At 52.5% G+C, this 115,343-nt stretch carries 102 protein-coding genes and 2 pseudogenes (2 of these 104 only partly in view); 53 read left to right on the top strand and 51 right to left on the bottom strand.

All coding sequences use genetic code 11. The features are described from left to right. Positions 1–694 carry the 3' portion of a GNAT family N-acetyltransferase gene (locus NMD08_RS20470; RefSeq protein ID WP_151224203.1) on the top strand. 20 nt of this gene lie to the left of the window's left edge, so 694 of the gene's 714 nt are visible here — the last part of the coding sequence; the start codon falls outside the window, past its left edge; the stop codon is at positions 692–694. Positions 695–711: 17 nt separating this feature from the next. Here NMD08_RS20470 and NMD08_RS20465 read toward each other — a convergent pair whose 3' ends face one another. From NMD08_RS20465 to puuD, 15 genes are all read right to left on the bottom strand, one after another. Beyond that, a complete protein-coding gene (locus tag NMD08_RS20465) occupies positions 712–3,135 on the bottom strand; it encodes an autotransporter domain-containing protein (RefSeq protein WP_370618914.1) in 2,424 nt (807 codons plus the stop codon). Between the two features lie 216 nt (positions 3,136–3,351). Further along, on the bottom strand, positions 3,352–3,852 hold the full coding sequence (locus NMD08_RS20460; protein WP_151218530.1) for a hypothetical protein: 501 nt from the start codon (positions 3,850–3,852) through the stop codon (positions 3,352–3,354). A gap of 221 nt (positions 3,853–4,073) precedes the next feature. Beyond that, positions 4,074–4,163 carry a cytochrome bd-II oxidase subunit CbdX gene (gene cbdX, locus NMD08_RS20455; RefSeq protein ID WP_151218531.1) on the bottom strand — a complete coding sequence of 30 codons (90 nt, stop codon included), beginning with the start codon at positions 4,161–4,163 and terminating at the stop codon, positions 4,074–4,076. Positions 4,164–4,176: 13 nt separating this feature from the next. Further along, positions 4,177–5,313, bottom strand: a complete 1,137-nt coding sequence (gene appB, locus NMD08_RS20450; protein ID WP_370618912.1) for a cytochrome d ubiquinol oxidase subunit II — start codon at positions 5,311–5,313, stop codon at positions 4,177–4,179. 11 nt (positions 5,314–5,324) lie between these two features. Further along, the gene (gene appC, locus NMD08_RS20445; protein WP_370618910.1) at positions 5,325–6,869 is read right to left on the bottom strand and encodes a cytochrome bd-II oxidase subunit 1; all 1,545 of its coding nucleotides are present in this window, start codon (positions 6,867–6,869) and stop codon (positions 5,325–5,327) included. Between the two features lie 88 nt (positions 6,870–6,957). Beyond that, complete coding sequence (locus NMD08_RS20440) at positions 6,958–7,815, bottom strand: hydrogenase expression/formation protein (protein ID WP_187252970.1); 858 nt, start codon at positions 7,813–7,815, stop codon at positions 6,958–6,960. After that, complete coding sequence (gene hyaE / locus NMD08_RS20435) at positions 7,812–8,216, bottom strand: hydrogenase-1 operon protein HyaE (RefSeq protein ID WP_370618908.1); 405 nt, start codon at positions 8,214–8,216, stop codon at positions 7,812–7,814. Before hyaE ends, NMD08_RS20440 begins: the two co-directional genes overlap by 4 nt. A gap of 5 nt (positions 8,217–8,221) precedes the next feature. Then, on the bottom strand, positions 8,222–8,803 hold the full coding sequence (gene hyaD, locus NMD08_RS20430; protein ID WP_151218535.1) for a hydrogenase 1 maturation protease: 582 nt from the start codon (positions 8,801–8,803) through the stop codon (positions 8,222–8,224). Next, positions 8,800–9,534 carry a Ni/Fe-hydrogenase b-type cytochrome subunit gene (gene hyaC / locus NMD08_RS20425; protein ID WP_286540320.1) on the bottom strand — a complete coding sequence of 245 codons (735 nt, stop codon included), beginning with the start codon at positions 9,532–9,534 and terminating at the stop codon, positions 8,800–8,802. Before hyaC ends, hyaD begins: the two co-directional genes overlap by 4 nt. Positions 9,535–9,552: 18 nt before the next feature. Then, entirely contained in the window at positions 9,553–11,346 is a 1,794-nt protein-coding gene (gene hyaB / locus NMD08_RS20420; protein WP_286540318.1) for a Ni/Fe-hydrogenase large subunit, read from the bottom strand. Continuing rightward, on the bottom strand, positions 11,343–12,470 hold the full coding sequence (gene hyaA / locus NMD08_RS20415) for a hydrogenase 1 small subunit (protein ID WP_370618906.1): 1,128 nt from the start codon (positions 12,468–12,470) through the stop codon (positions 11,343–11,345). Before hyaA ends, hyaB begins: the two co-directional genes overlap by 4 nt. Before the next feature lie 209 nt (positions 12,471–12,679). Further along, a complete protein-coding gene (locus NMD08_RS20410; RefSeq protein WP_151224813.1) occupies positions 12,680–13,960 on the bottom strand; it encodes an FAD-binding oxidoreductase in 1,281 nt (426 codons plus the stop codon). Between the two features lie 2 nt (positions 13,961–13,962). Further along, positions 13,963–15,450, bottom strand: coding sequence for an aldehyde dehydrogenase PuuC (gene puuC / locus NMD08_RS20405; protein WP_151218539.1), 1,488 nt, complete (start codon positions 15,448–15,450; stop codon positions 13,963–13,965). A gap of 137 nt (positions 15,451–15,587) precedes the next feature. Further along, positions 15,588–16,145, bottom strand: coding sequence for an HTH-type transcriptional regulator PuuR (gene puuR, locus NMD08_RS20400; protein WP_006685847.1), 558 nt, complete (start codon positions 16,143–16,145; stop codon positions 15,588–15,590). Positions 16,146–16,170: 25 nt separating this feature from the next. Continuing rightward, positions 16,171–16,935, bottom strand: coding sequence for a gamma-glutamyl-gamma-aminobutyrate hydrolase (gene puuD / locus NMD08_RS20395; RefSeq protein WP_151218540.1), 765 nt, complete (start codon positions 16,933–16,935; stop codon positions 16,171–16,173). A gap of 211 nt (positions 16,936–17,146) precedes the next feature. Between puuD and NMD08_RS20390 the strand changes: the two genes are divergently transcribed. The 4 genes from NMD08_RS20390 (at position 17,147) to NMD08_RS20375 (ending at position 21,861) form a co-directional block, all read left to right on the top strand. Beyond that, on the top strand, positions 17,147–18,565 hold the full coding sequence (locus NMD08_RS20390; protein ID WP_151218541.1) for a glutamine synthetase family protein: 1,419 nt from the start codon (positions 17,147–17,149) through the stop codon (positions 18,563–18,565). A 343-nt stretch (positions 18,566–18,908) separates the two neighbouring features. Beyond that, positions 18,909–20,297: an APC family permease gene (locus NMD08_RS20385; RefSeq protein ID WP_151224814.1), complete on the top strand. Its 1,389-nt coding sequence runs from the start codon at positions 18,909–18,911 to the stop codon at positions 20,295–20,297. Between the two features lie 168 nt (positions 20,298–20,465). Next, the gene (locus NMD08_RS20380; RefSeq protein ID WP_370618904.1) at positions 20,466–21,056 is read left to right on the top strand and encodes a YiiX/YebB-like N1pC/P60 family cysteine hydrolase; all 591 of its coding nucleotides are present in this window, start codon (positions 20,466–20,468) and stop codon (positions 21,054–21,056) included. A gap of 241 nt (positions 21,057–21,297) precedes the next feature. Then, on the top strand, positions 21,298–21,861 hold the full coding sequence (locus tag NMD08_RS20375) for a DJ-1/PfpI family protein (protein WP_370618902.1): 564 nt from the start codon (positions 21,298–21,300) through the stop codon (positions 21,859–21,861). Positions 21,862–21,909: 48 nt separating this feature from the next. Here the strand turns inward: NMD08_RS20375 and NMD08_RS20370 are convergent, their stop codons facing one another. The 3 genes from NMD08_RS20370 to NMD08_RS20360 form a co-directional block, all read right to left on the bottom strand. Further along, positions 21,910–22,656 carry a cyclopropane-fatty-acyl-phospholipid synthase family protein gene (locus NMD08_RS20370; protein WP_187259331.1) on the bottom strand — a complete coding sequence of 249 codons (747 nt, stop codon included), beginning with the start codon at positions 22,654–22,656 and terminating at the stop codon, positions 21,910–21,912. A gap of 10 nt (positions 22,657–22,666) precedes the next feature. After that, on the bottom strand, positions 22,667–22,924 hold the full coding sequence (locus tag NMD08_RS20365) for a YjhX family toxin (protein ID WP_003021255.1): 258 nt from the start codon (positions 22,922–22,924) through the stop codon (positions 22,667–22,669). Positions 22,925–23,039: 115 nt separating this feature from the next. Further along, complete coding sequence (locus tag NMD08_RS20360; protein ID WP_151218546.1) at positions 23,040–23,276, bottom strand: hypothetical protein; 237 nt, start codon at positions 23,274–23,276, stop codon at positions 23,040–23,042. Positions 23,277–24,251: 975 nt separating this feature from the next. Here NMD08_RS20360 and pepT point away from each other — a divergent pair. The 7 genes from pepT (at position 24,252) to foxA (ending at position 33,535) form a co-directional block, all read left to right on the top strand. Then, on the top strand, positions 24,252–25,508 hold the full coding sequence (pepT, locus tag NMD08_RS20355; protein WP_370607721.1) for a peptidase T: 1,257 nt from the start codon (positions 24,252–24,254) through the stop codon (positions 25,506–25,508). Next, on the top strand, positions 25,505–26,866 hold the full coding sequence (gene dcuC / locus NMD08_RS20350) for a C4-dicarboxylate transporter DcuC (protein WP_370618900.1): 1,362 nt from the start codon (positions 25,505–25,507) through the stop codon (positions 26,864–26,866). The genes pepT and dcuC overlap by 4 nt, the downstream gene beginning before the upstream one ends. A gap of 524 nt (positions 26,867–27,390) precedes the next feature. Beyond that, positions 27,391–28,026 carry a DUF2913 family protein gene (locus NMD08_RS20345; RefSeq protein ID WP_187252964.1) on the top strand — a complete coding sequence of 212 codons (636 nt, stop codon included), beginning with the start codon at positions 27,391–27,393 and terminating at the stop codon, positions 28,024–28,026. A gap of 91 nt (positions 28,027–28,117) precedes the next feature. Further along, on the top strand, positions 28,118–28,357 hold the full coding sequence (locus NMD08_RS20340; RefSeq protein ID WP_151218548.1) for a hypothetical protein: 240 nt from the start codon (positions 28,118–28,120) through the stop codon (positions 28,355–28,357). Between the two features lie 207 nt (positions 28,358–28,564). Continuing rightward, entirely contained in the window at positions 28,565–30,124 is a 1,560-nt protein-coding gene (locus NMD08_RS20335; protein WP_151218549.1) for a methyl-accepting chemotaxis protein, read from the top strand. Between the two features lie 197 nt (positions 30,125–30,321). Then, positions 30,322–31,305, top strand: coding sequence for a helix-turn-helix transcriptional regulator (locus tag NMD08_RS20330; RefSeq protein ID WP_151224818.1), 984 nt, complete (start codon positions 30,322–30,324; stop codon positions 31,303–31,305). Positions 31,306–31,426: 121 nt separating this feature from the next. Continuing rightward, positions 31,427–33,535, top strand: coding sequence for a ferrioxamine B receptor FoxA (gene foxA, locus NMD08_RS20325; protein ID WP_370618898.1), 2,109 nt, complete (start codon positions 31,427–31,429; stop codon positions 33,533–33,535). Between the two features lie 99 nt (positions 33,536–33,634). Here the strand turns inward: foxA and NMD08_RS20320 are convergent, their stop codons facing one another. The 4 genes from NMD08_RS20320 to NMD08_RS20305 all read right to left on the bottom strand — a co-directional run bounded on the left by NMD08_RS20320 (position 33,635) and on the right by NMD08_RS20305 (position 37,644). Further along, on the bottom strand, positions 33,635–34,183 hold the full coding sequence (locus tag NMD08_RS20320; RefSeq protein WP_187259336.1) for a hypothetical protein: 549 nt from the start codon (positions 34,181–34,183) through the stop codon (positions 33,635–33,637). 133 nt (positions 34,184–34,316) lie between these two features. Next, the gene (locus NMD08_RS20315; protein WP_151218552.1) at positions 34,317–35,423 is read right to left on the bottom strand and encodes a 4Fe-4S binding protein; all 1,107 of its coding nucleotides are present in this window, start codon (positions 35,421–35,423) and stop codon (positions 34,317–34,319) included. 119 nt (positions 35,424–35,542) lie between these two features. Next, positions 35,543–36,931: a diguanylate cyclase gene (locus NMD08_RS20310; protein ID WP_187252958.1), complete on the bottom strand. Its 1,389-nt coding sequence runs from the start codon at positions 36,929–36,931 to the stop codon at positions 35,543–35,545. A gap of 80 nt (positions 36,932–37,011) precedes the next feature. Further along, positions 37,012–37,644 (bottom strand): LysE family transporter, encoded by a 633-nt coding sequence (locus NMD08_RS20305; RefSeq protein WP_151218554.1) that lies wholly within the window; start codon positions 37,642–37,644, stop codon positions 37,012–37,014. 274 nt (positions 37,645–37,918) lie between these two features. Here NMD08_RS20305 and yahO point away from each other — a divergent pair, with 274 nt between their 5' ends. Then, positions 37,919–38,194, top strand: coding sequence for a DUF1471 family periplasmic protein YahO (gene yahO / locus NMD08_RS20300; RefSeq protein ID WP_151218555.1), 276 nt, complete (start codon positions 37,919–37,921; stop codon positions 38,192–38,194). A gap of 32 nt (positions 38,195–38,226) precedes the next feature. Here yahO and prpR read toward each other — a convergent pair whose 3' ends face one another. Beyond that, positions 38,227–39,837 carry a propionate catabolism operon regulatory protein PrpR gene (gene prpR, locus NMD08_RS20295; protein ID WP_151224820.1) on the bottom strand — a complete coding sequence of 537 codons (1,611 nt, stop codon included), beginning with the start codon at positions 39,835–39,837 and terminating at the stop codon, positions 38,227–38,229. 252 nt (positions 39,838–40,089) lie between these two features. Between prpR and prpB the strand changes: the two genes are divergently transcribed. From prpB to prpE, 4 genes and pseudogenes are all read left to right on the top strand, one after another. Beyond that, on the top strand, positions 40,090–40,971 hold the full coding sequence (prpB, locus tag NMD08_RS20290; protein WP_151218557.1) for a methylisocitrate lyase: 882 nt from the start codon (positions 40,090–40,092) through the stop codon (positions 40,969–40,971). 80 nt (positions 40,972–41,051) lie between these two features. Further along, positions 41,052–42,221, top strand: coding sequence for a 2-methylcitrate synthase (gene prpC / locus NMD08_RS20285; RefSeq protein ID WP_003838667.1), 1,170 nt, complete (start codon positions 41,052–41,054; stop codon positions 42,219–42,221). A gap of 39 nt (positions 42,222–42,260) precedes the next feature. Then, a pseudogene (locus NMD08_RS20280) lies at positions 42,261–43,712 on the top strand (bifunctional 2-methylcitrate dehydratase/aconitate hydratase). A 40-nt stretch (positions 43,713–43,752) separates the two neighbouring features. Beyond that, the gene (gene prpE / locus NMD08_RS20275) at positions 43,753–45,639 is read left to right on the top strand and encodes a propionate--CoA ligase (RefSeq protein WP_151224821.1); all 1,887 of its coding nucleotides are present in this window, start codon (positions 43,753–43,755) and stop codon (positions 45,637–45,639) included. 106 nt (positions 45,640–45,745) lie between these two features. On the opposite strand, the gene lacA is transcribed toward prpE, so the two are convergent. The 4 genes from lacA to NMD08_RS20255 form a co-directional block, all read right to left on the bottom strand. Next, positions 45,746–46,357: a galactoside O-acetyltransferase gene (lacA, locus tag NMD08_RS20270; protein WP_151224822.1), complete on the bottom strand. Its 612-nt coding sequence runs from the start codon at positions 46,355–46,357 to the stop codon at positions 45,746–45,748. 29 nt (positions 46,358–46,386) lie between these two features. Further along, a complete protein-coding gene (locus NMD08_RS20265; protein ID WP_187252955.1) occupies positions 46,387–47,640 on the bottom strand; it encodes an MFS transporter in 1,254 nt (417 codons plus the stop codon). Between the two features lie 54 nt (positions 47,641–47,694). Next, entirely contained in the window at positions 47,695–50,772 is a 3,078-nt protein-coding gene (locus NMD08_RS20260; RefSeq protein WP_370618896.1) for a beta-galactosidase, read from the bottom strand. 121 nt (positions 50,773–50,893) lie between these two features. Beyond that, on the bottom strand, positions 50,894–51,976 hold the full coding sequence (locus tag NMD08_RS20255; RefSeq protein WP_370620220.1) for a LacI family DNA-binding transcriptional regulator: 1,083 nt from the start codon (positions 51,974–51,976) through the stop codon (positions 50,894–50,896). A 163-nt stretch (positions 51,977–52,139) separates the two neighbouring features. Between NMD08_RS20255 and NMD08_RS20250 the strand changes: the two genes are divergently transcribed. Next, positions 52,140–52,748 (top strand): class I SAM-dependent methyltransferase, encoded by a 609-nt coding sequence (locus NMD08_RS20250; protein WP_370620219.1) that lies wholly within the window; start codon positions 52,140–52,142, stop codon positions 52,746–52,748. On the opposite strand, the gene NMD08_RS20245 is transcribed toward NMD08_RS20250, so the two are convergent. After that, a complete protein-coding gene (locus tag NMD08_RS20245) occupies positions 52,745–53,695 on the bottom strand; it encodes a GlxA family transcriptional regulator (protein ID WP_151218772.1) in 951 nt (316 codons plus the stop codon). The two genes, NMD08_RS20250 and NMD08_RS20245, sit on opposite strands and share 4 nt — an antisense overlap. Positions 53,696–53,713: 18 nt before the next feature. Continuing rightward, the gene (locus tag NMD08_RS20240; protein ID WP_252837916.1) at positions 53,714–54,490 is read right to left on the bottom strand and encodes an MBL fold metallo-hydrolase; all 777 of its coding nucleotides are present in this window, start codon (positions 54,488–54,490) and stop codon (positions 53,714–53,716) included. Between the two features lie 407 nt (positions 54,491–54,897). On the opposite strand from NMD08_RS20240, the gene NMD08_RS20235 reads away from it, so the two are divergent. Together NMD08_RS20235 and NMD08_RS20230 are read left to right on the top strand one after the other, a co-directional pair. Beyond that, entirely contained in the window at positions 54,898–55,143 is a 246-nt protein-coding gene (locus NMD08_RS20235; RefSeq protein WP_151218563.1) for a DUF2543 family protein, read from the top strand. Positions 55,144–55,229: 86 nt separating this feature from the next. Further along, positions 55,230–55,706, top strand: coding sequence for a cold-shock protein (locus NMD08_RS20230; RefSeq protein WP_187252951.1), 477 nt, complete (start codon positions 55,230–55,232; stop codon positions 55,704–55,706). Positions 55,707–55,814: 108 nt separating this feature from the next. On the opposite strand, the pseudogene NMD08_RS20225 reads toward NMD08_RS20230, so the two are convergent. Both NMD08_RS20225 and NMD08_RS20220 read right to left on the bottom strand, forming a co-directional pair. Next, positions 55,815–56,004, bottom strand: a pseudogene (locus NMD08_RS20225) (putative quinol monooxygenase); the annotation flags it as partial. 135 nt (positions 56,005–56,139) lie between these two features. Beyond that, the gene (locus NMD08_RS20220; RefSeq protein ID WP_219608506.1) at positions 56,140–56,952 is read right to left on the bottom strand and encodes a DNA-binding transcriptional regulator; all 813 of its coding nucleotides are present in this window, start codon (positions 56,950–56,952) and stop codon (positions 56,140–56,142) included. 192 nt (positions 56,953–57,144) lie between these two features. Here NMD08_RS20220 and NMD08_RS20215 point away from each other — a divergent pair, with 192 nt between their 5' ends. The 9 genes from NMD08_RS20215 (at position 57,145) to mmuM (ending at position 67,306) form a co-directional block, all read left to right on the top strand. Beyond that, on the top strand, positions 57,145–58,809 hold the full coding sequence (locus NMD08_RS20215; RefSeq protein WP_210904698.1) for a bifunctional 3-(3-hydroxy-phenyl)propionate/3-hydroxycinnamic acid hydroxylase: 1,665 nt from the start codon (positions 57,145–57,147) through the stop codon (positions 58,807–58,809). Between the two features lies 1 nt (position 58,810). After that, entirely contained in the window at positions 58,811–59,755 is a 945-nt protein-coding gene (gene mhpB, locus NMD08_RS20210; protein WP_151218566.1) for a 2,3-dihydroxyphenylpropionate/2,3-dihydroxicinnamic acid 1,2-dioxygenase, read from the top strand. Between the two features lie 28 nt (positions 59,756–59,783). Then, positions 59,784–60,650: a 2-hydroxy-6-oxonona-2,4-dienedioate hydrolase gene (mhpC, locus tag NMD08_RS20205; RefSeq protein ID WP_151224829.1), complete on the top strand. Its 867-nt coding sequence runs from the start codon at positions 59,784–59,786 to the stop codon at positions 60,648–60,650. A 9-nt stretch (positions 60,651–60,659) separates the two neighbouring features. Next, the gene (gene mhpD / locus NMD08_RS20200; RefSeq protein WP_370618893.1) at positions 60,660–61,469 is read left to right on the top strand and encodes a 2-keto-4-pentenoate hydratase; all 810 of its coding nucleotides are present in this window, start codon (positions 60,660–60,662) and stop codon (positions 61,467–61,469) included. Then, positions 61,466–62,416 carry an acetaldehyde dehydrogenase gene (mhpF, locus tag NMD08_RS20195; RefSeq protein ID WP_151218569.1) on the top strand — a complete coding sequence of 317 codons (951 nt, stop codon included), beginning with the start codon at positions 61,466–61,468 and terminating at the stop codon, positions 62,414–62,416. The genes mhpD and mhpF overlap by 4 nt, the downstream gene beginning before the upstream one ends. Next, positions 62,413–63,426: a 4-hydroxy-2-oxovalerate aldolase gene (mhpE, locus tag NMD08_RS20190; RefSeq protein ID WP_286543168.1), complete on the top strand. Its 1,014-nt coding sequence runs from the start codon at positions 62,413–62,415 to the stop codon at positions 63,424–63,426. Before mhpF ends, mhpE begins: the two co-directional genes overlap by 4 nt. Before the next feature lie 68 nt (positions 63,427–63,494). Next, positions 63,495–64,709, top strand: coding sequence for a 3-(3-hydroxy-phenyl)propionate transporter MhpT (mhpT, locus tag NMD08_RS20185; protein ID WP_370618891.1), 1,215 nt, complete (start codon positions 63,495–63,497; stop codon positions 64,707–64,709). Positions 64,710–64,983: 274 nt separating this feature from the next. Next, complete coding sequence (mmuP, locus tag NMD08_RS20180; protein WP_370618889.1) at positions 64,984–66,387, top strand: S-methylmethionine permease; 1,404 nt, start codon at positions 64,984–64,986, stop codon at positions 66,385–66,387. Further along, a complete protein-coding gene (gene mmuM, locus NMD08_RS20175; RefSeq protein WP_286543166.1) occupies positions 66,374–67,306 on the top strand; it encodes a homocysteine S-methyltransferase in 933 nt (310 codons plus the stop codon). Before mmuP ends, mmuM begins: the two co-directional genes overlap by 14 nt. 38 nt (positions 67,307–67,344) lie before the next feature. Here mmuM and fbpC read toward each other — a convergent pair whose 3' ends face one another. The 6 genes from fbpC to NMD08_RS20145 all read right to left on the bottom strand — a co-directional run bounded on the left by fbpC (position 67,345) and on the right by NMD08_RS20145 (position 75,139). Next, positions 67,345–68,391, bottom strand: coding sequence for a ferric ABC transporter ATP-binding protein (fbpC, locus tag NMD08_RS20170; protein WP_151224831.1), 1,047 nt, complete (start codon positions 68,389–68,391; stop codon positions 67,345–67,347). Positions 68,392–68,402: 11 nt separating this feature from the next. Continuing rightward, entirely contained in the window at positions 68,403–70,481 is a 2,079-nt protein-coding gene (locus NMD08_RS20165; RefSeq protein ID WP_151218575.1) for an iron ABC transporter permease, read from the bottom strand. 69 nt (positions 70,482–70,550) lie between these two features. Beyond that, positions 70,551–71,582, bottom strand: coding sequence for an ABC transporter substrate-binding protein (locus tag NMD08_RS20160; RefSeq protein WP_003021397.1), 1,032 nt, complete (start codon positions 71,580–71,582; stop codon positions 70,551–70,553). Next, positions 71,579–72,883: an MFS transporter family glucose-6-phosphate receptor UhpC gene (gene uhpC, locus NMD08_RS20155; protein ID WP_151224833.1), complete on the bottom strand. Its 1,305-nt coding sequence runs from the start codon at positions 72,881–72,883 to the stop codon at positions 71,579–71,581. The genes NMD08_RS20160 and uhpC overlap by 4 nt, the downstream gene beginning before the upstream one ends. 85 nt (positions 72,884–72,968) lie before the next feature. Continuing rightward, positions 72,969–74,510, bottom strand: a complete 1,542-nt coding sequence (locus tag NMD08_RS20150) for an MASE1 domain-containing protein (RefSeq protein ID WP_151224834.1) — start codon at positions 74,508–74,510, stop codon at positions 72,969–72,971. Further along, entirely contained in the window at positions 74,510–75,139 is a 630-nt protein-coding gene (locus tag NMD08_RS20145; protein ID WP_151218773.1) for a response regulator transcription factor, read from the bottom strand. Before NMD08_RS20145 ends, NMD08_RS20150 begins: the two co-directional genes overlap by 1 nt. A 418-nt stretch (positions 75,140–75,557) precedes the next feature. Between NMD08_RS20145 and tauA the strand changes: the two genes are divergently transcribed. The 4 genes from tauA to tauD are packed head-to-tail and all read left to right on the top strand — an operon-like array spanning position 75,558 to position 78,977. Then, positions 75,558–76,520 (top strand): taurine ABC transporter substrate-binding protein, encoded by a 963-nt coding sequence (gene tauA / locus NMD08_RS20140; RefSeq protein WP_210904701.1) that lies wholly within the window; start codon positions 75,558–75,560, stop codon positions 76,518–76,520. 14 nt (positions 76,521–76,534) lie between these two features. Next, positions 76,535–77,302, top strand: coding sequence for a taurine ABC transporter ATP-binding subunit (tauB, locus tag NMD08_RS20135; protein ID WP_370618886.1), 768 nt, complete (start codon positions 76,535–76,537; stop codon positions 77,300–77,302). Further along, positions 77,299–78,111: a taurine ABC transporter permease TauC gene (gene tauC / locus NMD08_RS20130; RefSeq protein WP_370618884.1), complete on the top strand. Its 813-nt coding sequence runs from the start codon at positions 77,299–77,301 to the stop codon at positions 78,109–78,111. Before tauB ends, tauC begins: the two co-directional genes overlap by 4 nt. A gap of 14 nt (positions 78,112–78,125) precedes the next feature. Further along, the gene (gene tauD / locus NMD08_RS20125; protein ID WP_187259349.1) at positions 78,126–78,977 is read left to right on the top strand and encodes a taurine dioxygenase; all 852 of its coding nucleotides are present in this window, start codon (positions 78,126–78,128) and stop codon (positions 78,975–78,977) included. 58 nt (positions 78,978–79,035) lie between these two features. Here the strand turns inward: tauD and hemB are convergent, their stop codons facing one another. Continuing rightward, positions 79,036–80,010 (bottom strand): porphobilinogen synthase, encoded by a 975-nt coding sequence (hemB, locus tag NMD08_RS20120; RefSeq protein WP_042310217.1) that lies wholly within the window; start codon positions 80,008–80,010, stop codon positions 79,036–79,038. A gap of 477 nt (positions 80,011–80,487) precedes the next feature. Here hemB and ehaB point away from each other — a divergent pair, with 477 nt between their 5' ends. Both ehaB and iprA read left to right on the top strand, forming a co-directional pair. Next, positions 80,488–83,409, top strand: coding sequence for an autotransporter adhesin EhaB (gene ehaB, locus NMD08_RS20115; RefSeq protein ID WP_151218581.1), 2,922 nt, complete (start codon positions 80,488–80,490; stop codon positions 83,407–83,409). A gap of 89 nt (positions 83,410–83,498) precedes the next feature. Then, the gene (gene iprA / locus NMD08_RS20110; RefSeq protein ID WP_151218582.1) at positions 83,499–84,122 is read left to right on the top strand and encodes a hydrogen peroxide resistance inhibitor IprA; all 624 of its coding nucleotides are present in this window, start codon (positions 83,499–83,501) and stop codon (positions 84,120–84,122) included. 1 nt (position 84,123) lies between these two features. Here iprA and ampH read toward each other — a convergent pair whose 3' ends face one another. Continuing rightward, on the bottom strand, positions 84,124–85,281 hold the full coding sequence (ampH, locus tag NMD08_RS20105; RefSeq protein ID WP_370618882.1) for a D-alanyl-D-alanine-carboxypeptidase/endopeptidase AmpH: 1,158 nt from the start codon (positions 85,279–85,281) through the stop codon (positions 84,124–84,126). Between the two features lie 383 nt (positions 85,282–85,664). Between ampH and sbmA the strand changes: the two genes are divergently transcribed. Continuing rightward, entirely contained in the window at positions 85,665–86,885 is a 1,221-nt protein-coding gene (gene sbmA / locus NMD08_RS20100; protein WP_187252938.1) for a peptide antibiotic transporter SbmA, read from the top strand. Between the two features lie 15 nt (positions 86,886–86,900). Next, positions 86,901–88,004 carry a DUF1615 domain-containing protein gene (locus NMD08_RS20095; RefSeq protein ID WP_151218584.1) on the top strand — a complete coding sequence of 368 codons (1,104 nt, stop codon included), beginning with the start codon at positions 86,901–86,903 and terminating at the stop codon, positions 88,002–88,004. On the opposite strand, the gene NMD08_RS20090 is transcribed toward NMD08_RS20095, so the two are convergent. After that, positions 87,989–88,312: a DUF2755 family protein gene (locus tag NMD08_RS20090; RefSeq protein ID WP_151218585.1), complete on the bottom strand. Its 324-nt coding sequence runs from the start codon at positions 88,310–88,312 to the stop codon at positions 87,989–87,991. The two genes, NMD08_RS20095 and NMD08_RS20090, sit on opposite strands and share 16 nt — an antisense overlap. A gap of 263 nt (positions 88,313–88,575) precedes the next feature. On the opposite strand from NMD08_RS20090, the gene NMD08_RS20085 reads away from it, so the two are divergent. Beyond that, the gene (locus NMD08_RS20085) at positions 88,576–88,797 is read left to right on the top strand and encodes a DUF2754 domain-containing protein (RefSeq protein ID WP_151218586.1); all 222 of its coding nucleotides are present in this window, start codon (positions 88,576–88,578) and stop codon (positions 88,795–88,797) included. Between the two features lie 21 nt (positions 88,798–88,818). Here the strand turns inward: NMD08_RS20085 and ddlA are convergent, their stop codons facing one another. After that, positions 88,819–89,913 carry a D-alanine--D-alanine ligase gene (gene ddlA, locus NMD08_RS20080; RefSeq protein WP_151224842.1) on the bottom strand — a complete coding sequence of 365 codons (1,095 nt, stop codon included), beginning with the start codon at positions 89,911–89,913 and terminating at the stop codon, positions 88,819–88,821. A 301-nt stretch (positions 89,914–90,214) separates the two neighbouring features. On the opposite strand from ddlA, the gene NMD08_RS20075 reads away from it, so the two are divergent. The 5 genes from NMD08_RS20075 (at position 90,215) to adrA (ending at position 95,045) form a co-directional block, all read left to right on the top strand. Further along, positions 90,215–91,411, top strand: a complete 1,197-nt coding sequence (locus tag NMD08_RS20075) for a multidrug efflux MFS transporter (protein ID WP_370618880.1) — start codon at positions 90,215–90,217, stop codon at positions 91,409–91,411. A gap of 246 nt (positions 91,412–91,657) precedes the next feature. Further along, positions 91,658–91,900 carry a sigma-S stabilization anti-adapter protein IraP gene (locus NMD08_RS20070; RefSeq protein WP_151218589.1) on the top strand — a complete coding sequence of 81 codons (243 nt, stop codon included), beginning with the start codon at positions 91,658–91,660 and terminating at the stop codon, positions 91,898–91,900. 104 nt (positions 91,901–92,004) lie between these two features. Next, entirely contained in the window at positions 92,005–93,420 is a 1,416-nt protein-coding gene (phoA, locus tag NMD08_RS20065) for an alkaline phosphatase (protein ID WP_187259354.1), read from the top strand. Between the two features lie 97 nt (positions 93,421–93,517). Then, entirely contained in the window at positions 93,518–93,838 is a 321-nt protein-coding gene (psiF, locus tag NMD08_RS20060; RefSeq protein WP_003830956.1) for a phosphate starvation-inducible protein PsiF, read from the top strand. Between the two features lie 91 nt (positions 93,839–93,929). After that, positions 93,930–95,045: a diguanylate cyclase AdrA gene (gene adrA, locus NMD08_RS20055; protein WP_187259458.1), complete on the top strand. Its 1,116-nt coding sequence runs from the start codon at positions 93,930–93,932 to the stop codon at positions 95,043–95,045. Between the two features lie 17 nt (positions 95,046–95,062). Here the strand turns inward: adrA and proC are convergent, their stop codons facing one another. Then, a complete protein-coding gene (gene proC / locus NMD08_RS20050) occupies positions 95,063–95,872 on the bottom strand; it encodes a pyrroline-5-carboxylate reductase (RefSeq protein ID WP_151218591.1) in 810 nt (269 codons plus the stop codon). Between the two features lie 187 nt (positions 95,873–96,059). On the opposite strand from proC, the gene NMD08_RS20045 reads away from it, so the two are divergent. From NMD08_RS20045 to ppnP, 5 genes are all read left to right on the top strand, one after another. Further along, on the top strand, positions 96,060–96,515 hold the full coding sequence (locus tag NMD08_RS20045) for a YaiI/YqxD family protein (RefSeq protein WP_151218592.1): 456 nt from the start codon (positions 96,060–96,062) through the stop codon (positions 96,513–96,515). Positions 96,516–96,700: 185 nt separating this feature from the next. Beyond that, complete coding sequence (gene aroL, locus NMD08_RS20040) at positions 96,701–97,246, top strand: shikimate kinase AroL (protein WP_151218593.1); 546 nt, start codon at positions 96,701–96,703, stop codon at positions 97,244–97,246. Between the two features lie 26 nt (positions 97,247–97,272). Next, positions 97,273–97,464, top strand: coding sequence for a protein YaiA (gene yaiA / locus NMD08_RS20035; RefSeq protein WP_151218594.1), 192 nt, complete (start codon positions 97,273–97,275; stop codon positions 97,462–97,464). Between the two features lie 246 nt (positions 97,465–97,710). After that, positions 97,711–98,388, top strand: a complete 678-nt coding sequence (locus NMD08_RS20030) for an AroM family protein (RefSeq protein WP_151218595.1) — start codon at positions 97,711–97,713, stop codon at positions 98,386–98,388. Between the two features lie 71 nt (positions 98,389–98,459). Then, positions 98,460–98,744: a pyrimidine/purine nucleoside phosphorylase gene (ppnP, locus tag NMD08_RS20025; RefSeq protein WP_151218596.1), complete on the top strand. Its 285-nt coding sequence runs from the start codon at positions 98,460–98,462 to the stop codon at positions 98,742–98,744. A 50-nt stretch (positions 98,745–98,794) separates the two neighbouring features. Here the strand turns inward: ppnP and rdgC are convergent, their stop codons facing one another. Next, positions 98,795–99,706 carry a recombination-associated protein RdgC gene (rdgC, locus tag NMD08_RS20020; RefSeq protein WP_003021479.1) on the bottom strand — a complete coding sequence of 304 codons (912 nt, stop codon included), beginning with the start codon at positions 99,704–99,706 and terminating at the stop codon, positions 98,795–98,797. A gap of 91 nt (positions 99,707–99,797) precedes the next feature. On the opposite strand from rdgC, the gene mak reads away from it, so the two are divergent. Beyond that, entirely contained in the window at positions 99,798–100,706 is a 909-nt protein-coding gene (gene mak, locus NMD08_RS20015) for a fructokinase (RefSeq protein ID WP_370618878.1), read from the top strand. A gap of 7 nt (positions 100,707–100,713) precedes the next feature. Here mak and araJ read toward each other — a convergent pair whose 3' ends face one another. The 3 genes from araJ to sbcD all read right to left on the bottom strand — a co-directional run bounded on the left by araJ (position 100,714) and on the right by sbcD (position 106,421). Next, the gene (araJ, locus tag NMD08_RS20010) at positions 100,714–101,886 is read right to left on the bottom strand and encodes an MFS transporter AraJ (RefSeq protein WP_187253030.1); all 1,173 of its coding nucleotides are present in this window, start codon (positions 101,884–101,886) and stop codon (positions 100,714–100,716) included. 192 nt (positions 101,887–102,078) lie between these two features. Then, positions 102,079–105,222: an exonuclease subunit SbcC gene (sbcC, locus tag NMD08_RS20005; RefSeq protein ID WP_370618876.1), complete on the bottom strand. Its 3,144-nt coding sequence runs from the start codon at positions 105,220–105,222 to the stop codon at positions 102,079–102,081. Beyond that, positions 105,219–106,421 (bottom strand): exonuclease subunit SbcD, encoded by a 1,203-nt coding sequence (sbcD, locus tag NMD08_RS20000; protein ID WP_151218599.1) that lies wholly within the window; start codon positions 106,419–106,421, stop codon positions 105,219–105,221. The genes sbcC and sbcD overlap by 4 nt, the downstream gene beginning before the upstream one ends. 194 nt (positions 106,422–106,615) lie before the next feature. Here sbcD and phoB point away from each other — a divergent pair, with 194 nt between their 5' ends. The 4 genes from phoB to proY all read left to right on the top strand — a co-directional run bounded on the left by phoB (position 106,616) and on the right by proY (position 111,831). Continuing rightward, positions 106,616–107,305, top strand: a complete 690-nt coding sequence (gene phoB / locus NMD08_RS19995) for a phosphate response regulator transcription factor PhoB (protein ID WP_151218600.1) — start codon at positions 106,616–106,618, stop codon at positions 107,303–107,305. Positions 107,306–107,355: 50 nt separating this feature from the next. Continuing rightward, complete coding sequence (phoR, locus tag NMD08_RS19990; RefSeq protein ID WP_187252930.1) at positions 107,356–108,651, top strand: phosphate regulon sensor histidine kinase PhoR; 1,296 nt, start codon at positions 107,356–107,358, stop codon at positions 108,649–108,651. Positions 108,652–109,056: 405 nt separating this feature from the next. Next, positions 109,057–110,376: a branched-chain amino acid transporter carrier protein BrnQ gene (gene brnQ, locus NMD08_RS19985; RefSeq protein ID WP_016152017.1), complete on the top strand. Its 1,320-nt coding sequence runs from the start codon at positions 109,057–109,059 to the stop codon at positions 110,374–110,376. An 81-nt stretch (positions 110,377–110,457) separates the two neighbouring features. Continuing rightward, positions 110,458–111,831 (top strand): proline-specific permease ProY, encoded by a 1,374-nt coding sequence (gene proY / locus NMD08_RS19980; RefSeq protein ID WP_151218601.1) that lies wholly within the window; start codon positions 110,458–110,460, stop codon positions 111,829–111,831. A gap of 151 nt (positions 111,832–111,982) precedes the next feature. Here proY and NMD08_RS19975 read toward each other — a convergent pair whose 3' ends face one another. From NMD08_RS19975 to NMD08_RS19955, 5 genes are all read right to left on the bottom strand, one after another. Beyond that, positions 111,983–112,330, bottom strand: a complete 348-nt coding sequence (locus NMD08_RS19975) for a hypothetical protein (RefSeq protein WP_370618874.1) — start codon at positions 112,328–112,330, stop codon at positions 111,983–111,985. 977 nt (positions 112,331–113,307) lie between these two features. Beyond that, positions 113,308–113,523 (bottom strand): hypothetical protein, encoded by a 216-nt coding sequence (locus tag NMD08_RS19970; protein WP_370618872.1) that lies wholly within the window; start codon positions 113,521–113,523, stop codon positions 113,308–113,310. A gap of 38 nt (positions 113,524–113,561) precedes the next feature. Continuing rightward, positions 113,562–113,717 carry a hypothetical protein gene (locus NMD08_RS19965; RefSeq protein WP_370618870.1) on the bottom strand — a complete coding sequence of 52 codons (156 nt, stop codon included), beginning with the start codon at positions 113,715–113,717 and terminating at the stop codon, positions 113,562–113,564. Between the two features lie 10 nt (positions 113,718–113,727). Then, complete coding sequence (locus NMD08_RS19960; protein WP_370618868.1) at positions 113,728–114,789, bottom strand: type II secretion system protein GspD; 1,062 nt, start codon at positions 114,787–114,789, stop codon at positions 113,728–113,730. A gap of 121 nt (positions 114,790–114,910) precedes the next feature. Then, on the bottom strand, positions 114,911–115,343 hold the 3' end of the coding sequence (locus tag NMD08_RS19955) for a zonular occludens toxin domain-containing protein (protein WP_370618866.1). 839 nt of this gene lie beyond the right edge of the window; 433 of the gene's 1,272 nt are visible here — the last part of the coding sequence; the start codon falls outside the window, past its right edge; it ends in the stop codon at positions 114,911–114,913.

Below are 115,343 nucleotides of genomic sequence, written 5' to 3'. Positions count from 1 at the left end.
ATTCCATCAACCCATTGGTATGTCTTTGTCTGACTGGCGTGGAGCCCCTTTTCCCGAGGCTCAACAAATTACAGGTCGCTATTGCCAGCTTGAACGTATTAACGCCGCTCGCCATGCAAAGGGTCTTTACGAAGCGTACTGCGAAGCGAGTGATTTTCGCGACTGGACTTACTTGCCGGTAGGGCCCTTTGAGACCTTTGATGCCTTCTTCGTTTATTTAAAAAAGATTGAAGAACAAACAGATCCCATGCATTTTGCCGTGATCGATTTAGCCAGTATGAAACCTGTGGGTACGTTTGCGCTTATGCGTATTGATCCCTCCAATGGTGTGATTGAGGTTGGGCACATTTCTTACTCCCCTCTGATGAAACGCACGCGAGCGTCAACGGAAGTCATGTCATTGGTTTTAAAGTACGTTTTTGAGGACCTGGGCTATCGTCGTTTTGAATGGAAATGTGATGCTTTAAATGCGCCTTCCCGTGAAGCGGCAGAGCGCTTTGGCTTCAGTTTTGAAGGCATATTTCGTCAGGCTATCGTTACCCGTGGACGTAATCGTGATACTGCATGGTACTCAATCATTGACGGGGAGTACCCGACGCTCAGACCCGCCTACGATATGTGGCTCGATGAGGGTAATTTCGATAACCAGGGACGGCAGATTAAGCGTCTTGCAGAGCTGATGAAAAGGGCATAATTAAATTACATTTCCAGCTACCATCCTAGTGAGAAATTAAAACCGACCTGCGTGCTGCCTTTATTGCTGCTATTTTTCTGATACCCCGCCTGTAACGTGTAGGCGGCATTCGCGGTCACGTTACCCGTCAGGCCTATCGCCATGAATGGTCTTAATCTATGATTTTCATGAGGTTTGTTGCTGAATCCCCCGGCATATTCAATATCCCCTTGAAAGCCATTAGAACGGCTGGAGAGATTGGTGCTGACGCCGAATTGCGAATTGAGCCTGAGCGTTTTGGCGAGCTGATACTGAGTTTTGAGCCCGGTCTGTAATTCTGTTGTGGCTATTTCAAGTCGCTCAAAATGTGCAGGGAAGGCTATATCTCTGTTCTCCTGATAGCCATCGCGGGTTAAGGATGAATACCGAAGCCCGGTAAATGGGCTGAAAAAAAACGGTTCCGAGACGACAAAGGTATAACTTGCCTCGGCCGATGCAGTATAACCCTTAATGGTCGAGTGACCTTTTCCTGCCTCGGTGTTAGCTCGTGTATTACGTTGGATAGTAACGTTATCCCGGATCCCTGCCATTGAGAGAGCGACAGTCAATCCTGCGGGTTGTGTTCCCCGGTGGTATTGCAGATATCCGGCGATACCAGGGTGTAGGTTGTTACGAAAACGATAATTATCGTTGATCCTGCCTCCGAGCGGAAAACTCAATGCGATCCCCGATACCAGTGAACCATCCGCGAGAAGTGACATACTGGCATTGAAGCCCGCACTGTCCCGGCGATTGCCTTGCATCGCGTCGGCCTGGAAAAAAGACTTCAGGCAGTAACGGTTGCCAGGGGTACTATAGCAACGTTGGTCCGACAGTGATGTTAATGCTTGCTGGTATAAATCCAATACCTGGTAGCTTCTCTTTGCTGTGTCGGCCATTGCCTGGCGGCTATTGATAACATCAATGATAGTGATCTCCGGTTTTTCCTGAGGGATGTCCTGTGGCGGCGTCACGGGCGGATTAACCGCTGGCGGTGTCACGGGCGGATTAACCGCTGGCGGTGTCACGGGCGGATTAACCGCTGGCGGTGTCACGGGCGGATTAACCGCTGGCGGTGTCACGGGCGGATTAACCGCTGGCGGCGTCACGGGCGGATTAACCGGCGGTGGTGTCACGGGCGGATTAACCGGCGGTGGTGTCACGGGCGGATTAACCGGCGGTGGTGTCACGGGCGGATTAACCGGCGGTGGTGTCACGGGCGGATTTACCGGAGGAACAGGCGCGGGGTATTTTATTCTCCAGAGAGTGGCGTGAGTTTCTCCTGCATCAGTGTCAGCACTGCCTGCAATAAGGGTTCCATCGTGATTAACAACCCGCGCCACAGAACTGCCGCTGTTGTCCCGGCGTAAAGTCCCGAGTCCCGTCATCTTCGCGTTTCCCTGACGGTACAGGTATGCCTGGGAATCGCCTGAATCGGTATGCGCGCTACCGACAACAACCTGACCATCAGCAGAAATGGCATAAGCGTAGGAAGGACCGTTATTATCTGTTTGCAGCGATCCAAGATTGGTCATGCGCCGATCGCCTGCATTATACAAAAATGCTTGTATCCCGCCACTGTCGCTGGCGGCGTTCCCGACAATAACGTTACCATCGGCCGAAGTGGCCAGGGCCAGCGAAGAACCGCTATTATCAGCGCGCAGCGACCCTAATCCTGTCATCTGTAATTCATCGATAGAATAGCGGAATGCCTGGCTGACACCTCTGTCGGTTTGTGCGGAGCCGACGATGATTTTTCCATCGGCAGAAATGGCTGTCGCCTGTGAACTGCCCTTATTGTCACTGCGTAGCGTCCCTATCCCTGTCAGGTGAGTACTTCCATCACGATAGAAAAAGGCCTGACTGCTACCGTAGTCGGTATCTGAATTTCCAGTAAGAATGCTGCCATCATCTGAAATCGCGGTGGCCGAAGAATAACCCTGATTTTTAGCGCGAAGTGTGCCCAGATCGCTCAGGCTGCCACTGCTCACCAGATAACGAAAAGCGTGAGAATAACGAGCGTCGACATCAGCCTCTCCAACAACCACCTGACCGTCACCCGATAAGGCATGAGCGCTGGAATAACCGATATTATTCGCCCTGAAAGTACCGATTGGCGTCAGATGCGTATCGCCAATGCGGAAAACAAAGGCCTGGCTTCTGCTGGTATTGGTATCCGCCCAACCTGCAATAACGCTCCCGTCATTGGAAATGGAGGTTGCTTCTGAATACCCCTGGTTATCACTTTGCAACGTACCTAAATCATGCGCAATAATATTATCCAGATTGATAATAAACGCCTGGCTGTTTTGCTTGATGGTGACCGTTCCCACCGCATGAGAACCATTTTCGGCAATGGCGGTAATTTTGGAGGTGGCGTTATCGGGAAAATTGCCAGCAATATCTTGGGGATCAATAGTCAAAGGCTGCGCTGACGCGCCTGAGTTGATTAACAGCCAGGAATATAACAATGTTTTTACTTTCATAACTAACTATATACCGTGAAAATTTTTGTCTGTGTTATATGAATTCGGAGGGGAGTTGATGAGATTTATCAACTAAATAATGATTGTGGTATTAATGGCTAAATAAAATTATCTTATTTTGTGATAATTGAGATAACAATTGGATATCCATTACTAAAAGTGCAGTTGTACGCTGAAAATAACAATCCCAGGTAATATCACCCCACCTTCAACACTGGCAGATTTATTAATGTTATATTGCAAAGCATGATAGATGTAAGGCGCAAATCCTATGCCGGTAACATCCTTAATGTTTTTATAGACTCCTTCATCGCCACAATGGCTAAAGGTGTTGAGGAAAAACTCCCCGGCATAGGCATATCCACCTTTAAAGATCCAGCGTCCCTCGGTAATCCAGTCTTTGCGTACGCCTAGCAGTAAACATCTGTCAGCAAAACTATTTTTCAGTGAACCGATGGCCAAACTATAGTCAGAATCCGGGCTAAGCCTTCTCTCAAAAGCAACATACTGATTCTGAAAGTATTGGGTATAGCTTTTGGCTGGATTATAGGCATGATAAACGAATGCGGTCGGATTGATCGCATACAACGTTTTCTCGCTACACATCGCAAATGTTGAATAAGAAAGGATTAACACTGCTACTAAATACTTCATGGACAACCTTGTTCATTAGCTGGAAATTATACTGGATGGTGAGTCACCAGATTAGCGATCCTGATTTATAAATCAGGTTGTGTAAACTGGCAGGAGTATAATTAAATCTTAGGTGTAGCATAAACCTGCATGGTTTTAGGAAAATAATATTTAAATACGGTATGGCTTGCAGCAATCAAAAATAAACCGGAGACAGTCCATCGCTCCCTCCGGTTTCAGGATTATTTCAGCCGGGGCTCAAGCCAGACCAGCGCCAGTGTGGAGAGCGCGCACATCAGCAGAATGCCGACAAACCAAAATAGATACCACATCGTACACTCCTCCCTAATAAAGTTCGTGGTTGTCGCGGCGGATCGTTTCTACATTTATGCGCCCCAGCATCTTGTAATAACTCCACACGGTATAAAGCAGAACGATCGGTAAAAAAATCAGCACAATAATCAGCATGATGCTGAGCGTCATCTGGCTGGAGGTACTGTCCCACACCGTCAGGCTGGAGAGCGGATACGCGCTTGAAGGCATCACAAATGGAAACAGGGTAATGCCGGCGGTGAAGATCACGCAGGCCTGAGTCAACGAAGCAAACAAAAATCCCCACACGGCCCGATGCTGGTCGCAGGTATAAAGTGTCAGCATCGGGAAAATCATGCCCAATAGCGGGATCAACAGCAGTGAAGGTGAGTTTTCAAAGTGCCCCATCCACGCGCCCGGTGCGATCGTTACGACTTTTAATAGCGGGTTGGAAGGACCATTAGGATCCTGGTTAAGCAGCACAAAGCCGTCAATCCCCGTCCACAGCCAGTATCCGGCTAGCAGGAAACAGAGAACTACCAGCATCGCGCTGCGGCGGGTGGCAGATAACGCACGCTGGCGAAGTATGCCGTCGGTTTTCAACTGTAACCACACGCCTCCCTGCAGAATAACCAGCATCAGGCTTAATGCGCCGCACAGCAGGGCAAAAGGAGAAAGTAGCTGCCAGAAGGTACCCAGATAGTGCACATGAAGCTGTGGCGTGAAGAGAAAAGGTACCCCTAAAAACAGATTACCGAACGCCACGCCGAAGATAACCGGCGGCACCAGACTGCCGATCACCAACCCTGTGTCCCACATGGCGCGCCAGCGTGCATTGGCTATTTTTCCACGGTAATCAAAGGCCAGCGGGCGAAAAAAGAGCGCGCACAACACCAGAATCATCGCCACATAAAACCCCGAAAATGCGGCGGCATAGACCCGCGGCCAGGCTGCGAATAATGCGCCGCCCGCCAGAATGAGCCACACCTGATTACCTTCCCAGTGCGCCCCGACACTATTGATTATTACCCGACGTTCCTCGTCGTTGCGCGCGATCAGCGGCAACAGGCAACCAACCCCCATATCAAACCCGTCGGTGACCATAAATGCCACCAGGATGATGCCAATCAGCAGCCACCAGATGAGCCGCAACGTTTCATAATCCAACATGATTATCTCCTTTATCCCTGTTGTTGCGCCGGTTGCTGACGTTGCATCGTATCCGGGCCCAGACGCGCGTATTTCTGCATCAGGTAGACCTCTGCAATTAAGAACAAAGTGTAAAGCGTCAGGATTAGCCCCATGGAGAAGGACAACTGGCCTGCGGTCAGCGCGGAGTGGGCGTACCAGGTTGGCAAAATATCCTGAATCGCCCACGGCTGACGGCCAAACTCCGTCATAAACCAGCCAGCTTCAATGGCAATCCACGGTAGCGGCAAGCTCCACAGCGTCATGCGCAGCACCCAGCGATGCTGGTCGATGCGCCTGCGTAAGGTTTGTATTAGCGCAATCGCCATTACCAGCAACAGCAGCGAACCGCATGCAATCATGATGCGAAAGCTCCAGAATACCGGCGCAACTTGCGGGATTGCGCTGCGTTGCGCGGCCTGATATTGCTCAGGAGTGACATGGTTCATATCAGGCGCGTAGTTTGCCAGCAGAATGCCGTAACCCAGATCTTTTTCCACGTCGTAAAACGCCTTGAGCACCTGTGGCGTACGGTTACCTTTGGCGATTTCCTGCATCAGCAGCCACGCTTCCCGACCTCGTTGCAGGCGGGGGAGAGCATCCGCCATCAGGTTTTTCAGCCCGGGAACAGGCGTGTCTAAAGAGTGCGTCGCCAGGATGCCCAGCAGAGCCGGTATCTTCACGGCAAAGGCGTTGCGTTCTTGTTCTTGCTGCGGCCAGGCGATCAGATGAAAGGGGGCTGGTGCTGGCTCGGTCTGCCATTCACCTTCCATTGCTGCCAGTTTTACCGGCTGGCGTTGTGCCACCTCATAGGCTGAGCTGTCACCCAGTTGCAGGGTGCCGAGAATCGCCAACGTGCCAAAGACGGAGCCCACTGCGAAGGAGCGTTGGGCGAACTCGCGATTGCGACCCCGCAATAGATACCAGGCGCTGATGGACATCACAAACATAGCGCCTGTGACATAACCGGACATCACGGTATGTACAAATTTCACCTGGCTGATGGGGTTAAAGACCAGCTCGCTAAAGCTGCTCATCTCCATACGCAAGGTATCAATATTAAAGTGAGCGCCGGTGGGATATTGCATCCAGCCGTTGGCGTTGAGGATCCACAGGGCCGAGATATTAGAACCAAACGCGACCAGCCAGGTGACCATCAGGTGTTGGTATTTGGTTAAGCGTTGCCAGCCGAAGAAGAACAGACCAACGAACGTCGATTCGAGGAAGAAGGCCAGCAGGGCTTCCATTGCCAGAGGCGCGCCGAAAATATCACCCACGTAGTTGGAATACAGCGACCAGTTAGTACCGAACTGAAACTCCATGGTCAGGCCGGTCGCCACGCCGAGCGCAAAGTTAATCCCAAATAACTTACCCCAGAAACGTGTCATGTCTCGGTAGACTGTTTTGCCGGTCACCACATAAATGGTTTCCATGATGGCCAGCATAAAAATCAGCCCCAACGTCAGGGGAACAAACAGAAAATGGTATAGCGCGGTCAGCGCAAACTGCCAACGCGATAAGTCAATGACGTCCCACATGCGAACTCCATCAGGCATTAGAGAGAGAATAGGTAAGGAAGAAAACGTCAGACCCGCTGCAAAAAATACGCGGGTCCGAAGAGAATGTTCAGGCCGGTGGGCCGGATGCCAGCCAGCCGCAGACTTCATCCAGGCGCTGGAGCGAGTCGCGAAGATCTTCCGGCGCAGCCTGCACCAGCTCTGGTAATGGGCAGATCTCATAACTTTCGAGCAGAAGCCCTTTCAGGGTATCCAGACAGCGCACATGCCAGACATGGCGCAGCGCCGTGGCATCGATTTGGCTCTCGCCGTAACCGATAGTGCGGATCTGGATGCGTCCTTCGCCACATAATCGAGCAAGAAACAGGCGATCCGCATCGCTAATCGGCAGTTGGGTGAGGTTAATGCTATGGGGTTGCAAGGCCGGATCGCGCACGTGCGCCAGCAGTTCCTGTGCCAGCGTCAGGCCATTCATTAGCCCGTCCACCGGCGGGGGCAACAAGCTGTCGTCCGGCAGTGTATTGAATGTTGCCGCCAGCCACAGCGCCCGCGGCGCGCTACCTGCTTCCAGATGCTCCTCCCACTGTCCCTTGTCATTCTGACTACGTACCCGCCAGATACCGCAGAAAATCGACTCCTGAATTTCGCTCGTTCTGCCGTCAGCATGCTGGATGCGCACTGAAACTTCGCCTTCGCCGAGTAGCGTATTTAAAAACGTGAGATCGTCTGCGTTGAGCGCGGATAATTCCCACCCCAGCACGTCCTGTTTGGCCGGAATACACCTCCTGAGCTGGTGGCGCACATCGGCTAACAATCCCATTACCGCCGGACTGTGCGGGCAGTTTTCCAGGGACGCCATGCTGGGGTCGCTGTTAACCTGGCAGGTAAGGGGCAAAGGATTCATGCTGAAGCTGTCATCATTTGGCTGCGTCCCCGGCCCCAGAAGATGAAAAAAAGTGTCGCTCATCGTACGGACTCCGGCGGCATGTGTGGTTCAACTAACGGGCGCATCAGGTTAAGCAGATCGGCCCACGGGTGGATACCGCTGAGAATGCCGCGCAGTTCGCCGTGGATAAACACCAGTGTGGCTGGAAAGCGGAATACGCCAAAACGATCGCCAATCGCCTCACTGTGCTCAAGATCCGTCATGGCGATATGCCAGTCAAACTGGGGAAACTCGCGGAGCAACTCAGCCATCATCACCGGGTTATCGCTGACTTCGGGAGTCCGGCGGGGATCGCTACTGAGCAGCACCACACCGTCGCGAACGTGGGTTACCCAGTCATCCAGTTCGGAGGCGTTTAGCGGCTGCCAGCCTCGCGCTATCATACGTTGCCATAGAGTAGAAAACGGGTTGTCATTCAACATCTTGCTTATCTCTCCAGCGTTACGCGATACTGGCGAATACGCACGCCTTCATAGTTTTCCATCGACAGACATTCATAGTTCAGGCAACGCGTGTCATCGTTGGTTTGTGGCACAATCCCCCACGCAGCCAGTTGCGTAAGTGCGGCCTGCTCCGCCGCCGGAAGCTGAGCGCGGGCGATGTCGGTCAGGCTGCCGCCATAGTCGTCCAGCTGTACCGGTTGAAGTCCTACAAGGGCGATGTGCGGGGGCAAATGACCGCGAATGTCCGCCAGCGCCAGCACTTCGGAGAAACTGTTCTGGTGCAGACTCATTTTTTTGGCGCTGAGGTAACTGGGGACTTTTTCACCGGCGTAGGTTTGCAGGGTACCCGGCATGAGTCCGTAGTCGATGGCGTCCAACAGTAGCAAATGACTGGCCTGCTCAACGTAGCCCAGCAGATTCAGTCCCTGCGTGCCGCCGTCGACGATTTCAACGTATTCCGGCCAGTGATAATGGGCGTACAGGCGCTCGGCGACGCGAATGCCAAATCCTTCGTCTGCCCACAGCAGGTTGCCTAGGCCCATCACGATGACGTGTGGTTCACTCATAACGCCTCCTTGTCGTGCTGACGACGGTTAAATTTGTGGCTACGGTAGCCGTTGACCATGGTGGAGATGACGGTATCGTCAGACATGATGTCCTCGCGAATCGCCATGTAGACATGACCAACAATGAAGGCCGCAATGAACCACATCCCCAGCCGATGCCAGCTGTGGATGTCGAGAGAGTTGCCGCCGGTCCAGTAGAAAAACTCCGTCACATAGCGAAAAGGGGTAAAAATGGCGTACTGGCTGTGCTCGCTGTATAAGGCGAAGCCGGTGAGGATCATAAAAACGGAGAGCAGGAAATAGCCGAACATTGCCGCCTGTGCGACGGGGTTATGGCCGATATCATTTCCCGGTTTTTTCTCCAGAAACAGATACCAGCGCACCACCGAATACGCGCCATGCCACCAGCTACGACGCCAGACCGGCACGATAAACAGCTCGCGCGAATAGCGGTTCCCGACGAAGGCCCAGTAAATGCGACCCAGCAGGATCACCGTGAACACCATGGCGGCGGCGAAATGCACCAACCGGATGTCGCCCATATAGAACAGATATGTGGCCTCGCCGCTGACCGACGGCAGTGGTCGGCCAATGAAGTAGCCGGTCACCATCAACACCAACATGCAGCCGACCGTCAGCCAATGCCACAGGCGCACAGGTGCTTCAAACACATAGTGGCTGATAGCGGTATCACGCGCCTCCCCGGCGCGGGGGGATGTCTTTCCAGTCATCGTTCCTTTCCTCAGCGATTAGCGAACCTGGACGGCGATGAGTTCGCTGCCGTCGTCGCCGAGCACGTGTGTTGAACATGCCAGGCAGGGGTCGAAGCTGTGCAAAGTGCGCAGGATCTCTAATGGCTGATCGGGAATCGCCATTTGAGTACCCATCAATGCCGCCTCGTAAGCGCCAATTTGTCCTTTTGGATCGCGTGGGCTGGCATTCCAGGTGGTCGGCACCACGCACTGATAGAGATCGATTTTCCCGTCGCGAATCGATGCCCAGTGACCTAACGCGCCGCGCGGTGCTTCGGTAAAACCGATCCCGCGGCACTGCTGCGGCCAGCTCTCTGGCTCCCATTTTTCGGTGTTTGCGGTTGCCAGATTTCCGTTTTTCAGGTTAGTCATCAGCTTGTCGAAGAAATATTGCAGTTTGCTCACGGCCCACTGGGCTTCGTGTGCGCGACACAGAATACGCCCCAGCGTTGACTGCATACCTGACAGCGGCAGCTTGAGGGCAGACATCATGCGATCGACGGATTCAATCGTGGCGGCATCCCCTTTGTGATAGGCAATCAGCGTGCGCGCCAGTGGGCCAACTTCCATGGCATGTCCGCGCCAGCGCGGAGCTTTAATCCACGAATAGCGTTCCTGTTCGTTGAGCTGCTGAATATCAATATCGCTGCCTTTGACATCACCCGGGTTATACCAGGGTTCAGTGATCCCTTCGAACGGGTGACGGCCTAATTGATCGTCCGGATAACGGTACCAGGCATGATCGACAAACTCCTGAATTTGCTGTTGATCGGCCAGATCCACTGGCAGCACGTTTTTAAAATCACCGTTAATCACCGCACCGCCCGGCATTAGCAGACTCTTTTGGCTGAAGTCGTTAGCGATATCCGGGAACGCGCCATAGCTCAAAACGCACTTATCAGAAAGCCCGGTGCCAATCTGGCTCCAGGACTTATTGAACTGGCCAATAGCCAGCGCGTCCGGAACCATGACGTTGTTGATGAAGTCGGCGGTGCGGGTGATTATCGACTGCACCAGGTTCAGGCGTTCCATATCAACCGCACCTACCGCGCCGCGCTGATCGATATTAATCGCGCACGGCATACCGCCGACAATCCAGTTAGGATGCGGGTTCTTACCGCCGAACACCGTATGGATTTTTATGATCTCGCGCTGAAAATCGAGTGCCTCCAGATAATGGGCAAAACCCATCAGGTTAGCCTCAGGCGACAGTTTGTACTGCGGGTGACCCCAATAACCGTTGCGGAAAATCCCCAACTGACCGCCGTCGACAAATTTCTTCAGGCGATTTTGGACGTCAAAGAAGTAGCCTGGGGAGGACTTTGGCCAGGCGGAAAGGCTTTGGGCAAGTTGTGATGTGGCGCGCGGGTCTGCTTTCAGGGCATTCAGAACGTCAATCCAGTCCATTCCGGCTAACTGGTAAAAGTGTACCAGGTGATCGTGGCACCAGAGTGTGGCCAGCATAATATTGCGAATGATGTTGGCGTTGTCGGGTACCTTGATGCCAATAGCATCTTCAATGGCATACACCGATGCCAGGGCATGTACGCCGGTGCATACTCCGCAAATACGTTCGACAAACGCCCAGGCGTCACGTGGGTCGCGCCCCTGCAGAATGATTTCCAGTCCGCGGAACATGGTGCCGCAGGAAACCGCGTTGGTGATGATGTTCTGCTCATCAATGTTCACTTCACAACGCATGTGTCCTTCAATGCGGGTTATTGGGTCCACAACCAGACGGCGACCCGCATTGTTTAACGTGTATCCCTGGGTTTGATACGAATTGCTCATGCCTGGTTATCCTCTTTGTCCGGCTGCGGTTGTTCGGCTTCAGTTAATTGCTGTTTGTGGCGGTTATGTTGATTGACGGCGCTGGCAACCGCATGGACGCCGACGCTGGCCGCCACCACGCCGAGCGCGGTGAGGCCCACTGTGTCGGCGGTTGAATGGGTGCCCATCTGTGGAATATCGACCACGCGGCTGTAGAACGAACCGCGATCCCAGAAGCCGTTCTCCGAACACCCCAGACAACCGTGACCGGACTGGATGGGGAAAGAAACACCGCCATTCCAGCGGGTAGTGGAGCAGGCGTTATAGGTGGTTGGCCCTTTGCAGCCCATTTTGTACAGGCAATAGCCTTTGCGGGCAGCGTCATCGTCCCAACTTTCAACGAACTCTCCAGCGTCAAAGTGGGCGCGGCGATAACATTTGTCGTGAATACGCTGACCGTAGAACATCAGCGGACGCCCCAGACGGTCGAGTTCAGGCAGTCTGTCAAACGTCACCATGTAGGTGATTATGGCGCTCATGACGTCCGGAATCGGCGGGCAGCCGGGCACTTTCACGATCGGCTTATCGGTAATCACTTTATCGATCGGAGTGGCCTGGGTTGGGTTAGGCCTCGCAGCCTGCACGCAGCCCCAGGAGGCGCAGGTGCCCCAGGCGATGATCGCGCTGGCTCCGGCGGCGGCTCTTTTCAGTTTTTCAATAAACGGTCGCCCGCCGCTAATGCAGAACATCCCTTGTTCTCCCAGAGGAGGATTACCTTCGACTGCCAGAATGTATCGGCCGTGGTAGCGGCTTAGAATGTCTTCAAAAACCTCTTCGGCCTGTGTTCCGGCGGCTGCCATCAGGGTGTCGTCGTAATCAAGGGAAATCAGAGAGAGGATGACGTCTTTGGCGAGTGGGTGAGAGGAGCGGATAAATGATTCGGTACAGCAGGTGCATTCCAGACCGTGGATCCAGACGACCGGGATCCGGGGTTTGTTTTCCAGCGCCCAGGCGATTCTGGGCGTCATTCCGGCTCCCAACCCTAGCGATGTTGCCGCGAGACTACAATATTTAAGAAAACTGCGTCTGCTCACGCCCTTGCGGCGCATCGTCTGATAAAAGGTCTCCTCGTTATTCGTATTCATAACACGCGTTTCTTCCCCCGTTGAGTTCTGGCGTACGCCGCCAGCGATAATCTAAAAAAGCCTATCCGATTAGCGGGGAGAAACAATGCAAAGAATGTGGTTATGTCCTATTGCGATATTTTCGTGCCTGTTATCTGTTTTTCGCTTTTTGGCAATAAAAAAACGCACAGGGGGGACCACCCTGTGCGTCGGGTTTATCGCGGAAGAACTTAAACCCCAAGGCGATCGCGTAAGCTGTAATATGCCGCTCCCATGGCGGTAAACGGAATGCGCAGGCTGCGGCCTCCCGGGAACGGGTAGTGCGGCAGTTTGGCGAACGCGTCAAAACGCTCGGCATCCCCGCGCAGTAGTTCGGAAATCAGGCGTCCGGCCAGGTGAGTACAGGTCACGCCGTGGCCGCTGTAGCCCTGCATATAGTAAATGTTGCTATCAAGACGACCGAACTGCGGCATGCGCGACAGGGTTAACAGAAAATTACCGGTCCAGCGGTAATCAATCTTTACCCCCTGCAATTGCGGGAAGGTCTTCAGCAGTTTCGGCATCACCAGACGCTCAATATCGTCCGGATCGCGGGCGCCGTAGACTACGCCACCGCCGTACAGCAGGCGGTTATCGCCGGTCAGACGGTAGTAATCCAGCAGGTAGTTACAATCTTCCACACAGTAGTTTTTCGGGATCAGCGAGCGCGCCATCTCCGCCGACAGCGGTTCGGTGGTTAACACCTGCGTGCCGCATGGCATGCTGCTTTTTGCCAGCGCAGGTTCCAGTTTGTCGCCGAGGTAGGCGTTGCCCGCGACAATCACAAAACGTGCCGTAACCTGACCTTTTTCGGTGCTAACTACCGCCGGGGTGGTGTGCTGAATACGCGTCACAGGCGATTGTTCGAAGACGCGCCCACCGTTCAGACGAATGGCGTTAGCCTCGCCAATCGCCAGGTTGAGCGGATGAATATGACCACCGCTGTGGTCGAGCAGTGCCCCGACATAACGATCGCTGCTGACTTCGCGGCGAATTTCGCTGCTGTCTAACAGTTCAAGCTGCGTATTGCCGTAGCGTTCCCAGTTCGATTTCTGCTCCTCCAGCGTTTCCATCTGCTTGTGGTTCAGAGCCACAAACAGCCCGCCAGGACGATAGTCGCAGTCGATCTGATAACGTTTGATACGTTCGCGAATGATATTGCCGCCTTCAAACATCATACTGCCAAGCATTTTAGCGGCGTCCGGGCCGTAGGTGCGTTCAATGACGTCGATATCGCGACTGTAGGAGTTTACCAACTGGCCGCCGTTGCGCCCGCTGGCCCCGAAGCCAATTCGTGCGGATTCCAGTAGCACTACGTCGTAACCCATCTCTGATAAATGTAGGGCAGAGGAGAGTCCGGTATAACCGCCGCCGACGACGCAAACATCACAGCTCACCGATTCGCTAAGGGTAGGAAACGGTTCGTACTGATTGGCGCTTGCGGCGTAATAACTGCTGGTATGTTCAGTCATGATTAAGACTCCAGGGAGATCCAGATGGTTTTTAATTCGCTAAATTTTTCCAGCGCATGCAGGGATTTATCGCGTCCGTTACCGCTTTGTTTATAGCCGCCGAATGGCACGGTCATATCACCGTCGTTATAGTTGTTCACGAAAACGGAACCGGCCTTCAGGCGGCGACTCATGCGGTGCGCGCGCGACAAATCACGGGTCCAGACTGCGGCGCCCAGACCGTAGTCACTGTCGTTGGCCAGCGCCAGAGCTTCGGCTTCACTGCTAAAACGGGTGATGACCAGTACCGGCCCGAAGATCTCATCGCGACTGACGTGGGCTTGCGGCGCGGTGTCGACAAAAATAGTCGGGCCGATGGCCGCCGGGTGTACGTGGCTGCGGCCATCCAGCGCCAGCGTGCCTTGCGCTTCACCGTCGCGAATAAAACTGTGTACGGTGTCGGCATGCGTGTTGTCGATAAGCGTGCCCATCGTGGTTTCCGGATCCAGCGGGTTGCCCGGCTGCCAGTTTTTCGCCTGTTCTTTTAAAAGCGCGATGAACTCGTCGGCAATACTCTCTTCCAGCAGCAGACGCGTACCGGCAATACAAACCTGGCCCTGGTTATAGAAAATACCTGCCGCGGCATTGGCGGCGGCTTTCGGCAGATCCGGGCAGTCAGCGAACACGATGTTGGCGCTTTTACCGCCGGCTTCCAGCCAGACGCGTTTCATATTGCTGTCGCCAGCGTCCTTGAGTAGTTGTTTGCCGGTGCGAGTCGATCCGGTAAAAGTGATCACATCGACATCCGGGTGCTGAGACAGCGCCTGGCCTGCTTCATGACCGTATCCGCTCACAACGCTGAGCACGCCATCGGGCAAACCTGCTTTTTTAGCCAGTGCGGCCAGGCGAATCGCGGTCAGCGGTGATTTCTCCGAAGGCTTGAGGATCACGCTGTTGCCCGCAGCCAATGCCGGACCTAGCTTCCAGCAGGCCAGCAGCAGGGGAAAATTCCACGGCACGATAGCCGCAATTACACCCACCGGCTCGCGCACAATCAGCGCCAGATCGTTTACCGAGGTGGTGGCTACTTCGCCATAGACTTTATCTATCGCTTCGGCGTACCAACGGATGGCGCGCGCTGCGCCTGGAATATCATCACGCAGGCTATGGCGGATAGGTTTACCGGTGTCGAGTGTTTCCAGTAGCGCCAGCTCCTCGTGATGCTGCTCCATTAAATCCGCGAGCGTGTGCAGTACTGCTTTGCGCTCTGCGGGTGATGCTTGCGACCAGTCCCCACGTTCAAAGACGCTGCGGGCTGCGGTGACCGCGCGGTCTACATCCGCTTTTTTGCCGCGGGCGACTTTCGCCAGTGGGCGCTGTCCTGCTGGATCCAGCGTAATAAAGGTTTCGTTATCGGCGGCCGCGCAATATTCGCCGTTAATAAATAAACGGGTTTCTGGCGAATAATGGCTGGCTTTCTCACGCCAATATTTAAGATTCTGAAAGTTCATAGCTACTCCTTTTATATCAATAAGATAAAGTTCGTTGCTGATCTATTCAGGCAAAATCAGGCTGCACGATGCCCCAGGGATGTACCCTGTTAATGCGCGTTATTTAAGAAGGCCTGAGAAACTCAGGCCGGTACTAATTAGAATGTGGTGGGAGTGTGGGCACTGATGATGCGGCAGATCCCTGCCGAGGTGTTGCTGAAGCTATGGGGTATGCCGGTGTTAATGGCATAACTTTGTCCTGCAACAAGATGATACGTTTGACCGTTGATGGTCAGTATCACTTCACCTTCCAGTATTGTGCCAATCTCTTCACCCTGATGTTTAATTCTCTCCCCGGTTGTCGTGCCTGGCTGATAGGTCTCAAACATCATTGCCAGCGTACGATTCGGATTGCCGTTGTGTACCAGCTTCATGGATACTCCCTGACTTCCGATCTCAATCAAATCCTCCTGATTGATAACCACCTGCGGTTCGTCAGGCTTTTCCGGTTCCGCGAAGAACTCGGAGAGCGACAGCCCATAGACTTTCAATAGCTTTTGCAGCGTACTGATGGCAGGACTAACTTTATCCTGCTCTATGGTGCTGATGGCGCTATGCGTTAACCCAGACAGTTCGGCGGCACGACGCTGCGAAAGACCCAATTGCTGGCGGATCTCTGACAAACGTTTACCCGGCGCCAGGCCGTCATCGCTCATAATTGCATTTCCTTAACTGTAGTAGTCAGAGTCGCTGTTTTTCAGCGAGGTGGTTCTGACAAGCGGTGATAAAACCTTCAAGTAACATACGCGACAGGGCGTATTCGCTACTGTTCCATTCCGGGTGCCACTGCACGCCGAGCGCGAAAGGATGGTCTTGAACGCTGGCTGCTTCCACTAATCCGTCCTGCGAGCGTGCTTCCACGCGCAACTGCGGGCCAAGGGTTTTTGCACCCTGACCATGCAAGGAGTTAACCCAAAACGTGCTGCAACCTGGTATTAGCTGAGATAGCAATCCTCCCTGTTGAACCTGAACTTCATGAGATGGCGCATATTGCTGCTCCACCGGGAGTTCCGCATCTTCACGATGTTCCAGAAACTGTGAGTGATCGCACAGGCGACGATACAGAGTCCCGCCAGTGGCGACAACTAATTCCTGTAAGCCCCGGCAGATGGCGAAAATGGGAATGCGCCTTTCGAGCCCGGCGGTAATTAGCGCCATGCTCAGAAGATCACGCCCGGGATCGGCGTCAGACTCATCGCCATTTTCACCATAGAGGTGCGGCTGCACGTTGCTTGGGCTTCCAGGCAGGAAGATACCATCCAGTTTTGGTAACAGTGCGTTCAGTAATTCGGGTTCCGCGAGTGCATGAGGCAGCGCTATCGGTAATCCACCGGCATGTAATACCGCATTCAGGTACTTTTCTTGCAGAGTCTGGGTCTCATGACCCTTAAGCCTGTTTCTACACATCACTACACCAATAACTGGCTTGTCAAATATATTGCCCATGATCGACCTCACGTTTTGGAATAAATTATTGCCAAACGGTTCCATGTTGTGCCATTCCGTTCATTATTTTCTCAATCTAGCAGTGGAATAACCTTCTAGCAAACTTAATTTAACATTTGACAAACAATTTATTTGCATCCAGAGTCGAAGGGTGGACATTATATTTAACAGTCAAATCACAGAACAGCTTACAGGCCAACGGCGGTGAATCATGGAAACCAATATCGTAGAAGTTGAGAATTTTGTGCAGCATTCTGAAGAGAGACGAAGTAGCGCGTTTGCGCGTGAGGTTAAGCAGTATCTGGAACGCTATCCCAATACGCAGTATGTGGATGTGCTGTTAACCGATCTTAATGGGTGTTTTCGCGGTAAGCGCCTTCCGGTTGCGGGATTACATAAGTTAGAGAAAGGCTGCTATTTTCCGGCATCCGTTTTCGCGATGGATATTCTCGGCAATGTGGTCGAAGAGGCGGGATTAGGTCAGGAGCTTGGCGAGCCGGATCGGACCTGTGTACCGGTACCAGGCACATTAACCCCTTCGGCTGCCGATCCGGAATTTATTGCGCAGATGATGCTGACGATGCTGGATGAAGATGGCGCTCCCTTTGACGTTGAGCCGCGGAACGTTCTGAACCGACTCTGGCAGAAACTTCGCCAGCGCGGTCTGTTCCCCGTCGTAGCGGTAGAGCTGGAGTTCTATTTACTCGATCGTAAGCGCGATCCTGAAGGTTATCTGCAGCCGCCGTGCGCGCCGGGTACGGACGATCGTAATACTCAAAGCCAGGTTTACTCCGTTGATAACCTGAACCACTTTGCAGATGTCCTGAACGATATTGATGAACTGGCCCGTTTACAATTGATCCCGGCTGACGGTGCAGTGGCTGAAGCCTCTCCCGGGCAGTTTGAAATCAACCTCTACCATACCGATAACGTGCTCGACGCCTGCGACGATGCGCTGGCACTGAAACGCCTGGTACGGCTGGTGGCGGAGAAACACAAGATGCATGCCACGTTTATGGCAAAACCTTATGAGGAGCATGCAGGGAGCGGGATGCATATCCACATCAGCATTATGAATAATAAAGGCGAGAACGTACTGGCCGATGCGAATGGCGATGATTCTGCGTTACTTAAGCGTGCGCTTGCCGGGATGATTGATCTGATGCCCGCGTCAATGGCGCTGTTGGCGCCGAATGTGAACTCTTATCGCCGCTTCCAGCCGGGGATGTATGTTCCAACCCAGGCTTCCTGGGGGCATAACAATCGTACGGTGGCGCTGCGCATTCCTTGCGGCGATCGTGATAACCATCGGGTTGAATATCGCGTGGCGGGGGCGGATGCCAATCCGTATCTGGTAATGTCGACCATTCTGGCCGGGATCCTTCACGGTCTGGATAACGATCTGCCGTTGCAGGAAGAGGTGGAAGGTAACGGCCTGGAACAGGAAGGGTTACCGTTTCCTATCCGTCAGAGCGATGCGCTGTGGGAGTTTATGCAAAACGATCGTTTGCGCGAATTACTTGGTGAACGTTTTAGCCACGTATACCACGCCTGTAAAAACGATGAGCTGATCCAGTTTGAACGCCTGATTACCGACACGGAAATTGAGTGGATGTTGAAAAACGCCTGACTACCCTGCAGGCCATTTAAAAAGAAGTCGCATCATGCGGGCTGAGCGGAGCCAGCCCGTCAAAATTGCAGGACTACCTGCCATTTCCCGGATGTCGCGTAATGGAGCGCGGGCGACAACGGGTCTTCAGATAACCGACAGAGTTTGTGACGAGGAAATGTGATGATGCCAATGTTTAAAAACCCGCCCCGCGTGAGCATCCATGGCTCCCGCAGTAATTACGGACCACTTTTGTACCGTATGACATTAACATCTTATTTTTGGCGGTTCGCCCCGACACGACCCCGATCTGCTGTACCCACGTTTCGAACGCAGATCTGGGCGCGTAGCGGGGAGGAAAGCTATGTCGACTAATTCTTCTGCCGATCTCGCAGCCCAGCCAGGCAAAGCACAGCTGCGCAAATCTCTCAAGCTGTGGCAGGTGGTGGTGATGGGGCTGGCTTACCTCACGCCGATGACGGTGTTTGATACCTTTGGCATTGTTTCAGGTATCAGTAATGGTCATGTTCCGGCGTCCTACCTGCTGGCTCTGGCGGGTGTACTGTTTACCGCCATCAGTTACGGCAAGCTGGTACGCCAGTTTCCACAAGCCGGTTCGGCTTACACCTATGCGCAAAAAGCGATCAACCCGCATGTGGGGTTTATGGTTGGCTGGTCGTCACTGCTTGATTATCTTTTCCTGCCGATGATTAACGTTCTGCTGGCGAAAATTTACCTTTCCGCGCTGTTCCCGGGGGTTGCTCCATGGATTTGGGTGGTGGTGTTCGTGGCGATCCTCACCGCGGCAAATTTGAAAAGCGTTAATTTGGTGGCGAACTTTAATGCACTGTTTGTACTGGTGCAGGTCGCGATAATAGTGGTATTCATTTTCCTTGTGGTGCAGGGGCTGCATAAAGGCGAAGGGGTCGGCACCGTCTGGTCGCTGCAACCGTTTGTCAGTCAGAATGCGCATCTGATCCCGATTATTACCGGGGCGACCATCGTCTGCTTTTCGTTTCTCGGTTTTGATGCGGTGACGACGCTTTCAGAAGAGACGCCAGATGCCGCACGTACTATCCCGAAAGCCATTTTTCTCACCGCGCTGTACGGCGGACTGATCTTCATTGCCGCCTCGTTCTTTATGCAGTTGTTCTTCCCGGACATTAGTCGATTTAAAGATCCGGATGCAGCGCTGCCGGAGATTGCCTTGTACGTCGGCGGCAAACTGTTCCAGTCTATTTTTCTGTGTACCACCTTTGTGAATACGCTGGCATCCGGTCTGGCGTCGCATGCCAGCGTTTCGCGTCTACTGTACGTGATGGGCCGCGATAATGTCTTTCCGGAGAAGTACTTCGGTTATGTCCATCCGAAATGGCGCACGCCTGCGCTGAACGTCATTATGGTCGGGATTGTGGCACTCTCGGCGCTGTTTTTTGACCTGGTGACCGCCACGGCATTGATTAACTTTGGCGCGCTGGTGGCCTTTACGTTCGTTAATCTTTCCGTGTTTAACCACTTCTGGCGTCGTGAAGGACGTAAGCATACCTGGCAGGAAAAGTTGCACTATCTGGTACTGCCGATGGTCGGCGCTGCTACCGTTGCCGTACTGTGGGTGAACCTGGAGGTGACATCGCTGACGCTTGGGCTGGTGTGGGCCGGGCTAGGGCTGATTTATCTCGCGTACCTGACCGGACGCTTTCGCAAACCGCCGCCGCAGTTTGACGCTGCGAAATCTGAGCGCGCCTGGGAGTGATAGAAATAACATTCAGCTAAATGTCCCTTCGGGCGTAAACCACAGGGCGTGCCGTCAGGGACGCCCTCAGCTGTAAAAAGAGTTCGGGCCTCGTAAATTCTTCGTAGAGAGATATGGCACCAGGTTGGATAAGCTTTTAATGCCACCCTTTTTCTCTTCGAGGTTCATATGCCAAAGCATATTGATTTAGCACAAGTCAAAGCGATGAAAGTGGTTAATTATGCCACGTTGCGTGAAACGCTAAAATCAGGTGACCTTTTTTTCGCCTCCGGAGACTACCTGGTATCAAAAGCAATTGAAAAGGTGACGGATTCGCCATGGAGCCATGTGGGGATTGTTTTTGTTTTACCGCAAATTGATCGCGTGTTGCTCCTGGAAAGCGTGGAAGATATGGGGGTACGACTCGCTCCATTATCAAAATATCTATCTGATTATGATGATATTGGAAAACCTTATAAAGGCCGGGTTGTTCTTGCTCGATATGATACGTTGGCTAAATCTGCCGTTGAGCAAATAGCCGCTTTTGGTCTTAATGAGCTAACCCGCCCATATGATAAAGAAGAAATAGCACGCATCCTTGCGAGGATCGCACTTGGGAAAGGAAAAGCGAAAAAGGACAGGGAGTACATTTGCTCTGAACTCGTCTACGCTTGCTTCAACAATGCCGGAGTTAACATTGCATATAATCCGAAAGGATTTATTAGCCCTGAGGATGTATGGCAGGATACTCATATTTCTTTGATAAATAGAATATTGTAAAGGCCGCCATTATTCAGAATAGTATCTAATAGTGGTGCAATCACGGCATCATTACAGAGATTAAAATGGGTTCAGCCGGCGGTGAATCATCACATGCCTATATCGGAGGGACAAGGATAACTACTTTCAGACGTCGGGTGACGGTGTTTTCTGCTGTATTTATTAATGCCGTGAGACGTGTGGGCTATAGTAAAGGAGGCCGTTATTTCTCATCATTAATAACCGGGAGTAGGGGATACGAATGAAGAAGATACTGATGCTGGTCGGGGATTATGTCGAAGATTATGAAACGATGGTGCCTTTTCAGGCGTTGCAAATGCTGGGCCATCGTGTTGATGCCGTCTGTCCGGATAAAAGTCAGGGTGATTACGTTCAAACTGCTATTCATGATTTTGATGGGGCGCAGACCTACAGTGAAAAGCCCGGGCATCGTTTCACGTTGAACGCGAATTTCTCTGACGCGCGGGCGGTAGATTACGACGCGCTGCTAATCCCCGGTGGGCGAGCACCAGAATATCTCCGACTCAATCCGGATGTCATTAAACTGGTGCAAGATTTCAATGCTGCTGATAAACCCATCGCTGCGGTTTGTCATGGACCTCAGCTGTTAGTTGCTGCGGGGGTGTTAGAAAATCGGACCTGTAGCGCCTATCCGGCTTGTGCGCCAGAAGTTCGTTTGAGCGGCGGACATTACGCAGATATTGGCATTGATCAGGCCCACGTTGATGGCAATCTGATTACCGCGCCTGCATGGCCAGCGCATCCGCAATGGCTGGCTAAATTTGTGGAAGTATTAATGAAGTAAGCGATGAGAAAGTCGGTATAACCCGTCCGGCTATACCGACTGCGCATATTACCTCTGCATGAGGGCGAACACGCCCCAACCAATGTATTCCCGGGTGAAGGCAACGTGGCGTTCTGGTGAACTTCTCAGTTGCTCTGTAACTTCTGGGGCAAATTCATCGTCCGGGTTTGCCTCCAGCCACCGGCGCATTGTCAGCCACTTTGCCGCCTCGTATCTGTCCCAACCTTCCTGGTCAGCCAGTACCATTTCAACCATGTCGTAACCGAGCAGGCCGAAAGACGAAACGAGTTCAGGCAGAGAAAGAAAATCAGTCATCGCAGTAGCGCCGCAGGCCTGGGCAATCTTCTCCGTTGCGGGGATCTGACGCCAGTACGGTTCGCCGATGAGCATGATCCCGCCTGGTTTGAGGCTCTGCTTCAATTGTTGGACCGTTCCGGCGACGCCACCGCCAATCCAGGTCGCGCCAATGCAGGCGGCGATATCAAATTTTTCTTCGGCAATATACCCCGTTGCATCGGCATGAATAAAACGCACGTGCTCAGTGACGCCCAACTCCCTGGAGCGCAGGGTAGCTTGCTCACTGAACAGCAGACTCATGTCGATACCCAAGCCGGAAATACCGTGATCGCGTGCCCAGGTGCACAACATCTCACCCGAACCGCTACCGAGATCCAGAATGCGGGTGCCCGGGGGCATCCGTAAAACCCGACCTAACGTAGCGTATTTCTGCGCGGTGAACGGGTTATGGATGCGATGTGCGCTTTCGCTGATAGTAAAAATCTTCGGGATATCCATTTCTCTCTCCTTAGCGATTATCCAGTTGGGCGCGAACGTTGTTCAGCCCGGTAGTATTGATACGGTAGGGCTGACCATTGACGGATTTGATCAGTTTTTTGGTTCTGAGCTTTTTGAATACGTCAAGGGTACAGTCGCAGAGCAGCAGCCCTTCGCGGCTATAGCATTCGACAGAAGTTACGCGGCCTGAGGCATCACGGACGTGAGCAATACGGCCCCCTTTGGCGAGAACGTGTAAAGTACGTTGTTCCTGACGGGATAAATTCATACTGGAAAACCTGTTTAATCATCATGTGCAAAACGTGCAAACACACAACGGTGTCCGCATTCGAATTCGGCGCATTGATAACCAGTCCGGCCTGAAAAGGTCGGGAAGCTGATTATCAGATGATTACATTCTCCAGCATCAAAGCCTCGGGTTGAGTTGAAAGGTATTTACCTGCTGAATCATACCAGCAAGGAACTTCAGGGGAAAACCCCTTTTGGAGTAAGTGTGATCTGTAACGAAAAATTGTATTTCTTTTATTTACTAACTTTTTAATTCTCGTTAAGTGAAAACGCATTGATTCATTAAAGTAATTTAATGTTCCATTATCACCAGTAACGTTATCGGTAGCCATGCAGCATTGTTGCTTTTATCCGTATTACATCATTGATTAGTTTGATTTAATCTTCTTGTTGGTTGTTTAAACACTTTGATAAATACTCCTGTATTATAATTGTAGCTTTAAATCAAATTTTCAATTTGATGGTTTTGGGAATTTTCTTAACGTGGCTAAGTGTGTATACTCGATCCTGCAAGAAGCTCTTCTGTTATCATTAAAACTATAAGTATGTCCTTGACACCCGTATTGCCTCTGCCCTGAATCTCTTCTCGGGGGAGAGGTTTTTTTTGCCTGGGTGTTATTTGGTTAATTACCATAAATAGAAACCTAAATATTAATGTTATTAATATTTAAGTTTTGTTTTCTTAATTATGACGATGCTGTTTTGTCGAAGTCTACGGCTGTATTGTAATCGTATTACTCTGAAGCTATTTCGTACTGAAATAGTATAAATGTAACTATGTTTGTATGGGTATTATATAGTTTTTCTTATAACTGCCTTTTTTTCAGTGCGATAGAAGTTTTTTGCTTTTGAGGTAATTGTGATTTTGTTCACGGATTTTAGTGTGCTAAGTGGCTATTTGTAGAGAGGTGCAAACGGTTGCATGTAGCTGATACAGTATTTGTTCATTAAAAAAATATAGCGATAGTATGTCTTGTGCCAATACAGAACACAGGAATCTAAATGATTTCTATTATCTCTTAGGCTAGGCATACTGTTTATGACTTCTGTTAGCTTAACGCCATGGGAAATAGCAGTAAAAACAGACAGGGAATATGATTTTATCAATCAGAAAGGAGTTTTATAATCACAGGTATAATTACTGGCCTTTTTTATCTTCCTTTACATAAATCGTTGTCGTAATGCCCATAAAATCAGCGTTCCAGGATGAACGCTGATTTTATTTGGTTTCAGATAATTCAACCCGCGCTGCATGCCGAACACCTCTCGCAGTACCTCGTAAATGACAAATTAAAGGATCTCCAGGAATGGATATTGTTGAACGTTTTATTAACTACACGAAAATCAATACCACGACGTCACGGGAAAACGGCGCTAATGGGATAATGCCTTCTTCTCCCGGTCAAATGGAACTGGCAAAACTGCTTGCAGCAGAACTTGAAGCATTAGGAATGGAAAACATTAAGGTCAGGGATACCGCTATTGTGACGGCAACCCTACCAGCAAATACCGACGACACAATTCCGGTCGTCTCCTTTTTTGGTCATCTGGATACCAGTGCGGAACAAACCGCAGACACCAAAGCACAGCGCCTGCATTATCTCGGTGGGGATTTATGCCTGAACAAAGCGCTGAATATTTACCTGCGCGAAAGTGAATTCCCGGAACTGAAAAATTATATCGGTGATGACCTGCTGGTGACCGACGGGACCAGTCTGTTAGGTGCTGATGATAAAGCCGCCATCGCTGCGATCATGAATGCTCTTGCGTATCTGGTCGCTCACCCGGAGATTAAACATGGGCCGGTAAAAGTGGGGTTTGTCCCGGATGAGGAGCAGGGCTTGCGTGGCGCAAAAGCGTTTGATGTTGCTGCGTTTGGCGCTGATTTTGGCTATACCCTGGACTGCTGCGGTATCGGTGAGTTTGTTTACGAGAACTGGAATGCGGGTGATGCGGAAATCATCTTTACCGGCCAGTCCGCACACCCAATGTCGGCCAAAGGTAAGCTGAAGAACTCGCTGCTGATGGCGCATAAGTTTATTTCCATGCTACCCGGGGGAGAAGCGCCTGAGTATACGGAAGGGCGCGAAGGTTATTACTGGGTAAAACAGCTGCAGGGGAACAGTGCCCGCACGGTACTTAAGCTGGATATCCGCGATTTCAGTGAAGAAGGTTATAAGGCACGGATGGCGTTTATCCGCCAGCTTGCCGTCAGCACCTGTGCGCTGTGGGGAGAAAACAGCGTGGTCTGTCATTTAGCCGATCGTTATCAGAATGTGTTTAATAGCCTACAAGGTGATGCGCGTTATCCGATTGATATTGCATTACGCGCTTATCAGAAATGCGGCATAACGCCAGCCCCTGTCGCCATGCGTGGCGGATATGATGGTGCCGTGTTGTCGCAGAAAGGGTTGCCATGCCCAAATATTTTCACCGGTGCTCATAACTTCCATTCAATTTATGAGTATTTGCCGGTGCGTTCCCTTCGGGCTGCCAGTGATGTTGTGGTGGCTGTCATTGAGGAAACTTATGCTGAGTTCGCGCAGCGGGGAACCCAGCCATGATTCAGGTGTTAATAGCGCTACTGGTTATCGTGGTGGTCGCGCGTCTGATTCTGAAAGGTTATCGCGCTGAGCCCGTACTATTCATTGCAGGCTTAGTCCTGATGATTTGCACCGCGTTAACCGGATGGGGTTCCGTATTACCGAAGGGCGTTGCCAGTACGGGAATTTCATTTCTCGATCCTTTTGAGGTGATGCGCGATCTCTTCAGCACGCGCGCCGCCGATCTCGGTCTGATGATCATGGCGTTAATGGGATTTGCGCATTACATGGATCATATCGGCGCAAATGAAGCGGTCGTGCGTGTCGTCACGAAACCCTTACGGGCGCTGCGTTCACCCTATGTGCTGCTCTTTTTCTCCTACCTGCTCGCCAGCCTTCTGCAACTGGCCATTCCTTCAGCAACCGGGCTTGCCGTATTGCTGATGGGGACGATGTTCCCCATTATGCTGGGATTAGGCCTCTCAGCAGCCTCAGCTGCCGGGGTCATTGCGACTTCGCTTGGCGTGGCATACACCCCGACGGCAATCGATGCTATCAGGGGGTCTAAAGCGGTGAACATGGATGTGGTGGAATATGTTGTCTACCACCAGGGACCCGCCGCGCTGGTTACGGTTCTGGTCGTCGGGGTATGTCATTTTTTCTGGCAGCGGCATTGCGACCGTAAAGCAGGGACGTTACCGCGGGAAATAGGGAGCGCTGAGGTGACTGACTCAGGAAAAGCCCCTGCTTTTTACGCACTGCTCCCCATGCTTCCGATACTGATGGCTGTGGGATCATCCGAAATGTTCGTCAGGGGGATTAACCTGAATATCATCACTATTGTCCTTATTTCAATGACCATTTGTATGCTGATTGAATGGATTCGAGTGCGTGATTTAAAGTCGGTATGCGAAGGGTTCAGCCATTTCCTCAAAGGAATGGGGACCGCGTTTACCGGTGTGGTTGGACTGCTAGTTGCTGCAGGGGTTTTTGCTCACGGCATCAAAGTAATCGGTGCGATCGATCAACTCATTCTGATGGCAGAACACGTGGGATTACCGCCGTTTGCTATGGCGGTGGTGTTTGCGCTGGTGACGCTGGCCGCGGCTATCATTATGGGCTCGGGGAATGCACCATTCCTCGCCTTTGTTGAGCTCATTCCGCAAATCGCCGCCAGCATGGGCGCTAACGCCGTTGCTATGATCCTGCCGATGCAGCAGGCGTCGCATATGGGCCGGGCAATTTCGCCGGTTTCCGGCGTGGTGATTGCCGTTTCCAGTGGGGCGAAAATAACCCCATTCGATGTGGTGAAGCGTACTGCCGTACCGTTGATTGTGGGGTTTGTGACTCACACCCTGATCATCGGTATTTTCTATTAACGGTATCTGAGACAAGCCAACCTCCTGTGCATCGACTCGGGGGGGCTTTTTTGTATTGGACGAAATTAAAAGCGTTAATATTACTGATACCTCTTTAAAAAAAACGGCCTGTGGCCGCGAGGCTATCCGTTGCGTTGCGTAGGCAAAAATGTGATTTCATCAGGATATTTAAAGTCTGTTTTGTGTTGAAAGGGGGGATTTCCTGGAATGTCAGGCGGAACATGCCAGGATATTTCCTCAAATCAGCAATTTTTGAAATTTTATGATAATCATATTGCTAACGAAAGGCGGAGTTGATAACTGGTAAGTATTATTAGTTTTTGTCTTTATTATATAATTCTTATTATTTATTGCTGAACCACACTGTCATCAATGATTAATAAGAATAATGTATTGAAATTGCATTTTTATTACATAGTGATAATTTAATCTGGATCATATTTTGATGTTTTTAGTTGTAGTAATTTTTCAAATGGAATAATGCAATGTTTACATGTATCAATGATTTATTTGGGCAGGTTTAAGTGGTAAGGGATTCAGGAAAAGTTAGTACGTTACGACACCATTATCAGGATGATCTTGAAGCATTTACCTGGAGTGCATTAGTCGCAATTGGTATCGCAATACAGGACCGCAAGATTCACTCTAAAATGTCAGAGCATCTTTTTATTATGCAATGGCTGGCGATCGCTAAAAAAAGAAAGCTCTTCTCAAGGAACGTCGTCAATGAACTTCAATGGTTAATTGATGAAGGAAAGAAAAAAAGTCTCAATGCGCAACTTAAATTTAAAATAGAATATCTATACTCAACGTCGAGTGGTGATGTATCGATGCAAAATGACTACTTTAAGTTTACTCATTCGATTGAGGTATTGAGAAATAATGGCTGGGAAAGCTTTCTGCTTACGCCAGAGAAGTGGCGTGATCTGCATGAAAAGATTAAAGTAAGAGCAGGTGATTTTATTTTTATGGATGACACACGGCTTCAGGAGTGTTTTGGCGTACAGGGTGAGATTGTCAAACCATTCTGTATCCGGGTATATGGTGATGTTGAGTTTGCCAAGTTAACTTTCATTAAACATAACCTTCCGGCTGAGTTTGTAAAGCACATTTCAAATGAATTTTATCACTTCCATTTTCTTTTGGTAAGTAATGCTTAACTGAAGAAATGAGCAGTGTGCTGTTAATTAAAACATTGTGTTGATCAACATGTGAGATTATCGGATATAAACCACGTTCCAGGGATAGCGAATGTTTACTCGAAAGTTAGTGATTACCAGCGAATGGATAAGGTTATCTGATATTCCAGACAGCGTGTCCATTTCTTTTCGCGGAGTTCTCGAGATAGCTGAAAGCACAGGCGCGCCAGAAGCCAGTACACCTTTGTTACGTTTAGAAAATGAAATGGCGCAGATCGTTGTTGATTCGTTGTCCTGGGTGCGGGCGCCCGTCGATTATCAGGAAGAGGTTACCGTTCATATCTATAAGTAATATTAATGTTGAATGGTTTTGGCCTTATTATTGCCGATACAAAAGGGTGGCTGTTAATCGCAGTATGTACACCTGTGTAATTAATTTATTACGTGAGAATGAATGCGGAAACTTTCTAATAATTAACCATTTTACAGGTTAAGATATTGCGTGATGTGTCGATAACTATTAAGTCGCAGATGACTTTATTGTTATGGAGATGTTTAAATGTTAAAGGATATGAGAATTAAAACCAGCCTGTTATTATTGCTGTTGCTATTTACTTTCATGCAGTTTTTTTCCAATGGATTTGAGTTGGTAGATCTCAAAGGAAATCAAAAAAACACCTTGTTACTACATAATATCATTAAGGAGCAGGATACACTGCATAATGTCGTTGAGGCTGTTTATAAAGTAAGAAGCGTGCTTGATAATATTCAACAACATAATCCGACTGATGTCCAACAGACATTACAACAGGTGCAAGATCAGCTGGCGTATGCCAGAAAACAGTTCGATGTTTTCTGGGGGATTCCTGGCTTGACTGCTGACGATCCGCAAATCGGTAAAATTATCAGAACGGCTTTTGAGCAACAAATGGATGCTGAACAAAAGTCTGTTGATAAATTAAACGTGACGCTTTCCAGCAATAGTGTGATTAATACACAAGAAAATGCTAATGCAGAACTGCTCGCGGCCCGCAAAAATTTTGATAACGAAGTGACGAATTATTACCAGTCAACAATGCTGATTGGTGAGAAGATCGTTGCACAAACACACGTTCAGTTTAATAACTCAATCCTGAAGGTATCGGTGATCCTGGTCATTACGGTGCTTATCTTCTTTATTTGTAACTTCTGGTTGAACCGGACCATCATTCAGCCTTTAAAAATCGTATCTGAGCATTTTGAGCGGATTGGTAAAGGTGATTTAAGCCATCCTGTCAAGGTGTCGGGTAACAATGAAATCGGGGTATTGTGCTTAAATTTGCATAATATGCAAAACGGCCTGCGGGAGACTGTCAGCACTATTCGTGATGGTGTTGAATCGATTAATGTCGGTATGCAGGAAATTGCTTCCGGTAATTCCGATTTATCAACCCGTACGGAACAACAGGCTGCGGCAGTAGTGGAAACGGCAGCCAGTATGGAGCAGATTTCAGTTACCACAAAAAATAATACGGATAAGTCACATCAGGCATCCGTCATGACCAGTGAAAGTACGGAAATGGCATTGCGTGGTGAGCGTTTAATGAGCGATATGGTTGAGAAAATTCACCTGATCAGCCGAAATGCGCAAGGCGTGAACGAAATATCCAATGTTATTGATAGTATTGCTTTTCAAACCAATATCCTGGCATTAAACGCGGCGGTGGAAGCTGCACGCGCGGGTGAGTCCGGGCGTGGGTTTGCCGTAGTGGCGAGTGAAGTCCGAACCCTTGCGCAGCGCAGCGCCTCCTCGGCGAAAGAGATCAGTGAACTGGTTGCCAAAGCGGCAATTAGCGTCAAAGAAGGGGTGGAAATAGCCGAAAATAGTGGCGCCATGATGGCGGATATTGCGAAGGCAATACGCAACATTAATGTACTAATGGAAGATATATCCGGAGCATCAGGGGAACAAAGTCGCGGCATAGAGCAGATCCGTGTTGCCGTGACTCAAATGGAGCAGGTGACCCAGCAAAATGCCTCGTTAGTGGAAGAAATTGCTGCGACGACTGGCAGCGTGGAAGAACAATCGGCAATGTTATCTGAGGCGGTGGCTGTGTTCCAGGTGGAAGAAAAATCGTAGCATAGTATTCAAGACGTTAACCAGGCGCTGCTCATCTCATCAGTGGGTTATTCAGCCTGATGAGATGGCTGGCTACTGAGAAACTTTTTATCACTTAATTGATAATGGTTCTCATTATTATTGTTGTGTTCTGCGCGGAATGGTAATGTTGCTATCAGTCATAAACCATTAATCCCATTTTCTGTGCAGAAGAGAGCATGAACAACACCACCGGCCAAAATACATCCGCACGCCTGACACGTACCTACTCCGTCAGTGAATTTATGGATTTTGGTGAGCGCTACGGAATTGATTACCGCTTTCCGCAACTGTCGCAAAAGCCAGCTTTACTTCACTCCAGTCCCGTACTGCAGGGGAATGTCGAAGAGATGACATTACCCTGCGGGATGTGCGTCACCCACTCTGATGTCCAGGTGCTACAACCCTACGAAACCACCTCCCGTCATAGCAGCCCTCTGTATATGCTGGTGGTGCTGGAAGGCTGTGTGATCCTGACGATCAACGGGCTGGAACACGTGGTGCGCTCCGGGATGGCGTTTAGCTCGCGCCTTAGCGAACACCAGACCATGAATGCCCGTCACGCTGCGCACTGCAAACTGCGTACGTTATCGCTGGGGCTGTATCCTGATGGCGCGTGGCGTACGGGGTTGCTGGAGGCGTTGATGCGCGAGTGGGAAAGATGCCTGACGCCGACGCTTATCTGGCAGGTGCCGGGTTTTTTGCTTAGCGGATTACAGTATGCCCAGCAAAGTACGCTCAGCTATGTTTCTCGCCAACTGATGCTGGAAGGGCTAATTCTGCAGTTGTTTGGCCACGGCCTCAGCATTTGTCAGCTGGAGAGCGGTAAGCGCCAGGCCGCTAGCAGCGAACAGCAGCGCCTCGAGATCGTGCGCCGACTGCTGGAGCTGAGTCCCGAGAATGACTACACCCTCAGTGCACTGGCCCAACGCGCAGCGATGAGTCCCAGCAGCCTGCGCAGCAAATTCCGTGCGGCGTATGGCTGTTCCGTCTTTGACTACCTGCGCGATTGCCGTCTGGAACGTGCGCGCGGATATTTACTGGAAGGATACAGCGTACAGCAGGCGGCCTGGATGTCGGGTTATCAGCACGCGACTAACTTCTCTACCGCTTTTCGTCGTCGTTACGGCTTTTCGCCGGGCGATATGCTCAAACTTTGCTAATCCATTTTTGCGTTTTGCGCACGTTTCTGCCTGACAATTTGGCACTGCGCATAGGCAACCTGGCATCCGGCATAGCTATCTCTGCCAGCAAAAAGGTAATAATTCTCACTTACAATTAGACATGCCTTGGGAGATATTCATGTTCGCGAAGACTCGGTTGGCGCTGATGGTGGGATGGGTGACCGGTAGCGTAGCTTTTCCTCTGCTGGCGCAGGAAACAACAAAAAACGATACGGTGGTGGTTACCTCGCAAATGCAGAGCGGAGCCACCAAACTTGCCACGCCGGATATTGAAACCCCACAGTCGGTGTCAATTATTACTCGCGAACAGTTTGAAGAGCAGGGCGCTACCAGCGTGCGTCAGGCCGTCAGCTACACGCCAGGGGTGTACAGCAACCAAATTGGCGCCTCTAACCGTTTTGATTACATCGTACTGCGCGGTTTCTCCGACGGTAGCCTGGACAACGTTTATCTCGACGGCCTCAAGATGATGGGCGACACCAATTCGCACAGCTCGTTGGTGGTCGATCCGTGGTTCCTTGAAGATATCGAAGTGGTACGCGGCCCGGCTTCCGTACTGTATGGCCGTTCCTCTCCGGGCGGTATTGTGGCGCTGACATCACGTAAGCCGTCGTTTGATGCGGGCAGAGAAGTGAAGCTGTTTGCCGGCAACAACAACCAGCGCGGCGCGGCGTTTGACGTTACCGGGGCGCTGGATGATAACGATCGCGTCGCCGCACGACTGAGTGGAATGACGCGTTATGCGGACTCGCAGTTTGGTCCCTTGAAGGAAGAACGTTACGCGCTGATGCCGAGCCTCACCTGGCGCATCACCGATCAAACGCGTCTGGATCTGATGGCCTATCTGCACCGTGACCCCGAAGGTGGTAGCCACTCCGGTTTGCCGTATGACGGTACCGTGGTTCCACATTACGGCCAAAAGATCTCCAACACCTTTTATGAAGGCGAGGATGATTACGATAAATACGATCGTCGCGAAAACATGGTGGGCTACAACATTGAGCACCTGTTCGACAGCGGCTGGTCGGTACGGCAAAAGCTGCGCTATCTGCATACCGACGTTGAACTGAACCAGGTGTATGCGGCAGGCTGGCTGAATGAAGCCGAGCTTAATCGCGGCTACTCCGGTTCTGATGAAAAAATGTCGGCGATTACGCTGGATAACCAGCTCGATGGCAGCTTTGATACCTGGCAGGTTAACCACCGTCTGCTGGTGGGGATCGACTATCAGGATCGCAGTAACAATACCACCGGCTACTACGGGGCGTTTCCGCCGATTGATGTCTTTAATCCGGTGTATGGTGCAAAGCCTGAGTACATCAACATGTATGCGCGTGAGAAGCACAAACTACGTCAGACGGGCTACTATTTGCAGGATCAGATGTCATGGGATCGCTGGCGTATTACGCTCGGTGGTCGTTACGATCAAGTCAGCGTATCTAACATTGATAAGCAAAACGATACCCGCAGCGACCTGGATAAAAACAACTTCAGCACCCGCGCCGCGCTGCTTTATCTGTTCGATAATGGTTTTGCACCGTACGTGAGTTATTCCACTGCCTTTACGCCAACCAGCTTTGCTGATGAGAACGGGAATCTGCTGGACCCGATGAAAGGTAAGCAGTGGGAAGCCGGCCTGAAATATGAGCCGGAGGGACTCAACAGCCAGTTTAGCGCGTCGGTGTTCCGTATCAATCAAACCAATATCGCCACCAAAGAAGAACCGACCGATCCGTATCGCTCGATTGGGGAAATTGAGTCTGAAGGGATAGAACTGGAGGCGATTAGCCAACTGACGGAGAGTTTCCGTCTGCAGGCGGCATATACCTATACCGATATTCGTTATAAGAAAAGCAGCCCGGCAGAGCAGGGCAAGCGCGCGGTATACGCGCCGCGTAATCAGGCCAGTACCTGGCTGAGTTACGATGTAAAAAGCGGCCCGCTGAACGGTTTGACGCTGGGCACAGGTGTGCGTTACGTCAACGGTATTACCAGCGACCGCCTGAATACTCACACCCTGCCTTCCTACACGCTGGTGGATATGGCGGTTGGCTACGACTTAACGAGTATTGGTATTAAAGGTTGGAGCGCGCAGTTGAACGTCAACAATCTGACCGACAAGCGTTACGTTGCGGCCTGTAATTCGCTCTCATACTGTTATTTCGGCGTCGAGCGTAGCATTGTCGGTAGCGTGTCCTGGAAATTCTGATGCTTCAGCTGGATGGCGGCGCTGACACGTTATCCGGCCTAAGGGGGGCACACTTATCCAGGCCGGATAAGCGAAGCGCCATCCGGCTGGGTGGCGCGGTTATTGCGTAAAACCGTTTTGCATACAAATCTGCGCGCTGGTTCTCAGAGTAAAGGCGACTTTATCTGGGTACTGGCTGTAATAGTTATGTTCTTCTTCCAACCCTTTCGCCTGCGCCAGACGTACCGTTTCCAGCGAGCAGGTACGGTAGATAAGGTCTTTATTCATATTGCTTTGCTTCTCGCGCTGTTTATCTGCAGACAGCGCCAGCCAGCTCTCGGACAGCGAGTAATCGTAGACCACTCGATTTCCTTTTGCCTGCACGTTCTCAATGGTAATGAATTCGTCGATCTTTAGTCTTGGCTGCCCACGCATTTTTTTCTTATCTTCTGCGGCGGCATATTGCGCCAGCGCATTAATATCCATCCCGGCTATTTTCTGCTTATAGATATCGACATACGCGGCGGGTTGCTGATAATGCTGAGTATAAGCATTTCTTAATTCTCCGTCGCTCATCGTACAACCCGCCAGAAACAGAGGTAATAGCAGCGCCAGTTTTAGTTTAGTCATGATGTTGTCCCGTTTATTATTGTGGTCCCGGTCACCCATAACAGCTATTACGGGCGATATTTAAGGTTGTATAAACGGGGAGGCGGGGGGACAAGTTCAAAAGTCTTAAAATGGCGTATCAGGCGGCAAACCCTGCCAGAATTGGCAGGGTTTTTGAGCATACGGTAAAGAATTAATGGCCGATCATTTTGGCCTTCGGGATCAACTGGAAATACATATGATCCGGCACCGGCGTCTGCCAGACATTGGCATACATCGCATAGCCTACGGCGGCAAACAGAATACCGAGCAGCAGTAGCGTCATTGTCCACCCTGATAACCTACCTTGTCGCCACCATGGTTTAGACGCTGCACTGTGCCCTGATTGCGCGCCAGGTGGTGTTTTCAGTGACATGGTCAGTGTCGAGGCCACCGGGCAGGATTCAACACAGGTCATGCATCCCGTGCATTCCACGGTACGCACCTGAATCAGCTTGTCGACCGGGATATTCGACGGGCAGTTTTTCGCGCATTTCCCGCAGTCGATGCAACTGTCAGCGTTGCGGCGGATTTTAAACGGCGAGAGCAGCGAAAACAGACCAAGCAGCGCGCCGTAAGGGCACAGATAACGACACCAGGTGTTGCGAATAAACAGGCTCAGGACGCTGATACCTCCTACGAAGATGAGCGTGGCGGAGCCAATATGGCGAAAGAAATCGAGCATCTTCACATCGATAATGATGCCATAGGCCGACGTCAGAAAATATTGGATCCCCTGAGCAGGCATCGACAGGGCGATATACAGGAAGAAACTCAGCAGCAGATACTTCAGGCTGAGCAGCGGGATATCCAGCCAGCGCGGTAGCGTGAATTGACGACCAAATACTTTTTTTCCCAGATTCCCGAGCAATTCGGAAAGCGTGCCCACTGGGCACAACCACGAACAAAAAGCTTTTTTTAACAACAGGCTAATCAGGATAAACGCAACTAACAGCAGCATAGAGGCGGCATGGATGGGCGGAAGAAAACCAGTCTCCAGCGTGTAACGGATATTCATCAAGCCCGCTATCGGCAGCCATCCCTCAATACCGCCGGGTCTTGATATATAGACGCTGTTACCGGCGGTTTCAAAATAGCGAACCCAGTACCAGAACGTTACACCTATATAAATATTGATAGCCAGCAGCAGAAACTGGGTGGCTTTTCGCCAGCTGCTGGCGTTGCGCCAGTCATTCCACGGTAGTTTGCCCCCGCTTGTGCCTGGACGGCGCTGCCAGCGCATTCTCTTCTTCCCGTTCATGGTCTTCTACATTCCCTCATATTTTCCCACTTACATTCAGCGGGGTTAGCTCAGGGATATGCTAACGCGACTCAGATATGATGTATTTGATTTGCATCTTATTAAGCGAATGATAACGGTCATTCATGGTAAACCTCAACGCGGTCGCGGCCATTGCTTTTTGCCAGATATAGTGCGCGATCGGCTTTATCAACCAACTGTTTATAGTCGGGATGATAGTCATATTCGGCAATACCAATACTGACGGTAATAGAAAATGACTCTGTTGCTGAGGTTGTCATGCGCATCTCGGCAATCTTCATGCGCAGTGTTTCCAGAATAATACTGGCCTGCGATTTGTCAGACTCGACGAGCAGAATCATAAATTCTTCGCCACCATAGCGGAATACGTAATCGCTGCTGCGGATATGATCATATATGATCGCTGCAACGTTTTTGAGCGTCTGATCGCCGGTGTTATGTCCGTAGCTGTCGTTGATTTGCTTAAAGTAGTCAATATCCAGCATTGCCAGGGTAAAAGGCTTACGCGTATGCAACGCCAGCGAAATCTCACGGCGCATAATCGTTGGAATAAAACGCCGGTTAAGCAACTGAGTCAGTGAGTCCTTACCATTTTCCTGCTTAACCAGCGCGTCAAACATTGAGGCGAGCAGGAAATGGATTTGTGCCGATAGCTGGCGAATATCCTGCAATAAGCTCATCCGCTCAGATTCTGTCGGCTGATGCTGATGCGACAGGGTGGTTGTCAGACGGCTGTCGATCTCTGTAATCAGTGATTCCATCTTTTTCAACAGATTGCTGCTGCCGAGAATGTGTTTTCCCTTGTGTGAGAACCACATACCGAAATCAGAATTCGCCAGAAGCACCATCTCACCGAAAGGCATTCCGGTGGCGATGTTATAGATAAACTGGTTTTCCCAGTCGGTAAATGAACGGATTTGCCGCTCGCGCTCGACGTTAACGTCATCGTAAATAGTCTGCAGGCGGTACTGCTCCTGCGTATGCATTGAGTTTTGAAAACTGGGGGAATAGGAGACCGTCATGGCCTCCAGCGCCGTGTCCATTGCCAGGCTGCTGAAACAGATGGCATCGCTCAGCAGGGCGGATGAGTCATGCGCTTTGTTTTTCAGGACCCGATACAATTCATCTTTCAGTTTACGCGCGCCGCGGTTCACCAGATCGATGGGCAGACCAATACGGGCATGCACCACGCCAATTTTGCGCTGTTTGGCCAGGAGTTGTGAGAGATCTTCATGTGCGCTACCAAGGACACTGCGCAGCCAGTCAAACATGCTGCCGCTGAGGCGGGTGCTGACCTGCTCTGTATTGAGGAACAATGCGCTCTCCGCGTGGGAGAGCATATAGTCATAAAAAACGGTTACTAAATGACGAATCTCCTCATCGCTTAATGACATCAGGAGCGAATGAACTTCTGGAGATGTTTGACGTAACAGCGCCTGCCATTCTGTAAGGAGTAATGTGTCGTTTACCGGATCAACTTGTTCCATCTCACAACCACTCAAAATACGATTAAAAAATTCAGGCGGTATTACGGACAATTACCTCACGATGGTCAAGTTAAACTCTCTTATCGATGGCTAATACCCTCATAAATAAGCCTGAGCGCGAAGATACCAATAATTGCGCCAATCACCCGACTGGCAACGCGTTGGATTCGGCCATATGCACGGCGTACAGCGGGTAACGAAAATGCCTGGCTGAGAAAAATACGCCAGATAATGGAAGACAACACAATACCAGCCCAGGCCATCAGCCTGGCCCACGTTGGCGTGTCTGCGCTTAAGGTGACCGAGAAGATACTAATAAAAAACAGTACGGTTTGCGGATTAGATAAATCCGTTAATAACCCACGGCGGAAAAACACATACCACGGGGCGGAAAGCGGCTGCTGTAACGTTGGCATTTGCGGTGTCGCCTGGTGGCGGATGCTGTTCCAGGCAAACCACAGCAGATAGGCGCCGCCAACAATCTTAATCAACGAAAATATCTCTTCACACTGGGTGATGAGCGTCGCCATACCAAACAGGCCAAGGCCGGAGTAGAACGCATCGCCCAGGGCCACGCCCAGACCGGTCATCACCCCCGCACGCCGCCCTGACGCCAGGCTGGTTTGCACCACCACAAACAGGTTCGCGCCGGGATTAAAAAAGGTTAAAACAAACAGGCTGACGGTGAGCACGACGGCATGTAGCGGTTCCATAGACAACCATTCCTCAAATATTCATAAAGTTAACACTATAATTTCAGCGAGCGGGCTGTTCTGAGGATCAACTCACACTGGCTATTGAAACTTTGAACAAGTTGATGTGCTGATACTCGATGGCGCAGTTTTATCTGCGCCACAAAATTTCTATATATTTCTGCTGAGTGTGGATTTTTTATCCAGTTTGGACTAGTTATTAATCATCCTTGAATCGCGTTATCTCATGTTCAGGGATGGATGATGGCATCATAACAAAACCTGGAGCTCGTCTATGAAAACTGGAATTAAAGTACTTATTGGTGCATTAGCTTTTGTCGTGACCAACGCATATGCCGCAGAATTTATGACAAAACTTGAGTTTGAAAAGGTTGAGTCGCAGTACACAAAAATCGGTGATATCTCAACGAGTAATGAAGTTTCTGTCGCAGATGCCAAAGAAGAACTGCTGAAGAAAGCCGAACAGAAAGGTGCCGATGTTGTGGTATTAACTTCCGGTCAAACGGATAATAAAATCCATGGCACAGCCAATATCTACAAGAAAAAATAATACGCTGCTGTAAAAATCACGACTCCCGTCGGTCATTGTGCTGGCGGGTTTTCTTTTAATCTACGCCAGAATGTGGTTCGGCTTACCCCGAGATATCGCGCGGCCGCAGTTTTATCACCATTAAATTGCGCCAGTACCTGCTGCGGCGTTAGCGCTGAGGATACCTGTGGCGTGTCAGCCGCAGCGGCCAGTTCTGGTAACAGCTGCTGCAAAAATTGTATGTTTAGTTCCGGCTGTGGCTCGACGCTTAAGAACAACGCAAGGCGCTCCATCATATTACGCAGTTCGCGGATATTTCCCGGCCAGCCATAATTCAGTAACGTCGGCTGACTCAGACTCAGCCCCTTGCGCACAGACTCAGAAAACGGCACGTCCAGATCCGCCAGCGACTGTTTTAAAAAACCTTCCGCCAACGGCAGGATATCGGGTAAGCGCTCGCGTAGCGGCGGCAGCGTGAGGCGTAATATGCTCAGGCGATAAAACAGATCGGTGCGAAACTCACCCTGTTTCATCTCCTGCTCCAGGTTGCAGTGCGTGGCGCTGATCACCCGTACATCGACCGGAATCGGCTGATGTCCCCCGACCCGGGTAACCTCTTTTTCTTCCAACACGCGCAGCAGCCGGGTTTGTAACGGCAGCGGCATTTCGCCTATCTCATCAAGAAACAGCGTTCCGCCGTGGGCGATTTCAAACAGGCCCGCGCGTCCTCCCCGACGGGAGCCGGTAAAGGCGCCATCCTCATAGCCGAACAGTTCCGCTTCCAGTAGTGATTCGGTGATGGCCCCGCAGTTGACGGCGACAAACGGCGGCGAAGGTTTACCGCGCCGATTCTCCTGACGGGTGAAAAACTCACGATGAATGGCCTGCGCCGCCAGCTCTTTACCGGTGCCGGTTTCGCCCTGAATCAGCACCGGGGCGCGGGAGCGGGCGTAAAGCATAATAGTGTGCCGCACCTGTTCCATTTGCGCAGAGTGGCCGCGCATATCCCCCAGCGCATAGCGGGTACGTAGCGTATCGCCGGACGCGTACTGACCGTTTCTGTGCAGCGTCAGACGCGTCATATCGAGTGCATCAACAAAGGCCTGGCGCACGGTGGCCGCCGAATAGATAAAGATGCCGGTCATGCCTGCTTCTTCAGCCAGGTCAGTAATCAACCCCGCGCCGACTACCGCTTGTGTACCGCTGGCCTTCAGTTCGTTGATTTGTCCACGAGCATCTTCTTCGGTGATATAGCTGCGCTGTTCAAGTTGCAAATTGAAGGTCTTTTGAAAGGCGAGAAGCGCAGGGATAGTTTCCTGATAGGTAATGACACCAATCGACGAGGTGAGCTTACCTGCTTTTGCCAGCGCCTGTAGCACGTCAAACCCGCTGGGTTTAATCAGAATAACCGGGATCGATAGACGGCTTTTCAGATACGCCCCGTTGGAGCCTGCCGCAATGATGGCATCGCAACGCTCGGTGGCCAGCTTCTTTCGGATATACGTCACCGCTTTTTCAAAACCCAACTGAATAGGGGTGATGGTTGCCAGGTGGTCGAACTCCAGGCTGATGTCGCGAAACAGTTCGAACAGACGGGTGACAGAAACCGTCCAGATAACCGGTTTGTCGTCGTTCACCCGCGGCGGAAGATGCCTATCAGCCATAACCAACCCAAAAAAGTAAGGAACCGAATAATGGGTTTAGTCGTGTTTCATAAATGTTGCAATGAAACGTTAAGGTCGGTTTCATGAAACGATAGCTGACACGCTTTTGTACAACAAAGATACAGGAATTTATTTTAATCTATTGTTTTTGAAGGTGAATATATAAATTGATTAAAAATTAAGGTCTTTGGCATATCCCTTGCTTTAGGTAAATCAACGAATGCTAACAAGTTGATAACAAGAGGACGGGATATGTCTCAACACTCCCCAGGGCTGGCGTTTCGCGCTGCGCTCACTAAAGAAAATCCATTACAAATCGTTGGCACCATCAACGCCAATCACGCTCTGCTGGCCCAACGCGCCGGGTATCAGGCGATTTATCTCTCCGGCGGCGGTGTGGCGGCAGGGTCGTTAGGGCTGCCGGATCTCGGTATTTCTACCCTTGATGATGTGCTGACCGATATTCGTCGCATTACTGATGTTTGCCCGCTGCCCTTGCTGGTGGATGCGGATATCGGGTTTGGATCGTCAGCGTTCAATGTGGCGCGTACCGTGAAGTCGATTTCCAAAGCTGGGGCTGCCGCGCTGCATATTGAAGATCAGATCGGCGCCAAGCGCTGCGGCCATCGCCCGAACAAAGCGATCGTCTCTAAAGAAGAGATGGTCGACAGGATCCGCGCTGCGGTGGATGCACGTACCGACCCCAACTTTGTCATCATGGCGCGGACCGATGCGTTGGCAGTGGAAGGGTTAGAGGCGGCCATCGATCGTGCCCAGGCGTACGTCGAAGCCGGCGCGGACATGCTGTTTCCGGAAGCCATCACCGAGCTTGCGATGTACCGCCAGTTTGCCGACGCGGTGCAGGTGCCGATCCTCGCCAACATTACTGAATTTGGCGCTACGCCGCTGTTCACCACCGATGAATTGCGTAGCGCGAACGTTGCGATGGCGTTGTATCCGTTATCGGCCTTTCGCGCCATGAACCGCGCTGCGGAAAAGGTTTACAACGTGCTGCGCCAGGAAGGAACGCAGAAGAGCGTGATCGACATTATGCAGACGCGCAACGAACTGTACGAAAGCATCAATTACTACCAGTTCGAAGAGAAACTCGACGCGTTGTATAGCAAAAAGTAACCGTCGTAGGCCGGATAAGGCACAGCCGCCATCCGGCAATAAATTTGTACCCTACATATTATAAAAATGACGAGGACAACATGAGCGACACAACGATCCTGCAAAATAGTACCCATGTCATTAAACCTAAAAAATCGGTTGCGCTGTCAGGCGTTGCCGCCGGAAATACCGCGCTGTGTACCGTAGGCAAAAGCGGTAACGACCTGCACTATCGCGGTTACGATATTCTCGACCTGGCGCAGCAGTGCGAATTTGAAGAAGTCGCACATCTGCTGATCCACGGGAAATTACCCACCCGCGATGAACTCACCGCCTATAAAAGCAAACTCAAAGCGCTGCGCGGACTGCCGGCTAACGTGCGCACCGTGCTGGAAGCGCTGCCAGCCGCCTCGCATCCGATGGATGTGATGCGCACCGGCGTCTCCGCGCTGGGCTGTACGCTGCCGGAAAAAGAAGGTCATACCGTCTCCGGTGCGCGCGATATCGCCGACAAGCTACTGGCGTCGCTCAGTTCAATCCTTTTGTACTGGTATCACTATAGCCATAACGGCGAGCGTATTCAGCCAGAAACTGACGATGATTCTATTGGCGGTCACTTCTTGCACCTGCTGCATGGCGAAAAGCCGTCGCGAAGCTGGGAAAAAGCGATGCATATTTCGCTGGTGCTGTACGCCGAGCACGAATTTAACGCCTCCACCTTTACCAGCCGCGTGATTGCCGGGACCGGCTCCGATATGTATTCCGCGATTATCGGCGCGATTGGCGCACTGCGTGGTCCGAAACACGGCGGAGCGAATGAAGTGTCGCTGGAGATCCAACAGCGCTACGAAACGCCGGACGAAGCCGAAGCGGATATCCGTAAACGCGTGGAAAACAAAGAAGTGGTGATTGGTTTTGGTCATCCGGTTTACACCATCGCTGACCCGCGTCATCAGGTGATCAAGCGCGTGGCGAAACAGCTTTCTCAGGAAGGCGGTTCGCTGAAAATGTACAACATTGCCGACCGTCTGGAAGACGTGATGTGGGAAACGAAAAAGATGTTCCCCAACCTCGACTGGTTCTCGGCGGTCTCCTACAACATGATGGGCGTCCCCACTGAAATGTTCACCCCGCTGTTTGTCATCGCCCGCGTCACCGGCTGGGCGGCGCACATCATCGAACAGCGTCAGGACAACAAAATTATCCGTCCTTCCGCCAATTACACCGGCCCGGAAGATCGCGAATTTGTCCCGATTGAAAAACGTTGCTAATTCAAAAACCTCTAAAGATAAAAATAGGAAATGTACCCTATGTCCGCACATATTTCGAACGTCCGCCCGGAATTTGACCGTGAAATCGTTGATATCGTTGATTACGTCATGAACTACGAGATCACCTCGAAGGTGGCGTATGACACCGCGCATTATTGCCTGCTTGATACATTAGGCTGCGGCCTGGAAGCGCTGGAATATCCGGCCTGTAAAAAACTGCTGGGACCGGTCGTCCCTGGTACAGTGGTGCCGAACGGCGTACGCGTACCTGGCACCCAGTTCCAGCTCGACCCGGTGCAGGCGGCGTTTAACATCGGCGCGATGATCCGCTGGCTGGATTTTAACGATACCTGGCTTGCCGCTGAGTGGGGTCATCCTTCCGATAACCTCGGCGGTATTTTGGCCACGGCTGACTGGCTGTCACGCAATGCGGTGGCGGTGGGGAAAGCGCCGTTGACCATGAAAAAAGTGCTGACCGGCATGATCAAAGCTCATGAGATTCAGGGCTGTATCGCGCTGGAAAACTCGTTTAATCGCGTTGGTCTCGATCACGTCCTGCTGGTAAAAGTGGCCTCCACGGCGGTGGTCGCTGAGATGCTCGGGCTGAACCGGGATGAAATTCTCAACGCCGTGTCGCTGGCGTGGGTCGACGGACAGTCGCTGCGTACTTATCGCCATGCGCCAAATACCGGTACGCGTAAATCCTGGGCAGCAGGCGATGCGACCTCACGCGCGGTACGTCTGGCATTGATGGCGAAAACCGGTGAGATGGGGTATCCGTCCGCGCTGACGGCGAAAACCTAGGGCTTTTACGATGTCTCTTTCAAAGGCGAATCGTTCCGCTTCCAGCGCCCGTACGGCTCTTATGTGATGGAAAACGTGCTGTTTAAAATCTCCTTCCCGGCAGAGTTCCACTCGCAGACCGCGGTAGAAGCGGCAATGACGTTGTACGAGCAGCTACACGCCGCAGGTAAAACGGCGGCGGATATCGAAAAAGTCACTATTCGCACGCATGAAGCCTGTATCCGCATCATCGACAAAAAAGGCCCGCTGAATAATCCGGCGGACAGGGATCACTGTATCCAGTATATGGTTGCCATTCCGCTGCTGTTCGGGCGCTTAACGGCGGCAGATTACGAAGATGGCGTGGCGCAGGACAAACGCATTGATGCCCTGCGCGAGAAGATCAACTGCTTCGAAGATCCGGCTTTTACCGCTGATTACCACGATCCGGAAAAACGCGCCATCGCCAACGCCATCACTCTGGAGTTCACCGACGGTTCACGCTTTGAAGAAGTGGTGGTGGAGTACCCAATCGGCCACGCGCGTCGTCGTACTGACGGCATACCGAAGCTGGTCGAGAAGTTCAAAATCAACCTGGCGCGTCAGTTCCCGACCCGACAGCAGCAGCGCATTCTGGATGTCTCCCTGGACAGAACTCGCCTGGAGCAGATGCCGGTCAATGAGTATATGGATCTCTTCATTATTTAAACCAGCGTGCAGCAAGGCGTAAGTTCAACAGGAGAGCATTATGTCTTATAGCGAGTTTTATCAACGTTCTATAACGCAACCGGAGTCGTTCTGGGCCGAGCAGGCCCAGCGTATTGACTGGCAGCAGCCGTATACGCAGGTACTGGATCACAGCAACCCGCCGTTTGCCCGCTGGTTTTGCGGCGGCATGACCAATCTGTGCCATAACGCCATCGACCGTTGGCTGGAGAAACAGCCCGAGGCGCTGGCGCTGATTGCGGTGTCATCCGAAACCGAAGAAGAGCGCACGTTTACCTTTCGTCAGCTGTATGACGAAGTGAACGTCGCGGCGGCAATGCTGCTGTCGCTGGGCGTACAGCGTGGCGATCGGGTGCTGGTGTATATGCCGATGATTGCCGAGGCGCACATTACGCTGCTGGCCTGCGCGCGCATTGGGGCAATTCATTCGGTAGTGTTCGGTGGGTTTGCTTCACACAGCGTGGCAGCGCGCATCGACGACGCTCGGCCGGTGGTTATCGTCTCGGCGGATGCCGGGGCGCGTGGGGGCAAGATCCTGCCGTATAAAAAGCTGCTTGATGATGCGATCGCACAGGCGCATCACCAGCCGCGTCATGTGGTGCTGGTCGATCGTGGTCTGGCGAAAATGGCGCGGGTCGAGGGGCGTGACCTCGACTTTGCTACCCTGCATCAACAGCATCTCGGGGCGCGGGTGCCGGTGACCTGGCTGGAATCGAACGAAACTTCCTGCATTCTCTATACCTCCGGGACAACCGGTAAACCGAAAGGCGTGCAACGCGATGTTGGCGGTTACGCGGTGGCGCTGGCGACCTCGATGGATACCATTTTCGGTGGTAAAGCGGGCGGCGTGTTCTTTTGCGCGTCGGATATCGGTTGGGTAGTTGGACATTCCTATATCGTGTATGCCCCGCTGCTGGCGGGGATGGCGACGGTAGTTTATGAAGGGCTGCCAACGTACCCGGACTGCGGCGTGTGGTGGAAAATTGTTGAGAAGTATCAGGTCAGTAGGATGTTCTCGGCCCCGACAGCTATCCGCGTGCTGAAGAAATTCCCGACCGCGCAAATCCGCAATCACGATCTCTCCTCGCTGGAGGTGCTGTATCTGGCGGGGGAACCGCTGGACGAACCAACTGCCAGTTGGGTAACGGAAACGCTGGGTGTCCCGGTTATCGACAACTACTGGCAGACCGAATCCGGCTGGCCAATTATGGCGATTGCCCGCGGGCTGGACGACAGGCCGTCGCGTCTGGGCAGTCCCGGGGTGCCGATGTACGGCTACAACGTACAACTGCTCAATGAAGTCACTGGTGAACCCTGTGCGGCGAACGAAAAGGGCATGTTGGTGATTGAAGGCCCGCTGCCGCCGGGCTGTATCCAGACTATCTGGGGCGATGACGCGCGGTTTGTGAATACCTACTGGTCGCTGTTTTCTCGCCAGGTGTACGCCACCTTTGACTGGGGCATTCGCGACGCCGATGGCTATTACTTCATTCTGGGACGTACGGATGACGTAATAAACGTGGCTGGACACCGACTCGGTACGCGAGAGATCGAGGAGAGTATTTCCAGCTATCCGAACGTTGCGGAAGTGGCGGTGGTCGGCGTGAAGGATGCGCTTAAAGGGCAGGTGGCGGTGGCGTTTGTCATTCCAAAACAGGGCGACAGCCTGGAAGACAGCGACATCGCGCATTCCGAAGAGAAGGCGATTATGGCGCTGGTGGACAGCCAGATTGGCAATTTTGGCCGCCCGGCGCACGTCTGGTTTGTATCGCAACTGCCGAAAACACGTTCCGGTAAAATGCTCAGACGGACGATCCAGGCGATCTGCGAAGGCCGCGATCCCGGCGATCTGACGACCATTGACGATCCCGCGTCGTTGCAGCAAATCCGTCAGGCTATCGAGGAATAGCTGTTTTGACCAGGCCCGGTGGCGCGAAGCTCACCGGGCCTACAAACGGCACAACTGCTAGCCGGATGAGTCGCAATGCGGCACCATTCGGCTCTTATGCCCGGTATCAAAGAGCATGTTCTAATTTATAGTTTTTATAATAATATTGCTTATCTCTGTCATTTATCTCGCGGATAACCCGACAAGGAACCCCCATGGCCACGACATTTGCCGGAATGTCTTTTGTGACGACGCTCCCCGCGCCAATCACGGAATTATCGCCAATCGTTATGCCTGGATTAATGACCACATTACTGCCAATCCATACGTTATTGCCGATGGTGACCGGAAAGGAAAACATCTCTCCGGATTGCCTTAATTCATGATGAACAGGGTGACCTGTTACTGAGATGGTGACGTTTGGCGCAATTAATACGTTATCGCCAATGCTGACCGTGTAATCATCCACAATGGTAAAGTTAAAATTGGCGTAGAAGTTTTTGCCAATGTGAATATTGCTGCCGTAAGAGAAATAAATCGGGGGCTCGATCCACGCATTCTCTCCCACGGTGGCAAACATTTCACGAATCAGTTTTTCCCTCTTTTTAATCTCCGATGGACGCGTGTGGTTAAATTCATACATCAACTCTTTTCCGCGCAATCTCTCTTCCGGCAGCCCTTCGCACATATCGGTATACAATCTGCCTGCTTTTATTCTGTCTCTCATAGACATGCTCATCGCAGCTATTCCTTTATTGTCATTCGTCTTCAGACTTGTTTGCTTGTTTGAGTGAAAACGCGGGAAAACGGCCCGGGCCCGCTAAGGGTAAAGACGGAAATCAGAGTGAAGCTCAGCGCAATTATTCCCAGTACCAGATAAGCCCCCTGGAAACCAATACTCTCATACATTTTTCCAGCCAGGACTGACATGAAAATCATGGCTAACTGCTTGAAGAAGCAGAAACACACCAGATAAATCGTCGCCGAGAAACGCACTTCAAACTGACTGGTGATGTATTTGAAGCAACCGACGATCAGGAACGGTATCTCAAACATATGCAACGTTTTGAGAATAACGACCTCCAGCGCAGAGGTGGCAAAGGAGGAGCCGATGATCCGCACCGACATAATCATCCCCGCCAGCAGCAGAGCGTTCTTACCGCCGATGCGATTCACAATCAGCGGCGCAAAGAACATGATTGAGGCATTGAGTAATTCCCCCATGGTCGTGACGTAGCCAAACACTCGGGTGCCTTGTTCGCCGGTGGCAAAGAACGAGGTAAAGAAGTTGGCGAACTGCTGGTCAAACACGTCATAAGTACAGGACACGCCGACCACGTACAGAGAGAGGAACCAGAGCTTCGGCTGTTTGAATAACTCCAGCGCCAGCTTCAGGCTGAATGCCGAGTTGTTGGCGCCTACCGCATCCGCGACTTTTGCAGAAGAGGGCGCATCGGTTTTTGAAAAGAGCAGCAGCAATGCCAGGATCACCGCGCAGCCAGAACCTAACCAGAAGACAAACTGGTTGTTGATGGTGAACATAATTCCGGCAATCGAGGCGCACAGCGCCCAGCCCACGCAACCGAACATACGCGCGCGACCAAATTCAAAGTTGCTTCGGCGGCTGGCCTTTTCAATATAGGCTTCAATCGCCGGGGCACCGGCATTGTAAATAAAACCAAGGTAAATCCCACCGACAATCGACCCCAGTAAAATATTAACCTGTAACAACGGGCCAAAGACGTAAATAAAGAACGGGGCAAACATCACCAGCATTCCGGTAATCACCCACAGCAGGTGTTTACGCAGACCAAGCTTATCGGAAAGCAGCCCAAAAACGGGCTGGAACAATAATGAAAATAGCGAAATACAGGCGAAAATAATCCCCGTATCCCCTTTACTGATGTGGTTTACATCGTGTAACCAGATAGGGAAGAAGGGGAAATATGCACCCATAATGAAAAAATAAAAGAAGAAAAAAAAGCCAAACATCCAAAAGTTCGTGTTCTTTAAATAATACATAATGGACTTCCTTAGGCAAAATAAGGGCAGGTTGCGACCTACCCTTTATTATGTTTAACCCCAGATAACCTGGTAGTGGTAACGCCCTGCGCTCAGTAGAAATTCCGGTGATACCGAAGGACTCCACGAATCATCGCCACCGACGCCCATATGGAAGCCATCAATATTGAGCCAGCTACCCGCTTCCGGTTGCAGCAGATGGCGGTGGCTGGTTTCCATCAATTGCTGCTGGCTAAAGCGGCTGATGTTGAACAGGAAGTCTCCGCGCCACTGGTGCGCGCCGTAGTGCAGTTCTCGCGTGCCGCAGCGCAGACCGTTTTCACTTGGAAAAACATACGGCGTGTACATTTCATCGAGCGATAAATCCCAACGGTCGAAACAGGCGGCGCTCAGCCTGTCCGGGTAGTTCTCATGCGGGCCAAGACCTAACCAGTTCACCCGCTCAGCGACCTGCGTCAACTGGCAGCTCAGACCGATACGGGCCGGATGCGGCGTGTCGCTGGCGACGTTGACATCCACCGTTATCTGCATTTCACCCTTGCCGTCAATACGGTAGCTTTTTCGGCTGATAAACAGCGTTTCACCCTGATACTGCCACGCATGTTCGGTGGTAATCAGAACCGCATTGCTCAGCGTGTCGGCTGCACAGTGCAGTAACGTTGCCTCGACCTGATAATGACCGGCAGACTTCCAGCGTTCGACCCAGGCGTTAGGGTCGATGCGGGTTGACTCGCTCACGCCGATGTCGTTGTCCAGTGGGGCACGGATGAACTGGTCGGTTAGCGGAGTTAACAGTTGGGCTGTATCGCCAATCCAGTACTGTGCCAGCAGGCCAGACTGACGGTCGAATTGCCAGCGCTTGTTGCCGCTCTCAACAGTAAAGACGTTTTCGCTAGCGTTAAGCTGTGGCGCGATGTGGGCAGTTGGCAGTTGCGGCAGGCTGAGTTTCTCTTGAAGCTTCCATTGCTGCCAGGCGCTGATGTGCCCGGCGTCTGACCACGCAGTTGCCTGAGGTTGTTCTACGCGTACCGTCAGCCACACCTGACCTGCGGTTTTCGGCATAGGGACATCTGGCAGGGTAATCACCTGGCGACCCTGTGGAGCGATATCCAGAACGATTTCTCCGGCGGCTAGCGGGTTGCCATCCTGGGCGATCGACCAGTGCAGAACTTCGTTATCGCTGCGGCGGAACAGATATTCGCTGGTCACTTCAATCTGGCGTTCAGCGCCCGGCAGTAACGTGAACTGGAAAAACTGCTGTTCATGTTTGGCCTCATATAACGCCGGGTGTGGGGTGCGATCGGCGAACACCAGTCCGTTCATGCAAAACTGACGATCGTTAGGTGTGTCGCCAAAATCACCACCGTAGGCGGACCATGCCTTGCCGTTTTCATCATATTTAATCAGCGACTGATCCACCCAGTCCCAGACAAAGCCGCCTTGCAGGCGCGGATATTGACGGAACGCTTGCCAGTATTTGGCGAAGCCGCCAAAACTGTTGCCCATGGCGTGGGCGTATTCGCAAAGGATCAGTGGACGTTGCTCGCCGGGCATCGACAGCCACTTTTTAATCGACCATTTGGGTACGGCGGGGAAGGGCTGATCCTGATCGACGCGGGCATACATCGGGCAAATGATGTCAGTCGCCGTAGTATTTGCGCCGCCGCCTTCATATTGTACCGGGCGTGACGGGTCTTCTGATTTTATCCAGCGGTAGAGCGCGTCGTGATTGACCCCATGACCGGATTCATTGCCCAGAGACCAGATGATAATGCTCGGATGGTTGCGATCGCGCTGTACCATGCGCGTAACGCGCTGGCTCATGGCTGGCAACCACGCGGGATCGTCGGTGAGGCGATTCATCGGCACCATGCCATGGGTTTCAATGTTGGCTTCGTCCACCACGTACAGCCCGTAGCGATCGCACAGCGTGTACCATAACGGATGGTTCGGGTAATGCGAGCAGCGCACGGCGTTAAAGTTGTTCTGCTTCATCAACAGAATATCCTGCACCATCGTTGCTTCGTCCATCACCTGACCATTGACCGGATGGTGCTCATGACGGTTGGTGCCGCGAATCAACAGTGGCTTACCATTGAGTAACAGCAGTCCGTTTTCAATGCAAACCTGACGAAAGCCGACGTCACAGGCTTCCGCTTCAATCAGCGCTCCGTCCGCGGTGCGTAACTGCACAACGGCACGGTACAGATTGGGTGTTTCGGCACTCCACAGCGCCGGGTGTTCGACGTTCAGACGCAGGGTAACCCGGTCATGATAAGCACCGCGTTCATCAATAATCTCGCTGCCGAGTGGAGAAGTCGTTTCGGCTGTGAGCGTTTCTCCCTCCCACAATTGAAGGGCTACGCGTAAATCTTCGCTCGCGTTGCTCGCCACTCTGACTTCCACTGTCAGCGCAGCGCGGCTGAAGTCGTCGTTAAAACGGGTATTAATGCGCAGGTCGCGAATTTGCGTTGTAGGCTTATGTAGTAAAGATACGTCGCGAAAAATACCGCTCATGCGCCACATGTCCTGGTCTTCCAGATAGCTGCCGTCGCTCCAGCGCAGCACCATCACTGCCAGACGGTTTTCGCCGTGCAGCAGATAATCGCTAAGATCGAATTCAGATGGCAGGCGGCTGTCCTGTCCGTATCCCACCCAGCGGCCGTTGCACCACAAATGAAATGCGGAGTTCACGCCGTCAAAAATAATGCGCGTCTGACCCTCATCTAACCATGCATCGTCAATATTGAATGTGAGCGAGTAACATCCTGTCGGGTTCTGTGCCGGAACGTACGGGGGGGTAACCGGAATCGGATAGGTGACATTGGTATAAATTGGGGCGTCGTAGCCGTCCATCTGCCAGTTAGAGGGGACGTTGATAATGTCAGCCTGGGGCAGATCGCTTGTCAGCCAGCTTTCCGGCACTGCCTCTGGCGCGGGAAACCAGGCAAATTGCCACTGGCCATTCAGCGAGCGTAACTGAGTCGAGTGCTGATTAGTACGCGCGTCATCTGCTGAACGCCAGCTACAGAACGGTGGGTGCGCCTCCAGGCGGTTGAGCTGCGTAACGCCGGGATTTTCCCAGTCGCGACGTTTCAGAACAGCGGAGAGTGAATCTGTGTTCAGGTTCATAACGGTATCCTGTTTGAATTTGTTATTCGCTCACAATTTCAATCAAAATACGGATAAGCGATCCCAACTGTAAAGGATGGGGCGTTCAATGAGTGAACTGACTCACACAATTGTTACGCGTTCACAATTTGGGGGTGAGCTGAGAAACTTGCCGCGCAAGCTGGATCAGTGAATCGGCCAGCGCCTGGGGAGAGGTGGTCTGTGTATCGGGTGGCAGAACTGTTTGGCGCTTAACCAGGGTGACGGGCAGTAATTGATTGCCAACGGTTGATTCACCACGGGGAAGTTGCAGCAGCCTGTCGACGCTGGTTTCACCCAATAACGGAAAATCCTGCCTGATGGTAGTCAGCGGTGGAATGTAGCAGGCGCTGTCTTCGGTGTCATCGTAGCCGATCACCGAGATATCCACCGCCACCCGCAGACCGAACTCGCTGATTGCCCGCATCGCGCCCAGCGCCATTTGATCGTTAGCGACGAGCATAGCGGTGGGGTGATTACCACTATTGAGCATATGCAGCGTTTGCTGAAAACCGGACATCGCGCTCCAGTCGCCTTCCAGCTCCGCGACGGGCTTTAGCTGGTAGTGCGCCAGATATTTATGCCACCCCGTATGGCGAAGCCTTGCCGACACTGAAGTATGCGGCCCGCTCAGCAGGGCAATCCGCTGATGTCCATGCTGTACCAGATGTTCAACGCCGAGGCGTGCGCCGTCGTCATGGGAGAAAATCACGCTGTTAATCGGTGTCTGGTCAGAGACATCGAGAAACAGTACCGGCACCGTACCGCAGGCGGTGGCCACGGCAATGGCATCTTCTTCATCCAGCGGATAGTTGATGATAAGTCCGGTTACGCGTTGAGAAAGCAGGTTGTGGACGGCGGCTTTACATGCCTCAACGCCGCTACGCTCGACCATGGCGATCACCACGCTGGCACCGGACTGGTCGGCGCGGGATTTTATGGCGGCTACGATTTGCGAGGGGGCATGCAGGGCAAGGTTCGCCGTCACGACGCCAATTAGCGGCGTCTGTTTACCTGCCAACTGCTGTGCGACGCGGTTGGGGATGTAATTGAGCTCCGCCATCGCGGCCTCAACTTTCTGTCGGGTTTTTGCGGAAACGTGGCTGGCCTGATTCACGACGCGAGAGACGGTCTGGTAAGAGACACCTGCATGGTCTGCCACATCGTATAGCGTTACCGGTTTCACGTTTATCACCCCTGTCATGACGTTATCTGCGCGCTATGATGCCACAGCGGGAAGGTTTTGGGGTATTTACGCATGGGTTATGCGAGGTGCATTCCAGGGTTGCGGATTGTGTGCTGGAGGATTTATCGTCGTGATGCTGAACGGAATAAAAAGTGAGGACATCGTGAGCGACTCTGCGGCAAATAATATTCTGTCCATCTACCGACGCCATGCGGAGGCTTTTGCCAGCCAGCGCTCTCGCGCCTTGTTTGAGAAAAGCTGGCTGGACAAGTTCATTACCGTAATGGGCGGGCAGGGCTGCATTGTGGATATTGGCTGCGGCAATGGTCAGCCGATTGCGGATTATTTTATCCAGCAAGGCTTTCAGCTGACGGGCGTTGATGGTTCCCCGGAAATGCTGGCGCGGGCGCGGCACTCTTTCCCCGCACAGCGCTGGCTGGAGCAGGATATGCGCGAGCTGGCGCTTAACGAGACATTCGACGGACTGATCGCCTGGGACAGCTTTTTCCATTTAACCCAACAGGATCAGCAAAAGATGTTCCCGATTTTTGACCAGCTCAGCCATCCTGGCAGCGCGCTGATGTTTACCAGTGGTACGGAAAACGGCATTGCGATGGGGGAATTTGAGGGCGAACCGCTGTTTCACGCCAGCCTCGCGCCGGATGAATACCGCGCATTGCTGTCAGCACACGGCTTTACGGTGGTCGAGATGGTGATGGAAGATCCGCACTGCGCCGGGCATACCATCTGGTTGGCGCAAAAAAGAAGCTAGTCGCCGCGAAAGGTTTTACGCCATTCTGCCGGGCTAACGCCAAAGTGGGATTTAAAATGCTGGCGCCAGGTGACGGGCGACTGGAAACCAACTTGTTCGGCGATGCGCTCAACGGGCAATGGGCTGGATTCCAGCAACGTCTGGCTACGCCGAAGACGCTCGGTAATCAACCAGTCGGCTACGCTCGACCCGGTGGCCTTCATAAAGTGGCGGGTCAGGGTGCGGCGACTCATCATCACCCGCTGTGCCAGCTCGTCGAGATTATGCGGTTCGTGGAGATGCTGGCGCAAATAGTCGAGCAAGGCGTTGATGCGTTGATCCTGGGTATTTTTCGCTACCGGTTGTTCGATAAACTGCGCCTGACCGCCCTCGCGGTGCGGTGGCACGATCATCCGTCGGGCAATCTGATTCGCCACCGTGCTGCCAAAACGCTGACGGATGACATACAGACAGCAATCCAGCGCCGCAGCGGTGCCTGCCGAGGTAATAATTCCGTCGTCATCCACGTACAGGGCGTTGATATCCAGACGGGCCGCCGGGAAGCGCGCCTGAAAATCCTGCTCGAACTCCCAGTGCGTAGCCGCCCGTTTTCCATCCAGCAGGCCGGCATATCCAAGGACAAACGCTCCCAGACATAGCCCGACAATCTGTGCGCCGTTTTGTCGTGCGCGGTTGAGCGCATCCAGCAAGCTTTGTGGTGGACGATGTGCGGTGGTGCTCCACCAGGGGATCACCACGATGTCGGCGGCCTCTACCGCTCCATAGCCGTAAGCGGCAGTAATTGAGAAGCCATCCTGCGAGGAAATGATGCCCGGTTTTTCGGCGCACAGTTGCACCTCGAAACGCTTTTTCGTTGCCACTTTGTCACTGAAAATAATGCACGGCACCGAGAAGTGAAACGGGCTGAAATCTTCCACGGCAACAATGGCGACGTTGAGCGGCTGCATACGATTCCTCTGTGGATGTTAGAACGTCAGGGTTTCGCCATCTTCCGGCACGTTAATGAATTGCGCAATCTGGTTGTCGCGGGCGTACTCTTTCAGCACCTCTCGGGTCAGCAGACAGTGGTTAATCGCCTCCATATGGGTCGCCACAATGTGTGCTTCGGGTAGCGTGAAGTGGGTTTTCAGCACATCTTCCGCGCCCATAATAATTGGGCCAAACCCGATAACGTGGGCAAAACCTGCATTCAAAATAACCACGTCTGGCTGGAATGTCCGCATGTTAGTTTCCACCTCATCGCGCCAGATGGTGTCACCGACCAGATACAGCGTTTTTTCTGCCGGATGCTGGAATATAACCCCACAGGCATCACCCAGACGCTCCGCCATTTGTGGGATAGCGTAGGCGCGATCTGAGCCGTGCTGGCCGCCGGTTTTACGCAGGGTGATATCGCCGATCACGGTGTTCTGCATCAGGACGGTCAGTTGTGTGAACCCCTGACCCCGCAACACCTGTGCGTCCTGCTCATTTTGCACATAGATCGGTTTATCTTTCGGGACGATGCGAGCCGCAGCTTCATCCCAGTGGTCTTCATGCAGATGGGTGACGATCAGCGCATCAACGTTGAGCAGCGTGTCGATATCGACAGGCAATTCCACGGTCGGGTTGCGGATCTCGGCGCGCGCCGTTCCGGCAAAGCCTGGATAAGCCCCTTTCTTCGCCAGCATCGGATCAACCAGAAAAGTTTTACCGCCAAAGGTGATGCGCTGCGTAGCGTTACGGATTTGCGTAATGTTCATGGTGTTTACTCCACGTGTTGGGTCTGTGGTGTCATCGTAGAGTGTTGTCCAGAAGATGAATGTGGGCAAATGGGCGACTAGCGATGAGATTGGGCCAATTGCATTCAGCCTGCAGAGAATGTTATTTACTGCGTTTAATCTCCGTCTCATTGCCTAAATTAATAAACATCTATCTTCCTTTTTTCTGCATTATTTATTCTGCAGGTATTATCAGAGTCTGAATAAAAATGCAGTTATTTTAATAAAAGGAAGATTTATTAAATTCGAAGCGACTCCGGAAAATAGTGTTGATATCTGCTACGGATCACAGACAGGAAACAGATCGCGAACCACGAAATAAGAATGCTATCATTCACATCAGACACGGCAGGAACCTGCTGGCCCACGCATTCACCCCGGAGTACCTGATGAACAACGACATAGCGCTAAAATATTATGATATCGCTGACGAGTACGCGACCGAAGCGGCAAAGCCGGTGAGCGACGCTGAACGCGACGCGCTGGCGCACTACTTCCAGCAGTTGATCACCCGTCTAATGAACAACGAAGAGATCAGCGAAGAAGCACAGCAGGAGATGGCAACCTTGGCCGGCGTCGACGCGCAGCGCATCGATGATATCGCGGAGTTTCTCAATCGTTGGGGTAACGAGTAGCCAAAGGTGTGGCCTGTGTTTTACACTGCGCGCAAATTGAGTAGGTATACTCTACAAGTAATAGGTTTAATCAGGCGGAAACAGCAATGAACGGAACAATCACAACGTGGTTTAAAGATAAAGGCTTTGGATTTATCAAAGATGAAAACGGCGATAACCGCTATTTTCATGTGATTAAGGTTGCGAATCCTGAGCTGATCAAAAAAGACGCGGCGGTGACCTTTGAACCCACCACCAACAACAAAGGCCTGTCTGCCTATGCGGTGAAAGTCATTCCGGACAGCAAATACATCTATATTGCAGGTGAGCGCCTGAAGCTTACCTCTATCAAATCATACCTGGTCTACAGCGAAGACGTTCCTGCCGAGACCCGTATCGACAAAGAGAACGCGGTACTGTCTGTTGGCGTGCTGATGAACAGCATCCGACCGAAATCAGACGTTAAGCCTGGCGAAATGCGCACGCTGAAAAAGCTGGCCATCACCACCTTCCAGGGCACGACGCTGATCTTCTCGGAAGATGAAATCGATATCGACGAGACGGTGAAACTGCTTAAAGTCTGAAGCCCTTCAGAGTGAATGAATGCCGAAACGCTGCTCTTTCTGAGCGGGTTTCGGTTTTTTTGCATCAAATAGTCAACTCAGTAATTTAAGCCTTCTCTAATAAATGCCATCGAGAGCCGCGTGCTCTGGCCATTCTTCTATAAAAATAACATGGCCCGGATCTTTTTCATCAATATAAAGGTTATAAGCAATACAGCGCGGTTCTTTCCTGGTGGTCGATATTTGCTCACGATACAAAGCAAGACCGGTTTCAATATACTCAAGTTTGATGAAATCATTCGGCAATAATCTTTAACATTCAACCTCCTGGCAAAAAACGTAAGCACACTATGTAATGAAGATATATCGCGGGGAAGACGCCACAGTGATATATCGGTCGGTGAGTGAGTTATTCCAGCGCTCAATCAGATTATCTGCATAACTGTGATCAACTTCACCTCCCGGCAACCAAAATCTCTTGTGACTCGACGCCGTCCTCTATCTGTTTCGCCACCTTTTGTAAGGCTGGAAGATGCTTTTCCGCAGCCTGTTCGATGGTCATGGCGCTGGCCATATACACCAGATTCAGGCAGCCGATGACCCGCTGTTCGCTGCGGATGGGAACGGCGATAGAGGCGATTTTCTCCTCCTGATCCCAGCCGCGATAGTTCTGGCCAAAACCGTCTTTTCGCGCACGAGCCAATATGGCGTCGAGCTTTAAGGGTTCTCGCGCCAACTGGAACTCTTCTCCCGGTCGTGAGGCCAGCATTTCAATCAGTTCCTGACGTTCATTTTCCGGGCTAAATGCCAGCCAGGTCAGGCCGGAGGCGGTTTTCAGCAGCGGCAGTCGACGCCCGACCATCGCCCGGTGAAACGACAGGCGGCTGAAGCGGTGGGTGGTTTCACGCACCACCATGGCGTCCACATCCAGCGTGGAAACGTCGGTCGGCCAGATCACCTCGCGTAGTAAATCTCCCAGCAGCGGGGCGGCCAGCGCAGAAATCCACTGCTCGTCACGAAATCCCTCGCTAAGCTGGCGGACTTTAATGGTTAAGCGAAAGCTGTCATCGGACAAGCTGCGTCGGACGTAACCTTCATCCTGCAACGTTTCCAGCAGCCGCCTGACCGTGGTGCGGTGCAGGCCGCTCAGCTCAGCCAGCAGGCCAACACTGGCCCCGCCATCGAGTCGATTTAACATATTTAATAACATTAATCCGCGCGTTAGCCCGCGCACGGTTTTGTATTCGGTGTTGTCATCATTTTTCATATTCGTTGACAAATCTAAAGGTAAAACAACGTTGTGCACCTGGTGCACATCCAGGCATGTTTTGATTGTAGCGCAAAAACTCACTTCTATACTGACCGCACAATAAAAAATAATTTACATCTTTTTAACAAAACGCAATTGCACCTCACCTGGGGTAGTTATTGCGTTTTGACCGAGTCGTGAGGTTCTGAAATGACAACAATAAACCCTGATATCCAACCCGCAGTGCAACACACCGTTCAGGTCGCGATTGCCGGAGCCGGTCCGGTAGGGCTGATGATGGCGAACTATCTTGGCCAGATGGGCATTGAAGTGCTGGTGGTGGAGAAGCTCGACACGCTTATCGACTATCCCCGTGCTATCGGGATTGACGATGAAGCGCTGCGCACCATGCAGTCCGTCGGTCTGGTCGAAAACGTGCTGCCGCATACCACTCCGTGGCACGCGATGCGTTTCCTCACCCCGAAAGGCCGCTGCTTTGCTGATATCCAGCCGATGACCGACGAATTTGGCTGGTCGCGGCGCAACGCGTTTATTCAGCCGCAGGTGGATGCAGTGATGCTGGAAGGGCTGTCGCGTTTTCCCAACGTGCGCTGCCTGTTTTCCCGTGAACTGGAAGCCTTCAGCCAACAGAACGGGGAAGTAACGCTGAATCTGAAAGCGCCGGACGGCCAGCGCGAAACGGTGAAAGCCCAGTGGCTGGTGGCCTGCGACGGCGGGGCCAGTAACGTCAGACGGTCGCTGAATGTGCCATTTGAAGGCAAAACCGCTCCAAATCAGTGGATTGTGGTGGATATCGCCAACGATCCGCTCAGCACGCCGCATGTGTATCTGTGCTGCGATCCAGTGCGCCCGTATGTCTCCGCCGCGCTGCCGCATGCGGTGCGCCGCTTTGAATTTATGGTGATGCCGGGAGAAACCGAAGCACAGCTCAGTGAGCCGCAAAATATGCGCCAGTTGCTGAGCAAAGTATTGCCGAACCCGGACAACGTCGAACTGATCCGCCAGCGTGTGTACACCCATAACGCCCGTCTGGCCGAACGTTTTCGCGTTGACCGCGTGCTGCTGGCGGGCGATGCAGCGCACATTATGCCGGTCTGGCAGGGGCAGGGGTACAACAGCGGCATGCGCGATGCTTTTAATCTGGCGTGGAAACTGGCGCTGGTGATTAAGGGCAAAGCCGGTGATGCGCTGCTGGATACCTACCAGCAGGAACGTCGCGACCACGCCAAAGCGATGATCGATCTCTCCGTGACCGCAGGCAACGTACTGGCGCCGCCGAAACGCTGGCACGGTGCTGTGCGCGACGGGGTTTCCTTGCTGCTGAACTACATTCCGCCGGTCAAACGCTACTTCCTTGAGATGCGTTTTAAACCGATGCCGCAATACCACTCCGGGGCGCTGGTGCGTGAGGGCGACGCGAAAACTTCTCCGGTCGGCAAGATGTTTATCCAGCCGAAGGTGACGCTGGAAACTGGCGACGTGACGCTGCTCGACAATGTCATCGGACCGAATTTCGCTGTGATCGGTTGGGGGTGTAACCCGCTATGGGGCATGAGCGAGGCGCAGATCCAACAGTGGCAGGCGCTGGGCACGCGGTTTATCCAGGTGGTACCCGACACGCAAATCAGCACCGAGCAGGATAACTATGACGGCGTGACCCGCCTTGGCGATACGCAAAACCGCCTGCGCGCGTGGTTTGCCCAACATAACGCCTCGCTGGTGATTATGCGCCCGGACCGTTTCGTCGCTGCTACCGCTATTCCGCAAACCCTGGGCAGTACCCTGAATAAACTGGCGTCGGTGATGACCCTCACCCGAGTAAGCGCCGACATTCCCGTTGAAAAGGTAGCCTGATATGCATGCTTATCTTCACTGTCTCTCCCACTCGCCGCTGGTGGGTTACGTCGACCCGGCTCAGGCCGTGCTCGACGAGGTTAACGGCGTGATCGCCAACGCCCGGGCGCGTATCGCGGCGTTTGACCCTGAACTGGTAGTGCTGTTTGCCCCCGATCACTACAACGGTTTTTTTTACGATGTGATGCCGCCGTTCTGTTTAGGTGTGGGAGCCACGGCGATCGGCGATTTCGGCAGCGCGGCGGGGGAACTGCCAGTGCCGACAGATCTCGCTGAAGCTTGCGCCCACGCGGTGATGAAAAGCGGCATCGATCTCGCCGTGTCCTACAACATGCAAGTCGATCATGGTTTCGCCCAGCCGCTGGAGTTCTTGCTCGGGGGGCTGGATAAGGTCCCTGTGCTGCCAGTGTTTATTAACGGCGTCGCCACGCCGCTGCCGGGCTTTCAGCGTACCCGCATGCTCGGGGAAGCGATTGGCCGTTTCGCCAGCTCATTGAATAAACGCGTACTGTTTTTAGGCTCCGGCGGGCTGTCACATCAGCCGCCGGTACCGGAGCTGGCGAAGGCCGATGCTCATATGCGCGACCGTCTGCTCGGCAGCGGTAAGCAGCTGCCCGAAAACGAGCGCGAGCTGCGCCAGCAGCGGGTGATTAGCGCCGCCGAGAAGTTCGTGGCCGATCAAAACACGCTGCACCCGCTGAACCCTGTCTGGGATAACCGCTTTATGACCCTGCTTGAACAGGGGCGTTTGCAGGAGCTGGACGCGGTCAGTAACGAAGAGTTGTCTGCGATGGCGGGCAAATCAACGCACGAAGTAAAAACCTGGGTTGCCGCCTTCGCCGCTATTTCTGCCTTTGGCAACTGGCGCAGCGAAGGCCGTTATTACCGCCCGATCCCGGAGTGGATCGCCGGATTCGGCTCCCTGAGCGCCACCACAAAGAACTGAAACAGAACTGAATATGCAGGAGAAAACCATGACTTACCAACCGCAAACCGAAGCCGCGACCAGTCGTTTCCTGGAGGTGCAGGAAGCAGGCGAAACCCTACGCGTGCATTTCAATGACTGTGGACAGGGAGAAGAAACCGTTGTGCTGCTGCACGGCTCCGGTCCGGGGGCGACCGGCTGGGCGAACTTCAGTCGCAATATCGATCCGTTGGTGCAGGCCGGATACCGGGTGATCCTGCTGGACTGTCCTGGCTGGGGTAAAAGCGATGGGATCGTTAACCGCGGTTCGCGATCCGATCTCAACGCTCGCATCCTGAAAAGCGTGGTCGATCAATTGGATATTCAAACAGTCCACCTGCTGGGTAATTCGATGGGCGGTCACAGTGCTGTGGCGTTTACCCTGAGCTGGCCGGAGCGCGTGGGCAAACTGGTGCTGATGGGCGGCGGAACGGGCGGCATGAGTCTGTTTACCCCGATGCCGACCGAAGGTATCAAGCGGCTGAATCAGCTGTACCGCGAGCCGACCATCGAGAACCTGAAGCTAATGATGGAGATCTTTGTCTTCGATACCAGCGATCTCACTGAGGCGCTGTTTGAAGCGCGTCTGAACAATATGCTGTCGCGCCGCGATCACCTGGAAAACTTTGTGAAAAGCCTCGAAGCCAACCCGAAACAGTTCCCGGACTTCGGCCCACGCCTGGGGGAAATTAAAGCCCAGACCCTGATTGTCTGGGGACGCAATGACCGCTTCGTACCGATGGACGCCGGACTGCGCTTGCTCTCCGGAATTGCGGGTTCTGAGCTGCACATCTACCGCGACTGCGGACACTGGGCGCAGTGGGAACATGCGGATGCCTTTAACCAGCTGGTGCTGAATTTCCTCGCACGCCCTTAAGGAACGGACATGACCAATCTTAATCTTGAGCAGTTAGCCGCCGATTTACGTCAGGCTGAGGAAAAAGGGGAAGCGATTGCTCCGCTGCGTGAACTGATCGGCGTGGACAACGGCGAAGCGGCCTACGCTATTCAGCGCATCAACGTACAGTACGACGTGGCACGTGGGCGTCGCGTGGTGGGGCGCAAAGTAGGGCTGACGCACCCGAAAGTGCAGCAGCAACTGGGGGTCGATCAGCCGGATTTCGGCACGCTGTTTGCCGACATGTGCTACGGCGATAACGACACCATTGCGTTTGAGCGCGTGCTGCAACCGCGAATTGAAGCGGAAATCGCGCTGGTGCTGAACCGCGATTTGCCCAATGCCGACACTACCTTTGACGAGCTGTACAACGCCATTGAGTGGGTACTGCCCGCGCTGGAAGTGGTCGGCAGCCGTATCCGCGACTGGTCAATCAAGTTTGTTGATACCGTGGCGGATAACGCCTCCTGTGGCGTGTATGTGGTCGGTGGTCCGGCACAGCGTCCGGCAGGGTTAGAGCTGAAAAATTGCACGATGAAAATGACGCGCAATAACGAAGAGGTCTCCAGCGGGCGCGGCAGCGAATGTCTGGCACATCCGATCAACGCCGCCGTCTGGCTGGCGCGCAAAATGGCCAGCCTCGGCGAGCCGCTGCGCGCCGGAGACATTATTCTCACTGGGGCCTTAGGTCCGATGGTAGCGGTGAATGCGGGCGATCGTTTTGAAGCCCATATCGAGGGTATTGGTTCAGTCGCCGCCACCTTTTCAGCTGCGGTTACAAAAGGAAGTCAGTCATGAGTAAGCGTAAAGTGGCCATTATCGGCTCCGGTAACATCGGCACCGATTTGATGATTAAAATTCTGCGTCACGGGAAACAGCTTGAAATGGCGGTGATGGTCGGTATCGACCCGCAATCCGATGGTCTGGCGCGTGCCAGACGTATGGGCGTTGCTACCACCCATGAAGGGGTTACGGGACTTATCGCCATGCCGGAATTTGCCGATATCGACATCGTTTTTGATGCCACCAGTGCGGGTGCGCATGTGAAAAACGATGCCGCGCTGCGCGCCGTTAAACCGGGGATCCGCCTGATCGACCTGACGCCTGCGGCGATCGGTCCGTACTGCGTCCCGGTGGTGAATCTGGACGCTAACGTTGACCAACAGAACGTCAATATGGTGACCTGCGGCGGGCAGGCGACTATCCCGATGGTGGCGGCAGTTTCTCGCGTGGCAAAAGTCCATTACGCCGAAATTATCGCCTCGATCGCCAGTAAATCTGCGGGTCCAGGCACGCGCGCTAATATCGATGAGTTTACTGAAACCACCTCGAAGGCGATTGAAGTGGTTGGCGGCGCGGCAAAAGGTAAAGCGATTATCGTCCTTAACCCGGCCGAGCCGCCGCTGATGATGCGCGACACGGTGTATGTGCTGAGCGAAGCGGCTTCCCAGCTTGAAGTTGAAGCGTCTATTAATGAGATGGCGGCGGCGGTACAGGCGTACGTGCCGGGCTATCGGCTTAAACAGCGCGTGCAATTTGAAGTCATCCCGCAGGATAAACCGGTCAATCTGCCGGGCATCGGTCAGTTCTCCGGGCTGAAAACAGCGGTGTATCTGGAAGTGGAAGGCGCGGCGCACTATCTGCCAGCCTACGCGGGCAATCTCGATATTATGACCTCCAGCGCGCTGGCGACCGCTGAGAAGATGGCGCAGTCATTGGTACGCAAGGCAGGAGAAGCAGCATGAACGGTAAAAAACTCTATATCTCTGACGTGACCCTGCGCGACGGCATGCACGCTATTCGTCACCAGTATTCGCTGGAAAACGTGCGCCAGATTGCCAAAGCGCTGGACGACGCGCGGGTCGATTCCATTGAGGTGGCACACGGAGACGGCTTACAAGGTTCCAGCTTTAACTACGGCTTTGGCGCGCACAGCGATCTGGAGTGGATTGAAGCGGCAGCGGACGTGGTGAAGCACGCTAAGATCGCCACGCTGCTGCTGCCGGGCATCGGCACGATTCATGACCTGAAAAATGCGTATCAGGCTGGGGCGCGCGTCGTGCGTGTGGCGACCCACTGCACCGAAGCGGATGTGTCGGCCCAGCATATTCAGTATGCGCGTGAACTGGGTATGGATACCGTCGGCTTTCTGATGATGAGCCATATGACCACGCCGGAAAACCTCGCGCAGCAGGCGAAACTGATGGAAGGTTATGGTGCAACTTGTATCTATGTGGTCGATTCCGGCGGGGCGATGAACATGAGCGATATTCGCGCCCGCTTCCGCGCCCTGAAAGCGGTGCTGAAACCGGAGACGGAAACCGGGATGCACGCCCACCACAACCTGAGCCTCGGCGTGGCGAACTCGATTGCCGCGGTGGAAGAGGGGTGTGACCGTATCGATGCCAGCCTGGCCGGTATGGGTGCAGGCGCAGGCAACGCACCGCTGGAAGTGTTTATCGCCGCGGCGGATAAGCTCGGCTGGCGGCACGGGACCGATCTGTATGCGCTGATGGACGCCGCCGACGATCTGGTACGCCCGTTGCAGGACCGCCAGGTGCGGGTGGATCGCGAAACGCTGGCGCTGGGTTATGCCGGGGTGTACTCCAGCTTCCTGCGCCATTGTGAAGTCGCGGCGGCGCGTTATGGCCTGAGTGCGGTAGATATTCTGGTTGAACTGGGCAAACGCCGGATGGTAGGCGGCCAGGAAGATATGATCGTCGACGTGGCGCTGGATCTGCGCAACAGCAAATAAAAATGATTACGCGGCTGGCAATGTATCAGCCGCGATTCACCTGCATCGTGACCTCAGAGGTACATCTTATGACTACTCGTACCCCCGCATCCTCATCCCGCCTGACATTGACCGTCGGGTTGTGTTTTTTAGTCGCCCTGATGGAAGGACTGGATTTACAGGCCGCCGGGATCGCTGCTGTCGGTATCGCCCATGCGTTTGCATTGGATAAAATGCAAATGGGCTGGATCTTCAGCGCGGGCATTCTCGGGCTGCTGCCCGGCGCGCTGGTGGGCGGCATGCTGGCCGATCGCTATGGCCGCAAACGCATTCTTATTGCCTCCGTGGCGCTGTTCGGCCTTTTCTCGCTGGCAACAGCGGTTTCCTGGAATTTCTCATCGCTGGTGTTTGCACGTCTGATGACCGGCGTCGGGCTGGGCGCGGCGTTGCCGAATCTGATTGCGCTGACTTCCGAGGCGGCGGGTCCGCGTTTTCGCGGTACGGCGGTAAGCCTGATGTACTGCGGCGTGCCGATTGGCGCGGCGCTGGCGGCGGCGCTCGGGTTTAGCGGCCAGGCTTCAGCCTGGCAAACGGTGTTCTGGGTCGGCGGGGCGATCCCGCTGCTGCTGGTGCCGCTGTTGATGCGCTGGCTGCCGGAATCACAGGTTTACGCCCAACAAACGCAGGTTGCCGCCGCACCGCTGCGCGCCCTGTTTGCGCCAGCGACGGCCACCGCCACGCTGTTGCTGTGGCTATGCTATTTCTTCACCCTCCTGGTGGTGTATATGCTGATCAACTGGCTGCCGATGCTGTTGGTCGGGCAGGGTTTTGAGCCCTCGCAGGCGGCGGGCGTGATGTTTGCCCTGCAAATTGGCGCAGCCAGCGGCACCTTAATCCTCGGGGCGTTAATGGACAAACTGCGCCCGGTGGTTATGTCGCTGCTGATCTACACCGGGATGCTGGCATCTCTGCTGGCGCTGGGCACGGTATCGTCATTGAGCGGCATGTTGATGGCCGGATTTGTGGCGGGGATGTTTGCCACCGGCGGGCAAAGCGTGTTGTATGCGCTGGCACCGCTGTTTTACAACACGCAGATCCGCGCCACCGGCGTGGGTACCGCTGTTGCCGTCGGGCGTCTGGGGGCGATGAGTGGTCCGTTGTTGGCAGGAAAAATGTTAGCGCTCGGCACCGGAACGGTGGGGGTGATGGCGGCTTCTGCGCCGGGGATATTGCTGGCAGGGCTGGCGGTATTTATTCTGATGAGCCGCAAATCGCAGATGCCGATCCCGGCCAGCGGTGCTTAAGCGCTCATTCGGTAGTATGAGCAGGGAGATACGGTTCCCACTTCCGGGTGAACGCCAGTCGGTGAGGACGTTGCCAGAGTTTACATAAAACCTGGCAACGGAGGCGTTATGAGCTGGCGGCCCTTTTTGTATTTGATTATTAATCCCCACCCGATCTTAAGCGCCCGGCGCGGGCATCTGCGCCTGGTGCAGGGTTGACTTTGCATTCTGTTAACAAACGCGGTATAACAAACCTTCTTTGGATGTTTAGATGTCCATACGGTTAGAAGGTTATATGCAAACAGCACAACAAAATGCGCCACTGAAGCGCACAATGAAAACGCGTCACCTGATAATGCTCTCCTTAGGCGGCGTGATTGGCACAGGGTTATTCTTCAATACCGGGTACATCATCTCCACCACCGGGGCGGCGGGAACGCTACTGGCCTATCTGATTGGCGCGCTGGTGGTCTGGTTGGTTATGCAGTGTCTGGGCGAGCTGTCGGTCGCGATGCCGGAGACCGGGGCGTTTCACGTCTATGCTGCGCGTTATCTCGGCCCCGCAACAGGATATACCGTGGCGTGGCTCTACTGGCTGACCTGGACTGTCGCGCTGGGTTCGAGTTTTACCGCCGCCGGATTCTGTATGCAATACTGGTTTCCACAGGTGCCTGTATGGGTCTGGTGCGTGGTGTTCTGCGCGATTATTTTTGGTCTGAACGTCATCTCCACGCGCTTTTTTGCCGAAGGGGAGTTCTGGTTCTCGCTGGTGAAAGTGGTCACCATCATCGCTTTTATTATTCTCGGCGGGGCGGCGATTTTTGGTTTTATCCCGATGCAGGATGGCTCGCCCGCGCCTGGACTAAGTAATATCACGGCGGAAGGCTGGTTTCCACACGGTGGCTTACCGATCCTGATGACGATGGTGGCGGTGAATTTTGCTTTTTCGGGAACCGAGCTTATCGGTATTGCCGCCGGAGAAACAGAAAACCCGCGCAAGGTCATTCCGGTGGCGATCCGTACTACCATCGCGCGACTGATTATTTTCTTTATCGGCACCGTGTTTGTGCTGGCGGCGCTGATCCCGATGCAGCAGGCGGGCGTGGAGAAAAGCCCGTTTGTGCTGGTGTTTGAAAAGGTGGGGATTCCTTACGCCGCCGATATTTTTAACTTCGTGATCCTGACGGCTATTCTTTCCGCGGCGAACTCCGGGCTGTATGCCTCCGGGCGCATGCTGTGGTCGCTATCGAATGAACGCACGCTGCCAGCCTGTTTTGCCCGAGTGACGAAAAATGGCGTGCCGCTGACGGCGCTGTCGGTCAGTATGCTTGGCGGCGTACTGGCGCTATTTTCCAGCGTGGTGGCCCCGGATACGGTATTTGTCGCGCTGTCGGCAATCTCCGGGTTCGCAGTGGTGGCGGTGTGGCTGAGCATTTGCGCTTCGCACTTCGTCTTTCGCAGCCGTCATCTGCAGCAGGGTAAAGCATTGAGTGAATTACATTATCGCGCGCCGTGGTATCCACTGGTGCCGGTACTGGGATTTATGCTGTGTCTGGTGGCTTGTGTCGGGCTGGCATTCGATCCAGCGCAGAGAATTGCGCTGTGGTGCGGGTTACCGTTTGTGGCGGTGTGTTATGGTGCTTATTTCCTTACTCAACCGCGTAAAGCCAAACAGGAGCCCGAACATGTCGCAGAATAATCCGTTAAGCGTCATCCTCGATAAACAGGATTTCCTGCTGCTCGATGGTGCGATGGCGACGGAGCTGGAAGCGCGTGGCTGTAACTTAGCCGATAGCCTGTGGTCAGCCAAAGTGCTGGTCGAAAATCCGGAGCTTATCCGCGAAGTCCATCTCGATTACTACCGGGCGGGGGCGCAGTGTGCGATCACCGCCAGCTATCAGGCGACACCGGCGGGGTTTGCCGCCCGTGGTCTGGATGAAGCGCAGTCGAAAGCGCTAATTGGTAAAAGCGTGGAGCTGGCGCGTAAAGCCCGTGAAGCGTATCTGGCCGAGAACCCGCAGGCAGGCACGCTGCTGGTAGCAGGATCCGTCGGGCCTTACGGCGCATATCTGGCGGACGGTTCTGAATACCGTGGTGATTACCAATGTAGCGCTGAAGAGTTTCAGGCGTTTCACCGCCCGCGCGTGGAAGCCTTGCTGGATGCCGGGGCCGATCTGTTAGCCTGTGAAACCCTGCCAAATTTTGCCGAAATTAGCGTGCTGGCTGAGCTATTGACAGCGTATCCGCGCGCACGGGCGTGGTTCTCGTTTACCCTGCGCGATAGCGAACACCTGAGTGACGGTACGCCGCTGCGTGACGTAGTCGCGCTGCTGTCGGGTTATCCGCAGGTGGTGGCGTTAGGGATTAACTGCATTGCGCTGGAAAACACCACCGCCGCGTTGCAGCATCTACACAGCTTAACGACGCTGCCGCTGGTGGTGTATCCGAACTCGGGTGAGCACTACGATGCCGCGAGCAAAACCTGGCATCATCACGGTGAGCATTGTGCGCAGCTGGCGGATTATCTGCCGCAGTGGCAGGCCGCTGGCGCCCGGTTGATTGGCGGGTGCTGTCGCACCACGCCGAAAGATATTGCTGAGCTGAACGCGCAGCGCTAAGAATAATGCCGGGTAAGCGCAGCGCCACCCGGCATAAATCATGCCGCATCCGCCAGAACAAACATGCCGTACGGATGGATTTCGAGATAATACTGCTCGCCGACGTCCGGCTGCAGACGTGTGGCGTTGACCTGTAATAAGATCTCCTGCCCGTGCCATTCCACCGTGACTTCATACTGGGGGCCCATATAGGCCACGTGGCGGATCACGCAGCGCTGACTCTCTTCGCCGCGATCGCTGAGCGTGATCGCTTCCGGGCGCACACCGACCATACCTTCGCCTTGCGTACCAAAGTGCAACGGGCGCGGCAGGTGATAGCCGTAGATATCAACGTATTGGTCACTGAAGGTGGCCGGGAACAGGTTGGCATCACCCATAAAGCTTGCCATAAAGCGCGAGGCGGGCTGGCGATAGAGATCCTGCGGTGAACCGATCTGCATGATGTGTCCCTTGTTCATCACCAGCACGGTATCGGAAACCGCAAAGGCTTCGCTTTGATCGTGGGTGACGTACAACGAGGTGATATCAAACTGCTTTTGCAGTTCGCGGATCTTGTCGCGCATGCTGCGACGCAGGTTGGCGTCGAGGTTACTTAACGGTTCATCAAACAGCAGCACTTTCGGTTTGAGGATCAGTGCGCGCGCCAGTGCCACGCGCTGCTGCTGACCGCCGGAGATCTGATCAACATAGCGTTCTTCGAACCCCTCCAGATCGACCATCGCCAGCGCCTCTTTGACGCGGGATTTCACCTCAGCGCGGGACACACCGAGCATCTTCAGGCCATAACCAACGTTCTCTCCCAGCGACATATGCGGGAACAGGGCATAAGACTGAAACACCATACAGATATCACGCTGCTGAATTGAGCGATGGGTGACGTCTTCGCCATCAATGAAAATCTGTCCTTCGCTCGGTTTTTCCAGCCCGGCGACCAGGCGCAAAATGGTGGTTTTGCCACAGCCGGACGGGCCGAGCAGCGTGACCATTTGTCCCTGCGGAATGGTGAGATTGATATTGTCGATAACCGTGTTGCTGCCAAATCGTTTGGTGACGTTGCGCAGTTCAACGAAATTTTTCTGAGTCATAGTGCGCTCCATTACGCCTGGTTTTTGGCTTTTGAACGGGAGGTTCGTGATTCACCGATCAGCCAGTCAAAGATGAAAATAATCGCCAGCATCACCACGATCAGAATAGAACCGTAGGCAATCGCCACGCCGTATTCGCCGTCTTCCACGCGGTTAAGGATATAGGCTGTGGCTACGCGGGTATCCGGCGTGACGAGGAACACAATGGCGCTGACGGTAGTAATGGCGCGCACAAAGCTGTAGATCAGCGCCGAGAGGATCGCCGGGCGCAGCAGCGGCAGCAGGATGTGCGTAATGGTCCGCAACGAGCCAGCGCGCAGGCTAAGCGAAGCTTCATCCAGTGATTTATCGATCTGGCCTAAGCCCGCGATACCTGCCCGAATACCGACCGGGACGTTACGCATTACCATCGAGATAATGACAATCGCCGCCGTACCAGTGAGGTACACCGGGGCGCTGTTAAAGGCCAGAATGTACGACACGCCCGCGACGGTGCCCGGAACGGCAAAGCACAACATAGTGGTGAATTCGATGGTCTTTTTGCCCTTAAACTGCTGGCGCACCACAATCCAGGCGATCAGCAGGCCGAAGATAGCAGTGATCGGCGCGGCAATCCCGGCGTAGAGCAGGGTGTCGAGCAGTGAAGGCCACGCGCCGTCGCTCATCCCCTGGCCGAACAGTTTGGTAAAGTTCGCCAGCGTCAGCGTGTAGTCCACGCCCCAGTTAACGGTGAAACTACCGTAGAAAATGCTGCCGTACAACAGGGCGTTAAAGGCAATCCACACTGCCAGCAGCGCGACCACGCTCCACACCAGCGTCACCGGCAGTGGCTGTACGTCGCCCCGGTAGGATTTACCGGAAACGGTGACGTACGAGCGTTTACCAATCCACATGTACTGCACGCAGAACACCAGCAGCGAGAACAGCAGCAGGAATGCGCCCAGCGTACTGGCGGCCTGGTAGTCGAGCTGCGAACCGGTGATGTAGAAGTAGATTTGCGTTGCCAGCACGTCGAAGTTTCCGCCGAGCACCAGCGGGTTACTGAAGTCAGCCAGCGATTGCACCACCACAATCAAAAAGGCGTTGGCCAGTGCTGGTTTCAGTAGCGGGACAAACACGCCGTTAAAGGTCTGCCAGCGGCTGGCGCGCAGGGTGTAAGAGGCCTCTTCCAGCGACGGATGAATGGTTTTAATCGCCCCGTCGAGGATCATAAATGCCATCGGCGTGAAGGCCAGTACCTGCGCCAGCCAGATGCCGGTAAAACCGTACAGCCAGTTGGTGTTGGTTAAGCCAAACCATTCGACCATAAATTCGGTGATGTAACCGGATCGCCCCATCATCAGCGTGACGCCTAACCCCACAACAAACGGCGGGGTGACGATCGGCAGAATCGAGAAAATTCGTCCGATAATGGCGCTGCGTTTGGCGATCCGGGTAGTGTAGATAGCCAGCACCAGGCCAAAGAAGGTGCAGCCGACGCCGACGGCAATCGACAGCATAATCGAGTTGAGGATCACCTGAATGATATGCGCCTGAGACAGCACATTCATAAATGCCAGCGGGGCAAATTCTCCGGCGTCGTTGGTGAACATCGGAATAAAAATAGCGATGCTCGGCCAGACGATAAAAATACCGATTAGCGCGACAATCGCGGTGAGCGAACCGATGACGAAACGGTCGCCGCCCAGCCATTCCAGACGGGTGAGTGCCAGGGTCATGATCGCGCCAAGTGCCACAAACAGCACAATGGTGGCATAGCCTAAGCCGCGCCCCTCAAGAGTCGCGCTGGCGACGATAAACGCCATACAGAAGAATGCCCAGCCTGCGTCAAGATAATGGCGGCCGCGCTGTTCGCGCCTGGCCTCATGGAACGGACGTACCAGCAGCAGGCTCGGCAGCAGATACCATAACCAACTGATATTGAACTGTGACCAACCGTAGGCGGCGAGTATTTCCTCGCGCGTCGACTCCAGCAGGCCGTAGTCCAGGCTCCAGCTTGGTAACAGGGCAAACGCCAGCCAGCCAAGCAAAACCCAAAGAAATATCGCATCCCGTTTTTTCACGGGATGGAGTGCAAGTGTGTGTGACATAGCGTTTCCGGTATTCCAGGCCGGATGCGGTATTTACGCCGCACCCGGCAAATGATCGCCGATGTAGGTTTATTTACCCATCTTCACTTCGCTGACCCACTTATTGATCAACGCTTTACGGACATCGGTTGAGCCGTACTTATCCATGTCGTAATTGATAAGCTTCAGGTCGTCGAGTTTCAGCGAGTTAGGAGACGTCTCGGCGGTGGTGTTGGTCAGGATCTGATAGGACTTGCCTTTCTTCCACGCCAGTTCCTGAGCATCTTTTGACAGTACCCAGTCAACGAACAGTTTGGCGTTATCGAGGTTGCGCGCGCCTTTCAGAATGCTGACGCCGCCGATCTCATAGCCAGTACCTTCGCACGGTGAAATTAGCTCCAGCGGTGCGCCCTGTTCTTTTTCCAGCGAGTAGTCGTGCAGGAAGCCAATACCAATCGCTGTTTCGCCACGTGCGGCGTTACGCGCTGGGGCAATGCCTGATTTAGTGTATTGAGAGACGTTGGCGTTGAGCTGTTTCAGGTAGTCAAAGGCCTGATCTTCACCCCACAGTTGGGCAAAAGTCGCCAGCGCGGTGTAGGCGGTACCGGAGCTTTGTGGGTCAGCAATCTGGATTTCGCCTTTGTATTCCGGTTTGGTCAGATCTTTCCAGCATTTGGGCACCGGCAGATTTTTCTCTTTCAGGCGCTGGGTATTGACGCCAAAGCCCAGAATACCGACGTAAACCGCAGAGGACAGGTTGCCTTTCACCTTCGCGGGATCGCGGAATTTCTCCATGATCTGTTCGAGATTGGGGGATTTATAGGGCTGCAGCAGACCCATTTCACCGGCCTGGGACTGCGGATCCAGCGTCCCGCCGTACCAGACATCCGCCTGCGGGTTTTTCTTCTCGGCATCCACTTTTGCCAGCGTACTGCCCGAGCCGTTGCGAATGAATGAGGTTTTCACGTCATATTTTTCACCGAAGGCCTTGGTTTCGGTTTCGCACATCTCGTTAGTGGCGCTGCAATACACCACCAGACGGCCCTGCGCCTGAGCGGCATTGCTGAAGGCCGCCAGCGTCAGAGCGGAAGCAATCAGGGTAGAGGTAAGCGTCAGTTTCATTGTTTTATCCTTTGACTGAGAGAAGGGGTAATACCCGCAATGAGCAGCGGCATTAGCAATAAACCCATAAAGACAGCAGCGACCGAGAGCAAACTGAACATTCCCGACCAGCCGTAGTGTTCTATGACCAGCGACAGCGGCCAACCCGCAAGCGCGGCCCCCAGATAGGCGAACAGTCCGAGAAAACCGGTGATTGAACCTGCCGCCGCCTTGTGTCCGCACTCCACCGCCGCGAGGCCAATCAACATCTGTGGGCCAAACACAAAAAAGCCCACCGTAAAGAAACACATTGCCAGTAGTGCGTAGTGGTGTACCGGTGCCAGCCACAGCGCGGCGACAGAGACCATCAGCCCCAGCGTGAACAACAAAATCATCGGCGCACGCTGACCGCTGAACAGCAGATCTGATCCCCATCCGGCAAACAGCGCGCCGAACAAGCCGCCGACCTCAAACAGCATCACCGTGGCATTGGCGCTGAGCAGATTCACGCCGTGGCTTTCTGTCAGCCAGAGATTGCCCCAGTCATTAAGCGCAATACGGATCAAATAGACCAGCACATACGACACGCCGAGCAGCCAGATCATCGGGTTCTTCAGCATGGTGGTGCGCAACATTTGCCACAGTCCCATCGGCGGGCTTTGCTGTTCCTGGCGCAGTTCCAGCGGGTCGTGTCGCCATTCTCCAACCGTCGGTAATCCCTCTTCCCGGGGCGTGCCTTTCAGTTGCAGGGTGAGCCAAATGCCTAACGCCATGCTGATAATCCCCGGTGCCAGCATCGCCGCCTGCCAGCCCCACCAGTGGGCGGCAAAGGCGCTTATCAGCGGGATAATTGCCCCACCCATGTTGATCGACATATTCCAGCAGCCCCACCAGAATCCGCGTTCGTTGCGCGAGTACCAGTGAGTCAGCAGTCGGGCGCAGGGAGGCCAGCCCCAACCCTGGAAAAAACCGTTTAGCGTCCACACCACCAGCAGCAGCGTTAGCGATTCACCAAAGGCGAACAGCACATTCAAAACGCCGGTGGCGAAAAGGCCGATGCCCATAAACGCGCGCTGTCCGTGGCTGTCGTGCCACAGTCCGGCGGTAAATTTCGACAGGCCATAGGTCAGGTAAAACAGCGACCCCAACAGGCCGATATCGCTTTTATCCAGACCGAGGTCCGTTTGCAGCGCCGGGAGAACGTAGTTGACGCTTTTGCGTGTCAGATAAAACGCGGCGTAACCAATTACCATACACATCAGCAGCCGAGGGCGTAGCGCCCGGTATTGTTGGTCTGTTTCGCTGGCTGAGCGTGCGTGCATGGCTGTCTCCGTTTGTGCTGACTATAGGAAAGTGAAAGCAAAAGAGGATGAGAGAAAGTCCAGAGTGGCTAAGACTTTTTCCTGGTTAGCGGCTGATTTGTTGCAAATTTGTGGGCAGGTTAACAATTACCCGTGTGCCACCGTTCGATTCGAGCGTCAGTTCGCCGCCAAGAGCGCTGACCCGCTCACGCATCCCCTGAATACCGAAACCGGGAATTTTTTCCGGCAGAATACCCACGCCGTTGTCAGCGACTTCCAGAAACAAGCGCTGTTCCTGCTGACGCAGCGTAATCGATACTTCGCTGGCGTCGGCATGTTTACAGACGTTGTTGAGTAACTCCTGCAGCAGCCGATACAGTGTGAAGCGCACCGTTTCATTTTCTGGCGTATTTTCAAGCTGATAGTCAAACCAACAGCGAATGCCTCGTTCGGCAAAGGCAAATTCATTCACCAGGTGATGCAGGGCATCTTTAAAGGCCAGTTCATCGAGCGCGGGCGGGCGCAGTTGGCGCAGCAGCTGGCGGGTGGAGTGGTGAATACGCCGGGCAAGGTCGTTGATCTGATTTGCCGCCACAAGCGTTTGCTCGCGTCCCGGCGCGCGTTTGACCAGCTGCGACTGAATTTGAATGGCGGTGATATTCTGACCAATTTCGTCATGCAGTTCCCGCGCCAGGCTTTTGCGCGTATTTTCTTCGGTGCGGATCAGTTGCTCGGTCAGCTCGCGGCGTGCCGCAAGTTCGGCTTCCAGACGCTGGCGATAATGGTGCAGGTTTTGTGCAAGATGTTGCTGGCGGCTGATAGCGATCCCAAGCCCGATGCCCAGCAGCGCCTGGGTGGCGAGGAAAATCTCCAGCTCCAGTAAATTACTGAACCCGACGCCGATTTGGCGGGCGATAGTGATCATCATACTGCCGAGCAATCCGGACAACACGCCGCCCTGCCAGCCGAATTTCCACGCCATCACCACGTTCGGTAGGAACACCACGATCAGCAGCAGACGCTCAATCTCTGGTGACAGCACCATCTGGGTGCCAATGCCAATAATAAAAAACAGACTGCACCAGATGATAAGTGAGGTGCGCAGCGGGGGATTGGTGGTATCCAACCCGAGCAGATGATAGCGGTGCTGCTGGCGCAGAAATTCATAGATCAGATAGACAAACGGCGTCAGCAGCACGCCACCGGTAAATGACGCCAGGCCAATTAACGTTGCCGGGCTTTGGATAAATGGTGAAAGCAGGGCGGTATTGAGCAATGAGGTAAGCGTCACCGCAGCCAGCAGTAGCGTTAAGCGCTGCCAGTAAAGGGGGAAGCGGTGCCAGTATGACTGGCCGATGCTTGCCGGAATAAGGCTAATAAACGGCGCAGCCAGCAGGATATAGCCGCTCAATAATTGCTCGCTGTGCAGCCAGAACAACATCAGCACCGGCGGCAATATCAGCGCGGGCCAGTAACGGCGAGAAAGCAGGATGAGCAGCGCGAGATAGACGCCATGCGGCAGGAATAGCGCCGCCTGCTGGCCGTTGTGGGTCAGGTAAAAACCCAGCGTCCACAGCATCAGCCAGCCCGATCCCCAGGCCAGCAGAATAAACAGAGAAATAACCCAATGACGAAGGTTACGCGACATTAATGCCCCGTCAGCAACTGGTGGTCGAGGGCAAAATGCACCAGATCGATGGTGCTGTGGCATTGCAGTTTGCCTAGCACGTTCGCGCGATGAACATGCACCGTTTTATGGCTGAGATCGAGCTTGAAGGCTATCTCTTTCACGCTGTCGCCTTTGACCAGCAGATCAAACACTTCGCGCTCGCGGGGGGTCAGTACCTCCAGGACCCGTGCGGGTTGTTCGCCGCCGCGTAGCGCCCGCAGCGCGTCGGCGCACAGGTAATGCCCGCCCATACCGACTGAACGTACCGCCTGCACCAGTTCCTCTGGTCCGCAGCGTTTGGTCAGATAACCGCTGGCGCCGGCATCCAGCGCGCTTTGCACAAATGTGGGAGAGTCATAAATGCTGAGAATAATGGCGCGAAAACCGGGCTTTTGTGCTCGCAGTCGTTTTAACAGGCTCAGACCATTTTCATCCGGCATGGCGATATCCATCACCGCAACGTTTACGTCATCATGCAGTAACGCAGGCCACGCCTGAGCTGCGCTGCTGTACTGACCGGTAACGTTGAGATCGTCTTCGAGACTGAGTAATTGCGCAAAGCCGGAACGCACCACCACATGGTCATCCACCAGCACAACATGAATCATGATATTGCTCTCTTGCCTGATAATGCAGTCTATGATGCCTGCCAGCGCCGCGCTGGCAATCATCCAGGTGCAGTTATGTAACGAATGTAACAAAATCGCAATACAAGGCATCCTTCAAGCTGCCTCATTGTTGGCTGCGGATTACTCGGCCCATCCCTGGGCCTCGCCCCTTACGGGGCCGCTGCAAACAGCGTTCAAATCTGCTCCCGGCAGATTTGTCAGAAACCCCAGTCACATAGTTATCTATGCTCCTGGGGGCTTCCGTTACCGCCTCAACGTATCTTGAATGATTTTGTGTATAAGCATTGCCGCTTTTTTTCTAAAAACGCTTTGTTCTTAGCCAGAATTTTTAATTCCTTTATCAAACTGTGCCGCAACGAAATACTGCCCCCATAACAAGACAGGGGAGCAAACAATCATGGCTATTTCATCGCGTAACGCATTTCTCGGCGTACTGGCATTCATCGCATTTCAGGCACAGGCGGTGAACGTCACCGTCGCTTATCAGACCTCCGCCGAACCCGCCAAAGTGGCGCAGGCGGATAACACTTTTGCGAAGGAGAGCGGCGCGACTGTTGACTGGCGCAAATTTGACAGCGGCGCGAGCATCGTCCGGGCGCTGGCCTCCGGCGACGTGCAGATCGGTAATCTTGGATCCAGTCCGCTGGCGGTAGCAGCCAGTCAGCAGGTGCCGATTGAGGTTTTCCTGCTGGCATCAAAACTTGGCAATTCTGAAGCGCTGGTGGTGAAGAAAAATATCAGTAAACCGCAAGACTTGATAGGTAAACGCATTGCCGTGCCGTTTATCTCCACTACTCATTACAGCCTGTTGGCAGCGTTAAAACACTGGGGCATCAAGCCCGGTCAGGTTGAGATTGTGAACCTGCAGCCACCGGCAATTATTGCCGCCTGGCAGCGTGGGGACATTGATGGCGCGTACGTCTGGGCGCCTGCGGTCAATGCGTTGGAAAAAGATGGCAGGGTGTTAACCGACTCATCGCAGGTTGGCGAGTGGGGCGCGCCGACGCTGGACGTATGGGTGGTACGCAAAGATTTTGCCGAGAAATACCCTGAGGTAGTTAAAGCCTTTGCCAAAAGCGCTATCGACGCGCAGCAACCTTATATCGCCAATCCTGATGAGTGGCTGAAGCAGTCGGAAAATATCAGTAAATTGTCGCGTTTAAGCGGTGTGCCGGAGGCGGATGTACCGGGGCTGGTGAAAGGTAACGCTTACCTGACGCCGCAACAGCAGACTGCCGAACTAAATGGAGCGGTGAATAAAGCGATTATCGACACCGCGCAGTTCCTTAAAGAGCAGGGCAAAGTCCCCGCCGTGGCGACAGATTACAGCCAGTACGTGACCGATCGCTTCGTGCAATAAATAAGGAGGCACTGATGCTGAAAATCTCACATCTTGCCGCCAGCTACGGTGGAAAACCGGCGCTGGAGGATATCAACCTGACGCTTGATAGCGGCGAACTTCTGGTAGTACTCGGACCTTCCGGCTGCGGGAAAACCACGTTGTTAAATCTGATTGCCGGGTTTGCGCCGTATCAGCACGGTAGCATTACGTTGGCGGGTAAGAAAGTTGACGGTCCCGGCGCAGATCGCGGAGTCGTGTTCCAGAACGAAGGCCTGCTGCCCTGGCGCAACGTGCAGGACAACGTGGCCTTTGGGTTGCAGCTGGCGGGGGTGGAGAAGCTCCAGCGTCAACGAATCGCGCAGGAGATGCTGCAGAAAGTTGGGCTGGAGGATGCGGGAAAACGTTTTATCTGGCAGCTTTCCGGCGGGCAGCGGCAGCGCGTCGGTATTGCCCGGGCGCTGGCGGCCAACCCGCGGCTGTTGCTGCTGGATGAACCCTTTGGCGCGCTCGACGCTTTTACTCGCGAGCAGATGCAAACTCTGCTGCTGAAGCTGTGGCATGAGACGGGCAAACAGGTGCTGTTGATTACCCACGATATTGAAGAAGCCGTGTTTATGGCAACGGAGCTGGTATTGCTGTCGCCAGGCCCTGGCCGGGTACTGGAGCGTCTGCCGCTGAATTTCGCCCGTCGCTTTGTGGCTGGAGAGTCGAGTCGCAGCATTAAGTCCGATCCGCAGTTTATCGCCATGCGCGAGTACGTGTTAGGTCGAGTCTTTGAACAACGGGAGGCATTTTCATGAGCGTGGTGATTAATGATAAACCCCGCCGCCAGCGGGTGCTGAACTGGCGCTGGCCGTTCTCGCGGCAGATTACCTTAAGCCTTGGTACGTTGGCCGTCATTTTGGTGTTGTGGTGGACTGTGGCGGCGCTGCAGTTAATCAGCCCGCTGTTTTTGCCGCCACCAGGGCAGGTTTTGCAAAAGCTGATCGTTATTGCCGGTCCGCAGGGATTTATGGATGCCACGCTGTGGCAGCATCTGGCGGCGAGTCTGACACGTATTGTTATCTCGCTTCTGGCGGCGGTGCTGCTGGGCGTTCCGGTTGGAATCGCTATGGGGCTGAGTCCGACGATGCGCGGCATTCTCGATCCGATCATTGAACTGTATCGTCCGGTTCCGCCATTGGCCTATTTGCCGCTGATGGTCATCTGGTTTGGCATTGGCGAAACCTCGAAGATCCTGCTGATCTATCTGGCGATTTTCGCCCCTGTAGCAATGTCTGCGCTGGCGGGGGTCAAAAGCGCGCAGCAGGTGAGAGTACGTGCTGCTCAATCGCTGGGAGCCAGCCGTGCGCAGGTGCTGTGGTTTGTTATTTTGCCGGGGGCATTGCCGGAAATACTCACCGGGTTACGGATCGGGCTTGGCGTGGGCTGGTCGACGCTGGTGGCCGCAGAGCTGATTGCCGCCACGCGAGGTTTAGGATTTATGGTGCAGTCAGCCGGTGAGTTTCTGGCAACGGATGTGGTGCTGGCGGGGATCGCGGTGATTGCCGTTATCGCGTTTATTTTAGAACTGGGTCTGCGTGCGCTTCAGCGCCGTCTGACGCCCTAGCATGGAGAAGTACAATGAGTGAACGTCTGATCATTACCCCGCTGGGGCCGTATATTGGCGCACAAATTACCGGTGCGGATTTGGCGCGCCCGCTGAGTGATAACCAGTTCGAGCAGCTTTATCACGCAGTACTGCGTCACCAGGTGGTGTTTCTGCGTGAGCAGGTGATTACGCCGCAACAGCAGCGTACTCTGGCGCTGCGTTTCGGCGATCTGCATATTCATCCGGTCTATCCGCATGCCGAAGGGGTAGAAGAGATTATCGTGCTGGATACGCATAATGATAACCCCCCGGATAACGACAACTGGCACACCGATGTAACCTTTATTGACACGCCGCCTGCCGGGGCGATTTTAGCGGCGAAAGAGCTGCCATCAACCGGAGGCGATACCCTGTGGACCAGCGGAATTGCTGCTTTTGAGGCGCTTTCAGAGCCTTTGCGTCAGTTGCTGAGCGGTCTGCGGGCAGAGCATGATTTCCGTAAATCATTCCCGGAATATAAATACCGCAAAACGGAGGAGGAGCATCAGCGCTGGCTGGAGGCGGTAGTGAAGCATCCGCCTCTGTTGCATCCGGTGGTGCGCACACATCCGGTAAGCGGAAAACAGGCGCTGTTTGTGAATGAGGGATTTACGACGCGAATTGTCGATGTGACGGAAAAAGAGAGCGAAACGTTACTGGGATTTCTGTTCGCGCATATCACTAAACCGGAGTTCCAGGTGCGCTGGCGCTGGCAGCCTAACGATGTCGCGATTTGGGATAATCGCGTGACACAGCATTATGCGAATGCGGATTATCTACCGCAGCGGCGCATTATGCATCGGGCAACGATTCTGGGAGATAAGCCTTACTTCCGTGCAGGCTAACAGTCCGGTGGTGCTTTTTCATCGGGCCTGAAAAAGCAGGCCCGATAAGGCGACGTTATTAACGCAGGATTTTTTTCTCAGCCAGATCCAGTGCGAAGTAGCTGAAGATCAGATCCGCGCCAGCGCGTTTGATCGACCCTAAGCTTTCCAGCACCACTTTCTCTTCATCAATAGCGCCCGCCATTGCTGCGAATTTAATCATCGCATACTCGCCGCTGACCTGATAAGCGCCAATCGGCAACTCGGTGCGCTCGCGAATATCGCGCAGAATATCGAGGTATGCGCCAGCCGGTTTTACCATCAGGCAGTCTGCGCCCTGGGCTTCATCCAGCAGTGATTCACGGATCGCCTCGCGGCGGTTCATCGGGTTCATCTGATAGGTTTTACGATCGCCCTTCAGCGCGGTGCCTGCAGCTTCACGGAACGGGCCGTAGAAAGAAGAGGCAAACTTAGTGGAGTAGGACATGATCGCGGTATCGGTGAAGCCCGCAGCATCCAGCGCCTGGCGAATCGCCTGCACCTGACCGTCCATAGCGGCAGAAGGCGCAATGAAGTCCGCACCCGCTGCTGCGGCAACGACCGCTTGTTTGCCGAGGTTAGCAAGGGTTAAATCGTTATCAACGCCGTGATCGCATAACACACCACAGTGGCCATGCGAGGTGTATTCACAGAAACAGGTGTCGGACATGACAATCATTTCCGGCACGGTCTGTTTACAGATACGCGACATGCGCGCCACCAGACCGTCTTCTTTCCAGGCATCGCTGCCGGTGTCATCCGTATGGTGGGAAATGCCGAAAGTCATGACCGAACGGATGCCCGCATTGGCAATGCGTTCAATTTCGCGCGCCAGATGCTTCTCTGGAATACGCATCACGCCAGGCATGGCGTCAATAGCTTTGTAATCGTCGAGTTCTTCTTCAACAAAGATCGGCAACACCAGGTCATTTAAGCTGAGTGTTGTCTCTTCAAACATAGCGCGCAGCGCAGGAGATTTGCGCAGGCGGCGAGGGCGTTGGATTAGGTCTGTCATGGTATGCCTGATGTTTGTGGAATCGAAGATCGCAGTATACCCGAACCTGAAGGCGAGGGGGTTACGAAAGTTGGCGTTATATCTGGATTTCCCTTGATGGAAGGTTGAGTCATTAGAGCCATTTATTCATATTCATTATGTTGTTTATTATTTTAAATATCTATATGTTTGCTTTTATATCCCGATGCATAAGATGCGTCTATTTATTAGTTATTTGTTTGTATGCATCGTAATTCATTGGTAAATAATATGTTTTGAACGACTGGTTGTCCGTAATTAATTGAAGGTAATGATTTTTTTGTTTCTTAAATAAAGAAGTTGGCATTCGTGGTGTTGTCCGTTTTCGGACAACGGGCAAAGAATAATTGAACCTTTCCTCCATGACGCCGCATAATCGTTCCTGCGAAACATAAAATGTTTTCTATGCATTGATAATTGATGGATCAACTATATTACGTCCCTGAGGAGGGATGACAAATGCACACTTGGAAAAAGAAACTTGTAGTCTCACAATTAGCATTAGCCTGCACTTTGGCAATCACTTCTCAGGCGAATGCTTCCACTGATATCTCTGGCACTACTTATACTACTTTCACGCATTATAACGACGCATCTTATACTGATGGCGTTTACTATGATGGATATGTCGGTTGGAATAATTACGACACTGATAGTATTTATAACGGTGATATTTATCCGGTAATCAATAACGCTACTGTCAACGGCGTTATTTCGACTTATTACCTGGATGATGGAGTTTATGCTGACAGCAATAACAATAGCCTGACGATTAAAAATAGTACTATTCACGGTATGGTGACATCCGAGTGTATGACCACGGATTGTACTAACCGTACGGGCACCGACTATTACTACGATCGTCTGGCGATGAACGTCATTAATTCAACTATCGATGACAACTACGAACATTATACCTACAACGGTACGTATAATGACGCCGCTGATACGCATGTTGTCGATGTTTATAATCTGGGCACGGCTATTACTCTGGATCAGGAAGTTGATCTGTCTATCTCCAATAACTCTCACGTTGCGGGTATTACGCTGACTCAGGGTTACGAGTGGGAAGATATTGACGATAATACCGTTAGTACTGGTGTAAACAGCAGCGAAGTATTTAATAATACTATTGCTGTCAGTGATTCTACTGTGACCTCAGGTTCATGGTCTGATGAAGGCACTTCTGGCTGGTTTGGTAATACCAGCAATGCAAGCGATTACAGCGGTTCTTATACTGCTGATGATGTTGCATTGGCTGTTATTGCGCATCCAGATGCCGACAACGCGATGCAGACTACTGCCACCTTTAACAATTCCACGCTGATGGGCGACGTGGTGTTCTCCAGCAACTTCGATGAGAACTTCTTCCCGAACGGCGCTGATACTTACCGTGATACTGATGCCGATCTGGATACCAATGGTTGGGACGGTACTGACCGTCTGGATCTGACCCTGAACAACGGTAGCAAGTGGGTTGGCGCAGCGATGTCCGTACATCAGGTTGATTCCGATGGTGACGGTGTTTATGACGGCTACGCTGCGGGTACTGAAGCCACCGCGACGCTGATCGATATCGCTGCCAACAGCCTGTGGCCTGATTCAACCTACGGTATTGACAGCGACACAACCTCTTATGACGAAAATGGTCACGTGGTTGGCAATGCTGTCTACCAGAGCGGTCTGTTCAACGTCACGCTGAACGGCGCTTCACAGTGGGATACCACCAAAACCTCTCTGATTGACACCCTGAGCATCAACAGTGGTTCCGTCGTGAATGTAGGCGATTCTGATCTGATTTCTGACTCTATCGCGCTGACCGGTGCTTCTGCCCTGAACATCAACGAGGATGGTCATGTTGCGACCGATACCCTGTCTATTGACAACAGTACCGTCACAATTGCGGATGATGTTGCTGCTGGCTGGGGCGTAGGTGATGCTGCGCTGTATGCAAATACTATCAACGTAACCAACAATGGTGTTCTGGATGTGGGTAACAGCACAGGTGATGCACTGCAGGTTGATACGCTGAATCTGACCAGCTACACCGACGCTTACAACCATGTTAATGCGGGTGTTTTCGACATCAACAGTACCAACTATGTGTTGAATGCCGACCTGACCAACGACCGTACTAACGACAAAACTCAGGCTAACTATGGTTACGGCGTGATCGCAATGAACTCTGATGGTCACTTGACTATCAATGGTAACGGCGATTCCGACACCTCCTACGATCAGTCTGAAGTTGATAACTATGGTGACCACGTTGCAGCTGCAACTGGTAACTATAAAGTACGTATCGATAACGCGACCGGTACTGGTTCTATTGCTGATTACAAAGGCAAAGAACTGGTTTATGTTAACGACACCAACAGCACTGCGACCTTCTCTGCAGCTAACAAAGCGGATCTGGGTGCTTACACCTATCAGGCGCAGCAGCAGGGTAACACCGTTGTTCTGCAGCAGATGGAGCTGACCGACTACGCGAACATGGCGCTGAGCATTCCGTCTGCTAACACCAATATCTGGAACCTGGAACAAGACACCGTTGGAACTCGTCTGACTAACGCTCGTCATGGTCTGGCAGATAACGGTGGTGCATGGGTAAGCTACTTCGGCGGCAGCTTCGACGCGGATAACGGCAGTATTAACTACGATCAGGATGTCAGCGGCATCATGGTCGGTGTTGATTCCAAAATCGATGGCAACAACGCTAAGTGGATTGTCGGTGCTGCGGCAGGCTTTGCGAAAGGTGATATGAGCGACCGTACTGGTCAGGTGGATCAAGACAGCCAGACGGCCTACATCTACTCTTCTGCTCGCTTTGACAACAACATCTTTGTTGACGGTAACTTAAGCTACTCCCACTTCAACAACGATCTGTCTGCTAACATGAGCAACGGTCAGTATGTTGATGGCAGCACCTCTGCTGATGCCTGGGGCTTTGGCCTGAAACTGGGTTACGACCTGAAACTGGGTGATGCCGGTTACGTGACGCCTTACGGTAGTGTATCCGGTCTGTTCCAGTCTGGTGATGACTATAAGCTGAGCAACGACATGAAAGTTGACGGTCAGTCTTATGACAGCATGCGTTATGAACTGGGTGTAGATGCAGGTTATACCTTCGCCTACAGCGAAGATCAGGCGCTGACCCCGTACTTCAAACTGGCCTATGTTTACGATGACTCTAACAACGATTCTAACGTAAACGGAGACTCTATCGACAATGGCGTAGAAGGTTCTGCGGTACGTGTGGGACTGGGTACTCAGTTCAGCTTCACCAAGAACTTCAGTGCTTACACCGATGCTAACTACCTCGGTGGCGGTGATGTTGATCAAGACTGGGCTGCAAACGTTGGTGTTAAATATACCTGGTAAGAATTTTCTCGCTGAGAAGTATAAGGTAATTTAATTCAGAATAATGCCCGTCACGGATTTGACGGGCATTTGTTGCAAGGAATGCACAAATGTTCTCGACGAATAAACCTCTTTTGGAATTTGGTAAGCTTGATAAATGTTTGTCAAAATACGGACAACATTTCAAATATGATAACGAAAAGCAAATTATATATTCCAGTGATATAAATAGTGACGATACCTTTATTATATTAAGCGGCGTAATTTCCCTGCGACGAGGAGAAAATGTGCTGGTTGGCATCGCGCAGGCTCCGTTTATTATGGGGCTTTCGGATGGCGTGATGAAAACAGATGTACCTTACAGATTAATAACCGAAAGTAATTGTACGGGATATCATCTTCCGGCTTCACAAACGATTAATATAATTGAACAATGCCAGGTTTGGCGCGAAGCCTTCTGCTGGTTAGCGTGGCAAAACTGCATGCTTGAAATGCGCGACTTACAGTTAATTGGCAATAACTCCTACGATCAGATCCGCGCGACGCTGATATCCATGACGAAATGGGACGACGAACTGCGTTCGCGTGTCGGTGTCATGAACTATATTCACCAACGCACGCGAATTTCACGCTCAGTTGTTGCTGAAGTTCTCGCGGCTTTGCGTAAAGGTGGTTACATTGAAATGAATAAAGGCAAACTGGTGAACATTAACCGTTTGCCTTTTGAGTATTAAGTCAGGATGCGGGAATAACCTGCGGTTTGTTTCCGCTCAACTCTGCAACCAGATCGTTGATACCGTCGCTCATATTGGTAAAGCGGGTCAGCGGAGAACGTGTTACCACGACAAACGCCCCAACGTTTTGCTGCGGATTCATCGCCATATAGGTGATGAATCCGCCGCCGCCGCCGGTTTTTTGAATAATTCCCGGTCGGCCATTTTTCGGTGCCATATAGACCCAGCCCAAACCAAGTGCATCGGCCTTGCCCGGAACATCCATCCCTATCACTTTGGTCAACTGTGTACGCTGATAAATCAGCGTCTGCATCCGATCGGCCTGTTGGCTACGATGATAAAAATCAGATGAGAGATACTGCTGCATCCAGCGCATCATATCGCCGGGTGTTGAATAGACGCCGCCGCTGCCCATCGCCGCCAGCGTGTTGTTGCAAGGGCTGGCTCCTTTTTCCGCGACCATCAGGCGTCGACATTGATCGGGGGACGGCGTAAAGGTGGTGTCTTTCATCCCCAGCGGACGGGTGATTTTTTCTTCAAACAGCTGCGGATAAGGCTTACCTGAGGCGGTTCCCAGCGCATCGGCCAGTAGATCAAACGCCAGGTTGGAATAAGAAGCCTGCGAGCCCGGTGCGGCTTTTAGCGTGGCGGTTGAGAGATAGCTCCAGCGCTGTTCGCGGGTTGGCCAGACAAACACGGGGCGCTTTGCTGCGCCGCCTGGCTGTTCGCGCGGCAGCGCACTGGTATGCGTCGCCAAATTCACCAGTCTAATCGGTGTGCCCTGATAAGTCGGCACGCGTGCGCCAGGTGGTGCATATTTACTCAACGGATCGTTGAGTTTAACTGTGCCCTGATCGAGTAATTTTACCAGCATTTCGCTGGTCATTAATTTGGTGATGGAGGCAATACGAATTACGGAATCCAGTTGCGGATGGACGTTGTTACCGGGACGCGTTTCGCCAAAGCTGCGAAATACGCGCTGATTGCCATCAATCACCACGAGTGCCATCCCTGTAGCACCACTGCCGTAAAATATATGGTCGGCATAACGATCGACGATATCAGAGGCGAAGACCGGATCGGTTATAGGCTGTGCCGCCTGGACAGATGTCAATGACGCCGCACACAGCGCGGCAGAAAAAAGCAGACTACGTTTCAACGGTGGTGTCCATGAGTTAGAGAAAGTGAAAAAGGATGTCGTGCGTATGCGTATTTATACTACTCATCAGCGTATTGCAAAGCGCTTATCAGCCAATGATAGTGTGAAAAACGTAACGATGAGTAAACGCGAGCGTTTTCGGGATTATGCATATTCGCTTTTGTGATCTCACGCTGTGATAATCAGCACAGATTGGAACGTTGTCGAGTGTGAAAACCACAGAAACAATTCTTCATAACTGGGGGGCGAACTAAGTGCCCCGGTTTTGGTCACAATGTGGGTTTCAGCTTGTGTTTTTGGGCGTAAGCCATCTGGCCACGTACTTTCAGAGTGGCAAATGCACAGCAGTCGTCATAACGATAAGAAGTTAGCAGGAGAGCACTATGTTTAAGTCTTTTTTCCCAAAGCCGGGAGCGTTCTTTATTTCGGCATTTATTTGGGCACTGGTCGCTGTTGTATTCTGGCAAGCAGGTGGGGGAGCCTGGGTTGCACGCTTTACCGGCGCGTCGGGAGATGTACCGATTAGCGCGGCTCGATTCTGGTCGTTGGATTACCTGATTTTTTATGCGTATTACATTCTTTGCGTTGGGGTGTTCGCGCTGTTTTGGTTTATCTACAGCCCGCACCGCTGGCAGTACTGGTCGATACTCGGCACATCGCTGATTATTTTCGTGACCTGGTTTCTGGTTGAAGTTGGCGTCGCCGTCAACGCCTGGTATGCGCCATTCTATGATCTGATTCAAACCGCACTCAGCGCGCCGCACAAGGTGAAGATTGAGCAATTCTATCATGAAGTGGGCATCTTTCTCGGCATTGCACTGATTGCCGTAATTATTGGCGTGATGAACAACTTTTTTGTCAGTCACTATGTCTTCCGCTGGCGGACCGCAATGAATGAACACTATATGGCGCACTGGCAGCATCTGCGTCATATCGAAGGCGCTGCGCAGCGTGTGCAGGAAGACACTATGCGTTTTGCCTCCACGCTGGAAAATATGGGAGTCAGCTTTATCAACGCGATTATGACGCTGATCGCCTTTTTGCCCGTGCTGGTCACACTCTCTGCCCATGTTCCTGACCTGCCAATTATTGGGCATGTGCCTTATGGCCTGGTGATTGCCGCGATTGTCTGGTCCCTGATGGGAACTGGCTTACTGGCGGTAGTCGGGATTAAACTTCCTGGGCTGGAGTTTAAAAACCAGCGCGTGGAGGCGGCCTACCGTAAAGAACTGGTATACGGTGAAGATGACGCCAATCGTGCGACACCGCCAACGGTGCGTGAACTGTTTCACGCGGTACGCCAGAACTACTTCCGCCTCTATTTTCACTATATGTACTTCAATATCGCCCGTATTCTGTACCTGCAGGTTGATAACGTTTTCGGTTTGTTCCTGCTGTTTCCGTCGATTGTTGCCGGTACGATTACGCTTGGTTTGATGACGCAAATTACAAACGTGTTTGGTCAGGTGCGCGGCTCGTTCCAGTATTTGATTAACTCCTGGACAACGTTAGTTGAACTGATGTCTATATATAAGCGTCTGCGCAGCTTTGAACGTGAGCTTGATGATCAGGATATTCAGGAAGTTACCCATACCCTTGGTTAATAATGAGGAGATGTTATGTCGACGGTTTCCCGTCTTTACCCCTTGTCCGGTTTGGCCGCTCTGGTGCTGGTGGGATGTAGTAGCCAACCTGCGCAGCCGTTAAAAAAGGGGGAGAAAGCCGTCGATGTGGCGAGCGTGGTGCGCCAGAAAATGCCCGCCAGCGTGAAAGACAGGGACGCGTGGGCACAGGACCTGGCGAAGACGTTTGAAAGCCAGAAGCTGGCGCCGACGGTTGAAAATATCTGTTCGGTGCTGGCGGTGGCTCAGCAGGAGTCTAACTATCAGGCGGACCCTGCTGTTCCAGGACTGAATAAAATCGCCTGGAAAGAGATCGACCGCCGAGCCGAGCGGATGCACATTCCGCTGTTTGTGGTGCATACCGCGCTGAAGATTAACTCGCCAACGGGGAAAAGCTACAGCGAGCGTCTGGATTCGGTGAAGACGGAAAAACAGCTGAGTGCCATCTTTGATGATTTTATTAATATGGTACCGATGGGGCAGACGCTGTTTGGTTCGCTTAATCCGGTGCATACCGGCGGTCCGATGCAGGTCAGTATCGCCTTTGCCGAGCAACATGCTGGCGGTTATCCGTGGAAAATGGCGGGAACCGTGCGTCAGGAAGTGTTCAGCCGTCGCGGCGGGCTGTGGTTTGGTACATATCATCTGCTTAACTACCCGGCGAATTACAGTGCGCCCATCTTCCGCTTCGCCGATTTTAATGCCGGGTGGTATGCCAGCCGCAATGCGGCTTTCCAGAATGCGGTCAGTAAAGCCAGCGGGGTGAAGCTGGCGATGGATGGGGATTTGATTCTCTACGGTAGCAGCGAACCGGGTAAAACCGAGCTGGCAGTGCGTAAACTGGCCGGGAAACTGGATATGAGCGAGAGTGAGATCCGCCGTCAATTGCAAAAAGGTGACAGCCTGGCGTTTGAAGAGACTGCGTTGTACGAGAAGGTCTATAAGCTGGCGGAAGCGAAGACCGGGAAAGCGCTCCCCCGTGAAATGCTGCCAGGCATTCAACTGGAAAGCCCGAAGATCACGCGAAATCTGACTACCGCGTGGTTTGCGAAACGCGTGGACGATCGTCGGGCGAGATGTATGGGTCAGTCGTCGTTATGATGACGACGGCGCCAGTGCACGAATGCCGCGATAGCACCCAGAATCAGGCTTCCGGTGATGAAAGGGACCAGCCCAAAAAGGGTACCGACACCCAAACCGATTTCAACTCGCGGTCGCCCTGTCTCTTGCATTTGTAACTGCATTAGTTGTTCATAGATGCCGGGAGCGTGGGCCAACAGATTTAAAATCTGCGCGCCCGCCCAAAAGCAAAACAGCACAAATACGGCATACGCAATGTTGCCGGGCAGGGAGGAGGTGTCCCGATGCTTGCCCTTAAAAAGGGATTTTGAGAGCGTAAAATCAGCCATAAAGACCTCCGGAAATAACCTGCTTTTTTGACGTAATGCCTGGAACTCACCGTGAGTCTGACAGGTGATCGGCAATGTCAATATCAGAATGATGGTAATTTCAGGTAGAGATTATTCCTGGATTTCGGTTTTTTGCTTTCCGTCACAATTGAGTAACCTTAAGTGAAATTAAGTTACATTTCAGAATTTCCGTACAGGCCACAGACGTCCATGAGGAAATGTGCGAGGATGCGCTTCCATGTTGTATTTCTACCGGAGCTGTTATGAACCTGCCTGTAAAAATCCGCCGAGACTGGCACTACTATGCCTTCGCAATCGGGCTTATCTTTATTCTGAACGGCGTGGTGGGCTTGCTCGGTTTTGAAGCGCAGGGGTGGCAAACCTATGCGGTGGGGCTGGTTACCTGGGTGATTAGCTTTTGGCTGGCCGGATTAATTATTCGTCGCCGGGTGGAAGATGAAGATGAAACAAAGGATGCCCAATAGAGATCAGGCATCCTGACGGGTTTACATACTGGTTTTCAGCGCGCTATCTGCCGCATGGCGTTCCAGCGCCAGCTCGATCAGGCGAGTGATCAAATCGGTATAGCCTAAACCGCTCGCCTGCCACAGTTTTGGATACATGCTGATGTTGGTAAAGCCCGGCAGTGTGTTGATCTCGTTGATCACAACCTCGTTCTCTGCGGTTAAGAAAACGTCCACGCGGGCCATGCCGGCACAGCCCAACGTCTGATAAGCCTGAATTGCAATGTTTCGGATCTTATCGTTAATTTCCGGTGCGATTGCTGCCGGAACAACCACTTTGGCACCGTTGTCGTCAATATATTTGGTGTCGTAAGCGTAAAAATCACTGTTCAGCACGATCTCGCCACAGGTACTGGCCTGCGGATGATCGTTACCCAGCACCGCGCATTCGATCTCGCGGCCTTTGATCCCTTGTTCGACGACGACTTTATGATCGAATTCAAATGCGAGTCCGACGGCCTGGTCGTATTGTGCTTCGCTGGTCACTTTACTGACGCCAACGGACGATCCCTGGTTGGCCGGTTTTACAAACAGCGGCAGACCCAGGCGAGACTCAACCTCGGCAAAGCTGATGCTGTTGCGATTGGCGCGAGTCAGCGTAATAAACGGGGCGATGTTTAATCCGGCATCGCGCAGCAGACGTTTGGTCACGTCTTTATCCATACAGGCCGCAGAACCTAATACATCAGATCCGACGAATGGTAGATTCGCCACGCGCAGCATCCCCTGCAAAGAGCCATCTTCACCCAGCGTGCCGTGTACAATTGGGAAAATAACATCGACCGTAGGCAGCGGCTTACCGTTTTGCGCATCGATCAACTGATGTTCTTGTTTACCCGGTACCTGAGCAAGGCTGGTCGCGGAGGGACGCAGCGCAATATGCGCCGGATCGTTTGAATTGAGCAGATAATTACTGGCATCGCTAACGTGCCATTGCCCTTGTTTATCAATACCTAACAGCACAACGTCAAAGCGAGTCTTGTCGATGGCATCGACGATATTTTTTGCCGATTGCAATGACACTTCATGTTCCGCTGATTTACCACCAAATACGATTCCTACCCGCAACTTTGCCATCTTAAAAACCCATTCCATGAATGCAAAGCACATACATTACCACGACAAAACGTAGGTTTCCTCGGCTTCTGGCAGATTGTTTTAGTGGATAACCGGGGAAGTGATAGGCGTAAACGCGCAGATCGACCGTGAAGCATAATTCCCTGTTTAAATTATGGGTTTGGTGTGAGGTGTATCACAAATATGATGAGCGGGGAGATAAAATCCTAAACTGTGATTTATCGCACCTGTGAACCCTTATTTGGCTAAGTAATTTGTTAAGCTGCTCGCAGTTTTCAGCTATTTATCGTTATGAGTCCTTATGGAATCCTGGAGAGTTAACCTTATTTCCGTGTGGTTCGGTTGCTTTTTTACCGGACTGGCGATTAGCCAAATCCTGCCTTTTTTACCGCTCTATATCTCCCAACTGGGAGTGACCTCGCATGAAGCGCTCTCAATGTGGTCCGGCTTAACGTTCAGCGTCACCTTCCTGATTTCAGCCATTGTCTCTCCGATGTGGGGCAGTTTAGCGGACCGTAAAGGACGTAAGCTGATGTTGCTGCGTGCTTCTCTGGGGATGGCGATTGCGATTTTACTGCAGGCCTTTGCCACCAACGTCTGGCAGCTTTTTCTTCTGCGTGGGGTGATGGGGTTAACTTCTGGCTATATTCCCAATGCGATGGCGCTGGTGGCCTCACAGGTACCGCGCGAACGCAGCGGATGGGCACTGAGTACACTTTCGACGGCGCAAATTAGCGGCGTCATTGGCGGGCCGCTGATGGGGGGCTTTATTGCCGATCATGTTGGTTTACGGGCAGTATTCTGTATTACAGCAGCCTTGCTGGTGGTGAGTTTCCTGGTCACGCTGTTCTTAATCAAAGAGGGCGTGCGCCCGACTATCAAAAAAAGCGAACGTCTGAGCGGTAAGGCCGTCTTTGCCTCACTGCCTTACCCGGCGCTGGTGATTAGCCTGTTTTTTACTACTATGGTTATCCAACTGTGTAACGGCTCAATTGGACCGATTCTGGCGCTGTTTATTAAATCGATGGTGCCAGACAGTTCGAATATTGCCTTTCTCAGCGGGTTGATTGCTTCGGTGCCGGGCGTCTCGGCCCTGATTTCAGCGCCCCTGCTAGGTAAGTTAGGCGACCGTATTGGGACCGAACGGATTTTAATGGCGACGTTAATCTTCGCGGTAGTGTTGTTTTTCGCCATGTCATGGGTCACCACGCCATTGCAGTTGGGAATCTTACGTTTTCTGCTCGGATTTGCCGACGGCGCAATGTTGCCCGCAGTGCAGACACTGCTGGTGAAATACTCCAGCGACCAAATAACCGGGCGAATTTTTGGTTATAACCAGTCATTTATGTACCTCGGTAACGTGGCCGGGCCATTAATGGGAGCAACGGTATCAGCAATGGCGGGCTTTCGCTGGGTGTTTATTGCCACGGCGAGCATTGTGCTTATCAATATCTGGCAACTGGCTATCGCGCTGCGACGTCGACGTAGCGTACGCTGAAGTTCTGATTAACAACGCTGCTCGTCAGCGTTGTTAATCCATAATTGTGCATTATATATCTATGTTATTATTAATTCCCATACCCTTTTATATGCAATGATTCTACTTTACTACGCCCCTCCTTATTTTGTGTTGTGATTGTTTTCGCAAAATGTTTTATTTTTTATAAAAATACAACTTTCATCCTCTAGGCAGTGGTGAGTCTTAATGATAACGTGGCTCATATTTGGTTAAGGGAATACGCAAATGAAAAATCTCATCACTGAGTTGTTACTTAAGCTCGCCCAAAAAGAAGAAGAGTCGCAAGAGCTGGCGACGCAGGTTGAAACGCTCGAGCAGGTAATCATCGAAATGCTGCGTAATATGACGTGGAACGATCGGCAAATTTTTATTCGCCAGATAGAGGATGCTGTGGCTGGGGTAGGCCGTATGCCTGCATTTCTGACCAGCATTCATAACGCAGGCGAGAGTGTGCCAAAAGCGTTTTGAGTCATCTGTGGCGCGTCGTCCACGAATTATCATAAAAGTGTCACATCAAATACTTATAGTCGCTTTGTTTTAATTTTACTGTATTTATACATGGAGAAAATAAAGTGAAACAAAGCGCACTCGCTATTGCCCTGTTACCTTTGCTGTTTACCCCGGTTATTTATGCAGAATCATCTGCTATGCCGGTTCTGGATAATCGTGCCGCTCAGGGTGATATCACCACACCGGGCGGTGCCCGCCGATTGGCTGCCGATCAAACGGCAGCTTTGCGCGATTCTCTGAACGATAAACCTGCCAAAAATATTATTCTATTGATTGGTGATGGGATGGGTGACTCAGAAATAACGGCAGCACGAAATTATGCCGAAGGCGCAGGCGGCTTTTTTAAAGGTATTGATGCTTTACCGTTGACCGGACAATACACGCATTATGCGCTGGATAAAAAAACGGGCAAACCCGATTATGTGACGGATTCTGCGGCATCCGCCACGGCGTGGACCACCGGTGTGAAAACCTATAATGGTGCTCTGGGCGTGGATATCCACGAAAAAGATCACACCACAATTCTTGAAATGGCAAAAGCAGCGGGGCTGGCGACGGGCAACGTTTCTACCGCTGAATTGCAGGATGCGACTCCGGCAGCGCTGGTTGCTCATGTGACCTCGCGTAAGTGCTATGGCCCTGACGTGACCCGTGAAAAATGTCCAACTAATGCGCTGGAAAAAGGCGGCAAAGGGTCAATCACCGAACAATTACTCAATGCCAGGGCTGACGTTACGTTGGGTGGCGGGGCAAAAACGTTTGCGGAAACCGCAGCGGCAGGCGAATGGCAGGGTAAAACGTTGCGTGAACAAGCCCAGGCCCGCGGTTATCAACTGGTGAGTGATGCGGCTACGCTGGCGGCGATTACTGAAGCTAATCAGGATAAACCGCTGCTGGGTCTGTTCTCTGACGGCAATATGCCGGTACGCTGGGAAGGACCGAAGGCATCTTATCATGGCAATCTGGATAAACCGGTTGTGACCTGTGCGCCAAATCCAAAGCGTAATGACAGTGTGCCGACGCTGGCGCAGATGACGGATAAAGCGATTGAACTGTTAAGCAAAAATGAGAAAGGTTTCTTCCTGCAAGTGGAAGGGGCGTCAATTGATAAACAGGACCACGCCGCCAACCCATGCGGACAGATTGGCGAAACGGTCGATCTGGACGAAGCGGTACAGCGCGCGCTTGCCTTTGCGAAGAAAGATGGCAACACCCTGGTAGTGGTAACCGCAGACCACGCGCATGCCAGCCAGATTGTCGCACCGGATACCAAAGCACCAGGCCTGACTCAGGCACTGAACACCAAAGATGGCGCGGTGATGGTTATTAGCTACGGTAACTCTGAAGAGGAATCTCAGGAGCACACTGGTAGCCAACTGCGAATTGCAGCCTACGGCCCGCATGCGGCGAATGTGGTTGGTTTGACCGACCAGACCGACCTGTTCTACACCATGAAAGCGGCGTTAGGACTGAAATAACCCGACGCCCGGCGGCAATACTTTTGCCGTCGGGTGGTATTTTTATCGTTAGCAGCCAAACTTACCTGTGTGTCGTCGTTCAGAAAAGGATGGTGCTATGAAAATTACATTATTAATGACGTTGCTTTTTGGTCTTATTTTTTTAACTACCGTCGGTGCTGCCGAGAAGACATTAACCCCGCAACAACAACGTATGACCACCTGCAATCAGCAGGCAACGGCGCAGACCTTAAAAGGGGATGCGCGTAAGACATATATGAGTGATTGCCTGAAAAACAGTAAATCTGCGCCTGAGGAAAAGAGCCTGACGCCGCAGCAGCAGAAAATGCGTGAATGCAACGTCAAGGCGACGGAGCAGTCCCTGAAAGGTGATGATCGTAATAAATTTATGAGCGCTTGCCTGAAAAAATCTGCGTAGCACTTACGGGTGAGCAGGTAAAATCGCTCACCCGAAATATCATACTTCCGCCGCCAGACCCCTTCCTATAATTTGGGAAATTTGTTTCAGAATATTCCCAAATACGATGAATGATGAAAACTTTTATCAAAAGAAGGTCGTCCCGAATGACGCGTTTTTATCGCTTCATCAGAATGACCACCAGCGCTCCGGTCTGCGATTCGCCCGACGGATCAGGCTGCCGCGAGCGGTGGGATTGGGGGGAATGTTTTTATCTATCGCGTCGGTACTCGTTACTCAGCCCATTACCGGTGGCTGGTGGCTGTTACTGGTGGGATGGGCGTTTGTCTGGCCGCATCTGGCCTGGCAGCTGGCAAGCAAAGCTGACGATCCTCTGCATAGTGAATTTACCAACTTAAAAGCTGATGCCATTCTTGCCGGTATGTGGATAGGAATTATGGGAGTGAATCTGTTGCCATCCACGGCGCTGCTGATGATTACCTGCATCAACCTGATGGGTGCAGGGGGGATGCGAATATTCATTGCAGGCGCTGTTTTGATGGTGGTTTCATGCCTGGTGACGTTACAGTTAACCGATATCTCCGTCGCGTTTAGCAGTACTCAACTTAGCGTGCTATTGACGCTGCCGGTGCTGGTGATCTATCCGCTGATTTTTGCCTGGGTAAGTTATCAAACGGTCATCAAACTGGCGGAGCATAAGCGCCGCTTACAGGTGATGAGTACGCGAGATGGCATGACCGGAGTGTATAACCGTCGTCATTGGGAGCTGTTACTGCGTAATGAATTTGATAATTGTCGCCGCTACCAGCGTGACGCCACGTTACTGATTATCGATATTGACCATTTCAAAAGCATTAATGATACCTGGGGTCATGACGTTGGGGACCAGGCGATTGTCGCGCTGACCCGCCAGTTGCAAATGACCTTACGCGGTAGCGATGTGATAGGGCGCTTTGGTGGTGATGAATTTGCAGTGATTATGTGTGGTACGCCGGCAACCAGCGCGATAGCAGCGATGTCTCGTGTGCACGAACGACTTAGCCACTTGCGTTTATCCTGCGCGCCACAGGTTGCCCTGCGTATTAGCGTGGGCGTTGCGCCGCTGACCTCAGAAACCGAGCATTATCGGGAATGGTTAAAGTCGGCGGATATGGCTCTTTACAAAGCAAAGAATTCCGGACGTAACCGCACTGAAGCGGCGGCCTGACGTCCGGAGGTGTTGACTCAGGAGCGGCTGAGTTTTTCAGACTGTTCCATGCACTTAATCATCGCTTCGATCACTGCTGAACGGAAACCGCGTTCTTCAAGGACGCGTACCGCTTCAATGGTGGTTCCACCAGGCGAGCACACCATATCTTTCAGCTCTCCGGGATGTTTACCCGTTTCCAGCACCATCTTCGCCGAACCCATTACCGCTTGTGCCGCGAATTTATAAGCCTGTGCGCGAGGCATGCCGCCTTGTACGGCGGCGTCCGCCATTGCTTCGATAAACATAAAGACATAGGCCGGTGCTGAACCGCTGACGCCAACAACCGGGTGAATCATTGCCTCCGCAATGACTTCTGCTTCGCCAAAGCAGCGGAAGATATTCAGCACGTCGGCCGTATCTTCCGGCGTGACTAAAGCGTTCGGTGTGACGGAGGTCATTCCCGCGTTCACCAGAGACGGCGTGTTTGGCATCGCGCGAATGATTTTACGGTCATGGCCCAGCGCACGGGCGAGTTGATCGAGGGTGACGCCTGCGGCAATTGAGACGACCAGAGAGTCTTTGTTCAGGCTGGAGGTAATTTCGCTCAGCACCTTAATCATGATGCCTGGTTTTACGGCCCCAAATACGATATCGGCGATTTGTGCGACTTCTTGTGCAGACTGCGCCGCATTAATACCGTACTGGTCGTGCAACGCAGCGACTTTATCGGGGGAGGGAGTATAGACCCAGATTTGGCCGGGGAGAACCTGGCCGCTGGCGATCATGCCGCCAAGTATCGCTTTGCCCATATTACCGCAGCCGATAAAACCAATTTTCTTGTCCATTTGTCACTCCCTATGGATGATATTCATTGTTTTATACCCTAATTACTTCAAGTAACTTGAATTATTTAAGGTAAACCGGGGAAAGCTAAGTCTAGCGCGGAAAGAATATGTGCAGAAGGATAAACAGCACTTTGCCTGAAAGTAAAAGCACGCGACAATGTGCGATTGCACATCAGTGGGAGAGGTTATGACAATATGGGTGGATGCCGATGCGTGTCCGAATGTGATCAAAGACATTTTGTACCGCGCTTCAGAGCGCATGCAAATGCCGCTTATTTTGGTAGCGAACCAAAGCCTGCGCGTCCCTGCTTCGCGTCTTATCCGTACACTACGCGTTCCCCCCGGATTTGACGTGGCGGATAACGAGATTGTGCGCCAGTGTAGCGCCGGTGATTTAGTGATCACGGCGGATATCCCGTTGGCGGCAGAAGTGATTGAAAAAGGTGCGGCGGCGCTTAATCCACGCGGCGAACGTTATACCGTAGCCACGATCCGTGAGCGTCTGATGATGCGTGATTTTATGGATACGCTACGCGCCAGCGGTATTCAGACCGGGGGACCAGACAGCCTTTCCCCTCGTGACAGGCAGCATTTTGCGGCTGAACTTGATAAGTGGTGGCTGGAAGTACAGCGGAGAAAATAAAATGTGTAATTTATTATTTACACTACATTCGTTGTGAATTCTTGTTATAGTGGGTTTTAATAGGTATCGCCACTCTATCTGTAATTTAATCTTTACGAATTGGTGATGTACTAGTTTGATGATATGATTAGATCTTTAACCGCATCAGATCCCGCTCGTTTGCGGTTCTCTGGGGAATTTCTGTGATGACGCAACCTCTATTTCTTGTTGGCCCCCGGGGGTGTGGTAAGACAACTACCGGTATGGCGCTGGCGAAGGCTATCGATTTCCAGTTTGTCGATACCGATCGCTGGTTGCAATCGCACGTGCAGATGACCGTGGCGGAGATCGTTGAAAGAGAAGGATGGGAAGGGTTTCGTGCCCAGGAGACGACCGCGCTGCAGGCCGTCACAGCCCCGGCAACGGTTATTGCGACCGGCGGCGGCATTATTCTTACCGAATTTAATCGTCACTACATGCGCAGCCACGGCGTGGTTATCTATTTAAGCGCATCGGTATCGGTACTGGTCGATCGTCTGGAGGCCACGCCTGAAGAGGGCTTGCGTCCAACCTTAACCGGTAAACCTCTGACTGAGGAAGTGCAGGAGGTTCTCGCCCAGCGCGATGTTTTGTATCGTGAGGTAGCGCACTATATCGTTGATGCCACCAATGAACCTGCGCAGGTGGTGGAAGACATTCTTGGGATACTGGCGCAGGCAGCACCACGGTTACAGGGCGGTGTCTATACTTAGTGTTCATCCAGTGAAAAGGAAGAACTATGCCGACAAAACCACCTTACCCACGTCAAGCGACCATTGTTACGGTTGAAAAAGGGACGCCAGGCCAGACGGTAACCTGGTATCAACTTCGAGCCGATCACCCTAAACCGAATTCGTTGATCAGTGAGCACCCTTCTGCGCAGGAAGCCATGGATGCCAAAAAGCGCTACGAAGACCCCAATAAAACCTGATATAAGCACCGCCCGGGCACGTGTCTTAAAAGTGCCAGTACGGGCGTGCATCACATTTTTTTAAATTTCGCCGTGTACAGTCAAAATTGAAAATTAAACAATAACAATCCAGTACTGGAATGATTTGGAATCTTTACACAATACACCGCCGATCTACTGCTACGCTTTTGAGCATTTATAGTGCAGGTCAGCGCCCGGCAATTGTCCGGGATTTCACAGCAAAGTAAGAAGACGGTGGAGCAACAAATGAGTACGTCGTTGGCTATCCTCACGATTGGCGTGGTGCCAATGTGTGAGGTGTTACCGCTCCTGACGGAATATATCGATGAACAGCACATTACTCACCACAGCCTGCTGGGGCAGATGCGGCGAGAAGATGTGATGGCTGAATACGGGGTTTCGCCCGGTGACGAGCTATTATTAACGTTGCTCAGTGACCATCAACTTGCACATGTCTCACGTCAGAAGGTGGAGCGCTCCCTGCAAAGCATTGTAGAGGTGCTGGATAACCAGGGCTTTGACGTTATCCTGCTGATGAGTACCGCCTCAATCGCTCGTCTGACCGCACGCAATAGCATTTTGCTGGAGCCGTTACGGATTATCCCGCCACTGGTGGCCTCGATTGTCGATGGGCATCAGGTCGGGGTGATTGTCCCCGTCACCGAATTACTCAAAGCCCAGACGCAAAAATGGCAGGTGCTACAAACGCCGCCAGTGTATGCCGTGGCAAATCCGATCGACGGTAGCGAAGAACAATTGATTGATGCGGGGAAAGAACTGCTGGAGCAAGGTGCGGATGTGATCATGCTGGATTGCCTTGGGTTTAATCAACGCCACCGTGATCTACTGCAAAAATCGCTGGATGTCCCGGTACTTCTGTCCAATGTGCTAATTGCCCGACTGGCTTCGGAATTGTTGACGTAATTTTGCGTGACAGGTGGAACGTCAGCCCCCTATATTGGTTGTTAACTTAATCACGAGACAGGGCCAGTTGTATGCTTCAAAGTAATGAATACTTTTCCGGCAAAGTAAAATCGATCGGTTTTACCAGCAGCAGTACTGGCCGCGCCAGTGTTGGCGTAATGGCTGAAGGTGAATATACCTTTGGTACTGCGGCGCCTGAAGAGATGACGGTCGTCAGTGGCGCACTGAACGTGTTGCTGCCAGGGGAAACAGAGTGGAAGGTGTATGCCACAGGGGACGTGTTTAACGTACCGGGCAACAGCGAGTTTCATCTGCAGGTGGCAGAGCCAACGTCCTATCTTTGCCGCTATCTGTAAGCGTAAAAATAACGAATGGCGACACTGAGCCGCCATTCGGTAAATACGGCTTAGCGCTGTGCTTCGCCGCCTAATCCTTCCACCAGACTTTTAATCAGAGCAGCCAGTTCACCCGTCATCAGGATGAAATCGGCGTCAAAACGCTGAGCATAATCTTCGCGGTCGATATCTTCGTTCTGATCGCGCAGCTCGTCGCTAAACTTCAGACGCTTAATGGAGCCGTCATCACACATAACGAACTGAATGCGCTGCTGCCAGTCGAGGGCCAGTTTGGTGACCAGTTTGCCTGCTTCGATATGCACGGCGATTTCGTCGCAGACCAGATCCTGTTTTTTCGCGCGGATCACGCCGCCGTCTTCAAGGATCGCTTTCAGTTCGGCTTCGTCCAGCAACTGGAATCCTTGTGCCGTTGTGCCGGAGCGAACCCATTCAGTCAGCGTCAGCTCAATAGGGTTTTCCATCGTCAGCGGAACGACCGGCAGCGAACCGAGGCTCTTACGCAGTAGCGCCAGCGTATCTTCCGCTTTCTTCGCGCTCGCACAGTCGACCATGATCAGATCGTTGACGGTGTCGATCCACATCATTGTCTGGCTGAAGCGGCTAAAGGCGCGCGGCAGCAATGAGTGCAGAACTTCATCTTTCAGCGAGTCTTTTTCAGTCTTCTTGAGTTTGCGACCTTGCTCAGCTTCCAGTTTGAATATTTTGGCTTCCAGCGCCTGTTTGATAACCGGCGACGGCAGAATTTTTTCTTCTTTGCGGGCGCAGATAATAATTTGGCCATTGGCGGTATGCGTTAATGCATCACTGTGCGATCCCATCGGCGGAACCCAGCCCATTTTTGCCATATCCTGGCTACCGCAAGGGGTGAACGTCATTGATGCCAGCTGTTTTTCCATCTCTTCGGCACGCAAAGAAACATCGCGGCTAAGACGGTAAACCATTAAATTTTTGAACCACAGCATGATAATTTCCACGGCCTTGTCGTTAAATCCAGCGGGCATGATAGCGAATTGTCGCTATGCTTGCATTGTTAATCGGGAAGAGGAGCAAACAGTGCGTATAGGTATCGATTTGGGCGGTACAAAAACGGAAGTTATCGCGCTTGGCGATGCGGGCGAACAGCTTTTTCGCCATCGCCTGCCTACGCCGCGTGATGATTATCGGCAAACGATAGAAACCATCGCCGCGCTGGTGGAGATGGCGGAAAAAGCCACCGGGCAGACGGGAAGCGTAGGGATGGGCATTCCTGGTTCAATATCGCCCTACACCGGAGTGGTGAAGAATGCCAACTCGATCTGGCTTAACGGGCAGCCTTTTGACAAAGACTTAAGTGCGCGTCTGAACCGCGAAGTGCGGCTGGCAAATGATGCCAACTGCCTGGCGGTTTCTGAAGCGGTGGATGGCGCAGCGGCAGGGGCGCAAACCGTGTTTGCGGTGATTATTGGCACCGGATGTGGTGCAGGCGTGGCGCTGAACGGCCGGGCGCACACGGGCGGCAACGGTACTGCGGGCGAGTGGGGACATAACCCACTGCCGTGGATGGAAGAAGATGAGCTGCGTTATCGGCAGGAAGTACCTTGTTATTGCGGCAAGCAAGGCTGCATTGAAACCTTCATCTCCGGGACCGGTTTTGCCACCGATTACCAGCGTCTGAGCGGTAATCCGCTCAAGGGCAGTGAAATTATCAACCTTGTTAATGTGCGGGATGCGCTGGCAGAGCAGGCGCTGAGTCGTTATGAGCTTCGCCTGGCGAAATCATTGGCGCATGTAGTGAATATTCTTGATCCAGACGTCATTGTGCTGGGCGGCGGAATGAGTAATGTCGACAGGTTGTATCAAACCGTTCCGACGTTGATGAAGCAATTTGTTTTTGGCGGCGAGTGTGAAACGCCTGTACGCAAGGCGTTGCACGGTGACTCCAGCGGTGTACGCGGCGCAGCCTGGCTGTGGCCGCATATATAAACGGTTTCTATGTCGCGGGTGCAACCTGTTGTTGCACGCCGCGCTTCAGGCGACCATAGAGCAGCAGCGACGACATCGCAGAAAACGACAGCAGTGCCGCCGGCAGCGTCACGTAGTTGTAGGCAAATCCCAGCGTCAGCATCATGCCCCCGCAGTACGCGCCAATCGCGCTGCCGAGATTAAAGGCAATTTGCCCCCCAGCAGCACCCAGTAGCTCGCCCCCTTTAGCATTTTGCAGCAGCAAAATTTGCAGCGGTGCCGACAGGGCAAACAGACCCGCGCAGCAAATGAAAGCGAAGGTCAGCGACGCGGCTTTGATCCCGCCAAAAGCAAAGAGCAACAGCAAAGCCAGCACAATGACGAAGTCGGTTATTACCGCAATTCGCAGCGGCGTATAGCGGCCAGACAACCTACCGCTTAGCAGATTTCCCAACACCATTCCCAATCCCACCAGCATCATGATGAAAGTCATTAGCGCCTCGGGGAAGCCGGAGATGTACATCATGTACGGTTTGACGTAGCTGAACCAGGCGAAAACCCCGGCGTTACCAAACATGGTGGCGGAAAAGATGAGCCACGGGGCGGGGTTTTTTAAGAAGTGAAATTGCTCGCGCAGTTTCCCTTTTGCTTCATCGCTGATGTTGGGTACCCAAAACGCGACCGAGACTATCACCGCGATATTAAAAACGGCGATCAGCAGAAACGTGTAGCGCCAGCTAAATTCCTGACTCAACCAGGTGCCAACGGGAATGCCAATCAGATTAGCAACGGTCATTCCCGAAATCATGCCCGCGACGGCGGCGGTGACTTTTCCCGGACGAGCCAGCTTCGACAGGATAATAGCGCCAACGCCAAAAAATGCGCCATGTGGGAAGCCGGAAACCAGCCTGCCCACCGCCAGCATAAAATACGAGGAAGAGAGGGTGAAGATGGCGTTGCCAATTACGCACAGTGTGACCAGAAACAGCAAAATATGCTTGAGCGAAAAGCGATTGGAAAAGAGCGCAATAATGGGCGCGCCCAGCACCACGCCAAAGGCGTAAAACGAAATCATATGGCCAGCGGCAGGAATGGAAATTCCCACGTCCCGCGCCAGCTCAGTGAGGACACCCATGATACCAAACTCGGCCATGCCCAGCCCAAATGTTCCCAACGCTAAAGAGAAAATGACTTTTTTCATACCACCTGCCAACAAGAAAGACGCAGGATTTGCGCCATAGCGGCGAACGTTCGCTGCCAATCGGGATAGCTTGCGGATAAGCGAAGTGGAATGCCATTTCATATCCGTCCCTGAGTATGCAATATTGTGCTACATAGCGTGCTGGATAGCGCTGGCGCTTATCCAGCCTGTGAAATCATATCCGCGGGTCGATTACTCCACCGCAAACATCTTGTCGAGCTTGCTGTAGCCCAGTCCGTTGATTTTTTTAACTTTGATTTGCACCGGTATACGTTCTTTCATCGCTTCAACGTGGCTGATGACGCCAATAGTCTTGCCGGTGGCGTTGAGTGCATCCAGCGCGTCAAGAGCGGTATCCAGCGTTTCGCTATCCAGCGTGCCGAAACCTTCGTCGAGGAACAGGGAGTCAATTCGCGTTTTGTGGCTTACCAGATCGGACAACGCCAGCGCCAGCGCCAGACTGACGAGGAAGCTCTCACCGCCTGAAAGCGTACGCGTGTCACGTACCGCATCGGCCTGCCAGGTATCTACCACTTCCAGCTCCAGCGCTTCGCTGGTCTTGCGCTGCAACAGATAGCGGCCGTGAAGACGGGTTAGCTGGTTGTTGGCAAGCCAGACCAGATTATCCAGCGTTAGCCCCTGGGCGAACTTGCGGAATTTATCCCCCTCTTTTGAGCCGATCAGGGCATTCAGATAGCCCCAGTCTTCGACCTGTTGTGCGACCCTTTCAATCTCCAGCATCAGCGTCTGCTGCTGTTGGCGGTTGTCTGCATCCTGTTTGAGCTGCTGGCAAATTTCACCCTGACGCGTAGTGTTATCCCGTAACTGCTGGGTGAGCTGCGCCAGCGCGTCGTGCAGATGCTGCGCCGTCAGCGTGAGCTCCACTTCTGTTGGTTGCTGCTGTTGATGAGCCGCCAGCGCTTGCTGAGCCTGATTAAGCAGCGTTTTCGCCTGCTGTCGCTGGCCTTCCAGTGATTGCTTTAACTGCTCCAGGCGGTTAAAGGTCTCTTCGTCCAGCAGGGCGGCAATAAAGGCTTCGCGATCGGCAAAGATGCTGGCCTGCAATGCGGCATCAAACTGTGCCTGGATTTCCGCAGCGCGCTGAACGTCCTGCGCCTCCTGCTGTTGCAACGTTTGCCACTGTCCCTGTAAAGAGAGGCAATCGTCGTGCACCTGCCGCCAGTTTTCCAGCGACAGATCCTCAGTGCTTTCAGATAGCGCCTCGGTTTCTGGCAGCGTTTCCAGCAGCGGAGCAAGCTGGGCTATTTGGGCCTGTAAAGCGGCCAGTTCGTTCTGGCGCTGTTGCCAAATTTGCGCTTCATTCGCCCGTTCGCTCAGCCATGAGGCGACGTCATCCTCGGCAGGCAGGACAAGACCATGGCGTGCCAGCTCGGTGCTTAGCGTCGCCTGTCGCTGGTCAATATGTTGCTGGAGCTGAGTAATCTGTTCCGTATGCGCGGTGATTTGCGCCTGCAAGGTATGACGCAGGCTCAGCTGGTGAAGCTGCTGCTCGTGTTCTTCCTGAGCGGCAAGCCATGGGACGATATCATCCTGAGGTTGCAGCGTTATGTTGAGGCTGGCGGTGACTGTCTGCCATTCCAAAGTAAGCGCTTGCTCCTCCTGAGAAAGCGTCTGTACTTCGCGTTCATCTCGCTGAAGCTGCTGAGTTATTGCTTCGAGCTGACCGCGTAGCGTTGACCCTTCATCGGCCAGCGCCTTGACCTCTTTTTCCAGTGCTTCACGTCGCGTCTGATTCACGCTCAGTTCGAGCGTGTGATAGCGTTCAATTGCCGGATGAGCGGTCGAGCCGCAAAGCGGGCAAGGCATGCCGGATTGCAACAATGCCCGTTGGCTTTCCAGATCTTTGATGCGGGCTTCTTGCTCGCAAATGACTCTCACATCAGTAAGTTGCTGATTTTTATCTTTATAGCGCTGACGTTTTTCGGCTAATACCACGTTACGTTGCGTCAGCTCTTGCTGACGCTGCACAAGCGTGGTGCGTAACTGCGCCAGTTGCTTTTGCTTCGGTGCAATTTGCCCGTGCAGATTGCTCAACCGCTGGCGTAATGGGCGAAGCTGCGCATGCTGCGCCAGCGCCGTCGCTACCTCTTGCGGCGAAAGAGTCAGCGAGGGTTGCGTCAGAGCATCGAGCTTGCGCGTATCGTTCTCCCGTAGCTGCTGCCACTGGCGCAGTTGGGTTCTGGCGTCGGACTGCTGGGCCAGAAGCGCTTTCCATCCTGCCAGTTCGCTACTCCATAAGCGGAAGTTTTCATGCTCCTTCAGCCAGTCGGTTAACGTTTGTTGTCCGGCGAGCATGGCGGCTGACTGCGTTTGCGCCTGCTGACGAATACGACCGCGCAGCGCTAAGCTGCTTTGTAAGCGAGCATTTACTTCCTGAATCTTCTGTCTTGTGCGGTCAATAGTAGCCGTTTGTTCCTGGATTCGCTCCCAGTGCGGACGTAACGCTCTGGCTGGCAGTGCCAGGCTCAGTACTGCCAGCTGCGGCTGCGCATCTTCTTGCGCCTGAAGCACTGCCTGTAATGCCTGCTGGTGACGGTTTAAATCCGCCTGTAGCTCATTTTGCCGAATGAGCCAGTTGAGGTGCTGTTGCTGGGCTTGCTGGCTGGTAAGGTATTGTTTTTCTTCGTCAGTAAGTGCCTGCAAACTTTCCGTCAGGGACTGTACCTGCTCTGGCGCTAACAGCGCCACGCCGCTGGCCTGGGCCTGCAGTTTTTCCAGCTCCGTGCGCGCTGATTTGTGCTTTTCAAATACCATCGCCGAAATCTGTCCGTAGATCTCGGTGCCGGTCAGCTCTTCCAGCAGTTCGGCGCGCTCTTTCGGTTTGGCATTGAGAAATGCGGCAAACTGCCCCTGTGACAGCAGCATCGAGCGGGTAAAACGGCCGTAATCCAGCCCGGTAAGCTCGGCGGTCATCTCCAGTTTGTCTTTGACTTTATCGGCGAGGATTTTTCCGTCGGCGCAGCGGGCCAGCTCTACGCGCGGAACCTGCAGATTGCCCTCTGGCTGATTACGCGCCCGGTTCTGGCTCCAGAATGCGCGGTAGGCTTCGCCTCGCACCTCAAATTCCACCTCGGCCAGACACTCTGCGGTGTCGCGGGTCATCAGGTCGTTTTGCGACTGTGACACGGTATTCAGGCGCGGCGTTTCGTGGTACAGCGCAAGGCAAATTGCGTCCAGCAGGGTGGTTTTTCCCGCACCCGTGGGCCCGGTGATGGCGAACAGCCCGTTGCTGGCAAAAGGTTCTGCCGTAAAATCGACTTTCCATTCTCCCTTCAGGGAGTTGAGATTTTTCAGGCGCAGGCTGAGTATTTTCATGCTTCAGCCTCCCCCGCAAGCGTCTGTACGGTTGCGCTAAACAGCTGATTAAGCCGCTCGCGCTGCGGTTCTTCGAGTTCTTCCAGCGCCAGGCGGCGGTCAAAAACCTCCGCCACGCTCAGCTCGCTTAATGTTTCACGACGTTCATTGGCCATAATACGTTCGCGCTGTTCCCGACTGCGGCGCACCAGTAACACCTCTACCGGTAAATCTTCGGTCAAGGCCTGGATTTTACGCTGCATATCATGCAGATAGTCATCGGTGGTAATTTCAATATCCAGCCACACCGGCGGCTCTTGCTGTACGTTGCGCCACTGTTCAAGCTGGGCGGTTATGGCGGCTAGATCGCCTTTCAGTACCGCAAGTTGCTGCGTGATCGGTACGGTGATATTTTCAACGGCGCTGAGTTTCCCGGCATCAAAGCTCACCAGATGCACGCATTTGTTTTTGCCGCACTCGTCAAAACTGAGCGCAATCGGCGAGCCGCAGTAGCGAATATGCTCTGTGCCACCAATAACCTGCGCCCGGTGAATATGGCCCAGCGCGATGTAGTCCGCCGGAGGGAAGTTTTGCGCCGGGAAGGCGTCCAGCGTACCGATATAAATCTCACGGACGGCGTCACTTTTACTGGCGCCGACAGTGGTCAAATGCCCGGTCGCAATGATGGGCAGATTCTGGTCACCACGTAGCGTGCAGGCGTCCTGATACTGCTGCTGGTAATAGTCGGTGATGGCTGACAGCAAATGCTGCTGTTTCTCTTGTCCGGTCAGCCCCGCCTGGCTGGTTATGATGTCGCGCGGACGTAAGAAAGGAACCGGGCACAGGATCGCCCCCGGCGTGCCGTCACGTTGCAGTAGAACCTGCGGCGCATGACCGGCGCTGGCAACGACTGTGGTGTTGAGAAACGCCAGAATATCGCGGGACTCATTGAGTGTGGCGACGGAGTCGTGGTTGCCTGCCAGTACCACCAGATGACAGCCGGTTTGCTGCAGATTAACGACAAAACGGTTATACAGCTCACGGGCATAGCTTGGCGGTGAGCCGGTATCAAAAATATCGCCTGCCACAATAATGGCATCCACCTGATGGGATTGTGCCGTTTCCAGCAGCCAGTCGAGAAAGGCCTGATGTTCAGCGGCGCGGCTCTTGCTGTAGAAATTTTGGCCCAGATGCCAGTCAGACGTGTGAAGGATGCGCATAAGAGTTCCATGACGATAAAACAATGGCGGGGATTATAACCCTGCATGGGAGAGAATATCTTGTCTCCGGGCTGTCATAATTCAATGGCCTGCGTTAAACCTGGATGATCTTTTCATAAATCTGTCATAAATCTGACGCATAATGACGCCGTATTGATACTGATGATGACAAGCAACTAATAACAGGGCAAATCATGGCGAGACGTATTCTGGTCGTAGAAGATGAAGCTCCAATTCGTGAAATGGTCTGCTTCGTGCTCGAGCAAAACGGTTTTCAACCCGTAGAAGCCGAAGACTATGACAGTGCTGTGAACCAACTCAATGAACCCTGGCCGGACCTCGTCCTGCTTGACTGGATGCTTCCCGGTGGCTCGGGTCTACAGTTTATTAAACATCTCAAGCGTGAAGCGATGACGCGGGACATCCCGGTGATGATGCTGACGGCGAGGGGAGAAGAGGAAGACCGCGTTCGTGGTCTGGAAACCGGCGCGGATGACTATATTACCAAACCGTTTTCTCCTAAGGAGCTGGTGGCGCGTATTAAAGCTGTTTTGCGTCGTATTTCGCCGATGGCAGTGGAAGAGGTTATTGAGATGCAGGGGCTAAGCCTTGATCCCACCTCGCATCGCGTGATGACTGGTGATGATCCGCTGGATATGGGGCCGACCGAATTCAAGCTGTTGCACTTCTTTATGACTCACCCAGAGCGTGTCTACAGCCGCGAGCAACTCCTCAATCATGTCTGGGGAACCAATGTATACGTGGAAGACCGGACTGTCGATGTGCATATCCGCCGCTTACGTAAGGCGCTGGAGCACAGCGGACACGATCGTATGGTGCAGACGGTTCGCGGAACGGGATATCGTTTTTCGACCCGCTTCTGACTGACAAGAATCAGGGCCTGAAGGATTAGGCCGTTTAGGGAGTAAGGCGTTTGCTAGAACGATTGTCATGGAAAAGGTTGGTACTGGAGCTGATCCTGTGCTGCATACCGGCATTTATCCTTAGTGCTTTTTTTGGTTACCTGCCCTGGTTTTTACTGGCGTCGGTAACGGGCCTGCTTATCTGGCATTTCTGGAATTTATTACGTTTGTCCTGGTGGCTATGGGTCGACAGAAGTATGACGCCCCCGCCGGGGCGCGGCAGTTGGGAACCGCTGCTGCATGGGCTGCATCAAATGCAGTTGCGCAACAAAAAACGTCGTCGTGAACTGGGTAATCTGATTAAGCGCTTTCGCAGCGGGGCGGAATCGCTACCCGACGCAGTGGTGCTAACCACCGAAGAAGGCGGTATTTTCTGGTGTAACGGACTGGCTCAGCAGGTTCTTGGACTGCGCTGGCCGGACGATAGCGGGCAAAATATTCTTAACCTGCTGCGCTACCCGGAATTCACACAATATTTGAAAACGCGCGATTTTAGCCGGCCCATCAATCTGGTGCTCAATACCGGACGGCATCTGGAAATTCGCGTAATGCCCTATACCGATAAGCAATTGCTGATGGTGGCGCGCGACGTTACCCAGATGCATCAACTGGAAGGTTCACGACGTAACTTTTTCGCCAATGCCAGCCATGAACTGCGTACCCCGCTGACGGTGCTGCAAGGCTATCTGGAAATGATGCAGGAGCATCCGTTAGAAGGGACAACGCGCGAAAAAGCGCTGCATACCATGCGTGAACAAACGTACCGGATGGAAGGGTTAGTGAAGCAACTGCTAACGCTGTCAAAAATTGAGGCTGCGCCAGCGCTGCAATTGAATGAGAAGGTCGATGTGCCCATGATGCTGCGCGTGGTTGAGCACGAAGCGCAAACGCTGAGCCAGCACAAACATACGTTTACTTTTGATGTTGATAACAGCCTGAATGTGCGGGGTAACGAGGAGCAGTTGCGTAGCGCTATCTCGAATCTCGTCTATAACGCGGTGAACCATACGCCTGCGGGAACGCACATTACCGTACGCTGGCAGCATGTGCCTTCGGGGGCGGAATTTTGTGTGGAAGACAACGGTCCAGGCATTGCCGCCGAGCATATTCCACGCCTGACCGAGCGTTTTTATCGCGTAGACAAGGCGCGATCGCGGCAAACGGGCGGGAGCGGACTCGGGCTGGCCATCGTGAAGCATGCCTTGCATCATCACGACAGCCGTTTGAATATCGATAGCGAACCCGGCAAAGGGACGCGATTTAGTTTCGTGATCCCGGAACGTTTAATTGCCAAAAATAACGGTTAAGGCGTATTCGTAAGATAATCTTTCCAAAAGCCAGCGTAAGCTGGCTTTTTCTATATGGTCAATATAAGTATCCTGAATTTTACGACGTTTGGTTGTTTTTTGTTCGAACTATTACCCATACCTTTTTCCATGAAATGGTGTTTTGTGCTAACCCTATTTTTCATATCGCTATATTGTTCTGGTTTTTGGATCCCACCTTGCTTTAAAACGTTATAAGCGTTTAAATTGCGCTCCAGGTGCTGTCATACCGACTGCATTTACGCGGTAAATCGAAAAACTATTCTTCGCCGCGCCAGGTCGGGAGTGTTTCCCGCTGGAATTGAGCAAAAATGCCGCTGTATTGTCCCCCAGGGAAAGGCAAAAATTTACTATTTTCAACACCACATCCACAGGCAGTAAGACTTTATGACCCATCAGTTAAAATCGCGCGATATTATCGCTTTGGGATTTATGACATTTGCACTGTTCGTTGGTGCAGGTAACATTATCTTCCCCCCAATGGTTGGTTTGCAGGCAGGTGAACACGTCTGGACTGCGGCTTTTGGCTTTTTGATTACCGCCGTGGGTCTGCCGGTGCTTACCGTTGTCGCACTGGCGAAAGTCGGTGGCGGTGTGGACCGACTGAGCACGCCTATTGGTAAAGTCGCTGGACTGCTGCTGGCGACCGTTTGCTATCTGGCTGTTGGGCCGTTATTTGCTACCCCGCGTACCGCGACGGTCTCTTTCGAAGTCGGGATTGCACCGCTGACCGGTGACTCCGCACTGCCACTGCTTATCTACAGCGTGGTCTACTTCGCGATTGTGATTCTGGTTTCGCTGTATCCCGGCAAACTGCTGGATACGGTGGGTAATTTCCTGGCTCCGCTGAAAATTCTGGCGCTGGTGGTTCTGTCTGTCGCCGCAATCGTCTGGCCAGCAGGTCCGATCAGCAATGCGATGGAAGCCTATCAAACTGCGGCGTTTTCTAATGGCTTCGTGAACGGGTATCTGACCATGGATACGCTGGGCGCGATGGTCTTTGGTATTGTTATCGTTAACGCCGCTCGCTCGCGTGGCGTTACAGAAGCGCGTCTGCTGACCCGTTACACCGTTTGGGCGGGTTTGATGGCGGGCGTGGGCTTAACGCTGTTGTATCTCGCGCTGTTCCGTCTGGGTTCAGATAGCGCGATTCTGGTCGATCAGTCTGCTAACGGCGCGGCAATTCTGCATGCGTATGTTCAGCATACCTTCGGTGGTGCAGGGAGTTTCCTGCTGGCGGCGCTGATTTTTATCGCCTGTCTGGTCACCGCGGTTGGCCTGACCTGCGCATGCGCAGAGTTCTTTGCCCAGTATGTTCCACTGTCTTATCGTACGCTGGTATTCATCCTCGGCGGCTTCTCGATGGTGGTGTCTAACCTGGGACTGAGCCATCTGATTCAGATCTCTATTCCAGTGCTGACGGCCATCTATCCGCCATGTATCGCACTGGTTGTATTAAGTTTTACCCGCTCCTGGTGGCATAATTCTTCCCGCGTCATTGCACCTGCGATGTTTATCAGCCTGATTTTTGGTATCCTTGATGGCATTAAAGCTTCTGCAATTGGCGACGTGTTACCAGCCTGGACCCAGCGTTTACCGCTGGCGGAGCAGGGGCTGGCGTGGTTGATGCCAACAGTCGTGATGGTGGTCCTGGCCGTTATCTGGGATCGCGCGGCGGGTCGACAAGTGACCTCCAGCGCACACTAATATCACTGACAATAAGTTTTAACCACGGGGCTATTAACATGGCCCCGTGGTTTTTTTATTGTGTTAACAGGTTAGGAATCGATGGAAAGTAATAACAAGCTAAAGCGTGGGCTGAGCACCCGGCACATTCGCTTTATGGCATTAGGTTCAGCAATTGGTACCGGGCTGTTCTACGGCTCGGCCGATGCCATCAAAATGGCGGGGCCAAGCGTGTTGCTGGCCTACATTATCGGCGGCGTAGCGGCGTATATTATTATGCGCGCGCTGGGCGAAATGTCAGTTCATAACCCGGCTGCCAGCTCTTTCTCGCGCTATGCGCAGGAAAACCTCGGACCGCTGGCAGGCTACATCACCGGCTGGACCTACTGTTTTGAAATCCTGATTGTCGCCATTGCCGATGTGACCGCCTTTGGTATTTACATGGGCGTCTGGTTCCCGGCGGTACCGCATTGGATATGGGTACTCAGCGTGGTGCTGATTATCTGCGCCATCAACCTGATGAGCGTGAAGGTGTTTGGCGAGCTGGAGTTCTGGTTCTCGTTCTTTAAAGTTGCCACCATTATCATCATGATTGTCGCCGGGTTCGGCATCATTATTTGGGGGATTGGCAACGGCGGGCAGCCAACCGGGATCCATAATCTGTGGAGTAACGGTGGTTTCTTCAGCAACGGCTGGCTCGGCATGGTGATGTCGCTACAAATGGTGATGTTCGCCTACGGCGGGATTGAGATTATCGGTATTACCGCAGGCGAAGCCAAAGACCCGGAAAAATCTATTCCGCGCGCCATCAATTCTGTACCGATGCGCATCCTCGTGTTTTACGTGGGGACACTGTTCGTCATTATGTCGATTTACCCGTGGAACCAGGTCGGTACCGACGGTAGTCCATTCGTTCTGACATTCCAGCATATGGGGATTACTTTTGCCGCCGGGATCCTCAACTTTGTCGTCCTGACCGCATCGCTGTCGGCGATCAACTCTGACGTCTTCGGTGTGGGTCGTATGCTGCATGGTATGGCGGAGCAGGGCAGCGCCCCGAAAATGTTTGCCAAAACGTCGCGTCGTGGCGTGCCGTGGGTCACGGTGATGGTGATGACCATTGCGCTGTTGTTTGCGGTGTATCTTAATTACATCATGCCGGAAAATGTCTTCCTGGTGATCGCCTCTCTGGCAACTTTCGCAACTGTTTGGGTGTGGATTATGATCCTGCTCTCACAAATTGCTTTCCGTCGTCGTCTGCCGCCGGAAGAGGTCAAAGCGCTGAAATTTAAAGTGCCGGGTGGGGTGGTTACGACCGTTATTGGCCTGATTTTCCTGGTCTTTATCATCGGGCTCATCGGCTACCATCCGGATACTCGCATTTCGCTGTACGTTGGCTTTGCATGGATTGTCCTGCTGCTGGCTGGGTGGGTTTTCAAACGCCGTCGCGAGCGTCAACTGGCTGAAGCGCAGTAATATTTTTGCCGGGTAGCCTGTCGTTACCCGGCAATTTTCTCCTCCCCCAAGCTCCTCCCCCAATAAACGTTAAGATGAGGAGTGATCCTGCACTTCGCTATGGCAAGGTGACGTCATTATCATCAAAGCAACTATGTTAAATGTCGAAAAATCAATAATTCTTGAGAATCTGATCGCAATTGTACATTTCAGACATTTCCAAATTATTCTTTTTCCAATAAATACAGTTTTCAATTTGATACTGAATAAAAACACCTTCATTATTTTCCATAAGTTGATCGCAATTATACTTTTTAGGAATTTCTATACCTTTATTCTGCCAGTGCTTACAATTATCCATCTGATTTATAATAGAAAGCCTGTCATGAACCTCTTTTTGCTCGTTCATCGATGGCCCAGAAAAACACGATAAAGCTCTTTCATTTTCTAGGCATTCAGCAAGCACATTGACTGAAATACATAATGCAAAAAGTGGTGCAATTCGAAATACTTCAAACATTATCGGAATCCCTTAACCGAAGAAAATACCCCACGTTACAACAGTCGAAAAATAAACTGAAAAACATAATGCTATAAGTGTCATAAATCGGAATATGCTAAAAAACTTGCACAAGTGAGTGTCTCAAAAATTTAGGGGAAGCCGCATAGAAGTACTAAGTTAACCCCCGTATTACAGACACGGGGGTTTCTCTTGGCTGAGCAAAGCCCAAAACACAATCGCCCAGCAACTACACGTAAGAGCCCTTATTAACCCCGCATCCTTTACGCTTCCTCGCCCGTTCGCTCACTTCGTTCGGTCTCTTGGCTGCGGCGAGCGTTGCGTTCTCCCACTCTCCGGATGAAAGTCATTGCCGAACTGGAGGGCCGACGACCGACACGAACGTGAAAGCCGGTGCTTAACCTCGCCTGTGAGAAAAACTGCTTTGCAGGGAGAAAGGCCCACGGACAGAGAATGGATCGGGAGAGGATCAAGAGGACATTTAGAAATGGCCGAGGTGCACACAATGAAGTTATGTTAAAGATGCCGCTGCTCGTGTAACTCATTGTCACAGCGGCATTTTAAACATAACGAGTCGTACATTATGCACACCACGGCTTAGAACCACGAAAATAGGCTCTCCGGGCAACTCAGTCACCGCCAGTTCTGGCAGTGCATAACGATAACGGACATCATATATTCATTTATTTGTTTGTTTATTTGTTTGTTTATTTGTTTGTTGTGCTGGCAATTTTATTCAGAAATCCAGAACAAAAAAAATCACCACTCATTTTCACTAAGATAATGATTTATAAGAAATAACTCAGTGCCAGTGATTCTGCTGCAGCGCGACCGGCTACGGAATTTTCAACCCCGGTTGCACAAACTTTTTGATGTTCCGTTACGTGAAATTTCACGTAACCACACCGCCGTATTACGTCATTTTTTCACGTAAGCGCGCGGGCCATCACCGACGAACGCCGCGCACTGGAGTGCTGCTATGGTAAAAGCGATAACAAATCAATGATACTCAGGATCAAGTCATCAAATACCGGCTTTTTATAGATGCACAAATAAACCGGAAAAAACACACCGACCAAAAAGCCCGTTCCAAACCAGCCTGGCAAAAGAAACCGCATGATCCGTTTATACATACACCTTCCTGTCACATCGTGCTGTTTTGTGTGCAGGAGCTGCCCGCCTTCAGCTTTCACTCCCGCACTCATTATATGCACAATGCAACAGCAAAAAATCACTCTTCCCGGATATCGAGAAAATCATGGTAATCCGGCGTGCCAACATAAAGCACCTCATAATCATCACCGCGCCATCGATCACACTCATCGCTGTAATCACCACGACAGAGCCATGACCCATCAGGCCAGACGAAAATATCATCGTAATCCATGCCCCACCCCTCAGACCTTTTTAGCCTGGATGACGATTAACAAATCTGTACTTTGCTTCTGGTCTGATTTTGTTGACCATGATTTTGGCAGAAACGATAACCCTGTATTCTGCTCACCATCTTTATTCTCAGCCAGTCCCGATAAAACAATAATATCCCCGTTCTTCATATTTACATTGGTGACAATCTGCCTTGTCGTGAACGTCGGCGAGTTATTAACGCCCGTAGTCGTTTCGGCATAGTCGCTTAATTGCTGGTCTATTTTCATCGATACCAGATCGCGCGTTATTAATGGCCTGACTTTGAAATCAACACCCGTATTACGGTAGACAATTGACTGTACAGGCGTACCGTTCTCATACGTCAGAGATCCGACCGTGGGCACACTGGCACCAACAGAAAATGATGACTCCTGACCTGACACCACCCGCAGCCGTGGCGAACTGACCAGCGAAAACCGGTTATCTGTACGGAACAACTCATATAACGCATCAAATGACGGGCCATTAAACTGAATAAAATTACCGTAACCCTGTTTTGACCCTATTCCGATACTGAAGCGGTCATTGAGTAATTTAGACGCCAGCACAAGGCCGGAACCGTTTTTTTCATTGGTCTGTACTTCAAATACAAACGCCGATACAAGCACCTGCTCAGCTCTGACGTCTATTTCATCCAGAAGTTTTTCTATCTGCTCTATATTTCGCTTAGTACCACGATAAACAAACGTATCGCCGGATGTACTCATGAATGGTTGTTCAGCGCTGGAAATCTGTACCCCGTCAGCACCTGCATTAGCCACGCTCTGGGTGAATGACGTCCCCAGCGCCTGGGCCAGATAAGGCACATCACGATAGCGCGGCGTATAGGTATAGGTGTAAAAACGTGGTGGAGAAATAACAGGTTTATAGGTGTAGAGATAATCAATACCCTTTTTCTGAACCACTTTAACATTCATGTTTTCCAGATAACGAAGAATAAACTCCCGTTCATCATTATCAGGATGAATATGCAAAGTTAACATCCTCGCATCCTGCGTCAGTTCTGGCGACAGCATAAAGGGACGTTTCAAAATCTGATTCCATAAAACGGAAACAGCCTCAGGGAATTTCATTGTATTAACTTCAAAATCAGTACCCGCTGCGGATACCTGACAGCACAAACAAAATAAAGAAAAAGGAAGAAGTCGCATATTATTTACCCTGCTGGAAAATAGATGAAGTAGCATTGCTGACACCGGAATTAAGTTGTTCAGCCATATCAGGCTGATTAACTGAATTACCGGAAGAACCGGAAGAACCGGAATAAAACGTAACAAGCTCATTACCTATAACAAGTTGCGTAAAACGCCCCTTATATTGCTGGTCAGATTCATGATAACGAATATTGCCCGCATTATCTGTCAGTATGAAATAACGTTCAGTATCAGAAGAGACCAGATAACCGGACAACCGCCACTTTGACGAAAGAACGGGTAAAGCCGGTGTGGCAGGAACAACACCCGCAGCGGGAACAGCCGTGGAAGATGACGACTGAAATGATTCAGAAGAATGAGAACTTTTATTATCAGAGCCAAAATAAGACGACCAAATCAGATAACAAAGATAACCTAAAACAAGTAAAACA

The sequence above is a fragment of the Citrobacter meridianamericanus genome, assembly GCF_041320245.1.
Lineage (GTDB): Bacteria > Pseudomonadota > Gammaproteobacteria > Enterobacterales > Enterobacteriaceae > Citrobacter > Citrobacter meridianamericanus.
This window is presented reverse-complemented; position numbering and strand designations above follow the sequence as displayed.

Bases quoted from the DNA above. Each gene is read 5' to 3' on its own strand.
- NMD08_RS20235 (WP_151218563.1), top strand. From the start codon at position 54,898: ATGAACAACGACATAGCGCTAAAATATTATGATATCGCTGACGAGTAC.
- NMD08_RS20460 (WP_151218530.1), bottom strand. From the start codon at position 3,852: ATGAAGTATTTAGTAGCAGTGTTAATCCTTTCTTATTCAACATTTGCG.
- prpB (WP_151218557.1), top strand. From the start codon at position 40,090: ATGTCTCAACACTCCCCAGGGCTGGCGTTTCGCGCTGCGCTCACTAAA.
- NMD08_RS20315 (WP_151218552.1), bottom strand. From the start codon at position 35,423: ATGAACGGGAAGAAGAGAATGCGCTGGCAGCGCCGTCCAGGCACAAGC.
- NMD08_RS20090 (WP_151218585.1), bottom strand. From the start codon at position 88,312: ATGGCTGATTTTACGCTCTCAAAATCCCTTTTTAAGGGCAAGCATCGG.
- mhpE (WP_286543168.1), top strand. From the start codon at position 62,413: ATGAACGGTAAAAAACTCTATATCTCTGACGTGACCCTGCGCGACGGC.
- phoB (WP_151218600.1), top strand. From the start codon at position 106,616: ATGGCGAGACGTATTCTGGTCGTAGAAGATGAAGCTCCAATTCGTGAA.
- sbmA (WP_187252938.1), top strand. From the start codon at position 85,665: ATGTTTAAGTCTTTTTTCCCAAAGCCGGGAGCGTTCTTTATTTCGGCA.
- psiF (WP_003830956.1), top strand. From the start codon at position 93,518: ATGAAAATTACATTATTAATGACGTTGCTTTTTGGTCTTATTTTTTTA.
- NMD08_RS19975 (WP_370618874.1), bottom strand. From the start codon at position 112,330: ATGTTTGAAGTATTTCGAATTGCACCACTTTTTGCATTATGTATTTCA.
- foxA (WP_370618898.1), top strand. From the start codon at position 31,427: ATGCCTTGGGAGATATTCATGTTCGCGAAGACTCGGTTGGCGCTGATG.
- NMD08_RS20380 (WP_370618904.1), top strand. From the start codon at position 20,466: ATGCCAAAGCATATTGATTTAGCACAAGTCAAAGCGATGAAAGTGGTT.
- NMD08_RS20230 (WP_187252951.1), top strand. From the start codon at position 55,230: ATGAACGGAACAATCACAACGTGGTTTAAAGATAAAGGCTTTGGATTT.
- mmuM (WP_286543166.1), top strand. From the start codon at position 66,374: ATGTCGCAGAATAATCCGTTAAGCGTCATCCTCGATAAACAGGATTTC.
- mhpF (WP_151218569.1), top strand. From the start codon at position 61,466: ATGAGTAAGCGTAAAGTGGCCATTATCGGCTCCGGTAACATCGGCACC.
- NMD08_RS20360 (WP_151218546.1), bottom strand. From the start codon at position 23,276: ATGGCTACCGATAACGTTACTGGTGATAATGGAACATTAAATTACTTT.
- NMD08_RS20390 (WP_151218541.1), top strand. From the start codon at position 17,147: ATGGAAACCAATATCGTAGAAGTTGAGAATTTTGTGCAGCATTCTGAA.
- NMD08_RS20160 (WP_003021397.1), bottom strand. From the start codon at position 71,582: ATGAAACTGACGCTTACCTCTACCCTGATTGCTTCCGCTCTGACGCTG.
- NMD08_RS20030 (WP_151218595.1), top strand. From the start codon at position 97,711: ATGAGTACGTCGTTGGCTATCCTCACGATTGGCGTGGTGCCAATGTGT.
- NMD08_RS20330 (WP_151224818.1), top strand. From the start codon at position 30,322: ATGAACAACACCACCGGCCAAAATACATCCGCACGCCTGACACGTACC.
- hyaE (WP_370618908.1), bottom strand. From the start codon at position 8,216: ATGTTGAATGACAACCCGTTTTCTACTCTATGGCAACGTATGATAGCG.
- appC (WP_370618910.1), bottom strand. From the start codon at position 6,869: ATGTGGGACGTCATTGACTTATCGCGTTGGCAGTTTGCGCTGACCGCG.
- NMD08_RS20320 (WP_187259336.1), bottom strand. From the start codon at position 34,183: ATGGGTGACCGGGACCACAATAATAAACGGGACAACATCATGACTAAA.
- ddlA (WP_151224842.1), bottom strand. From the start codon at position 89,913: ATGGCAAAGTTGCGGGTAGGAATCGTATTTGGTGGTAAATCAGCGGAA.
- NMD08_RS20075 (WP_370618880.1), top strand. From the start codon at position 90,215: ATGGAATCCTGGAGAGTTAACCTTATTTCCGTGTGGTTCGGTTGCTTT.
- lacA (WP_151224822.1), bottom strand. From the start codon at position 46,357: ATGAGCATGTCTATGAGAGACAGAATAAAAGCAGGCAGATTGTATACC.
- cbdX (WP_151218531.1), bottom strand. From the start codon at position 4,163: ATGTGGTATCTATTTTGGTTTGTCGGCATTCTGCTGATGTGCGCGCTC.
- puuC (WP_151218539.1), bottom strand. From the start codon at position 15,450: ATGAACTTTCAGAATCTTAAATATTGGCGTGAGAAAGCCAGCCATTAT.
- NMD08_RS20165 (WP_151218575.1), bottom strand. From the start codon at position 70,481: ATGTCACACACACTTGCACTCCATCCCGTGAAAAAACGGGATGCGATA.
- appB (WP_370618912.1), bottom strand. From the start codon at position 5,313: ATGTTGGATTATGAAACGTTGCGGCTCATCTGGTGGCTGCTGATTGGC.
- prpR (WP_151224820.1), bottom strand. From the start codon at position 39,837: ATGGCTGATAGGCATCTTCCGCCGCGGGTGAACGACGACAAACCGGTT.
- hyaC (WP_286540320.1), bottom strand. From the start codon at position 9,534: ATGACTGGAAAGACATCCCCCCGCGCCGGGGAGGCGCGTGATACCGCT.
- tauB (WP_370618886.1), top strand. From the start codon at position 76,535: ATGCTGAAAATCTCACATCTTGCCGCCAGCTACGGTGGAAAACCGGCG.
- NMD08_RS20410 (WP_151224813.1), bottom strand. From the start codon at position 13,960: ATGACTGAACATACCAGCAGTTATTACGCCGCAAGCGCCAATCAGTAC.
- NMD08_RS20215 (WP_210904698.1), top strand. From the start codon at position 57,145: ATGACAACAATAAACCCTGATATCCAACCCGCAGTGCAACACACCGTT.
- NMD08_RS20045 (WP_151218592.1), top strand. From the start codon at position 96,060: ATGACAATATGGGTGGATGCCGATGCGTGTCCGAATGTGATCAAAGAC.
- NMD08_RS20340 (WP_151218548.1), top strand. From the start codon at position 28,118: ATGTTTACTCGAAAGTTAGTGATTACCAGCGAATGGATAAGGTTATCT.
- hyaB (WP_286540318.1), bottom strand. From the start codon at position 11,346: ATGAGCAATTCGTATCAAACCCAGGGATACACGTTAAACAATGCGGGT.
- tauA (WP_210904701.1), top strand. From the start codon at position 75,558: ATGGCTATTTCATCGCGTAACGCATTTCTCGGCGTACTGGCATTCATC.
- NMD08_RS20370 (WP_187259331.1), bottom strand. From the start codon at position 22,656: ATGGATATCCCGAAGATTTTTACTATCAGCGAAAGCGCACATCGCATC.
- tauC (WP_370618884.1), top strand. From the start codon at position 77,299: ATGAGCGTGGTGATTAATGATAAACCCCGCCGCCAGCGGGTGCTGAAC.
- yahO (WP_151218555.1), top strand. From the start codon at position 37,919: ATGAAAACTGGAATTAAAGTACTTATTGGTGCATTAGCTTTTGTCGTG.
- uhpC (WP_151224833.1), bottom strand. From the start codon at position 72,883: ATGCACGCACGCTCAGCCAGCGAAACAGACCAACAATACCGGGCGCTA.
- prpC (WP_003838667.1), top strand. From the start codon at position 41,052: ATGAGCGACACAACGATCCTGCAAAATAGTACCCATGTCATTAAACCT.
- yaiA (WP_151218594.1), top strand. From the start codon at position 97,273: ATGCCGACAAAACCACCTTACCCACGTCAAGCGACCATTGTTACGGTT.
- proC (WP_151218591.1), bottom strand. From the start codon at position 95,872: ATGGACAAGAAAATTGGTTTTATCGGCTGCGGTAATATGGGCAAAGCG.
- proY (WP_151218601.1), top strand. From the start codon at position 110,458: ATGGAAAGTAATAACAAGCTAAAGCGTGGGCTGAGCACCCGGCACATT.
- NMD08_RS19965 (WP_370618870.1), bottom strand. From the start codon at position 113,717: ATGGATTACGATGATATTTTCGTCTGGCCTGATGGGTCATGGCTCTGT.
- dcuC (WP_370618900.1), top strand. From the start codon at position 25,505: ATGATTCAGGTGTTAATAGCGCTACTGGTTATCGTGGTGGTCGCGCGT.
- mhpC (WP_151224829.1), top strand. From the start codon at position 59,784: ATGACTTACCAACCGCAAACCGAAGCCGCGACCAGTCGTTTCCTGGAG.
- NMD08_RS20145 (WP_151218773.1), bottom strand. From the start codon at position 75,139: ATGATTCATGTTGTGCTGGTGGATGACCATGTGGTGGTGCGTTCCGGC.
- NMD08_RS20220 (WP_219608506.1), bottom strand. From the start codon at position 56,952: ATGAAAAATGATGACAACACCGAATACAAAACCGTGCGCGGGCTAACG.
- NMD08_RS20335 (WP_151218549.1), top strand. From the start codon at position 28,565: ATGTTAAAGGATATGAGAATTAAAACCAGCCTGTTATTATTGCTGTTG.
- NMD08_RS20240 (WP_252837916.1), bottom strand. From the start codon at position 54,490: ATGAACATTACGCAAATCCGTAACGCTACGCAGCGCATCACCTTTGGC.
- mhpD (WP_370618893.1), top strand. From the start codon at position 60,660: ATGACCAATCTTAATCTTGAGCAGTTAGCCGCCGATTTACGTCAGGCT.
- ehaB (WP_151218581.1), top strand. From the start codon at position 80,488: ATGCACACTTGGAAAAAGAAACTTGTAGTCTCACAATTAGCATTAGCC.
- NMD08_RS20265 (WP_187252955.1), bottom strand. From the start codon at position 47,640: ATGTATTATTTAAAGAACACGAACTTTTGGATGTTTGGCTTTTTTTTC.
- NMD08_RS20260 (WP_370618896.1), bottom strand. From the start codon at position 50,772: ATGAACCTGAACACAGATTCACTCTCCGCTGTTCTGAAACGTCGCGAC.
- NMD08_RS20440 (WP_187252970.1), bottom strand. From the start codon at position 7,815: ATGAGCGACACTTTTTTTCATCTTCTGGGGCCGGGGACGCAGCCAAAT.
- NMD08_RS20095 (WP_151218584.1), top strand. From the start codon at position 86,901: ATGTCGACGGTTTCCCGTCTTTACCCCTTGTCCGGTTTGGCCGCTCTG.
- tauD (WP_187259349.1), top strand. From the start codon at position 78,126: ATGAGTGAACGTCTGATCATTACCCCGCTGGGGCCGTATATTGGCGCA.
- sbcD (WP_151218599.1), bottom strand. From the start codon at position 106,421: ATGCGCATCCTTCACACGTCTGACTGGCATCTGGGCCAAAATTTCTAC.
- NMD08_RS20310 (WP_187252958.1), bottom strand. From the start codon at position 36,931: ATGGAACAAGTTGATCCGGTAAACGACACATTACTCCTTACAGAATGG.
- hyaA (WP_370618906.1), bottom strand. From the start codon at position 12,470: ATGAATACGAATAACGAGGAGACCTTTTATCAGACGATGCGCCGCAAG.
- mhpT (WP_370618891.1), top strand. From the start codon at position 63,495: ATGACTACTCGTACCCCCGCATCCTCATCCCGCCTGACATTGACCGTC.
- rdgC (WP_003021479.1), bottom strand. From the start codon at position 99,706: ATGCTGTGGTTCAAAAATTTAATGGTTTACCGTCTTAGCCGCGATGTT.
- puuR (WP_006685847.1), bottom strand. From the start codon at position 16,145: ATGAGCGATGACGGCCTGGCGCCGGGTAAACGTTTGTCAGAGATCCGC.
- brnQ (WP_016152017.1), top strand. From the start codon at position 109,057: ATGACCCATCAGTTAAAATCGCGCGATATTATCGCTTTGGGATTTATG.
- NMD08_RS20365 (WP_003021255.1), bottom strand. From the start codon at position 22,924: ATGAATTTATCCCGTCAGGAACAACGTACTTTACACGTTCTCGCCAAA.
- NMD08_RS20070 (WP_151218589.1), top strand. From the start codon at position 91,658: ATGAAAAATCTCATCACTGAGTTGTTACTTAAGCTCGCCCAAAAAGAA.
- fbpC (WP_151224831.1), bottom strand. From the start codon at position 68,391: ATGACTCAGAAAAATTTCGTTGAACTGCGCAACGTCACCAAACGATTT.
- pepT (WP_370607721.1), top strand. From the start codon at position 24,252: ATGGATATTGTTGAACGTTTTATTAACTACACGAAAATCAATACCACG.
- iprA (WP_151218582.1), top strand. From the start codon at position 83,499: ATGTTCTCGACGAATAAACCTCTTTTGGAATTTGGTAAGCTTGATAAA.
- puuD (WP_151218540.1), bottom strand. From the start codon at position 16,935: ATGGGCAATATATTTGACAAGCCAGTTATTGGTGTAGTGATGTGTAGA.
- mmuP (WP_370618889.1), top strand. From the start codon at position 64,984: ATGCAAACAGCACAACAAAATGCGCCACTGAAGCGCACAATGAAAACG.
- NMD08_RS20305 (WP_151218554.1), bottom strand. From the start codon at position 37,644: ATGGAACCGCTACATGCCGTCGTGCTCACCGTCAGCCTGTTTGTTTTA.
- NMD08_RS20245 (WP_151218772.1), bottom strand. From the start codon at position 53,695: ATGCAGCCGCTCAACGTCGCCATTGTTGCCGTGGAAGATTTCAGCCCG.
- hyaD (WP_151218535.1), bottom strand. From the start codon at position 8,803: ATGAGTGAACCACACGTCATCGTGATGGGCCTAGGCAACCTGCTGTGG.
- ppnP (WP_151218596.1), top strand. From the start codon at position 98,460: ATGCTTCAAAGTAATGAATACTTTTCCGGCAAAGTAAAATCGATCGGT.
- NMD08_RS20085 (WP_151218586.1), top strand. From the start codon at position 88,576: ATGAACCTGCCTGTAAAAATCCGCCGAGACTGGCACTACTATGCCTTC.
- prpE (WP_151224821.1), top strand. From the start codon at position 43,753: ATGTCTTATAGCGAGTTTTATCAACGTTCTATAACGCAACCGGAGTCG.
- NMD08_RS20375 (WP_370618902.1), top strand. From the start codon at position 21,298: ATGAAGAAGATACTGATGCTGGTCGGGGATTATGTCGAAGATTATGAA.
- sbcC (WP_370618876.1), bottom strand. From the start codon at position 105,222: ATGAAAATACTCAGCCTGCGCCTGAAAAATCTCAACTCCCTGAAGGGA.
- mhpB (WP_151218566.1), top strand. From the start codon at position 58,811: ATGCATGCTTATCTTCACTGTCTCTCCCACTCGCCGCTGGTGGGTTAC.
- NMD08_RS20385 (WP_151224814.1), top strand. From the start codon at position 18,909: ATGTCGACTAATTCTTCTGCCGATCTCGCAGCCCAGCCAGGCAAAGCA.
- aroL (WP_151218593.1), top strand. From the start codon at position 96,701: ATGACGCAACCTCTATTTCTTGTTGGCCCCCGGGGGTGTGGTAAGACA.
- araJ (WP_187253030.1), bottom strand. From the start codon at position 101,886: ATGAAAAAAGTCATTTTCTCTTTAGCGTTGGGAACATTTGGGCTGGGC.
- NMD08_RS20150 (WP_151224834.1), bottom strand. From the start codon at position 74,510: ATGTCGCGTAACCTTCGTCATTGGGTTATTTCTCTGTTTATTCTGCTG.
- hemB (WP_042310217.1), bottom strand. From the start codon at position 80,010: ATGACAGACCTAATCCAACGCCCTCGCCGCCTGCGCAAATCTCCTGCG.